The organism is Microlunatus speluncae (assembly GCF_009299835.1).
GTDB lineage: Bacteria > Actinomycetota > Actinomycetes > Propionibacteriales > Propionibacteriaceae > Microlunatus > Microlunatus speluncae.
On sequence record NZ_VKCZ01000002.1, the window covers coordinates 1 to 115,343 of the forward strand.

Below are 115,343 nucleotides of genomic sequence, written 5' to 3' on the forward strand. Positions count from 1 at the left end.
TTCTTCACTCCAGCCTCACTGGTCTCATCCGTCACAGAGGTCATCATGGTCCCTTCCTCAGGACCGACCACTCACACAGACCATCTGACACCCCCATCCGCACGCGGCGGCCTGGGTGCCGCTTCCGCCGTCTGGGTGTGCGTGCTCCCGCCAGACCCAGCCACGCCAGCGCACAGACCCCCAGCCCCCACCGCTCCCTTTGTCGCGCGGGTGTTTTTACCGCCTCAGCCGAGCGCTGATCTGATCTTGCCGACTGCCTCACCGAGCGTAGGGCGCCTCACGCCGGCACCGCCGGGAACATCTCACCTCACCGAGTTGTCAGAACTCAGTTGCCCTATGGCACAACCCAGTTCTGACAACTCGGAGCAGGTCGGGCTTACGGCGACAGGTGAACGCGTCCCGGCCCACCCCCTACCGACTTGTCAGAACTGAGCAGCCCCATGGCACAACCCAGTTCTGACAACTCGGAGCAGGTCGGGCTTACGGCGACGGGTGAACGCGTCCCGGCCCACCCCCTGCCGACTTGTCAGAACTGAGTAGCCCTATGGCACAACTCAGTTCTGACAACTCGGCGGGTGGTGATCATCGATCCGGTGTCTTGGACGGCGGCCGGACCAGGCGGATGATCGTGCGGCGCAGGCCGGGGTGGAGTTGCTCGGCGCCGTCGGGCTCGAAACCGTGGCGACGGTAGAAGCGGACGGCCCGGGCGTTCTCGGGTAGGACCCAGAGGGAGGTCGGCTGATCGCCGATGGTCCTGTGCAGGCGATCTCCCAGGCCGGTGCCCCAATACGCCGCCCGGAGGTAGATCGCGAACAGGGTCAGGCCGGGGCGCAGGTCGTCGTCCTCGGTCGGACCGGCGTGGGCGATGCCGATCACCGCCTCGTCGTCGACCGCGAGCCACGGCGCCTCGCCGTTCGCGATCTTGGTCGTCCAGTAGCTGATCCGGGCGGGCTGACTGTTCTCGAGCTCGGCCAGGTAGTCGGCGGGAGCCAGCTCGGCGTAGGCCTCGTGCCAACAGGTCAGGTGGCATTCGACCAGCGCGGCGACATCGGCCGTGGTGGCGGAGCGGATGTCGATCATGCTTCATGATCGCTCAAATCGGCTCGCCGGCGCAGGCGTTTTCGGCGCACAGGGTGCGGCGGCTCGGAGCAGCGGTGACGGATCAGGTGCGCTCGCTCCCGGCTCGGCTGTCCGGGTCGAGGTCGCCGAGCTGCTCGGCACCGCCCGGGCGAGTGTCACCGAGGCGCTGACGGCCGCTGCGATCGGCGCCGGTGAGCCGCTCGGCGTCACCGTCGCCGAAGTGGTGATCAAGGACGTGGTCGTGGCGGTCGAACTGCGCACCGCGTACGCCGAGCTGGTCACGACCAAGCAGCGGGCCCAGGCGCAATTGGAGGCGGCTCGGGCCGAGACGGCCGCGTTGCGTTCGATGGCCAATGGTGCCAAGCTGCTCGATGATCACCCGGCACTGGCCATGTTGCGGATGATCCAGGCGGCGCCGTACGGCACCAAGATCATCCTCGGCAAAGTGTCGCCCGTCGAAGCCGGAGCCGAGGACTAGAGAGTGAGCCGGAGGCCCGCTGCGGGGACCTCCGGCTCACCTCCTCCGGTTCGCGAGATCAGGTCAGGGTTCCAGCACGATCTTGCCGAACACGTCACCGGCGATCATGGCGGCGAAGCCGCTCGCGGCGTCGAGCAGCGGCAGCACCCGGTCGATCGGCGGCCGGATCCCGGTCGTGATCAACATCGCGACCAGCCCCCGCAATTCCTCGATCGTGCCCATCGTCGATCCCTGCACCCGCAACGGCCGGAAGAAGATCTTGGTCAGCTCGGCTCGGTCGGGTTCGGCGCCGGACGTCGTACCACAGATCACCAGCGTGCCGCCGGGACGGAGCGCGTTGATCGAATGCGACCAGGTCGCCGCGCCGACGGTCTCCATCACCGCGTCGACCCGCTCCGGCAGCCGTTCCCCCGAGGCGAACGCACGGTCCGCGCCGAGCCCGACGGCCCGCTCCCCTCGCCCCGGATCCCGCGAGGTCACCCAGACCCGCAGCCCGGCCCGGCTGCCGAGCATGATCAACGCCGTCGCGACCCCGCCACCGGCGCCCTGCACCAGCACCGTGTCACCCGGCCGCACCCCGGCACTGGTGAACAGCATCCGGTAGGCCGTCAGCCACGCCGTCGGCAGGCACGCCGCCTCGGCGAAGGACAACTCGGCCGGCTTGTCGATCACGTTGCCCGGCGGCACCCAGACCCGCTCGGCCAACGTGCCCGGATGCCGTTCCGACAGCAGCGACCGCCGCGGGTCGTGGGTGCTGTCCGGGCCGGCGAACGCCGGGTCGTTGATCACCGCGTGCACGATCACGTCGCGGCCCTCATCGGTGACCCCTGCGGCATCACAGCCCAAGATCATCGGCAACCGGTCCGCGGCCAGCCCGACGCCGCGCAGGGACCAGACGTCGTGATGGTTGAGGGCGGCGGCGCGCACGGTGACCGGGACCCAGCCCGGCGGTGGCTCGGCCGGCTCGAGGTCGTCGACGCGCAGCGCAGCAAGCGGATCGTCGGGATCGAGCGTGGCGGCAAAGGCGGCAAGCACTCGATCAGGGTAGCCAGACCTCGACCGCCCCGCGCGAGCCCAACCCGCGACCTTCATGAACGTTCCTGGCGCTTGATGAACGTTGCAACCCTCATAAAGCACCGGTTCCTCACGTTGACGTGAAAAGCCGCGGGCCTTGGTGGGGTTGGGGTCGAGAGTAACTAAGCATGCTAAGTTTTGGTCATGGGGCATGATCTCGGGCGCGAATTGCACGTCCTGACCGCCCGGCTGGATCGGGCGGCGGACCGGATCGTCCGGGCCCGGCTCGGGGTTTCGTACCGGAGGTTGCTCGCGCTGACCCTGGTCGGAGAGTTCGGGCGGTCCACGCAGCGAGAGCTGGCCGACGCGCTCGGGGTGACCGAGCAGTCGACCAGCCGGATGACCGGGGTGTTGGCCGAGGCGGGTTGGCTGCTGATCGAGACCGAGCCCGGTCGCGGGCACCGCCGGCGGCTGTCGCTGACCCGTGAGGGCCGGCAGTTGGTCGAGTCCGGGCGCCGGATCCTCGAGGCTGGGTTGGCCCAACTGGTCCGGAGCAGCGGGGTGCCGTACGAGGAGTACGGCCGCTACACCGCACAGCTGCTGTCCGCCTTGGATGATCATGAACGGGAGGCGACCCGGTGAAGGCGATCCGAGCCGTCCGCCACACCGTGCGCTCCGCCGACGGAACCATGATCGACTATCGGACGTCCGGCGCCGGACCCGGCCTGGTCATCGTCGGGGGCGCGCTCCGATCCGGCGTTGACTATGAGCCGCTGGCGGCCGCGCTGGCGACCGGGTTCACGGTCCAGGTGATCGATCGTCGCGGTCGCGGCGACAGCGGCCCGCAGGGGCCGGATTACACGCTGGGCAAGGAAGTCGAGGATCTGGCGGCCGTACAGCGTGCCACCGGCGCAACGTTGGCGTTCGGTCACAGCTACGGCGGCCTGGTCGTCCTGGAGACGGCCCGCTCGCTCGGCCTGTTCGACCGGATCGCGGTGTACGAGCCCGGCGTGCCGACCGCCCCGGTGGCGACGGATTGGATGATCGACTACGAGCGATGCCTGGCCGCCGGTGATCCGGCCGGCGCGTTCGCCGCCTTCCTCCGCGGCAGCGAGGGCGCACCTCCGATCGTCCGCGGACTTCCGCGCTGGTACCTCCGCGCCGTCCTGGCGCTCTACCTGCGGCTGCCGCCGGGCCGGCGGATGGTGCCGCTGCTCGGCCCCAACCTGGCCGAACATCGCGAGGTTGCCGCCTACTACGCCCGGCGGGACCAGCTGCGGACCGTGCGTCAGCCGGTGTTGATCATGGTCGGCGGTCGGACCCCGACCGCCGCGGACCCGCGGCCGTTCGACGGCGTCGCCGCCGGGTTGCCGGCCGCCACGGTCCGTACCGTCCCCGGCCTTGATCACTTCGGACCGGAGGGCCGCGGTGCGCCGGCCGTCGGCGCCATGATCGGCGAATTCTTCGAACCCGTCCGAACGAAGGGATGATCACCACCGCCGCCCCAAGCCGACCATTGATCGGCGGACGACGCGAGTGGAGACTTTGGCCACGAGTTTCGGCTGGAGCCTGGTCAAAGTGTCCACTCAGCACTTTGAACCCACGGCTCAGCCCTGGTTCCGCGCCCCGCACGAAGAGCTTTCGCGACACCCCGATCAAGATCATCGGTGGTTCCGGGAACGGACCAGGCGGGTCAGCGCGGCTTGATCAGCGGGGCCAGGGAGGCCTTGGCGACCTTGCCCTTGGAGACGTGGACGGCGGTCAGCTGTTTGCCGACGACACCCTTCGGCAGCTTGGCCTCGATCAGCCAGACGCCCGGCGCGAGGTCGGCGAAGCCGAACCAGCCGGTGCCGTCGCTCACTCGGCCGGTCACCCGTTGCCCGGTCACCGGGTTGCGGGCCACGATCGAGACCTGATCCAGCGGAGTTCCGTTGGTCAGCTTCAGCGAGCCGACCACGGCCCCGGTGCTCGGGTGGGCCTTCCACGGCATCGCCGGCACGACGGCCGGGTCGGCGAAGACCGGCTTCTCCCCCGCCGGATCGGTCGTGGTCAGGGCCGCGGCCAGGGCGGGCCGTTCGGTCGCGGCCGGCGCCTGCCCGGCCGTGACGGCCAAGGTCGGCGCAGCGTAGGAGTAGCCGCTCCAGCCGATCACCGAGTTGCCCGCCGCGGTCGGCTTCAGCGCTTCGCGGGCCTGGATCACGCTGTTCGGGATCGTGTTCAGATAGATCGCCGGGCCGACCACGTTCTGCCGGCCGTACTGGTGATCGGCGAGATATTCGTTCCACTCCCGATACATCGCCTGGTGGTCCGGGTTGAGCTCGCGCTTGTAGTTCATCGCGACGACCGTGTCGAGGATCCCCTCGTCCAGCCAGCCGCGCCAGTCCTGCATGACCTCCTTGTAGGTCCGGGTGCCCTCCCAGCCGCCCGGCGTGGCCTGCGGCCCGTGCTCGTACACGATGCCGTCGATCGACAGCCGCGCCTGCGGCTTCGCCTCGAGCATCCCGAGGTAGATCCGGCGGACGATGTTGGACACCTGATCGCGCCGCCACTGGCTCCACTGCGGGTCCGCCGGCTCCGGCACGTCGGACCGCCCGGTCGCGGCGCGGAACCGGGCCAGCGCCGTCTCCGAGTAGCCCCACTCACCCGCGGCGGAGGTCAGGCTGTAGTCCGGGTAGCGGACGAAGTCGAGGTTCATCCCGTCGATCTTGTAGTTCTTCGCGATGCTCAGGACGCCGTTCGCCATGTACGCCGCGGCCGCCGGGTTGCCCGGATCCATGAAGGTGAAGGTTCCGTTGTCGACGACCTCGGTGCCGTCGTGGCGCCTGTTCAACCAGCGGTCCGCGCCGGTGGCCGAGGGCCCGTGGGTGTTGAACACGTGGTCGGGCTGCGGCGGGGCGCTGGCGAGGTGCCACATCGGCGCGACGTTCACCCAGGCGTGCACCTGGAGTCCGGCGGCGTGCGCCTTGTCGATGATCACCGTCAGCGGGTCGTACGGCGGCGGATCGACCGGCGCATGCGTCTTCGGGTACGTCGAGCGGTTGCAGAAGCAGTCCTGCCAGCGCCCGACCTGGACGATCAACACGTTGGCGTTCACCGCCAGCGCGTCGGCGACCAGCGCATCGGCCTGGGCCGGGTTGTAGATGCCCGAGTTGAACGAGTCGACCCAGTAGCTGCGCCACTGCTGCTGCGGCGCCGGCTCGGCCTCGGCCGTCGTGGCCGGCGGGTTCACCGCCAGCGCTCCGGCGAGCAGGACTCCGAGCACGACTGAGAGCAGGACCTTCGACAACTTGGGACGCATGATTCCTCCGAGTCTTCGCCGGTGAAGATTTCCCCGAATGGTTCTGGACATTGTGAACCACCCACATGGCTTCTGACCAGAGTCCGCGGCCGCTCGCGGATCGGTCCTTGTAGGGTGACGTTCCGTGCTGGAGCAACGCGACGAGACCGTGGTCAACGCCTTCCGGACCGGATATTCGGCGGAGCCCGCCGGAGTCTGGGTCGCCCCGGGCCGGGTCAACCTGATCGGCGAGCACACCGACTACAACGACGGCTTCGTGATGCCGTTCGCGCTCGATCAGCGGGTGACCCTGGCCGCACGGCCGCGGCCCGACTCCGTCTGGTCGGTCACCTCGGTCAACACCGGCCGGACCGAGGTCTTCGACGCCGACGAGTTGCAGCCGGGAATGGCGGGCTGGCAGGCCTACATCGCCGGCGTCGTCTGGGCGCTGCGCGAGTCGGGACACGACGTCGGTGGCGCCGACCTGACCCTCGGCTCCGACGTGCCGCTCGGCTCCGGCCTCTCCTCCTCCGCGGCGCTCGAGTGCGCCGCCCTGACCGCGCTGGTCGATCTCAACGAATTGACGATCGAGCCGCTGCAGCGGGCGATCCTGGCCCGCAAGGCGGAGAACGAGTTCGTCGGGGCGCCGACCGGGCTGATGGACCAGGCCGCCTCGACCCTCTGTGTCGAGGGCCATGCACTGTTCTTCGACTGCCGCGACCACGCGATCCGGCAGGTGCCGCTGGCCGACCCGGCGCTGGAGATCCTGGTGCTCAACACCAACACGCCGCATGCCCACGTCGACGGCGAGTACGCGGCGCGGCGGGCCAGCTGCGAGGAGGCCGCGCGGCTGCTCGGCGTCCCGGCACTGCGCGACGTGACCGACCTGGACGCCGCGCTGGCGAAGCTGGACGACGACCTGCTGCGCCGCCGGGTCCGGCACGTCGTCACCGAGGACGCGCGGGTGCTGGAGGCCGTGGCGGTGCTGGAGCAGGGCCGGCTGGCCGACCTCGGCCCGCTGCTCGACGCCTCCCACGTCTCGATGCGGGACGACTTCGAGATCACTGTGCCGACCATCGACCTCGCCGTCGAGACCGCCCGGGAGGCCGGTGCCCTGGGCGCGCGGATGACCGGCGGCGGGTTCGGCGGCTGCATCATCGCGCTGGTGCCGACCGGGACGGCCGACGCCGTCGCCGGCCGGATCGGGGAGGCGTTCGCCGCGGCCGGCTATGCGGCCCCGGCCCATTTCGTCGGCCGACCGTCGGCCGGGGCGCGCCGGATCGCCTGATCGGGTCGGATGCGGGACGCGCCCGGTGTTGCGATTGGGTTCCGTCGCCCCATCCGACCCGCGCGGGCGGCGTCGGCGTGGCAGGATGCGATTCGTCCGGACCGGAAATCCTCCGGTCGCTTGAGGGACAAGCGAAGGGATTTGTTGTGATGACTCGAGGGAAACTGCTCGCCGCGGCCGCATCGCTCGCGCTGCTCGCCGCCACCGCCTGCGGATCCAGCTCGTTGGACCAACCGGTCGGCGGCCAACCTCCGTCACAACCGCCCACTCAGCCGGCCGAGGTCGACCCGGCCCTGGCCGCGAAGCTGCCGGAGAAGATCAAGACCGCCGGCAAGATCGTCATCGGCACCGACGCCAGCTACGCGCCGAACGAGTTCCTCGCCGCCGACGGCAAAACCATCCAAGGGATGGATGTCGACCTGTTCAACGCGGTCGCGGCGAAGTTCGGCGTCAAGACCGAATGGCAGCCATCCGACTTCACCACGATCATCACCGGGGTCCAGGGTAAGAAGTACGACATCGGCATCTCGTCGTTCACGATCAATGACGAACGCAAGCAGCAGGTCACGATGGTCAGCTACTTCTCCGCCGGCACCCAGTGGGCCACCGCGGCCGGCAACCCGGACGGTTTCGACATCGACAACGCCTGTGGCAAGACCGTCGCGGTCCAGACCGGCACCGTGCAGGAGACCGATGATCTTCCGGCGCGGCAGGCCAAGTGCGGCGATAACAAGATCAACATCCTGTCCTTCAAGGGTCAGGACCAGGCCACCAACGCCGTGGTCACCGGCCGGGCCGTGGCCATGCTGGCCGACTCGCCGGTCACCGCGTACGCGGTGAAGCAAGCCGCCGGCAAGCTCGCGCCGCTCGGCGAGGTGTACGAGGCGGCCCCGTACGGTTACGTGCTGCCGAAGGATCAGACCGACTTCGGAGCGGCGATCACCGAGGCATTGAAGCAGCTCAAGGAGAGCGGCCAGTACGAGGCCGCGTTGAAGACCTGGGGTGTCGAGGGCGGCGCCATCGACGATTTCGCCGTCAACCCGTAATCGGGGCTGATCATGACCGCGACGCAGAAGGAGCCCGACGCGGCGACGGACCGGCCCGGGCTGATCAAGGCGGTGCCGGTCCGGCACCCGTGGCGCTGGGTGGCGATCGCCGTGATCGCCGTGCTGGTGGCGATGTTCGTGCACATGGTGATCACCAACGCGGCCTTCAACTGGCCGTTCGTGCTCGAGGCGATGAACCAGTATCCGGTGATCGAAGGGTTCTGGAAGGGCACCATCCTGGTCACCGTGCTGGCCATGATCATCGGCGTCGTCGGCGGGGTGCTGCTGGCGATGATGCGGCTCTCGGACAACCCGATCTTGAAGGCGGTGTCCTGGGCCTACACCTGGTTCTTCCGGGCGATCCCGCGCTACGTGCTGCTGACGATCATGGGCGCACTCGGAATCCTTTTCCAGCAAGGGCTTTCACTCGGCGTCCCGTTCGACTGGGTGATCATCGATCTGCTCGGGCTGGAGGGCAGCTGGCGCTTCGTCACGCTGGACCCGAACGTGTTGTTCGTCGGGCTGTTCGGCGGCGTGATCGGGATGGCGGCCTCGGAGGCGGCGTACATGGCCGAGATCGCCCGGGCCGGCATCCTCAGCGTCGACCGCGGCCAGCTGGAGGCGGCCCAGGCCCTCGGGATGAGCCGGGCCAAGGCGATGCGCCGGATCGTGCTGCCGCAGGCGATGCGGGTGATCGTGCCGCCGACCGGCAACGAGACCATCGCCATGCTCAAGGACACGTCGCTGCTGCTGGCCATCCCGGTCAGCACCGAGCTGTTCTTCCAGTTGCAGGCGATCGGCACCAGGACGTACCAGACCTTCCCGGTGCTGGTGGCCGCGACGCTCTACTACCTGGTCACCACCAGTGTGCTGATGGTCGGCCAGTCCTATCTGGAGAAGCGATTCGGCCGCGGCTTCGGCACCTCGGCGCCGCGCCCTGCCGCCGGAATGGCCGGAGGTGGGCTGTGAGTGATCAAGTGAGTGATCATCTGGTCGAGGCCCTCAACGTCACCAAGGCCTTCGGCGCCAACGTCGTGCTGAACGGGGTCGACCTGACCGTCGACCCCGGCGAGGTGGTCTGCCTGCTCGGGCCCAGCGGATCCGGCAAGACCACCTTTCTGCGCTTGATCAACCAGATGGAAACACTGACCGGCGGCCGGATCTGGGTCGGCGGCGAACTCGTCGGGATCGTCGAGCGCAAGGGCCGGCTGCATGTCCGCAAGGACTCCGACATCGCCCGGCAACGGTCCCGGATCGGCATGGTGTTCCAGCGGTTCAACCTGTTTCCGCACAAGACCGCGCTGGAGAACATCACCGAGGCGCCGACCCAGGTGAAGCGGATGCCCAAGGCGGCCGCACGCAAGGCCGCGCTCGACCTGCTGGACCGGGTCGGGCTGGCCGATCGGGCCCGCTACTACCCGGCCCAGCTGTCCGGCGGTCAGCAGCAACGGGTCGCGATCGCGCGGGCGTTGGCGATGCAGCCGGAGTTGATGTTGTTCGACGAGCCGACCTCGGCGCTCGACCCGGAGCTGGTCGGCGAGGTGCTGGCGGTGATGCGGGACCTGGCCGCCGAGGGCACGACCATGATCGTCGTCACCCATGAGATGGGCTTCGCCCGCGAGGTGGCCGACCGGGTCGTCTTCATGGACGGTGGCGTGGTGGTCGAGGAAGGCACGCCGGAGCAGGTCTTGCTGCAGCCGACCGAGGACCGGACCAAACAGTTCCTGCGCCGGGTCAAGCAGCAGGCCGACGCCGAGGCCGCTCACGACGCGGAGCTGTCCCAGGTGCTGGAGAGCTGATCAACTCGCCGGCGGATTCTCCTGGCTGGATGGATCGGGCTCCAGAAAGTGCCGGGTCGACGCTGGCACCACCAGACAGACCAGCGCCACCAACGAAACGCCGGCGAGCAGATAGAAGATCCAATCGGTCGTCCCACCGCGAAAGCTCCAGGCCACCGGCAGTTGCAGCAATTGGGTGGCGACCGCCGGACCGCGGGACCAGCGCCGGCCGAGGAATACGCCTCGGGCCGTCGCACCGAGCAGAATGGCGTAGCCGATCAACAGCACGACGGTGCCGCCGCCGACGACGATCCGGTCGAACCGGATCTGGCTGATCTCGAAGATCGCGAACGCGGCGGTGCCCAGCGCCTCCACGCCGAGCAGCCCCGCGGCGATCAGCAGGGTCAGGCGGTCGCGGGTGAACCAGTGGGCAGGCACGGGGAAACTGTACGGACTCCTCCACGGCCGGTCGCGGTGAGGGAGGAAATCACCGCTGATCAATCGGCGTTTAGGGGTTTACCAATGCGGACAGACGCCCTACGCTCAGAGTCCGTCCTTGTGCGATACCGGAGTAGCCAGGACATATGGCTGTTACGCCTTTGAAATGTGAGGCAGCCAACGCGGGAAACACTTGTAAAGATGCTTCGAAGTTGAAAGTCTTGACGACGGGCTGAACGATCCGCAGTTGTTCGTGCGGTCCGTCAACCCAAACCGACGTGATGTGCGGGTCCTAGAGACCCCTGGTAAGGAGAGGACGCCATGGATTGGCGCCACAAGTCAGCTTGTCTGGACGAAGATCCGGAGCTGTTCTTCCCGATCGGCAACACGGGCCCGGCCCTGCTGCAGATCGAGGAGGCCAAGCAGGTGTGCCGACGGTGCGAGGTGAAAGACGCCTGTCTGCAATGGGCCCTCGAGGCCGGCCAGGACCACGGTGTCTGGGGTGGCCTGAGCGAAGATGAACGTCGTGCGCTGAAGCGACGCGCGGCCAGGGCGCGGATCCGTACCGCTTAGCCCGACCAGCACCACCAGCGCCGGACCTGGGGGTCCGGCGCTTTGTTTTCTCAGATGATCCCGAATGGGGCCGGGTCGGTCACCGACCGAGTCAGGCGGCCCCGTCGATCGGGACGATCACCGAAGCGCGAGTGCCGGGCCCGGACGGGTTTCGGCCGAGATCGAGGGTCCCGCGCAGTTCGGCGACCAGGGTGTTGACGATCGACAGGCCGAGACTGCGGGAGGCTCGCCAGTCGAAGCCCTCGGGCAGCCCGACCCCCTCGTCCACGATCTCCACCTGGAGCTCACCGTTACGCCGCGTCGGCCGTACGACCACGACGCCGGACCGGCCGCTCAGCCCGTGCTCGACCGCGTTCTGACACAACTCGGTGATCACCATCGACAGGCTGGTCGCCATCGTCGCGGTCATCACGCCGAAGCTGCCCTCCCGTTTCGCCCGCGCGGTGCCGTCCGGTGACGCGACGTCGCCGACGAGTTTCAGCACGCCGTCCACGACCCGGTCGAAGTCGACCGACTCGTCGAAGGTCTGGGACAACGCCTCGTGCACGATCGCGATCGACTCCACCCGCGACATCGCCTCGCCCAGCGCCGCCTTGGCCGCCGGCGCGTCGATCCGCCGGGCCTGCATCCGCAGCAGCGCGGCGACGGTCTGCAGGTTGTTCTTCACCCGGTGATGGATCTCCCGGATGGTCGCGTTCTTGGTCACCAGCTCGCGCTCGCGGCGGCGCAGATCGCTGACGTCGCGGCAGAGCACGATCGCACCGAGCCGCTCCTTGCCCCGGGTCAGCGGCAGCGCCCGGAGCAGCATGTGCGCGTCACCGGCCACCGCCTCGGCCCGGCGCGCGGCCCGGCCGGACAGCACCGAGCGGAGCGAGTCGTCGACCGGCCGATCCGGGACCGGCACCAGGTCGGCGGTGAGCTCGGCCAGGTTCTCGTCCTCCAGGTCGCCGATCAGGCCGAACCGGCGGTAGGCGCTCAGCGCGTTCGGGCTGGCGTACTCGATCGTGCCCTCGGTGTCGATCCGGATGAAGCCGTCACCGACCCGCGGCCCGAGCGCGTCGTCGCCCTCGTCCGGGATCGGGAAGCCGCCGTCGGCGATCATTCGGGCCAGGATGTCGGCGGTCTTCAGGTACGACTGCTCGAGCGAGCTCGGGGCCCGCACGCCGAGCTGGCTGGTGTGCTGTTCGATCACGGCGATCACCCGGTCGCTGCGGCGGATCGGCAGCGCGTGCACGTCGACCGGGATGCCGGCCTGCAGCTTGCCCTCGCTGGTCCGGGTCATCTCCCCGCTCAGGTACGCCTCGGACACCAGATGCTCCGGCGAGTACGCGATCAGGTCGCCGATCACGTCGTCGATCAGGGCCGTCGGACCGGTGGTGGGACGGATCTGCGCCGCGGCCCAGAAGACGTTCTCGTCCCGGTCGGGCACCCACAGCACCAGGTCGGAGAAGGAGAGATCGGCCAACAGCTGCCACTCCGCGACGACCGCCTTGAGCCAGGCATGATCGGCACCGCCGAGCTGAGTCCGCTCTTCGATGATCTCGGACATGGATGGCATGCAGGCCACCTTAGTGCCGAGTCTGGATATCGGTTTCAAACGACGCGGTCCACCGGTCCAGGTAGTCGGCGAGCGCACGGTCGGCCGTGATCATCGCCACACCACGCCGGATCAGCCGCTGCCCCCATTCGTCCAGTGACGCGGCCAGGGCGGTCGAGCCGCCGGCGCGACGGACCTGGTCGACCACGGTGGCGATCCGGCCCAGCGGAGTGCCGCCGCGGCGGAGCAGATGGGTCAGCTCGGCGTCCCGGACGTCGTCGGCCCGAAAGCTCCGGTAGCCGGTCGCCGGGTCGCGTTCCGGCCGCAGGATGCCGCTCCGCTCCCAGGTGCGGATGGTCGCCGGGGTGACGCCCAGCCGGTACGCCAGCGCGCCGATCCCCAGCTCGCCGATCGGCTCCCGGTTCGGATCGTCGCCCGTCTCGGCCAGCTCGCCGACGGCAGCCCGGACCGCGGCCAGGGTCTGCCGGTCCCGGGCGAGCAGGGCGTGACTGTCGTCGAGCAGCCCGAGGGCGAGGTCGAGCCGGCGTGCGGTGAGGGCCTGCATCAGGGGTCCGGCGATCGCGTGTCCGTGGGCCGCGGCGAGCTCGACGAAGGCCCGCAGGGCGGCCGCGTGCAGTTCGGTGTAGATCCGGTAGCCGCTCGGGGTGCGATCCGCGGGCGGCAGGAACCCGTCCTGTTCGTAGTTGCGCACCGCCTGCGTCGAGATACCGTGGCGACGGGCCAGGTCGGCCGGCCGCAGACTGTGACCCGGATTGAGACTTTTTGGCATGCTTCTCGCTGACTATCGGAGCTGACCTTCAACCGTTCCTTCAAGGATACGATTGAGGTTCATGACCCGTGATCTTGACTCCGTGATCCGCCCGTCCTGGGAACTCCTCGCCCTCGGCGAACCCACCCATGCCGAGCCCGCCTTCGGCTGGGCCCGCAACCAGCTCTTCGCCGACCTCGTCCGGCGCGGCTTCCGTTCCGTCGCCCTGGAGTCCGACCGGGTCGCCGGCCTGGTGGTCGACGACTTCGTGCGGAACGGGGTCGGCACCCTGGACCGGGCGATGGCCGAGGGTTTCAGCCACGACTTCGGCGAACATCCCGCCAATCGGGCGCTGGTCGCCTGGCTGCGCAACCACAACGAGGGCCGACCTGCGGCCGATCGGGTCGCCTGGTACGGCTTCGACGCGCCGCTGGAGACGATGAACGTGCCCAGTCCGCGCCGGTTCCTGGAGGCCGCCCGCGACTACCTGGATCCCGGCCTCGACCTGGACCGGCTGCTCGGACCGGACGAGCGCTGGGACAGCAGCGAAGCCCTGCTCGACCGCGAGGCGTCGGTCGGCGCCTCGGCCGACGCCGACCGGCTGCGTACCGTCGCCGACGAGTTGATCACCACGCTGTATGCCCGGGCACCGGAGTTGATCAAGGCCAGCTCGCTCGCGGCGTGGCGGGAGATCGAGGTCCGGCTCACCGGAGCGCGGCAGGTGTTGCACTACCACCGGCAGGCGGCGCAGCCGCTGGCCGACGAGCCGCGCTGGAACCGGATGTGCGCCACCCGGGACGCCCTGATGGCCCAGAATCTGATCGACCTGCGCGCACTCGAGGCCCACCGCGGACCCACCCTGGTGTTCGCCAACAACCTCCACCTGCAGCGCCAGCCGAGCGTGATGGACATGGGCCCGATGCACCTGGAGTGGAACGGCGCCGGATCGATCATGGCCGGCCTGCTCGGCGACCGCTACGGCTTCGTCGCCGGCAGCCTCGGCACCAGCCCGACCATCGGCCTCGGCACTCCCGCCTCCGGAACCATCGAGGCCGGCCTGCAGTCACTGGTCGACGGCTGGGGCCTGATCAAGATCACCGACGTCCCCGCCGGCGATCCCCGAGCCGACACCCGGGCCGAGCAGGGCTACTGCCGTCTCGATCAGGAAACCGTCGCCGCCGCCGACGCCCTGCTCCACCTCGCCGACCCCACCACCGTTGCCGTCAGTTCCGTTCCCTGAGCCTGTCGAAGGGCGAGCCACCAACGGCTGGATCACTCGGCTTCGCGCCCTTTCCTCGTGCTTCGCGACCGTTGTAGGTGGGGCGAAGCCGCACAAAGGGCCGCGAAGTCGGAGAAATCCGCGGCCAAGCGGTCCACTCGACGGGCGAACAAGCCGTTCAGCTCAGGATGATCAGACGGGCTGGCGGAGTTGGTCGGCGGCCCAGGGGAAGACGTCGTCGACCTCGTCGGCCAGGGTGTGGCGAAGCTGGGTGACCAGCGCGGCTTGATCGTCTCGGGGGGCTTGGGGGTGGGGATCCGGGGCGGCCAGGTCGGCGAGTTCGTCGCGGTCGCGGGAGCGCCAGTTGTAGCGGAGGGTACGGGTGCGGATGGACAGGTTGATCGCGTCGGTGGCCGGGTCGAAGCCGGCCGGGTCGCGGTGCTGGCCGGCGGCGTTCTCCGAGTCCAGGTCCCAGAGCAGCGACTCTCCGGTCACGTGAGCACGACGGTCGGGCGCGTCGGCGTTGCCGACGTGGGACGCGTAGGACAGCCCGTCGGTCGGCCGTTCGATCGGCACGCCGGCCAGCTCGGCCAGCGTCGGCCCGAGGTCGACCATGCTGAGCAGCGCGTCGTTGCGGGACGCGCCACCGTCGGGGTGGCTGATCACCAGCGGCACCCGCATCGCCTCGTCGTAGTGCAGCAGGTGGCCCTTCTCGACCAGCCGGAAGGCGCCCATCAGGTCGCCATGATCGGAGGTGTAGACGATGATCGTCCGCTCCAGCTCGCCGCGCCGCCGCAGCTCGGCGACGATCCGGCCGAGTTGATCATCGACCAGGCTGCACAGCCCGTAGTAGTGGCCAATCACATCGATCCAGCCGGCCGCGTCGAGATCGCCGAGCTTGTCGGCGAAGTGCGAGCGGCCGACCTCGGCCGGCAGCACGTCCGGGCCGAGGTGCCAGGTCGACGGCAGGGTGATCTTGGTCCGATCGATCAGGGTGTCGTACGGCCGCGGCACCGCGAACGGGAAGTGCGGCGCGTTGAACGAGCAGACCGCGAACCACGGCCGGTCGTCCGGCGCCCGGTCCAGCGAGGCGATGAACTGGTCGGTCTGCCACGGCTCGAGGAAATCTCCCAGCTCGATCGCGGCCGTCGTGCGGTGCGCCGTCGCCGGGTCGCGCAACCCGGCCAGGTCGGCCGCGGTGAGGTTCTCGATGTTGCCCTCGACGAGCTCGTACCCCTGGGCCGTCGCATGATCACGGTAGGCCTCGATGTAGCGGCCGCGATCCTTGCCGTTGATCACGGCCGGGATCGCCACCGAGTCGGCGAAGCCCATCCGGCTCGGTATCGTGCCCGGCAGATGCCACTTGCCGCAGTAGATCGTGTGATAACCGGCCGCGGCGAAGTCGGCCCCGATCCCCCGCTCGGCCAGCTCCGGCCGGATCCCGCGCCAGTTGCCGAGCACGTCGTGGTGCCGCGGCATCATCGAGGTGATCAAGCTGGTCCGGGACGGACAGCACAGCGGGAACGGCGTGAACAGCCCGTCGAACACCGTCCCGCCCGCGGCCAGCTCATCGACGTGCGGTGTCCGCGCCGCCGCGTTCCCCGTACAGCCGAGCGTGTCCCAACTCTGCTCATCACTCAGCACGACTAACACGTTCAACCGCTCAGTCACGGTCTCTACTCCTTGTCCAACCCCGACTTGTCAGAACTAGGGGCCGCCAGGGCGTCCCCTAGTTCTGACAAGTCGGGGTTATGGGAGGGCGGTGGGGAGGAGGGCGGTGGTGATCGCGGCCCGGAGGTCGCGTTCGGGTTCGGCGTGGGCGGGGTGTCCGGTGACGGGGGTGAGTTCGGTGGGGTCTTCCGCGAGGTCGTACAGCTCGGCGAAGCGGCGGCCGTGGGCCTCGGCCAGGGCGAGCTTGTGCCGGCCGTCGGTGGCGGTGAGGAAACCCTCCCCCTCCGACAGTACGGTCTCGTGGCGGGCCGTGCCGATCAGGCTCAGGCCGTCGACATCGCCGGGATCGCCGTCGGCCAGCTCGACCACGGTCGGGAAGATGTCGATCAAGGAGACCAGGTCGCCGCTGCGGCCGGGCTCGACACCGGGCCGACGGACCAGGAACGGCACGCCCAGCACGTCGTTGTAGAAGCAGTGACCCTTGCCCCAGATCCCATGATTGCCGAGCATCTCGCCATGATCGGGAGTGAAGATCACCACCAGGTCGTCACCGAACCGCTGCTCGGCGGCGGTGATCACGTCGCCGATCACGTCGTCGATCAAGGCCACGTTGGCGTAGTAGTTGGTGCGCAGCCGGCGCCAGTAGTCGTCGTCGTAGCGGTCGTTGCGGCCGCTCTCGATCCAGCGCCCGGGGGCACCGTGCCGACTCCAGTAGTGCATCCGGGCCGGGTCGTCCAGATCACCGGCGACGACCGGATCGTCCAGCCGGGCCGGATCGACCCGGCCCAGATACTCCGCCGGCGGATCGAACGGGAAGTGCGGCCCCGAGATCGACACCCACTGGAACTGCGGTCCGGGACCGGCCGACCTGATCCGCTGGACGGCCTTCCGGCCGACCCAGGCGTCCGGATGCCACTCGGCCGGCGCCGGGAAGGTGAACACCTTGGCCGCGTCACGGTCCCAGACCTTGGCCCGGTAGGCCTCCAGGTGGCCGGCTTGATCAAGTTCCTCGGCGTAGTCGTCGCGGAACCAGACCGAGACCTGCTTGTCGTCCTGCAGGTCGAGATCGTCGATGCCGAGGCTCAGGTAGTAGTCGCGGAACTCCTGGTACGGCAGCGTCCGGTCCGGCAGCGTTTCGCCGTACGGCACCGGGGCGTAGTGGCACTTGCCGACATGGGTGACGTGGTAGCCCAGCGCGGAGGTGGCGTTGTAGAGGTTCGGCCGCTCGGGCGGTAGCCGGCAATCGCGGAAGTTGCTGTAGGCCCGATGGGTGTGCGGATAGCAGCCGGTCATGATCGAACTCCGGCTGGGCAGGCACCACGGGCTGGCGGTCCAGGCGTTGTCGTAGATCGTCGACGAGGCCGCCAGCCGGTCGAGATGGGGCGTGTCGATCACCGTACCGCCGTAGCAGCCGAGGGAATCGCGACGAAGTTGATCGGTGGTGATCAACAGGATGTTCGGCTGCGTCATCGCGGGCGCCGGTTCCAGTTGTGATCGGCTCGCAACGGCTGGTAGGCGCCGGTGGGCAGATCGTCGGCCACCTCGAGCCGCCAGCGGAGCAGCTCCTCGATCATGCTGCCCCGCAGCTCCCGGCAGTCCGGGTCGTCCCACCGGTCGTCCAACTCCGCCGGATCGGAGTCCAGCCGGTACAGCTCCCCGCGCCCGTCGGAGTGGAAGATCACCTTGTCCCCACCCCGCCGCAGCATCGCCGAGGTGCCGCTCTGGGTGACCGTGTTCAGCTCGTCATAGATCGTGCCCTGGTACGGATAGTGCAACTCCGGCCGGGCGTCAGCGGGATAGAACCGGCCGCCGTAGCCGCCCTCGGCGTAGATGCTGTCGAAAACGCCGGCGCCGTCGTCGCTGCCGGTCAGCACCGGCCACAGGCTGCGGCCCTGGACCCCGGCCGGGATCTCGGCGTCGATCGCCTCGGCCAGGGTCGGCAACACGTCGACCAGGCTGATCAAGGTCTGCTCGTCGGTCCGCGCCCGGACGCCCGGCCCGGCCACGAAGAACGGGATCCGCAGCAGCGCCTCCGACAGCCCGGCCCCCTTGCGCTGCAGGCCGTACTCCCCCACGAAGTCGCCGTGATCGGCCAGATAGAGATAGATCGTCCGGCCCGGCGAACGCGCCTCGTTGGTCTCGGCCAGTCGCCGGACCTGATCATCGATCAGCCGCATCATGCCGCAGTACGACGCCCGGTAGCGCCGCCACAGGTCGTCGTAGCCGGGCCGCTTCTCCTCGATCAGCTCCCGCAGCCAGCGATACGGCCCGCCCTTGGCCAGCGCCGCCTCCGGACCCGCGACCCGGTCGGGCACGTCGGCCGGATCGAACAACGAGAAGTACGGTTCCGGCACCTGATACGGATTGTGCGGCTCGGGGAACGACACCCAGCTCAGCCACGGCTGATCCTGATCATCGCCGGCGGCCAACTGAGCCAGGGCGTCGTCGACGATCCGGACCGGATACTGCACCTCCACCGGGAACGGCGTCGGCTCGAGGGCCGGACCATGATCGATCGAGACCAGCCACTCGGTGAACGCCCGCTGCTCGTCGGTCTCGTCCGGGGCCCCGGTGTGCATGTACGGCCCGGACCAGTGATCGAAGTCGTCCCGGCCGCGATACACGTGCGGCTTGCCCGCGAAGGCCGTCCGGTAGCCGGCCCGGCCGAACACGTCGAGCAGGTCGTCGCCCCGGAACTCCTTGCGGTTATTGGAGTTCTGCCGCACCCGGTGCGCCGACGGGAACCGGCCGGAGAGCAGACTGGTCCGGGCCGGCACACAGGCCGGCATCGGCGTGTACGCCCCGGTGAACGTGGTGCCGGTCGCGGCCAACCCGTCGCAGAACGGCATCGTGTCCAGCCCGAAGCCGGTGCCGGCCGTGAACCCCGCGCGCTGCTGGTCGGTCATGATGATCATGACGTTGGGGCGATCGGTCCGAGTCACTGCGTCCCCTCATCGGTGGTGTGGAGGTTTGGGTGTTCGTTCCCTGAGCTTGTCGAAGGGCCAAGGTGATTGTGGCCTGCCCTTCGACAAGCTCAGGGAGCGTTGGCGTGAGTCAGCCGTTCTTGTAGTCGGCGCCGGGCTTCCAGTCCGGGAAGGCCCAGGCGTCCTCGGCGATCTCGGCGCCGTCCGCGACGGCCTTCTTGAGCGCCTGCTCCCGGTCGGCGGACGAGTCGTCGCTGAGCTTCTTCAGCGCGGCGCGGATGTCCGGCACCTGGCCGGAGAAGACGCCTTGCAGCAGCTCACCGAGCCCCGGCTTGATCGCCTTGCTGAAGCGGTTGACCCGCTGCACGTCCTGGTTACGCAGCACCGCCTGCGGCGCGATGAACACCGAGTCGGCGAACCAGCCGACCAGGCGCTTCCACGGCTCGACCGCGGTGGAACCCTCGACCACGGACAGGTCGTACGGCGGCTGGGCCATGGCGTTGGCGATGCCGGTCCAGTAGTCCTTGGTGGCCAGCCCGGTCAGCAGGTCCGACGCCTCGGCCGGCAGGTCGGACGAGCCGGCGATGTAGTAGTTGCCGCCGGCCTGGCCGCGATAGGCGACCACCGGCCGGCCGGACTCCGGCTGCAGCATCGGCCCGACGTCGACCGAGGGCAGGAACTGCTTCGCCTCGGTCTGCACGGTGCCGGAGCACCACGGCCCGTCCAGGTAGAAGCCGGCGGCACCCGCCGCCCAGCGCACCCGGGCGGTTTGATCATCCAGGCTGGACGACCCCGGGAAGATCAACTTGTCGGCCTGCAACGAGGCCAGGAACTCGAACACCGCGACGTAGGCGTCATCGTGGTAGGCGAACTCGCCCGACTTGAACAGCTGTCCGCCCATGCCCTGGAACCCGGCACCCATCGCCAGCGAGTTGAGGTGCTCGGCCATCCGGCCGGTGTGGGCCAGGCTCAAGATCATGCCGCTGGCCGGCTTCTGGGTGTCCTGCACGGTGCGGCAGGCGGCCCGGAACTCGTCGAATGTCTTCGGCGGGTTGGCCGGATCGAGCCCGGCCTTGGTGATCAGGTCCCGGTTGAACCAGGTGGCTGCCACATACTGCCGGTCGGCGAAGATCGGGAACGTGTAGAGCTTGCCGTCGAAGGAGTGCAGACCCTCGACCAGTCCGCCGAGGTCGGCGAACTTCTGCTTCACGTCGTCGGCCCACTCGATCGGCGAGAACCAGCCATCCGCGATCAGGGACGGGATCGAGGACTCCAGCCCGGCGGTGCTGTGCACGTCCGGCTGCTGGTTGCTCTGCTTGGCCAGCTGCAGCGCCTGGCCGATCTTGGCCGTCTGGTGATAAGTGTATTCGACCTTGATCCCCGACTTCGCCGTGAACGAGTCGTAGGCGGTCTGGTTCACCGTCTGCAGGTTGACGTTGTGATCCCACCAGGTGATCTTGCGCTCCCCCGGCGTCTGCGGCTGGGCGGTGGTGCAACCGGCCACCGCCGCGGTGGCGGCCGCGGCGGACAGCCCGAGCAGGGATCTCCTAGACAGTGCCGACATTCTTTGTCCTTTCGGGCTTCCCGTTGGTGACGGCCGACGACGCCGCGGCCCGCCGGCGGAACCCGTCGACGACCTCCGCGGGGATGGACCGGGTCGGGCGGGTGATGATCCGGCGCAGCTCCTCCAGCGGCAGCTTGGGCTGCCGGTCCTCGGTGAGCAGGCCGTTGGTCTCCTGCACCGTGTCGGTGAGCTGGGTGTAGCAGAAGCCGGCCACCTCGGTCAGGTCGGTGATCGCGACGACCAGGCTCTCGAAATGATCTTGGAACTCCTCGGCCGACGTCACGGTGGCGTAGCCGAACCAGCGCTCCCCGGCGGTCGGCGCGTACGACAACCCGCCGAACTCGGTGATCATCACCGGCTGACCCCGATACTCGCGGTCACCGAGCAGCACCCGGCGCCGGTTCGGCGCCTTTTCGGTGAGGCTGCGGGTGAGCGCCTCCGGGGTGCCGTACTTGGCGGTGAGGTCGTCCGGATCCGGCGAGTAGTCATGGATCGACCAGATGTCGGACTCGGTGTGCTCCCAGCCGTCGTTGGAGATCACCGGCCGGGTCGGATCGAGTGCCTTGGTCAGGTGGTAGAGCGCCGTCGCGAAGTGCTGCTGGGCCGGCTCGTCGGCGATGCCCGGCACGCCCCAGCTCTCGTTCAGCGGGACCCAGGCGACGACCGACGGGTGCGACCGGTCCCGGCGCACCACGTCGAGCCACTCCCGGGTGAACCGGCTGGCCGCCTGCTCGTTGTAGACGAAGGCGTTGGCCATCTCGCCCCAGATCAGCAGGCCGAGCCGGTCGGCCCAGTAGAGGAAACGCGGGTCCTCCACCTTCTGGTGGATCCGGGCGCCGTTGAAGCCGAGGTCCTTGATCAACTGCACCTCGGTGGCCAGCGCCTCGGCCGTCGGCGCGGCCAGATGCGACTCCGGCCAGTAGCCCTGCTCCAGCACCAGCCGGGAGAAGTACGGCTTGCCGTTGAGCAGGAAGTCACCGTCGCGAATCGCGACCTCGCGCAGCCCGAGATAGCTGGTCAGCCGGTCGGTCTCCCGGCCGTCGACCGTCACGGTGATCTCCGCGTCGATCAGCCGGGGACGTTCCGGCGACCACAGCAACCGCTCCCGTTCCTGGGGCATGGCCAGCTGCGGCAGGTGCAGGTGCACCAGCGCGCGATCACCGCGGGCCACGGTGGTGGTCTGGTCGGCCAGCGCCCGGCCTTCGTGCGACAGCCGGATCCGCAGGCTCACCTCGGCCTCCCGCAGATCCTCGGTGCTGGCCAGGACGACCTCGGCGCGCACCTGCTCGGCGTCCAGGTCGGACGTCCAGGCCAGCTCGGCGACATGATCGACGCCGACCCGCTCGGCCCAGACCTGCTGCCAGATCCCGGTCGTGCGGTGGTAGAAGATGCCGTGCGTCTCGGTCCGCCAGTCCTGCTTACCCCGCGGCTGGGTGACGTCCAGCGGGTTGTCGTGCACCCGCAACGTGAGCCGATGCGGGCCGGTGGAACGCAACTGCCGGGTGATGTCGACCGAGAACGGCGACATCCCACCGACATGATCACCGACCAGCTCGCCGTCGACGTAGACCGTCGTCGCGTAGTCGACCGCACCGAAGTGCAGCAAGATCGACTCGCCGGCGGCCGGCGGCTCCAGCTCCAGCGGCCGGCGATACCAGACCACCGGATGGTAGGCGGTGTCCCCGATCCCCGACGCCGGTGACTCCGGTGGGAACGGCACCGTGATCCGAGCCCCGAACTCGTGATCATCGTTCAGCCATCCGTCGGTCAGGCCGCGGTCGGCGTCGTCGAAGTCGAAGTCCCAGACCCCGTTGAGGTCGATCCAGCCGTCCCGGCGGAGCTGCGGTCGCGGGTAGGCGGCCTCGGTCTGGTGATCTTGATTGTCGATCATCGTGTACGTGTTCTCCCGTAATCATGGTCGATGGGGACGTGTGGGTGTTCGTTCCCTGAGCTTGTCGAAGGGCGGGCCCGATCTTGCTTGCCCTTCGACAGGCTCAGGGAACGAACACTCACCAGAAGTCGTCTCGTGGTTGGCTGCGGTCCTCGGTGGCGACGCCGATGTCGAGCAGCAGCTCGGCCAGGGCCAATCGGGTCGAGGCGTGGGCCGGGTCGTCGTAGAGGTTGATCAACTCGTCCGGGTCGGACTCGAGGTCGTACAACTCGCCCTGCCGCTTCCGCTCGGTCGCCGGGCCGCCGTGATGGACGACGAGCTTGTGCCGGCCGTGGCGCACCATGGTGGTGTGCACGGCCGGGTCGTACGGGTGCCCGGAGTTGCGGTATTCACAGATGGCCCAGTCCCGGGCCGGGGTCTCGGTCTGTCCGGTGGCGCGCGGCAGCAGGCTGCTGCCCTGGGCCCTGGCCGGCGGCTCGGCACCGGCCGCATCGATGATCGTCGCCGACAGATCGATCCACTGCACCAGGTCGTCGATCACCGTGCCCGGCTCGATCCGGCCCGGATAGCGCAGCAGCAGCGGCACCCGGACGGCACAGTCGTACATCATCGGGCCCTTGAGCATCAGCTGATGATCACCGAGCATCTCGCCGTGATCGGAGGTGAAGATCACGATCGTGTCGTCGGCCAGGCCCTGCTGCTCCAGCACGTCGAGGATCCGGCCCACCTCGTCGTCGATCAGCGTCACCATCGCGTAGTAGGTCGCCTTGACCTGTTGCAGTTCCTCGGCCGAGTAATCGGCGAAGCCTCGCGCGTGCCCGCCGTAGGACTCCTTCGACGCCTCGGTGAAGATGTCGGGCTTGGTCGCCAACTCCTCCGGGCTGCCGACCGGCCGGCTCAGTTGCTCCGGGTCGTAGCGGTCGACGTACTCCGACGGCGCGCCGAACCCGTGATGCGGATCGAAGAAGTTGGCGATGAAGAAGAACGGTTGATCATCGCGGCGACTGGAGCTGAGGTAGTCGATCGTCTCCTCGGCCACCCAGTGGCTGTAGTGCGCCTCGGTCGGCATCGAGTCGAAGGTCACGCCCGATCCCTTGGTCCGGGCCTGCGCGTACAGCTCCGGATGGTGGGCCTTGAGCCAGCGGTGGTACGCGTTCTCCGACGACCCGACGTACGGATCGTGGGCCCAGCGGAACACCCGCATCCCCTTCGGCGCGTACTCGGTCCGGCCCTTCATGCAGGCGGTCAGGTGGTATTTCCCGACCAGGCCGCAGTCGTAGCCGGCCGCGGCCAACGGCTCGGTGATCACGGTCGCGTCGTCGGGCAGCGTCACCCCGTTGGCCCAGAGCCCGTGATTGTGCACGTACCGGCCGGTCATCAGCGACGCCCGCGACGGGGCGCAGACCGGGCTCTGCACGTAGCACTGGCTGAACCGCGCGCCCTGGGCGGCCAGTCGATCAAGGTTCGGCGTGTGGATCTCCGGGTTGCCCGACGCTCCCAGGGCGTTGAAGCGCTGTTGATCGGTGCACAGAAACAGGATGTTCGGATGATCTTGGCTCATGACTTGACGGCTCCCGCGATTCCCTCGACGAAGTAGCGCTGCAACAGGATGAACAACAACACGACCGGCAGCAGCGAGATCGTCGCCGCCGCGGCCATTCCGGACCAGTCGGTCGAGTTCTCACCGATGAAGGCGAGCATGCCGACGCTCAGGGTGCGCAGGTCCGGCCGGGAGAAGGTGAACACCAGCGGCAGGAAGAACGCGTTCCAGGTGGACAGGAACGTCATCAGCGTGACCGTCGCGGTGACCGGCATGGCCAGCGGCAGCATCACCTGGAAGAAGGTCCGGAAGAACCCGGCGCCGTCGATGATCGCGGCCTCTTCCAGCTCCTTCGGCAGCTGCCGGAAATAGCCCATGTACAACAGGATCGAGGCGACGTGGGCGCCGCCGGACATCGCGATGATCATGCCCCAGAGCGAGTTCAGCATGCCCAGCCTGGTGGCCAGGTCGATCACCGGGATGATCGTGTAGCCGGCCGGCACGAACAGGGTCGCCACCAGGATGCCCAGGATGATCTTGCGGCCGTAGAACGAGTAGCGGGCGAGCACGTAGCCGGTCATCGAGCACCTGATCAACACCAGCAGCACCGTCGCGGCCGTGACGATCACCGTGTTCAGCAGATACTGCGAGAACCGCGCGTCCACCCAGGCCCGCTTGAAGTTCTCCCAGATCGGCGTCTCCGGGATCAGGTTCATCCCGGACGAGAACACCTCCAACGGGCTCTTCAGCGCGGCCGAAACCATCCACAGGAAGGGATAGATCCAGATCGCCACCAGCCCGATCAGCACCAGGGCGGCGAACCAGTACGGCAGCCGGCGCAGCAGCTTGCCGCTGCGTGATCTTGGTCGCTGGGTCGGGAGCTCCGTCCGCTCCCGCCGCGGCGCGGTCACCGTGGCCGTCACTTCGCCTCCCCCTTCCGCTCCGAGCCCATCGAGGCCCGGGCGGCCCGGATCCCCAGCAGCTGGAACAAACCGACCGCGCAGATGAACAGGCCGAACAGCACGGCGGCCGCCGAAGCCATCCCGAGCCGTGGCGTGGTCGAGGCGAACGCCGCCTCGTAGATGTAGATCTCCATCACCTGGGTGGCATAGAACGGACCACCGCCGGTCATCGTCAACATCAGGTCGAACACCTGCAGCGTCGACTCCAGCGTCAGCAGAGTGATGATGATCGTGAACGGCTTCAGCAGCGGCAGCGTGATCGAGGTGAACATCCGGACCGGGCCGGCCTTGTCGATCGCCGCCGCCTCGTACAGATCCCGCGGGATCGTCTGCAGCGCCGCCAGCCAGTAGATCAACGTGGTGCCGAACCACTTCCAGACGAAGACACCGACCACCGTCGGCAGCGCGGTCTTGGAATCGCCGAGGAAGTTGATCCCCTGGTCCAGCAGGCCGAACTGCATCAACCCGAGATTGACCGGGCCGGACGCCGGATCGAAGACGAACTGCATCACCACCCCGACGATCGCGGTGGTCGTGACCACCGGCAGGAAGAACGCCGTCCGGAAGAAGCCCGACCACGGCATCCGCGGCGAATTGAGCAAGATCGCCAACAGCAGCGCCAGGAAGACCTTGATCGGCACCGCCAGCACGGTGAAGGTCACGGTGATCCGAAACGAGTTCCAGAACATCGGATCGGCCAGGATCTCGGCGTAGTTGGCCAGGCCGACGAAGGTCTTGACCGCGTCGAAGCCGTTCCAGTCGAGGAAGGAATACCAGTAGCTGCCGATCACCGGATAGACGGTGAACAGGCCGTACAGCACGATCGTCGGCAACAGGAAGAGGTAGACCATCAGCTCGGTCCGCCGGACCCGGCGCCGGCGCGCCCCGCCGCCGGGCGGGGTGCCGATCGCGTCGGTCGGGACCGCCGTCATCGGCTCGGCTCCGCCGGGTGGGCGGACTTGAAGCCGTCCACGATCAGGAACGGCCCGGCGCCTCGTTCGCCGTGCGTGGCCAGCACCTGCTCCCGCGGCTGGACACCGCAGCGATCGGCCCACTTCTGGTAGCTCACCGCCAGCTCTTCCACCAGCGCCGGGTGGTCCGCGGCGCGGTCGACGAGCTCGGACCGGTCGGCGGCGAGGTCGTACAACTCCCAGGGCCGGGCGTGTTTGCGGACCAGCTTCCACCGGCCGCGCCGGATCGCACCGTTGCCCTCGTGCTCCCAGTAGAGCTCATGATCATCTTCGTTGTCGGCGTCGGCGCCGCGCCAGGCCGCCAGCATCGAGGAGCCCTCCGCCGGCGGCACCGGATAGGGGCCGCGCTCGGTCGGATAGTCGGCGCCGGTGATCTCCAGCACGGTCGCCATCAGATCCGGCAGCTGGTACGGAGCGTGCACGGTGACCCCGGCCGGCAGCCCGCTCGGCCAGTGCGCGATCAAGGGAGTGGCGATGCCGCCCTCGTGCACCCAGTGCTTGTATTCCCGGAACGGGGTGTTGGACAGGTTGGCCCACGGCTTGCCGTAGGAGGTGTATGTGTCCGGCCCGCCGGGGATGATCTCGGGCCCGTTGCCACAGCGCACCCGATCGCCCGATCGGGTCACGGCCGGCGAGTGCAGCGGCGGCCGGGGCAGCTCGTCGATGTAGCCGGGCACCATCTCCTCGGCGCAGCCGCCGTTGTCGGACAGGAAGATGATCATGGTGTTGTCCAGCCGGCCGGCGGCCGCCTGGGCTTCGACCACCCGGCCGATCGCGTCGTCGAGCAGCTCGACCTGGGCGGCGTAGACGGCCATCCGCCGGGCCTGCCACTCCTGATCGGCGGTGCCGTCCCAGGCGGGGACGTCGGGATCGCGCTCGGTCAGCGGCCAGTCGTCGTCGATCAGGCCCGAGGCGACCTGGCGGGCGCGTCGCTCCTCCCGCAACCGGTCCCAGCCGGCCCGGTAGCGCTCGACGTACGGCTCGACCACGTCCTCGGGCGCGTGCAGCGGCCAGTGCGGCGCGGTCACCGCCAGATAGAGGAACAGTGGTTGCTCCGGCCGTTCAGCCGCATGATCACGGATGAAGCCGGCGGCGCGATCGCCGAGGGCCGTGGTCAGGTAGTAGTCCTCGTCGACCTCGACCGGCTGCTCGTCCTCGGTCAGCGTCACCGGCTGGTAGTAGCTGGATCCGCCGGCGATGATCCCGTAATGACGCTGGAAGCCGCGCCGCGTCGGCCAGGTGTCGTCCGGCGCCTTCAGCTGCCCGGTCAGGTGCCACTTCCCCGCCATCGCCGTCGCATAGCCCGCGGCGCCGAGCACCTCGGCCATCGTCGCGCAGTCGGTGGACAGGGTGCCGCGGTAGCCGCCGGGGCCGTCGTCGCGGGTCAGCACGCCGATGCCGGTCTGGTGCGGATGCAGCCCGGTCAGCAGCGAGGCGCGGGACGGCGAGCAGCGGGCCGTGTTGTAGAATTGCGACATCCGGACCCCGCTCGCCGCCAGCGCGTCCAGGTGCGGGGTCGCGATCTCCGAGCCGTAGCTGCCGATGTCGGAGTAACCAAGATCATCGGCGAGGATGATCACGATGTCGGGACGTTCGTCGGGGGTGCCCATGATCACTTCCCAGGCTTGGTGGTGTAGTCCTGGCCGCGTTGCCAGTCCGGGAACTTCCAGTCGTCGGCGGTCGCCGTGCCGCCCTTGCCTGCGGCCTGCTTGATCGCCCGCTCCCGTTCCGCGGTCTGGGCGTCCCGGAGCTTGATCAGCGCGGCCGCGGCGTCGGGCACGTCGCCGGACAGGACGCCGGCGACGATCTCGCCGAGGCCGGGCTCGATCGTCTTCATCGCCGCCTGCACCTTGGCCACGTCGGGATTGGCCACCACCGGGTCGGGAGCGAGGAAGTCGGTCTGATCGCAGAAGTTGACCGCCTGTTTGAAGGTGGGGTGCACCTCGGCGTCGTCGACGATGCCGGAATAGAGCGCCGGCAGATTCATCCCGGAGAGCATCTGTTGCTGCGCCTGCTCGCCGACCATGATCGACAACAGTGCCGACGCCTCGGCCTTGTGCTGCGATCCGGCCGAGAGCCACAGGGTGCTGCCGCGGACCACGTGATTGATCGCCGCCTGCCCGCCCGGCTCCGGCAGCGGGATCGATCCGACCCCGACCTTGTCAGCGAACTGCTCGAAGTCCTGCACCACCACGCCGATGCAGTACGCGCCGTCGAAGAACATTCCGGCCGCCCCGGCCGCCCAACGGGCTCGGGCCGTCCGGGCGTTCAACGAGCCGGACCCGGGGAACAGCACCCCGTCGGCCTGCATCGCGACCCACCATTCGATCGCATTCAGGTAGTACTCGTTGCCGACGACGTACTCACCGGTGATCAGATCGACGCCGCCCACGCTCGGCGAACCCGCGGCCTCGGCCAGCTGGTGGATCTGGGCGCCGATCCGGTCCGGGAACTGCAGCGGCGCGATCCAACCGGCGGCCCCGGCCTGCTTGATCGCGCGGGCCGCGGCCCGGACCTCGTCGTAGCCGACCGGCGGTTTGGCCGGGTCGAGCCCGGCCTTGGTGAACAGCTCCTGGTTGAACCAGTTGAGGGTGTCGTTGGCCCGCCAGCCGAACAGCGGCAGCCCGTACACCTCGCCGTCGAAGACCGTCACACCCTCCAGCAGCGTCCCCGGCGGGAGCTTGGCCTTGACCTTCTCGTCGACCTCGATCGGCGCGAACCAGCCCTGCTCCATCAGCGCCGAGGTCGGCACGCCGACGCCGGCCAGCGTGAACACGTCCGGCAGCTGATTGCTCTGCTTGGCCAGCTGCAACGCCTGGCCCATCTTGGCCGGGTCGTACACCGAATAATCGACCGGCAGCCCGCCCGCCCCGGCCGCGAACTCGGCGAAGAGCTTCTTCTCGACTTCCTGGGTGGGCAGGAACTGGTCCCACCAGACGAGCTTGCCCGACGGTGGAGCCTGCGCGGTCGGCCCCGAGGAGCACCCGGCGATCATCGTCGCGGCGCCGCCGAGACCGGCGACCCCCAGGAACCTGCGGCGATCGAGGCCAGCCATTGCCGTCACTCCTCCGAGTCCTGCCACGCGTCTGCCACGTGGCAGGCAAGAGCATAGCGACCCTCCCGACCCCCGGGAACCCCCACCCAAGAACCGCCGACCCGTCACATCCGCTGCGACACGCCGTCAGAACGGCCGCGGATGTGACGGGTCGGCGGGTTGGGGTGGTCAGGCTTCGGCGGCAGCCTTCGCGCCGACGGTGCTCTCCCGGGCGATCAGCGAATAGCCGACCGTACGGTGCAACTCGTCCGGCCGGATCCCGGCGAGCTGGTCGATGATCAACTCCACCGAATTGGCGGCGATCTGGTCGGCGTCGACCCGGATGCTGCTGATCGGCGGCCAGCTGTACGCGACCTCCGGGATGTCGTCCCAGCCGATCAAGGCGACGTCGTCAGGCACCGTGAGCCCGTGCTGTCGCAGCACGGCCAGTGCGCCGACCGCGACCAGGTCGTTGAAGCAGAACACGGCATCCGGCGGTGACTCGTCCTCGAGCAGTCGTTCCATCGCCAGCGCGCCCTGGATCCGGTCGAACTTACGCACTGACTCCTGCCGCACCGGCAACCCGGCAGCCGTCATGGCCTGCCGATATCCCTCGTAGCGTTGGGAAGCGGTGCCGCCCTCGCGGCCGAGTACGGTGCCGATCGCGGCGATCCGCTGCCGGCCGAGCTCGATCAGGTGTTGGGTCGCCACCCCGGCCGCGGCGATGTTGTCGATGCCGACGTAGGCATGATTGCCGCTCGGTTCGCTCCATTCGCCGAGCAACACCAGCGGCGTCCCGTCCGAGGCCTCCTCGACCTCCCGGGCCCGCAGCCGCAACGGGGAAAGGATCAGGCCGTCGATCGCGTGCGGCCGCAGTCCACCGGCGATCAGTCGCTCCCGTTCGGCCTTGCCCTCGGTGATGTCGATCAGGATCGTGAAGCCGCGCGCCTCGGCCGCGGTCGTGATCTTGGTCGCCAGGTCGGCGAAGTAGGGCAGGTTGAGCTCGGGGACGGCCAGCCCGATGATCCCGATCTTGCCGGTCCGCAGATTGCGCGCGGCACGATTCGGGATGTAGTTCAGCTTCTCGATCGCGGCCTGCACCCGGGCGACCGTCTCCGGCCGGATGTGCGGATAGCCGTTGATCACGTTCGAGACGGTGCGCGGCGACACCCCGGCCTCGCGGGCCACGTCGGCCTGGCGTGCTCTCACCTGTCCACCTCCTCGGACCGACCAGCGGATCGGTCATGGCAGAATATGTCCCCTTATGCCCGGCGACGAATTGTGATTCCGGGATAGGGCTACACAGCTAAGGAGGCTAGAGATGGGCAAGACCGGCCGCAAGCGTCGCGCTCGGCGCAAGAAGGGCGCCAACCACGGCAAGCGCCCCAACGCCTGATCGAACCCCGAGTTGTCAGATTGTTGAGCCGGTCGACTCCGGGTCAGGAATCTGACAACTCGGAGATCCGGCGCAGCACCTTGTCGCGCAGCTGGTCCGGCGCCTTGTCGTTGCCGCAGCACCGCGACACCAACGACTTCATCGCCTGCTCGACGTCGAACCGGTCCAGGCACGGCTCGCAGGCCGCCAGGTGCGACCGGATCGCGTCGCCCGACGCATCGTCCAGCTCATGATCGAGAAACTCATACACCCGCGCCAGCACCTGCTGGCAGTCGTGATCCCCCGCCTCGTTCGCGGTGGTGCTCTCCGAGGTCATGCCTTGCTCGCCTCCTGCCGGATCAGTCCACGCTCGACGGCATAGTCGGCGAGGTGGCGGCGCAACTGGTTCCGTCCGCGGTTGAGCCGCGACATCACGGTCCCGATCGGCGTCTCCATGATCTCGGCGATCTCCTTGTACGAAAAGCCTTCGACGTCGGCCAGATAGACGGCCAACCGGAAGTCGGGCGCCAGCTTCTGCAGCGCCTCCTTGACGTCGGAATCCGGCAGGTGCTCCAGCGCCACCATCTCCGCCGACTTCAAGCCGTCGGAGCTGTGCTCCGCGGCCCGGGCGAGTTGCCAGTCCTCGATCGTCTCGCCGCCGGCGATCTGCGGCTGTCGCTGCCGCCGGCGATAACTGTTGATATAGGTGTTGGTGAGGATCCGGTACAGCCAGGCCTTCAGATTCGTGCCGGGCGTGAACTGGTTGAACGAGGCGTACGCCTTGGCGTAGGTCTCCTGGACCACGTCCTCCGCATCGGCCGGGTTCCGGGTCATCCGCAACGCGGCCGCGTAGAGCTGGTCGATGAAGCCCATCGCATCCGCCTCGAACCGGGCATGCCGCTGCTCCGGCGATTCCTCGCCGGGCGTCTCGGTCACCTGGTCCGCGGTAGCGGGGCTGGTCGGGATGGTCATCAGGTACGAGCGTACTGACGGGCGTTCACGTTCCAACAACACGGCTGCCATTCACTCCTCCGACTCGCGGCGTACTTCATCGAGAACACCGCGGTCGGCGAGTTATTCCCACACCGTTGGCCGGCGCCGGGCCCTACGGTCGTACGAACTCCAGCACCCGGCGCTTCAGCTCCGCCCGCAGGTCGGCCGCGGTCCACGCCGCCGCCTTCGGCACCCGATAGCCGTGATCGACGCCGGGCAACTCGACCACCTGCACGCCGGCGTCCTCGGCCGCGGCCAGCCGGACCTCCTCGGCACTGCCGAACGTGTCCTTGCTGCCCTGCAGCACCAGCCGCGGCACCTCGGGTTGCAGCAGTTCCGGCGCCCGCGACTTCTCCGGCCGGCCGGGCAGGTGCAGCGGGAAGGCGAGACAGACCACGCCGCGCGCACCCACCGCCGTCGCCGTCCGGCAGGCCACCCGGGCCCCGGCGCTGCGGCCGCCGACATAGAGCGGGAGGTCGGCGTAGGCCGGCTCGGCCCACAGCCGTTCCACCGCGGCCAGCCAGCCGACGTCGAGCCGCGGCGGCGGGACGGCGACCTGCCGACCGGTGGTCCGCCACGGCTGCTCGAACCGGGCCACCGCGATCCCCTCGGCCGGCAGGAAGCCGGACAGCAGCTTCAGGTCCATCGCGTCGACGCCGCCGCCGGCGCCGTGGCCCAGCATCAGCAGCGCGCTCGGCTGCTCGGCCGGGGCGACGAAGAGCCGGCCCGGGCCCTCGGGGGTCGGGGTGTCGATGATCATGGCGGCTCTCCGGAGGCAGGACGCGGGACGACGGGCGGTCAGATCAGCCGGTCCTGCTCCTCGTCGTCGGAGAGCGGCTCGACCAGTGACGGGTCATTGTTCTGCACCTTGTTGACGTTCGTCGACACCGGGTATGCCTCCAACTCGGCCGGATCGGTCACCGACAGCAACTCCAGCGCCGCCGCGGAGTCGGTCTGGGCCGGATCCAGCCACGCGTCGTACGCCTCGGCGCCGATCACCATCGGCATCCGATCATGGATCTGGCCGACCGCGTCGGTGGCCTGGGTGGTGATCACCGTGCAGGTGCGCAGCCAGGCCGAATCGTCGCCGCGATCCTTGGTCGGGTCGCGCCAGATCTCGTAGATCCCGGCCATCGCCAGCACCCCGCCGTCGCTGCGATGGATGAAGAACGGCTGCTTCTTCGCCTGGCCCAGCGTCTTCAGCGGCCGGCCCGCCGCCTCTCGGGCCGCCTCCGGCAGATACCACTCGTAGAAGCCGTCGGCCGGCAGCAGGCAGCGCCGGGCGCTGAACGCGCGCCGGAACGACGGCTTCTCCGCCACGCTCTCCACCCGCGCGTTGATCAACTTCGCGCCCCCGTTGGCCGCCTTGGCCCAGGACGGGACGAGGCCCCAGACCAGCGGCGCCAGCCGCCGGCTCGCCTCGCCGGTCTCCTTGTTGACCCGTTCGAACACCGCCGGGACCTCGACCGTCGGCGCGACGTTGTAATCCGCCCCGGGCAGCCCGTCGAAGATCTCGTCCACCTCGAACTCGGCCGCGAGATCGTCCGAACTCCGCGAGGTCGCATACCGCCCACACATACCCCGCACGCTACCCGCCACCCCCGACACCCGCCCCCAAGCCGACTTGTCAGAACTGAGTTGCCCCCTGGCACAACTCAGTTCTGACAAGTCGGCTTGGGATGGGTTAGGATGAATGGAGATTCATTCATTGATTGCCGAGAAGGACGGAGCTACGGGGATGCCGCGGAGTGCGGAGCAGAACGAGGCGATCCGGGTCGCGACGCGGGACCGGATCCAGGCGGCGGCGATCACGCTGTTCACCCGCAGGGGGTTCGCCGCGACCAGCGTCCAGGACATCGCCGGCGAGGCCGGGATCAGCACCGGGCTGATGTATCGGCACTACCGGACCAAGGACGACCTCTTCGGTGCCATCGTCGACCAGGCGGCCGACGGGCTGGAGGCGGTCACCGCCCTGTTCCGCGCCGAGGCGCCGGCCCGCGAACTGCTGCTCGCCTTCGCCCGCGAATATCTGGCCGACATCGCTGCCGGCGGGACCTCGCTGGAGTTCTATCTGCTGCTCCAGCAGGCCGTGCTCAAGGGCGGCGACGACGCCCGGATCGGCCACCTGCTCGAGCGCCACGAAACCCTGTTCGCCGAGACCGTACGCCTGGTCGAACGGGGCCAGCGCGAGGGCACGTTCCGGGACGGGCCGGCGGCGACGCTGGCGGACGTCTTCTTCGCCTCGCTCGGCGGACTGGCCCTGATGAAGCTCACCCGCGGCGACCGATTCGCCGTGCCCAGCCCCGAACTGTTCACCGTGACCCTGCTCAAGGAGCACCCATGATCGACATCGTTCCGGCCCGCGAGCTCGGCCCGGACGCCCCACGGATCGTCAGCGAGATCTTCATCGACGGCTTCGGCGAGCACTTCACCGCCTTCGCCAAGGACCCGCAGCGGCTGGTCGCCGCGTTCGCGCACACCTTTGTGCTCGACCTGTTCTATGTCGCCCGGCTGGACGGTGACCCGGCCGGGATCGCCGCCTGCACGGATGGCGTACAACGCTGCGTGGAGTCCGACGCGGCGACGATGCGCAAGCACCTCGGGCTGATCCGGGGCAGCTTCGCCCATCTGGTCTTCGCCAGCCAGTTCAGCCAGTCGATCGCCGATCCCCAGCCCCGGCAGGGATCGATCGAGTTCGTCGCGACGTCGGCCCGGCACCGCGGCCAGGGGGTGGCGACCGCGCTGCTGACCTGGCTGCACGACCTGCCGCAGTACGACAGCTTCGTGCTGGCCGAGGTCGCCGACACCAACGCCGCCGCGCTCAGCGTCTACGAACGGCTGGGCTACGTCGAGTACGTACGCAAGCCGGTCCGGCACAGCCGCTTCTCTGGGATCAACGCCTACGTCTCCCTGCGCTACGCGCGCGGGTGAATCGCACACCGGGCCCGACTCTCCGACCCCGCCGCTTGGCGGTGCATCGGCCGCACGGTAGGAATGGGTCATGACATTGCTTCGCGCAGCCGCCCGCACCCTGCTCGCCTCGTACTTCGTCGTCTCCGGGGTCAAGGCCGTCAAGGATCCGGACTCGCTCGTTCCGGCCGCCCAGCCCATCGCCGACCGGGTGGTGCCGCTGGTCAAGGACTACGCGCCGGACACCGTCGCCAAGTACATCCCCGAGGACGCGGCGACCTTGATCAGGATCAACGGTGCGCTGCAGCTGGTCGGCGGGTTCGCCCTGGCGACCGGCAAGGGCCGCCGGTTCGGCGCGCTGCTGCTGGCGGCGTCGCTGGTGCCGAGCACGATCGCGAAGCATCCGTTCTGGACCCGGGAGGACCCCGAGGAAGAGGCCGTCGACAAGGCGCACTTCCTGAAGAACGCCAGCCTGCTCGGCGGCGTTCTGCTGGCCGCCGGCGACACAGAGGGCAAGCCGAGCCTGGCCTGGCGGGCCCGGCGCGGCAGCGAAGCGTTGGCACGGGACACCAAGAAGACCGGCCGGAAGGCGGTCAAGGACGGCCGCGAGCTGGCCGAGGAGGCACTGGCCGGCGGGGCCCTGCTGGCCAGCACGGTCGTCGCCGGGTCCCGGCGGAACCGGAAGCGGGCCGTGAAGGAGTTGAAGAAGGCCCAGGCCAACGCCGAGAAGCAGGCCGCCGAGGCGCGCAAGGTGGCCGAGAAGCGGGCGGTCGAGACGCAGAAGCGGGCCGAGCAGCTGGCCAAGGAGGCGAGGAAGAACCTCCGGCGGGGCGCCGACAACCTGTCCAAGGGTGCGGAGAAGGCGCGCGACGACGTGGCCAAGCAGGCCCAGCAGGTGATCAAGGACGTGAAGAAGAGCGACGTCGCCAAGAAGATCAACAAGGCGACCGAGAACATCCATCTGGGCGAGAACTGATCACCGCGGGTGGCGGGCCCGCCGGCCACACCGCGTAAGCTCGCGCCGTGACCGTGACCGCCACCACGCCCTGGCCCGCCCCGCTCGCCCCGGCCCCGATCCGGGCGACGGTTTCGGTGCCGGGCTCCAAGTCCGAGACCAACCGCGCGCTGATCCTGGCCGCCCTGGCCAGCGGCCCGTCGACGATCCGGTACGGGCTCGAAGCGCGCGACACCCGGCTGATGCGGGATGCCCTGCGCACCCTCGGGGTCAAGATCACCGAGTCCGACCACGAGTGGCTGGTCGAGCCGCCGGCCACCTTCACCGCCGGCGGCACCATCGACTGCGGCCTGGCCGGAACGGTGATGAGGTTCGTGCCGCCGGTCGCCGCGCTCGCTCCGGGCGAGGTCTCCTTCGACGCCGACGAGCAGGCCTACCGGCGGCCGATGGACGTGTTGCTGAACGCCCTCCGGGACTGCGGCGCCGGATTGCCGGCCGAGGCGACGACGCTGCCGTTCAGCCTGACCGGGCGGCCCGACCTGCCCGGCGGCGTGATCACCATCGACTCCTCCGCCTCGAGCCAGTTCGTCTCCGCGCTGCTGCTCGCCGGGGCCCGGTTCGCGCAGGGACTTGATCTTCGTCACGACGGCAAGGACGTGCCGTCACAGCCGCACATCGACATGACCGTGGCGATGCTGCGAGATCGCGGCGTCAAGATCGACGACAGCGAGCCGGCCCGCTGGGTCGTCTCCCCCGGCCCGATCGCACCGCTCGACGTCGACATCGAGCCCGACCTCTCCAACGCGGCGCCGTTCCTGGCCGCGGCGGCGATCACCGGCGGCGCCGTCACCGTGCCGAACTGGCCCGACCGGACGAATCAGCCCGGTGATCAACTTCGCGACATCCTGGCCCGGTTCGGCGCCGCGGTCGGGCTCAACGACTCCGGCCTGACCGTGATCGGCACCGACCACCTGGCCGCCGTCGATCTCGATCTGCGTGAGTGCAGCGAGCTGACCCCGGTGATCGCCGCGATCGCGGCGCTGGCCGACGGCACCAGCCACCTCCGCGGGGTGGCCCACATTCGCGGCCACGAGACCGACCGGCTGGCCGCCCTGGAATCCGAACTGAACGCCCTCGGCGCCAATGTGGACCAGACCGACGACGGGCTGAAGATCCATCCGCGGCTGCTCGGCGGCGGATTGTGGGGCTGCTACGCCGATCACCGGATGGCCCACGCCGGGGCGCTGCTCGGCCTCGTCGTCAACGACGTGCAGCTGGACGACATCGACTGCACGTCCAAGACGATGCCCGAGTTCGCGCGGCTCTGGCAGACCATGATCGACGACTCGGCCGACCAGAGCGAGGATTCCATCGAGCCTCGTCCCACGGCAGAGGGGCCGACGACCGCATGACGACCCGTGGTCTGCGTGACGATGATCATGCCGGGTTCGACCGGCCCCGTCGTCGCACCAGGCCACGGACCAAGGACCGGCCGGACTACTCCGAGGCCGAGATCGGCATGATCATCACCATCGACCGGGGCCGCTACCGGGTGCTGATCGATGATCATGAAACGACCGCGATCAAGGCCCGCCAGCTGGGCCGCAAGAGCGCGATCGTCGGCGATCGGGTCCGGGTCGTCGGTGACACCTCGGGCGACGAGGGCACCCTCGGCCGGATCGTCGAGGTGCTCGAGCGCACGACGGTGCTGCGCCGCACGGCCGACGACGACGATCCGTACGAACGGCCGATCGTCGCCAATGCCGACCAACTCGCCATCATCACCGCCCTGGCCGATCCGCCGCCGCGGACCGGGATGATCGACCGGATCATGGTCGCCGGGTTCGAGGCCGGCCTGGAGCCGCTGCTCTGCCTCACCAAGGCCGATCTCGCGTCGGCCGACGAGCTGCTCGCCGCGTACGAACCGCTGGGGGTCCGGAGCATCGCCCTCGGCCCGGACAGCGACCTGGAGCCGCTGCGGGCGGCGCTGACCGACCGGGTGAGCGTCTTCGTCGGCCACTCCGGCGTCGGCAAGTCGACCCTGGTCAACCGGCTGATCCCCGGCACCGACCGGGCGATCGGCCAGGTCAACGAGGTCACCGGCCGGGGCCGGCACACCTCGACCTCGGCCATCGCGCTGCAACTGCCGGAGTCGGCCGGCTGGGTGATCGACACACCCGGCGTCCGCTCGTTCGGGCTCAGCCACGTCACCCCCGACCGCATCATCGCCGCCTTCGGCGATCTGGCCGAGCTGGCCCGGGACTGCCCCCGCGGCTGCCGGCACACCGCGGCCGACCCGGAATGCGCCCTGGACGAGGCCGTCGCCGAGGACCGGCTGTCGGCCCGGCGGCTCGAGTCGTTCCGCCGGATGATCACCATCGAAGGGTGATCGAAGCCGCATCAGCGCGCCGTCGTGGCTTGACCGGCTCCACGGGACGTCACTAGTACGGTATGCCTCATGGCGGCGAGCATCCCCACCCAGCAGAGTCTGACCGACGATCTGCGGTTGGCACACCTGCTGGCCGACGACGCCGATTCGATCACCATGAACCGGTTCAAGGCGCTCGACCTGCACGTGATGACCAAGCCGGATCTGACCCCGGTGACCGACGCCGACACCGAGGTGGAAGAGGTCATCCGGCGGACCCTGTCCCGGGCCCGGCCGCGGGACGCCGTGCACGGCGAGGAGCTGGACGACACCGGCTGGGGGCCGCGGCGCTGGGTGATCGACCCGATCGACGGGACCAAGAACTTCGTCCGCGGCGTGCCGGTCTGGGGCAGCCTGATCTCCCTGATGATCGAGGGCGAGGTGATGGTCGGCGTGGTCAGCGCCCCCTCCCTCGCCCGCCGCTGGTGGGCCTCCCTCGGCTCCGGTGCCTACACCGGGCGGTCGCTGATGTCGGCCAGCCCGTGTCACGTCTCCGATGTGGCCCGGATCGAGGACGCCTCGCTCAGCTACTCCTCGATCGGCGGCTGGGTCGAGCAGGGCCAGGGTCAGGAGTTCGTCGATCTGCTCCGGAGCTGCTGGCGGACCCGCGCGTACGGTGACTTCTGGTCCTACATGCTGCTGGCCGAGGGCGCGGTCGACATCGCCTGCGAGCCGGAGCTGGCGCTGCACGACATGGCCGCCTGCTCGATCGTGGTCACCGAGGCGGGCGGAAAGTTCACCGACCTGGACGGTCGGCCCGGGCCGAACGGTGCGGGGGCGTATGCGACCAACGGCCGGCTGCATGACGCGGTCCTGGCGCAGCTTCGGCCGGACGACGCCGACCAGGACGACCCGGATCCGGCGGATGCGGATCCACAGAAAAGGCGGTCTGACGAGGGCGGTCACCACGACCTCGACGGACCGGTCCGCGCACCGTAAAGGTGCGAGCCGAAGCTACCCAGGAGACAATGTCGGGATGCAGCTCAGCCACCGATTCACCGTCCCAGCTCGGGTCGAGGACGTGTGGGCGGCATTCAACCAGCTCAAGCGGGTCGCGCCGCACTTCCCCGGCGCGACGCTGGACAGCGTCCGCGGCGACGATTTCACCGGCTCGATCAAGATCAAGTTCGGGCCGAGTCTGCTGCTCTACAACGGCTCCGGCCGGGTGGTCGAGCGTAACCAGCCCGACCGGCAACTGATCATCGAGGCCCGGGGCCGGGATCGCCGCGGCCAGGGCAGTGCCACCGCGGTGTTGACCGGGCGGTTCACCGGGCTGGACGGCGGCGGCACCGAGATCCTGACCGAGACCGACCTGACCCTGACCGGCCGGCCCGCCCAGTTCGGACAGGCGCTGATCTCCGAGGCGGTCGACCGGATCCTGGACCGGTTCGTGCACGGCGTGGCCGACCAGCTCAACGCCCGCGGGCCGGTGTCGGCGACCACGGAGACCGGTCCCGACCTGTCCGGCGCGCCGGAGTCACCGTCTGAGGCGGTCCCGCCGGAGGTGGCGGAGCCGGTCGAGGACGACGAACCGGCGGCCGATAGCGCCGAGCCCGAAGAGCAGGAGGAGGGGCCGGCGGTCGATCCGCGCGGTGACGACGCCGACTTCGCGACCGTGCCGCTGACGCCGGCGGCCGCGACCGGCGCCGGACCGGACGAGGCGGTCGTACCGGAGCCGGCAGCGGACCCCGAGGACGACGCGACGGAAGAGCCCGCGACCGACCTCCCGATCCCGACGACGCCGCCCGAGCCCGCACCGGAGCCGAGACCCGGTCCACGGCCGGGAGTTGTCGAGCCCATCCGGGAACCGTCGGGGCTGCGGCGCTACGCCCCGGCCGCCGCTGCGGCCGTGGCCGGGGTAACCGCGGTCGTCGTCTGGGCGATCGGGCGCCGTCGGCGCTGAGCTCGGAGCCCCAGCGCCGGCGCCGATGATCAGTCGGTGATCCGCAGCCGAATGGTCTCGGGCAGGCCGCGGAGCTTGTCCAGCAGCTCGGCGGGCACTCCCCCGGCGACGTCGGTGATCACGTAGCCGAGGTCGCCGCGGGTGGACAGCGACTGGCTGTCGATGTTGACCCCGAAGTCGGCCAGCACGCCGTTGGCCGTGGCGAGCACGCCGGGCACGTTGCGGTGGATGTGCAGGATCCGGGTCCGGCCGCTGGCCGTGCCGTCCAGCTGGACCGTGGGCAGGTTGACCGACATCGTGGTCACGCCGCCGCCCAGATAGTCGCGCAGCTTGCCGGCGACGAAGCGCCCGATGTCTTCCTGCGCCTCCTCGGTCGAGCCGCCGACGTGCGGCGTCAAGATCACGTTCGGAATCCCTTGCAGGGAAGAGGTGAACGGGTCCCCGGCCTTCTTCGGCTCGGACGGGAAGACGTCCACCGCCGCGCCGGCGATGTGGCCGGAGAGCAGGTGATCACGCAGCGCGTCATGATCAACGACGATGCCTCGGCACAGATTGAGGAACAGGCTCCGTGGCTGCATCTTGGCGAACTGCTCGGCCCCGAACAGGCCGGCGTTGCCGGGTCGCCCGTCGACGTGCAGCGACACCGTCTCGGCGACCTCAAGCAGCTCGTCCAACGTCTCGCAACGGCGCGCGTTACCCAGCGCCAGCTTGTCCGCGACGTCGTAGAAATAGACCTGCATGCCGAGCGACTCGGCGATCACCGACAGCTGACTGCCGATGTTGCCGTAGCCGACGATGCCGAGCCGGCGGCCGCGGACCTCGTGTGCGCCGGCGGCCGACTTGTCCCAGACCCCGGCGTGCATCTTGGCGTTCTTGTCGGTCAGGTGCCGGGCCATCGAGATGATCTCCGCGATCACCAGCTCGACGACGCTGCGGGTGTTGGAGAACGGGGCGTTGAACACCGCCACACCCGCACTCGTCGCGGCCGGCAGGTCGATCTGGTTGACCCCGATGCAGAAGGCGCCGATGCCGACCAGGTCCGGCGCGGCGGACAGCACCCGCTCGGTGACCGTGGTCTTGGACCGGATCCCGAGCAGCTGCGCGCCCTGGACGGCTTCGATCAACTCGTCCTCGTCCAGTGCCCCCCTCGCGGTCTCGAGCTCGATCCCGCGCTCGGTCAACAGCCGCTCGGCCTCGGGATGGATGTTCTCCAGCAGAAGTGCCTTCATCGCTCCTCATCAGCTCGCGTACGCCCGGCTCATTCTAGAAGCCGGCCGCGCCCCCGCTCACTCCATCTCACCGCACCGCAGCAGCGACAACGGGGAACATCCCACCGGTCAGACCCGGCCGGATGTTCCCCGCTGTCGGCTGTTCAGCGCCGGATCAGAGGGTGACCTCGGACCCCTTCGCGGCCGAGGCGTAGATCGCGTCCAGCACCTGCGCCCGGATCAGCGCCTCTTCGCCCCGGTGGGCGGCGAAATCACCGGACTGCACCTTCGCGATGAACTGCAGCACGCTGGCCTCGTGATGGCCGTGCTCCGGCACGATCGGCTGCAGCTCGGCCGGGATCCCGTTGACCTCGGTCCACACGTTCAGCCGCTGGTACGGCTCGACGCCCCAACCGCCCCACTCGATGCTGGCGCCGCCCTCGGACCCGTACAGCGTCACGTAGCACTGGTCGTACGGGATCCACTGGGCCCAGCTGGATTCCAGCAGCAGCGTGCCGCCCCCGTCCAGCCGGAGGAAGGCGGTGGACAGGTCCTCCACCTCGAACTCGACCTCGGTGTCGACGTTGGCCCGCGGGCCGTACGCCGAACCGCCGCGGCCGCGCGGCCCGAACTCCGCGTAGGTGGCGGCCGTGGCCGAGGTCACCTGCGGGTTGTCGAGCAGGTGCAGCGCCATGTCCAGCATGTGCACGCCGATGTCCATCATCGCGCCGCCGCCGGCGAGCGAGGCCCGGGTGAACCAGGTGCCGAGGCCGGGGATGCCCTGCCGCCGCAGCCAGCCGGCCTTGGCGTAGTAGATCTGGCCGAGCAGGCCGGTGTCGATGATCTCCTTCAGCGCGGTGACCTGACCGCGCTGCCGGTGGTTGAACGAGACGTCCAGCACCCGGTCGTTGGCCTTGGCCGCCGCGACCATGCTCTCGGCCGCCGCGCCGCTCTCGGCCATCGGCTTCTCCGACAGCACGTGGATGCCGGCGTTCAGCGCGCCCACCGTGATCGGGGCATGCAGGGCGGTCGGGGTCGCGATGCTGACCACGTCCACTTCGCCGTCCTTGACCAGGGACTCCCAGTCGGCGTACTGCCGCTGGACGCCGTACTTCTCCGAGAGTTCGGCCAGCTTCTCGGCCTCCATCCCGGCCAGGGCGACCAGCTCGACGTCGGGGGCGTCGAAGTAGGCCTGCATGTGCTGCTGACCGGCCCAACCGAGGCCGATCACGCCGGCCCGCAGCTTCTTCTGGTCGGTCACGGGTTCTCCTTCAGGGTGCGGTCGGTGAAGACGGGCGGCGGCTGGCTGACCACGGCCGGGGTGACGATCTCGGCCCGGTCCGGAGCGGCCCACTTCACGCCGTTGGCCAGCACCCGCTTGATGTCCGGGTGGTGGTAGACCGGGTACTCCTGGTCACCGGGCGAGAAGTAGAACACCTTGCCCTTGCCGCGGCGCCAGGTGCAGCCGGAGCGGAACACCTCGCCGCCGGTGAAGGTGGAGATGAAGATCAACTCGTCCGGGTGCGGGATGTCGAAGTACTCGCCGTACATCTCCTGCTCGTCGATCACGATCGGGTGCGGTACGCCCTCGGTGATCGGGTGGCCCGGATTGGTCGTCCAGACCAACTCGGTGTCCTGGGAGTTGCGCCAGGTCAGCGAGCAGCTGGTCCCCATCAGCTTGATGAAGATCTTGGAGAAGTGCGCCGAGTGCAGCGCCAGCAGGCCCATGCCGCCCAGCACCCGCTGATAGACCTTGTCGACGACCTTGTCGTCGACCTGGCCGTGGGTGGCGTGGCCCCACCAGGTGAGGACGTCGGTGTTGTCCAGCACCTCGTCGGTCAACCCGTGCTCGGGCTGATCCTGGGTCGCGGTGCGGACCTGGATCTGGTCGCCGAGCAGCTCGGTCAGGCCGGCTGCGATGGCGCCGTGCATGCCATCGGGATAGCGCTCCGCCATCCCTGCCCGGTCGCGGTCGCTGTTCTCGTGATGATTTTCGCCCCATACGGTGACGCGGATCGGTGAAGTCACGAGGCACAAGTCTGCCTCTACCGCCTCGACCTGCAAAGCCCCCTCCCCCCTTTCCGGCCTGTGGACGCGTCGCCGGCCGTCGATCCGGGCGGCTGAGGCCATGATGGGTCGATGGAGCACCGCCGCCCCGGCGACGCCGACGGAAGCCCGGCCATGCCGCTGATCCGCCAGCTGAGTCTGCACGCGTTCGACGTCTCGGAACGGACCCTGCGCCGCGGCCGGGAGTCGGCCGAACGACGGCTCGATCGCTGGCGCGGCCGGATCTTCATGATCATCCAATGTGCGGTGACGGCGGGGCTGGCCTGGCTGCTGGCCCAGGCCGTGCTGCAGCACCCGATGCCGTTCTTCGCGCCGGTGGCTGCGATCATCACCCTCGGCTTCACTTTCGGGCAACGGATGCGGCGCGGCATCGAGGTGGCCATCGGCGTCGCCGTCGGCGTCCTGGTCGGCGATCTGCTGGTGATCATCTTCGGCACCGGCCCGATCCAGATCATGCTGGTCTGCGCGATCGCGATGTCACTCGCCACCCTGCTCGGCGCCGGTCAGTTGATGATCATCCAGGCCGGCGTGCAGGCGATCATCGTGATCACCCTGACTCCGATGCCCGGCCAGGGCGTGAACCGCTGGCTGGACGCGGTGACCGGCTGCGCCATCGCCCTGCTGGTCGCCACCATCGCCCCGAGCGCGCCGCTGCGGAAACCGCGGCTGGTCGCGGCCGCGATCCTGCAGGAGCTGGCGGCGACGCTCGACGCCGCCGGTCAGGCCCTGCGGACCGGGGACGCCGACGCCGGCGACGAGGTGCTCGCCCGGGCCCGGGCTGGCGAGGCGGCCCTGGAGGAGCTGAGCGAGGCGAGCAAGGAAGGCCTCGGCGTCGTCCGCCACTCCCCCTTCCGCCGCCGCAACCTGCCCGCCGTCCAGGCCTACGCCGACCTGCAACTCCCCCTCGACCACGCCAGTCGGAACCTCCGCGTGCTGGCCCGGCGCTGCACCATCGCGCTGTGGCGGGAGGAGACCGTGCCGCTGGCGTACCTGAGCCTGATGGACGAGCTGGCCGACACCGTCCGCTTCATGGCCGGCGAGCTCTACAACCGGAAACTGCCCGTTGCGGCCCAGGCCCGGCTGATCGAGCTGGGCCGAGCCAGCTCCCGGCTGCGGCTGGCCGACACCATGTCCGCCGTCGTGATCTTGGCCCAGCTCCGCTCGATCATCACCGACCTGCTGGAGCTGACCGGCCTCGACTACCCCGAGGCGAGGAGCCGGGTCCCGGACATGGACTGAGGGTGTCCGGGGCCCGATTTGTGCTCGGCCGACGCGTGAACTAGAGTTCATCAGGCGACGCGGGGTGGAGCAGCTCGGTAGCTCGCTGGGCTCATAACCCAGAGGCCGCAGGTTCAAATCCTGCCCCCGCTACCAAAGGAAAGGCCCTTCAGGTGATCACCTGAAGGGCCTTTCTGTTTGTCCGATGGAGGTTCCTTGATCAGGTTCGGCTGCCGGCGTCAGGGGTGGCCGGCGCCGTGGGCCGGGGCCGGGAAGGCGGCGGCGATGCCGCTGGGTTCGGCGGCGGGGTCGCCGGTGAAGTTCTGGCCGACGATGTACAGGGTGGGATCGCCGGTGCGGCTGAGGGTGCAGGCGAAGGCGCCGCGGTCGAAGGCGATGGTGTCGAGGATCTCGCCGCCCTCGGCGACTCGGCGGCAGTGGTTGTTGCCGACGTCGGCGAACCAGACGGCGCCGGTGGCGTCGAGGCAGATGCCGTCGGGATGATCATCCGGGGTCGCGGCCCAGAGGCGCCGGCCGGACAGGGTGCCGTCGGCGGCGATGTCGAAGGCGGTCAGGCGCTCGGCGTGGGATTCGGCGACGATCAGGGTGCTGCCGTCGGGAGTGATCGCCATCCCGTTGGGGAAGTGCAGCTCGTCGGCGACCTGGCTGACGGTGCCGTCCGGGGTGACGAGCACGAGGATGCCCGGGCGGGGCTCCCCCATCGGGAAGTCGAAGCCGATGTTGTTGACGTAGGCGTTGCCTCGGCCGTCGACGACGATGTCGTTCCACGGAGTGGTGAGATCGCCCAGGTTGGCGTACGGACTCAGGGAGCCGTCCGGCTCGCGCCGCAGCATCGCGCGGTCGGCCGAGGAAACGAGGAGCAGTCGTCCGTCCGGGGTGAAGTCGATGCACAGCGGGAAGGAGGCGACCTGGGCCTCGGTCGCCTCCTGTCCGTCCGGGCCTACGGACAGCACCAGGCCGCGGCCCCAGTCCGAGATCCAGAGGCGCCCGTCCCGCCAGCGCGGGGACTCGGCGAAGCTCAGTCCGGTCAGCAACGGTTCGGTCATGATCACTCCTTGGTTCGAGGTCGTCTCCCACCATGAACGATTCAAGGCTCCACCGATCGACAGGCGCGCAGAAAAATCTTGAGCCTTCGGTGCGGCAGCGACAGTAGGCTGCCGCCATGGCGGAGGAGATCGACGCCGCGGCGACGGCGCTGCGGGCACGGTGGGGTGCGGAGATCGCGATCTCCCAGGTCGACGAGCTCGGCGGCAGTGGCCGGTCGGCCGTCTACCGGGCCACGTTGACCGGCGGCGATGCCCCGGCACCGACCGTCGTGATCAAGACCTATCCCGAGGGCTCGTCGACCTGGCCGGACGAAGCGGCGGCGGCCGCCTATCTCGGCCCCGCCGGCGGCGGTCTGGCACCCGATCTGTTGGCCCTCGATCCGGATCGTCGGATCCTGGTGATCACCGATCTCGGTGATCATCCGCAGCTGGCGGATGCGTTGCTGGCCGGCGATCCCGAGTTGGCCGAGCGGGCGCTGCTCGACTGGGCCGACGGCCTGGGCACCCTGCTCGCCCGCACGTTCGGCGGCCGGCGCGACTATCTGCGGCGCCGAACTGATCTTGGTCTGCCGCCGTCGGCGTTCGATCCGCGCACGATGCTGAGCGAGGCCTGGGCCGGCCTGGACGAGGTCGTACGAGCTCGGCTCGGACTCGCCGCTCCGGCCGGCTTCGCCGCCGAACTGGACGACGCGCTCGAGCTGTTCGACGACCCGGAGCACGAGGTGGTCGGCCCGTCCGACCTGTGCCCGGACAACAACCTGATCACCGCCGACGGGGTGCGGTTCATCGACCTGGAGTTCGCGGGCTGCTCCCCCGTGTTCCTCGAGGTGGGCTACGTCCGGGTCCCGTTCCCGACCTGCTGGTGCTTCTTCGAGCCACCGAGCGAACTGCTGACCCGGGCCGAGGACGTGATCCGGCAACGACTGATCACGGCCCGGCCCGGATTGGCCGACGACGCTGTGTGGCGGCGCGGCATGGCGCGGGCCACCGCGCTGTGGACGGTGAATCGCGCGCACGGGCTGGTCAGCCGGCTGCCGGAGCTGCAACTCCAGGCCTGGCAGCACCGCGGCGCCCAGCTGCCGGCCCGGGACGCCGTCGCGATCCGGCTGCTGGCCCGGGCCACCACCACGATCGGCGACGAACTGCCGAGCTGCACCGAGTTCCTGACCGCCATCCACCGACGGATCGTCGCGGACTTCCCGGTCCCCGACCTGCTCCCGTACCCGGCCTTCCGGACCTAGTAGCCGCCGTCGAGGAGTCGGAACTCGACACAGGTAGAGAAATTCACCCACATCGCAGTCGGCGACGCGAAGAAGTCGACACAGGTAGAGAAACGCACCCAGGACCGCGACCGTTGCCCGGCTTTGCTGACCGCCCGGGATCGGTCATGATCATGAACGATCGGGACTAGGACCTCTCGCCGCGCTTTGTTCGCTCGATCTGGCCTTGGAGTTGCCCGGCGTGGATGTCGCTCACCCATTCCCAGCCGGGCTGGGGCGAGTCGAGGCGCGGGTCTGCGGGGGTCCGGCCGTCACGCAGGGCGAGCAGGTAGGCCCGGTCCTGGTCGATCCGGGTGCGCACCTGATCCGCACCGCAGACCGACCCGTGACCGGGGATGAGCACCTTGACCTCATCCGCCACCTCCTCGAGCACTCCCAGCCCGACCAGGTATTCCTCGATCGGATCGGCTGAGTTGTCGAGCATCGGAACGAAGACGTCGGAGAGCATGTCGCCGGCGATGAGGACCCCGCTCTCCTCGACCAGCAACGCCGCATGGCCGGGAGAGTGGGCCGGATGCTCGATCACCCGGACCGACGGACCGTCCCACGGCAGCCGGGAGCTTCCGGCCGGCAGCGCGGTGAGCAGGCCGAACAGGTCCAACGGGGTGTCCTCGGCGATCTCCGACGGCAGCCCCTCGGCGAAGCGGGCCTGCCAGTCCGCGCCCGACCGCAGCTCCTGCAGCTGGGCCGCGGCGCGGGCCGTACCGTAGCGAGGCGCATCGCCGAGGGCCGGGTGCCAGAGCGCGTGATCCCAATCGGGATGCGTCGAGAAGCCGGCCACCACGGGCTGGCCCAACTCGCGAAGATCGTTGGCCAGGGTGGTCATCTCGGTGCCGGTCAGGCCGGGGTCGACGAGCAACACCCCGGCCCGGCCCTGCACGGCGATGGAGTTGTTCGCGAGCAATTCACTCTGTTGGACCAGCACACCGTCCGCTACCTGCTTCAGCATGGGGCCTCCCTCTGCTTGTCATTTGCAATCGCTTAGCGAGACCGTACTACCCGGCGCCGGTTTCTGCGGTTCCTCCGGCGAATCAGTCGGCGGGCGGGCCGAACCAACGGGCCAGCTGGACGTCGAGGTCCGGTTGATCGTCTCCGATCCAGGCGACGTGGCCGTCCGGTCGGAGCAGGGCGGCGGGCCCGTCGAGTTCGACCGTCGGGTCGGCCAGCTGGTCGACCCGGTCCGACCAGCCGCCGACGGTCAGGCGTTCGGTGCGGTCAAGCAGCAGGCCGCGGCCACCCCGCAGCCGGTCGAAGAGGCGTCCCTCCTTCAGCGCGAGGTCGGGCAGCCGGCGGCCGAGCAGGTCCGGGCCGTCGCCGAGGTCATAGCGGAGGCTGGTGGCGGTGATCTTCTCGATCAGGTAGCGGTTCACCTCGTCGAAATCCATCAGCTCGGTCAGCAGCCGGCGTACGGCCTGCGGGCCCGGCTCCGGGGACAGCAGCTCCAACTGGGCCCGGGTGTTGTCGAGCACCGCCGCGGCCACCGGTTGGCGTTCGGCCTGGTAGCTGTCGAGCAGCGGACCCGGGGCCCAGCCGCGGACCTGGGCGGCCAGCTTCCAGCCGAGGTTGAACGCGTCCTGGAGGCCGAGGTTGAGGCCCTGGCCACCGATCGGCGGATGGATGTGGGCCGCGTCGCCGGCCAGCAACACCCGGCCGACCCGATAGCGCTCGGCCAGCCGGGTGGCGTCACCGAAGCGGGACAGCCAGCGCGGCGAGTGGACGCCGAAATCGGTCCCGGCGATGGCGCGCAGTTGTTGCCGGAAATCCTCCAGGGTGGGTGGTTCCGCCCGCTGACCGACGCCCGCGGCGGGGACGACCACGCGGTAGACGCCGTCACCGAACGGCCCGAGGCTGAACCGCTTGTCGGTCCGGTGGATTTCCCGCACGGTGGCGGCGATCTGCTCCGCCGGCGCCCCTACTTCCAGTTCGCCCATCAGCGTCTCGTTCCGCGTGGGCTCGCCGGGGAAGCCGACGCCGAGCTGTTTGCGAACCGTGCTGCGCGCGCCGTCGCAGCCGACGAGAAAGCGCGTCCGCAGCCGTTCACCGCCGGCCAGCTCGACGGTGACGCCCTCGTCGTCCTGCTCGAAGCCGGTCACCGCGGCACCGCGCCGGACCTCCGCCCCCAGCCGGGTCGCCTGCTCCCCGAGCACGCGTTCGACCGTCGGCTGCGGAATGCCCAACAGATAGGCCTGCGCGGAATCCAGGCCAGGGGGTACGGGCTTGGGGATGGCGGCGAAGAAGCCGGCCGCCGACCGCTGTCGTCCCTGGTCGAGCAGCCGGTCCAGTAGTCCACGCATGGCCATCAGCTCGAGACTGCGGATGTGCAGGCCGACGATCCGGACGAACGACTTGGGCTCGGTTTCCCGCTCCAGAACGAGGACTCGCACCTCGTGCAGCCGCAGCTCGGCGGCCAGCATCGCGCCGGTCGGCCCGCCGCCGGCGATGATCACATCAAACATGGGTGTTGCCTTTCGGGAGTGCCTGTGGCTTGACAACGGACACCGCGGCATCGTTTCATCAAGCTGTGTTGATATCAGATCAGGTTGATGTGATCAGGTTGCTGGCCGATCCGCTACGCCAGCAACTGGTCGAACTGCTCGCGGCCGGTCCGGCCTGCACCTGCCACCTGGTCGATGACACCGGCGCCAAGCAACCGACGATCTCCCATCACCTGAAGGTGTTGCGCGAGGCCGGCCTGGTCGAGTCCGAACCGTACGGCCGCTACACCTACTACCGGCTGAACCCGGAACTGCTGGAAACCGCCGCCGACCAGTTGTCCGAGCTCGCGGCCCGGGCCCGGAGCAGCGCCGCTCAGCGGCGGGCCTGCGAGTGAGCGCACCGCCCGACACCGCGCCGCCACGGGTGCTGCGCGGCCTCTCCACCCTGGACCGCTGGCTGCCGGTCTGGATCATCGCCGCGATGATCATCGGGCTGGTCGCCGGGCGGCTCGTGCCCGGCCTCGGTGGCTGGCTGAGCGCGGTCGAGATCGACGGGGTCTCGCTGCCGATCGCGATCGGCTTGTTGATCATGATGTACCCGGTGCTGGCCAAGGTCCGCTACGACCGGATCGGCACCGTCACCGGCGACCGAAGACTGCTCGGGTCCTCGCTCGTGCTGAACTGGCTGGTCGGGCCGGCGCTGATGTTTGCCCTGGCCTGGATCTTCCTGCCCGATCTGCCCGACTACCGGACCGGGCTGATCATCGTCGGCCTGGCCCGCTGCATCGCGATGGTGATCATCTGGAACGACCTCGCCGGCGGTGATCGCGAGGCCGCCGCGGTGTTGGTCGCGATCAACTCGGTGTTCCAGGTGATCGCATTCGCCGGGCTGGGCTGGTTCTACCTCAGCGTGCTGCCCGGCTGGCTCGGTCTGCAGCAGGCAGCGCTCGAGGTCAGCCCGTGGCAGATCGCCCAATCGGTGCTGATCTTCCTCGGCATCCCGCTCGTCGCCGGCCTTCTCAGCCGCGTGCTCGGCGAACGCAGCCAGGGACGCGACTGGTACGAGCAGCGCTTCCTGCCCCGGATCGGTCCCTTCGCCCTGTACGGGCTGCTGTTCACGATCATCATCCTGTTCGCCCTGCAGGGTGATCAGATCGTCGGCCGACCGCTGGACGTGGTCCGGATCGCCCTCCCGCTGCTGGTCTACTTCGCGCTGATGTGGGGCGGCGGCTACCTCGTCGGCCGGCTCTCCGGGATGACGTACGAACGCACCACCACGCTCGCGTTCACCGCCGCCGGCAACAACTTCGAGCTCGCCATCGCCGTCGCGATCGCGACCTTCGGCGCCACCTCCGGCCAAGCCCTGGCCGGGGTCGTCGGACCCCTGATCGAGGTCCCGGTCCTGGTCGGCCTGGTCTACGTCAGCCTCGCCCTCAGCCGGCGGTTCCGGCACTCCCCCAGGTCCACGAATCCCACGTCCGACAAGGAATCCCGATGATCACCAGCAAACCGTCCGTGCTGTTCGTCTGTGTCCACAACGCCGGCCGATCGCAGATGGCGGCCGGCTATCTCGCCCACTTCGCCGGGGACGCGGTCGAGGTCCGCTCGGCCGGCTCGGAACCGGCCGAGCTGGTCAACCCGGCCGCCATCCAGGCGATGGCCGAGGAGGGCATCGACCTCACCGACCAGCGCCCGAAGATCCTCACCGACGAGGCCGTCCAGCTCTCCGATGTGGTGATCACCATGGGCTGCGGCGACAGCTGCCCCTTCTACCCCGGCAAGCGCTACGAGGAATGGGTCCTGGACGATCCCGCCGGCCGGCAGCTCCCGGCCGTCCGCGCGATCCGCGACACGATCAAACTGCGGGTCCTGACCTTGCTCGACGAGCTCGGTCTGACTGCGAGACTTTGAAAGAATTCTCGAGCCGGGTTCCGATCGGGGCGCAGGCGTTGGTAGCAGAGGTGCGCAGCCGCTCGCGAGGCGGCCGAACAACAGGAGTTGAAGCGACATGCAGTACCTGGTTTCCGTGATCGACGACCGGACCGGCTCCGCCACCCCGGAGGAGATGGCGGCCATCGACGCGTTCAACGACCGGGTCGAAGCGGACGGCCACTGGGTCTTCGCCGGCGGACTGGCCGCGCCCAGCACGTCCACCGTGATCGACCACCGCGGATCGGAGGCGGTGTTCACCGACGGACCGTTCCTGGAGACGAAGGAACACATCGCGGGGCTCTGGATCTTCGAGGCGCCCGACCTCGACGCCGCGCTCAAGATCGCCAGCGACGGCTCGAAGGCCTGCAACAGGAGGGTCGAGGTCCGGCCGTTCCTGAGCGAGTGAGAGTGATCGACGTCGAGCAGGCGATCACCGAGGTCCACCACGAGGAGTGGTCCCGGATCGTCGCCTCCCTGACCCGGCGGTTCGGCGACCTCGACATCGCCGAGGAAGCGGCCGCCGAGGCGTTCGCGACCGCCGTCGAGCGCTGGCCGTCCGACGGCGTCCCGCCCAACCCCGGCGCCTGGCTGACCACCACCGCCAACCGCAAGGCGATCGACCGGATCCGCCGCGAGAGCAAGCGCGACGACAAGCAGCAGGAGGCTCAGCTGACGTACGACGACGAACCAGCCGAGCCGCTCGGCGCGATCGACGACGACCGGCTCCGGTTGATCTTCACCTGCTGCCACCCGGCCCTCGCCCCGGAGACCCGGGTCGCGCTCACCCTGCGGCTGGTCGGCGGCCTGACCGTGCCCCAGATCGCCCGCGCCTACCTGGCCCAGGAAGCGGCAATGGGCAAGCGGATCACCCGGGCCAAGGCCAAGATCAAAGCAGCCCGGATCCCCTACCGGGTGCCCTCCGGCGAGGATCTCCCGGTCCGCGTCGCCGGCGTCCTCACCGTCCTCTTCCTGATCTTCAACGAGGGCTACCTGGCGACCGGCGAGGACACCGATCCGGTCCGGCCCGACCTGACCGCCGAGGTGATCCGGCTCACCCGGCTGATCCGCGGCCTGCTGCCGGAGGACGGTGAGGTGGTCGGGTTGCTGGCCCTGATGCTGCTCACCGAGGCCCGCCGTCCGGCCCGCGTCTCGGCCGGCGGTGAACTGGTCGCCCTGGAGGACCAGGACCGCGGATCCTGGGATCAGACCATGATCACGGAAGGTCATCGACTGGTCCGCGCGCGACTGGCCGCCGGGGTGGCTCCGGGCCGCTACCAGCTTCTCGCGGCGATCAACGCCGTGCACACCGACGCGCGGGACTTCCGCGACACCGACTGGTCGCAGGTCGTCGCCCTCTACGACCAGCTCTTCCGGCTGGACCCGACGCCGATCATCGCCCTCAATCGGGCCGTCGCGGTCGCCGAACTCGACGGCGCTGAGGTGGCCCTGGTCGCCGTCGACCGGCTGCGGGACAGCCTGGCCGGCTACCACGCCTTCCACGCGACCCGGGCCGACCTGTTGCGCCGGATCGGCCGGAGTCAGGAGGCGCGCTCGGCGTACGACCTCGCCATCGAGCTGGCCGGCAACACGGCCGAGACCGCCTACCTGAGCCGGCGCCGCGACCAACTGGGCCGGCGCTCGCCCGCGAATTGATCAAGAGGAGACAGATGGAAGCGGCAGAGGTCTCGCGGGCGATGGCCGCGGCCCGGTCGACCGCCACGGCCCTCGGGCTGACGGTCGACGACGTGATCTTGCTGCAGAACTCCAACCGGGTCGCGCTGCGGCTGTTGCCCGGTGACGTGCTGGCCCGGGTGGCGCCGACGGACCGGCAGGTCGCGCAGTTCGAGATCGACCTCGCCCGGCGGCTCGTCGCCGCCGGCTGTCCGGTGGCGGCGCTGGAGCCCCGGGTGCAGCCTCGGCTCCACCGCCGGGACGGCTTCGTGATCACGCTGTGGACCTACTACCCGCCGGCAACCACGCGGGAGCTGACGTCGGCCGACTACGCGGCTGCGCTGGAGCGGCTGCATGCCGCCATGCGTACGGTCGACGTCTCGACACCGCGGTTCACCGACCGCGTGGAGTCGGCCCAGCAACTGATCGCGAGCCGGGACCGCACCCCCGAGCTCGGCCCGGCGGACCGGGAACTGCTCGGCGAAACCTTGGGTGAGCTGAAAGCCCGGATCGGCAACAGTGGCGGTGATCAGCTGCTGCACGGTGAGCCGCACCCCGGCAACCTGCTCAGCACCACGGACGGACCACTGTTCATCGACCTGGAGACCTGTTGCCGCGGACCGGTCGAGTTCGACCTCGCCCACGCGCCCGAAGAGGTCGCCGATCACTACCCGGGCGTTGATCACGACCTGCTGCGGGACTGCCGGATCCTGGTGCTGGCGATGATCACCACTTGGCGCTGGGACCGCGGCGACCAGCTCCCCGACGGACGGCGGCTCGGCCGGGAATGGCTCGCCCAGATCAGGGCCGCCCGCGAGTCCGGTTAAGATAGCCACGCTATGGAGGGGAGTATTCCCTAAAGCAGCAGCGTCGTCATCACGGAAGACCCAGTGGTCGACCCGGTGCTGCAGGTCCGGCCAGGCCGGACGGAAGAGACCTCCGGACCGCTAGTGGTGTGTTGCCACTACTTCTGACGTCCGGAGGTTGTCCCATGATCTCGGCTGTCTCGCCGCAGGTGTGGATCGTCACCGCCCTGGTGCTGCTCGGCATCATCGCCCTCGACCTGATCGTGATCGCCCGGCGGCAGCGCACCGTCACGATCAAGGACGCCACCCTCTGGGTGATCGGCTACGTCACCCTGGCGGCCGTGTTCGCGGTCGGACTGTATGTGTTCAATCCCGGCCCGGCCGGCTCGGAGTTCGTCGCCGGTTACGTCACCGAATACAGCCTGAGCATCGACAACCTGTTCGTCTTCGTGATCATCATGGCCCGGTTCGCGGTGCCGCCGTTGGCCCAGGACAAGGTCCTCTACATCGGGATCGTCGTCTCGCTGATCCTGCGCGCCGTCTTCATCGCGGCCGGCGCGGCGGCCATTGCGGCGGCCAGCTGGGTGTTCTACATCCTCGGTGCGTTCCTGATCTACACCGCCATCCGGTTGGCCATCGAGGGCGAGAACGACGAGTCGGACTTCAAGGAGAACGCGGTCCTGCGCTTCCTCCGGCGGGTGCTGCCGTTCAGCTCCGAGTACGACGGCGGCCGGCTGGTGACGACGGTCCGCGGTCGGCGGCTGCTCACTCCGATGGTGATCGTGATCGCCGCCATCGGCATGGCCAACGTGATCTTCGCCCTCGACTCCATCCCGGCCATCTTCGGCCTGACCCAGGACGCGTACATCATCTTCACCGCCAACGCGCTCGCCCTGATGGGCCTGCGACAGCTGTACTTCCTGATCGGGGGGCTGCTGGAACGGATCGTCTACCTCAACGTCGGCCTGTCGGTGATCCTCGGCTTCATCGGTCTCAAGTTGATCATCGAGGCCCTGCACGGCTCGCACATCGACGACATCGGCTTCGTCCACCTGCCGCACATCGGCATCGCGGTCTCCCTCGGCTTCATCCTGGCCACGTTGCTGGTGACCACGATCGTCAGCCTGCTCAAGACCGGCTACGACCGGCGTCGGCAGGAGACCTGACGACAGATTTCCCGAGGTTTCTCGGCCGCCTTGTCGGATCCCGGCCGTCGCCGATCGTCTGGGGGGTGAAGACTGAAATCCGTCCGGGCAGTCGGCGGGAAGGATGATCGGGTGAAGTACGTGTTGATGTTCGTCGAGACCGAGCAGTTCGCGAAGGACTTCGCCGCGCTCGGGCCCCAGGACCGGGAGCGGGAGCTGCAGCGGGTGCACCAGTGGTTCGCCGACCATGCGGACAAGATCCGCGGCGGAGCCAAGTTGCAGCATCCCGAGACCGCGACCACGGTGCGGCTGGACGGCCCCGAGCCGGTCACGACGGACGGGCCGTACATGGAGGGCAAGGAGATCATCTCCGGCTTCACGATGATCGAGGTAGCCGATCTCGACGAGGCACTGCGGATGGTCCGGGACTGGCCGGCCTGCCCGGTCGTCGAGATCCGTCCGCTGGAGTCATGACCGACGATCCGGCCGCGGCCGAGCTGGCCCGGGTGGTCCGTGATCATGCGAGCCGGCTGGCCGGCGCCCTGGTCTCCCTGCTGGGCGACTTCTCGGCCGCCGAGGATCTGGTCCAGGATGCCGTCGAGACCGCCCTGCGGCGCTGGCCGGTCGAGGGGATCCCGGCCCGGCCCGACGCCTGGCTGTTCACCGTGGCCCGCAACCGCGGCCTGGACGTGCTGCGCCGGCAGGAGAACTACCGGACCAAGCTGGCCCAGCTGCAGTGGCCGGTGCGACCCGAACCCGACGACCGGCTCAGATTGATCTTCACCTGCTGTCATCCCGCACTGGCCCACGAGGCACAGATCGCGCTGACCCTGCGGGTGGTCTGCGGGCTCACCACGGCCCAGATCGCCGCCGCGTTCCTGATCCCGGAAACCACGCTGGCGCAGCGGATCACCCGGGCCAAGCGCAAGATCAGCGCCGCCGGCATCCCGTACCGGATCCCGCGTGACGACGAGCTCGCGCCGCGGCTGGCCGAGGTGCTGAGCGTGATCTATCTGCTGTTCAACGAGGGCTACCTGTCGCACACGGCCGACCGCAGCCACTCCCGCGATCTGGTCGACGACGCCGAATGGCTGGCCACCGGGCTGGCCGGGGATCTCCCGAACGAGCCGGAGGTCGCCGGGCTGCTGGCCCTGATCCGGCTGCACCGCGCCCGGACCGACGCCCGCTTCGACCGGACCGGCCAGATCATCGCCCTGCAAGATCAAGATCGTGGCCGTTGGGACTCAGCGGCGATCGAGCGGGCGACCGCACTGCTGACCCGGACCGCGCGGCGGCACCGGACGCCGGGACCGTACCAACTGCAGGCCGCGATCGCCGCCTGTCACAGCGAAGCACCGACCTGGGCCGACACGGACTGGGATCAGATCCTGGTGCTCTACGACCTGCTGATCCGACTCCAGCCGAGCGCGATCACCCGGCTGCACCGGGCGATCGCCGTCCGCTACGTCCATGGGCCGGCCACCGCGCTGGCCGAGCTCGAACGGCTCGAACCGCAACTGCGCGACCACGCCCTGTTCCACGCCACCCGGGCCGAACTGCTCCGTGCCGCCGGGCGGCCGGCGGAGGCCCCGGAAGCCGATCGCCGAGCCAGCGCGCTGACCCGCAATCCGGCCCAGCTCGCCCTGCTCCACGATCGACTGACCGATGGCGCCCATGATCATCAAACCGCCGAAACCGAACCGAACGAAGGGAGCCCCGGGTGAGCGTCCTGCCCCTGGCCCGCGACGAGCGAGCCGATCTTGCCGCCCTGCTGGAGACGCTCACCCCCGACCAGTGGAACGCGGCCAGCCTGTGCCGTGGCTGGAGCGTTCGCGATGTCGTCACGCACGTGATCAGCTACGAGGAACATGATCAACGCGACTTCCTGCGCCGGTTGCGGCAGGCCGGGTTCCGGTTCGGCCGGCTCAACGAAGTGTCACTCGCCGAATATCAGCACCTGTCCCCCGCGGAACTGATCGACTTCCTCCGCCGGCATCTCGAACCGCAGGGTGCGACCGCCCGGTTCGGCTGCGGGGTCGGCCTGGTCGACGCCATGATCCATCACCAGGACATCCGCCGGCCGCTCGGACTCCCCCGCCGGATCCCGGTCGAACGACTCCGCTACGCGCTGCCGTTCGCCGTCACCGCCCCGCCGCTGCGCGGGTTCTGGCACGCCCGCGGCGTCCGGCTGATCGCCACCGATCTGGACTGGAGTCACGGCCGCGGCCCCGAGGCCCGTGGCGACGGCGAATCCGTGCTGATGACGCTCGCCGGGCGGGCCACCGTGGCCCAGGACCTCAGCGGACCGGGCAGCGAGATCCTGCGGCGGCGGCTCGGCTGATGGCGTGGGTGGTCAGTGACACAAATCGGGGGCGCAACGCGCGGAAACGGCGGGTTCGGGGCGCGGGTCGGCGTTGCGCCCCCGATTTGTGACGGTGCAGCCGCGCCAGCCCGTCGCGCGGTCGGCGGAACCCGGGGCTCAGACGTTGAACGCCTTCCGATGCGCCTCACGGTCGAACCGCACGCCTTGGCGCCAGATCTCGCGGATCTCCCGGGTCGCCGTGATGTCGGCGGTGGGGTCGCCGTCGACCAGCAGCAGGTCGGCGCTCCGGCCGGCCTCGATCCGGCCTCGGTCGGCCAGCCCGAACGCCTCGGCCGGCGCGGCGGTGGCCGCCCGCAGGGCCTCGGCCGGGGACAGCCCGGCATCGACCAGCGCCGCCAACTCCGCGTGCAGGCAGAACCCGTGCGCCGACCGGCCGGTCGCGGCGTCCGTGCCAGCCAGGATCGGCACCCCGGCCTGCCGCAGCGCGGCCGTGCCGGCGAACGCGTGCTCGTGACTCACCCCGGCCGGCGGCGTCATCTGGAAGCTCTGATCCGGGTCGGGGATCACCGACGCCCGGCTGCGCGGGTCGAGATAGGGCCCGAGTCGCGGATGATCAACGAACGCGGCCTCACGCCGGGCCCCGCCGGTGAACGCCTCGAACACGGTCAGGGTCGGGGTGACGAAGATCCCGGCGTCGGCGGCACGGCGCGCGAAATCGGCGTCCGGCGGCCGGTCGATGAACAGATGCGCCAGCCCGTCGACACCGGCGTCGATCGCCAGGTCGGCATCGGCGTGGGTCGAGACGTGGGAGATCGTCAGCAGGCCCGCGGCCCGGCCGGCCACCACCAGGGCCCGTACGACCTCGGGCTCCAGCGCCGGGGTCTCGATCCCGAAGGTCTGCCCATCCTCCAACAGAATCTTCAGATAGTCGGCGCCCTCCGCGACCCGATCCGCGACGAACGCGTCGACCTGATCGATCGAAGCCACCGTCGGGAACGCGGGATAGATGCCCCACTGGACCAGCTGGCTCGGATGCCCGCCCGGAGCCGCCGCCCCGACACCCGCCGACCGCAGATCGGCATGATCAGTACGCCCCCGTGTGCTCGTCCGGACCTCGGCGAGCAGCTCCGTCGTGCAGAACATGTCCAGCTCGGTGGTCACGCCGAACGCCAGCGCGATCGCCAGATCCGAAGCGGCCGTGACATGGGTGTGCGCGTCGATCAGTCCGGGCAGTAACGTGCCGCCGCCGCCGTCGACGGTGATCAGATCCGGTGTCGCCGTGATCCCGATCCCGACCTGTTCGATCACCCCGTCGCGGACCAGCACCGAGTCGTCCTCGGTGATCTCGACCCCGTCGAACACCCGCACATTGGTGATCAACAGGGACCCGGCCCGCAAGCTGTCATCACTATCCACACCCGTCATCGTCCCATGCCGGCCAGAGTCCAGACCGAGCAATCGCCCCACCACCGCGCGGTCCCGACCCACATCACGTAACTCTGGCCCCAGGTTTTTCACGCTAACGGGTCGCTTACCATGATCCATGCAGATTCCCGCCTATTGGTTGCCGCGGCCCGAGTCCCCGCTCGATCGCGAGACGACAACGGCGTTCGACCGACTCCTGGAAGAAAGCCTCGAACGCGGGACGGGCGACTTCATCGACTATCGGATCGACGCACCGAAATGGCAGTTCCTGTGCCATGTCGCCGATCGTTCCGACGTGGTGTTGCACGGCTCCGGCGACGCACGGATCGAACGATTCGAACCCCGTCAACCCGACGATCCGCTGGAGTTCAGCAACCGCTTCGCCGTGTTCGCGGCGACCGACGGAATCTGGCCGATCTTTTACGCGATCCTCGACCGAGTGGCACAACCGGCGACACAAATGGTGAATTCCACCGTCCGGGTCGGCACCAGCGATCAACTGGGCGAACCGCACTACTTCTTCTCGATCAGCGAATCCGCGCTCCGAGAACGGCCCTGGCGTTCCGGCACGGTCTATCTGCTGCCCGCCGACAGCTTCGAGCGACAACCACCGATTCCGATCGGCGACGCCTGGATCCAGGTCGCCCAGGCGGCGAGCCCGGTGTCGATGAAGCCGGTGGCCAAGATCGCGGTTTCGCCCGAGGACTTTCCGTTCCTTGATCAGATCCGTGGCCACGACGACAAGATCCTGGCCGCTCGGATGGCCGCCGACCCGGGCGGATTCCCCTGGCTGGAAGCGATCTGACGACGGCGGACACCGCGACCGCAATACAGAATTGCCAGCGCCGGACAGATTGCATGTCGAGTCAGCCCTGGATAGCCGAGCATACGCCCAACGGCCGGAATCCGACGACTCGGCACATTCGACGGCCGGATATGCAGATCGCCGTGAATTCCGAGTACCCTCGAAGAACTCAGCCGGTCGAGAGAAAGGCACGCCGATGGCACAGAAAGTCATCACCATGTTCGAGGACGACCTCGACGGTAAGGCCATCAAGTCGGGTCAAGGTGGCACGGTCACTTTCTCTCTGGACGGCGTCGAATACGAGATCGACCTGTCCAACAAGAACAAAGAGGCCCTCGACAAAGCGCTGTCGCCGTACCTGAAAGTCGCCCGCCGGGTGGGCGGTCGTCGCCGTCGCGGTTCACGCAACCCGGCCCCGGCTCGGGTCGATCCGAGCCAATCCCGGGCCATCCGCGAGTGGGCCGCCGACAACGGCTATCAGGTGTCGTCCCGCGGTCGGATCCCGGCCGAGGTCACCGAGGCGTACAACGCGTCGGCCTGACCTCGACCCGGGCCAGTCGGAATGATCACTCCCCCACGGTCTGCCGATCCGCGTTGGAGAACGAGATCACGAAGATCGCTTCCTCGGTGCCGATGTTGCGCGCATTGTGCAGCCGACCGGAGGGAATGCTGACCGTGTCACCGGGGCCCATTTCGAAGGTCGCGTCGTCGACGCTGTGCAGGATCCGGCCCTGCAGCACGTGCAGCACCTCGTCGCAGTTCGGGTGATAGTGCCGCGGATTCTCCTGCCCCGGGGCGATGTAGCACCGGCCGACCGTCAGCTCGGTCGAGTTCCCTTGCCGGCCGGACACCATCCAGACCAGCCGACCCCATTCCTGTTCCTCGGTCACGGCGCGGTCGGCGGTCATCAGATGCGGATCGTGGGTCTGCATGTCCATTGTCCCTTTCGTCGTGCCCGCGAGCTGGTCGAGACGCGGCTGGGTCCATCCTTGATCGTGGCCCCGGCCGACTCCATAGCCACCTGGCGGACATTGGCCCTCACGGGCCGGAGCCCGACGAGAAGACTAAGCGGTGCCCGGACTAGGTTTCCGGGGTGGGATTCTCCAGGGCCGAGCTCGAATCGTTCCGCGATCACGTCGTGCCGGATCTGGTCGGGCCCGGCCTGGCCCTGCTCTTCGTCGGCATCAATCCCGGTCTGTGGACCGCCGCGACCCAGACCCATTTCGCCCATCCCGGCAACCGGTTCTATCCGGCCCTGCGGATGGCCGGCATCCTCGATCGTGATCTTGATCGCACCGTAGGGATGACGGACGAGGACCGGCGCTACCTGGTGGGCCGCGGGATCGGGATCACCAACCTGGTGCCGCGGGCCACCGCCCGGGCCGACGAGCTGACGGCCGAGGAGCTCCGGGACGGCCGGCAGCGGCTCCTCGACCTGATCACCGAGCATCGTCCACGCGTGGTTGCGATCGCCGGCGTCACCGCCTACCGGATCGCCTTCGGCCAGCCGAAGGCACGGCTCGGCGTCCAGGCGGCACCGCTGGCCGGTGCCGAGCTCTGGATCGTGCCGAATCCCAGCGGGCTCAACGCCCACGCCACCGTCGCGTCGCTGGCCGACGACTACGCCGCCGCGGCCCGGGCGGCCGGCGTGATCACCTGAACCGTGCCAGGATCGGGGCGTGCCGATCATTGAGCCCGCGCCGCGCCTCTCCGAGGAGGAACTGGTCGGCCTTTACGGTGCCGTCGGCTGGACGGCCTACACCGCCGATCCGGCCGGGCTCCGGCGCGCGGTCGACAACTCCTCGTTCGTGGTCGCCGCCCGGCAGCACGGGCGGCTGGTCGGGCTGGCCCGCGCGCTCTCCGACGACGCGACGATCTGCTACCTGCAGGACGTGCTGGTGCATCCCGATCATCGGCGTGGCGGGGTCGGCCGGGCGCTGGTCTCGGCCGTCCTGAGCCGGTACGAGCACGTACGGCAGCAGGTGTTGCTCACCGATGACGAGCCGGCTCAGCGCGCCTTCTACGAGAGCCTGGGCTACGCCGAACTCCGTGATCACGGCACCGGCAGCCTGCGCGCCTTCGTCCGGTTCGACCTCCGGCCCCAGTGATCAACCACTGCCGCTGGACGAGGCGACCATCGCCGCCGTGACCGCGGCGGAGACCTCGTCGATCACCTGCTTCACCGTGGCGGCGGTCCAGTCGCCCTGGTTCAGCTCCTTGGCCCGGGCGCGGACGGCCCGCCGGTCGTCCGACGGCACCACCTTGGCCAGCGAGTCGGTGGCGCTGAGCAGCGCGATCAACACCCGGGTCGGCTCATCCGGCGTCGCTCCGGCGATCAACGCGGCCTCCAGCCACTGCCGCACCGCATGCTCCGGAGCGGCGTCGGCGGTCGGCCAACTGCTGGTCGGGAACAGCCCGAGGATCCGGCCCTGCTGCTCCGACAGCACGCCCGCCGCGACCAGTCGCTCGGTCAGCTGCTCCAGCAGGTGCGTCTTGCCCCGTTTGAAGTTGGTGGCGGTGATCAGATTGGCCGCCTTCTGATCGGGCTTCTCCCCGATCCGAACCAGCAGATGATCAAGCACCTCGTCACCGGTCGGGGTCGGATCGGTCACCGACACCCGCCGGCGCCTCAGCAGACCGGCGTCGTCCCCAGTGATGCCGATCCGCTGCCGCAGCGCGAGCTCGGCCAGCACCGCCCCGCCGAGAGCCGGGTCGAGCCGGTCGCGGCCGATGATGCGCTTCCCGGTGCGGTCGTCGATGACCAGCAGCAGGAACTTTTCTGCTATCAGCATGATCGCCAAGGTAGCAGCGCACCGGGTGTTCGGTCGGGCCGTTCGATGTGCTGTGATGGCTCGCATGACCTCGCCCGCCGAGCAGTCCGCGACCGCGCATCCGATCACGACCTCGTACCCGATCAGCGAGACCGTCCTCGGCAACGGGCTGCGAGTGATCGCCAGCCCTGATCACAACGCCCCGTCGGTCGCGGTCAACCTCTGGTACGACGTCGGCTCCCGGCACGAGCAACTGGGCCGGACCGGGTTCGCGCACCTGTTCGAGCACATCATGTTCCAGGGCTCGGCCCATGTCGCCGCCGGCCAGCACATCGGGCTGATGCAGGCCGCCGGGGCGATGGTCAACGCCACCACGTCGATGGACCGGACCAACTACTTCGAGACGTTGCCGACCGGCGGGGCCGACCTGGCGCTGTGGCTCGAGGCCGACCGGATGGGCACGCTGCTGGACGCGCTGACCCAGGAAAACCTGGACACCCAGCGCGAGGTGGTGAAGGAGGAGAAGCGGCAGCGCTACGACAACGTCCCCTACGGCGACGCGATGCAGCGGCTGATCGAGCTCACCTTCCCGGCCGAGCACCCGTACGGACACACCACGATCGGCTCGATGGACGACCTGAACGCGGCGACGCTGGAGGACGTCCGCGCCTTCTTCGGTGCCCACTACCTGCCGAACAACGCCGTGCTGACCATCGCCGGCGACCTCCAGGCCGAGGACGCCTTCGCCCGGGCCGAACGCTATTTCGGCGGCCTGGCGCCCGACCTGGACCCGGCCGACCCAGACGACACCCCGCTGCCGGCGATCACCGGACTGCCGCAGCAGGAGACCTCGGCCGCGGTCCCGGCGGACGCGATCTATCTGACCTGGCGGTTGCCGACCCGCGACACCGCGGCCTTCGACGCCGCCGATCTAGCCCTGTCCATCCTCGGCCACGGCCAGACCTCGCGACTGCATCGGGCGCTGGTCCGCGGCGCCGAGCTGGCCGAGAGCGCGGCCGCCATGACCATGCCGTTGATCGGCGGCACCTCGCTCGGCCTGTGCTACGCCCGGGCCCGCTCCGGGGTCGAGCCCGAGCGGCTGACCGAGGCGCTGCTGGCCGAGCTGACCCGGCTGCGCACAGACGGGCCGACCGAGATCGAGGTCCGGCGGGCCAAGGCCCAATTCGAGCGGCACTGGCTGAACGAGCTGGCCCGGATCGACTCCCGGGCGGACGCGATCGGTGAGTACGCCACCCTGCACGGCGATCCGACCTTGATCAACTCCCGGTTGTCGGTGATCACCGGGATCGGTCGGGACCAGATCGCCGCCGCCCTGACCGAGCATCTCGATCCTGATCATCGAGCCACCTTGATCTACCGCAAGGAGTCCGAGTGAGCACCGCCTTTCCCGATCAGCCGACGATCGACCCGCCCCGCGACTGGCTCTTCCCCACGCCGGAGCGGCACCGGCTGGACAACGGACTGGCGGTGGCGATCTATCGGATGCCCGGTCAGCACGTGATCTCGGCCCATCTGGTGATCGATCTCCCGCTGGCCGCCGAGCCGCGCGACATCGAGGGCGTGGCGACGATCTGCGCCCGCACCCTGGACGAGGGCACCGAGCTGCACGGCGGCGAGGAGTTCGCCGAGCAACTGGAAACCCTCGGCGCCGGGTTCGGCATCGACGTGTCGCTCGCCGGGCTGCAGGCCGTCCTGGACGTGCCGGCCTCGCGGCTCCGGCCGGCCCTTGACCTGTTTGCCGAGGCGGCGATCCAGCCGGCCTTCGCCGAGGCCGACGTGAAACGGCACGTCACCCTGCGGCTGGCCGAGATCGATCAGGTCTATGCCAATCCGGCCCAGTCGGCCAGCGTGGCCTTCCGCTCCGGCGTCTTCGCGGCGGAGAGCCGGGCCAGCCGGATGAACAGCGGCCTACCGGACACGGTCGCCGCCGTCACCCAGGAGCAGGTCCGGGCCTTCCACCGTGATCATTTCCGGCCGGACCGGGCGACGGTGATCTTGGCCGGCGACTTCGCCGAGGATCCGCTGCCGCTGGTCCAGGCCGCGTTCGGTGGCTGGACCGCCGGTGATCACGCGGAGCCGCTGGAGCACGTACCGCCGCAGCCCGCGGTGCCCCGCGCCGTGATCATCAACCACCCCGGCGCGGTCCAGGCCGACCTGCGGCTCGGTGGCTTCGGCATCGACCGACGCGACCTCCGTTGGGCCGACGTCAGCATCGCCGGCTACGCCGTCGGCGGCGCCTTCCTGTCCCGGCTGAACGCCGTGCTGCGCGAGGAACGCGGCTACACCTATGGCGTGCACCTCGCCTTCGGCCCGCTCCGATCCGGCGGGTCGTACGCGGTGCAGGGCGCGTTCCGGACCGAGGTCGCGGCCGATGCCCTGGCCGAGGCTCGGGCCCTGCTCGACATCGCGCAGAAGCCGATCACCGCCGACGAGGTCCGCGACGCCGTGGCCTACTACACCGGGGTCGCGCCGTTGCGCTTCGCCACCGCCGACGGCGTCGCCGACCAGGCCGCCAGCCAGGTGCTGTCCGGGCTGGAAGATGATCATCTGAACCAGAATCTGGCCGCGCTGCGCCGGGTCACTCCGGAATCGGCAAGCTCCGGCTATCAGGCCGTGGTCGACCTCGACCGGCTCAGCCTCGCCATCGCCGGCGACGCCGACACCCTGGCCGACCCGATCCGCGCCCTCGGCTACGACCTCACCATCCTCGACCACCCCTGATCTCCCGAGTTGTCAGAACTGAGTTGCGCTATAGGGCTACTCAGTTCTGACAAGTTGGTGGGGTGGCCGACTACCCTGGTCGGCATGCAATGTCCCGTGGACCAAACCGTGCTCCAGATGACCGACCGGCAGGGCATCGAAATCGATTACTGCCCGACCTGCCGAGGGGTCTGGCTCGACCGCGGCGAACTCGACAAGATCATCGAGCGCGCCCCCGGCGGCGGTGCGCCGCGCCAGGACCCGCCGGCCACCGCGCCGACCCAGGCCGCACCGGTGCGGCCGGCCGCGCCCGCGCCGAACGAGAGCGTGGGCTATCCGCAACAGCCCTACCCGCAGCAGCAGCCGTATCCGCAGCAGCAGCGCTACCGCTACGGCTCGGCAGGATCGCCCGACTCGCCGGAGTACTACGGCGGCGGCTACCAGCAGGGTCACCACCGCAAGCGCCGCAAGGGCGGCTTCCTGGGTGACCTGTTCGACTTCTGATCCGTTCACCCACCAACGCAGACAACGGGTGGATTCTCACCGGGAGTAACCGGCGGGAATCCACCCGTTGTGCGTCGGATCAGCGGTTCAGTGCCGCCTGGGCCCGCTTGATCGCCTCCTCGGCTTCCTTGATCTTGGCCTGGTAGGTCGCAAGATCACCGGACTTCAGCGCCTGATCGGCCTCCTCGAAGGCCTGGCCGGCCTCGGCCAGGGCCTGGCTGGCAGCCGGGTTGTCCGGGTTCTCGCCGCCGTTGTCGGGCGGCTCGGTGCCGCCCTCCTCGTCGGTCTTCGCACCGGCATTGCCCTTGAACACCTGGTCCAGGGCCTGCTGCAGGGTGTCGCCGATCGCGACCGACCCGCCGAATCTGACCAGCACGAACCGCAGCACCGGATAGGCCGCCGTGCTCCCCTGCCGCTGGGTGTAGATCGGTTGCGCATACAGCAGGCCGCCACCGATCGGCAGGGTCAGCAGATTGCCGAACTGCGCGGTCGCCGTGCCCTGCTGGAACGGGCGCAGCCTTTCGGCCACCACCTCATTGGAGTTGAACACGTTGGCCGTCTGGCCCGGACCGTCGATCTGGGTCTGCGCCGACATCCGCAGGATCCGCAGCTGGCCGTAGTTCGGGCTGCTGGCATCCGCATTCACCGCCATGTAGGCAGCGAGGTTCTGCCGGCCCTCCGGCACATAGGTGGAGGTCAACGAGAACACGGCCGACTCGTCACCGGGCCACTTGATCGACAGGAAGTTCGGTGACTCCTTCGACCCGGCCGGTGCGCCCTGCCGCGGATCATCCGAAACCCGCCAGAGGTCCGAGTTCTGATACCAGTTCTGCGGATCGGTGATGTGGTAGCGCGCCAGGATCTCGCGCTGCACCTTGTACATGTCCTGCGGGTAGCGAAGATGCTTCAGCAGATCGGCCGAGATCTCTGCCTTGTCCTTCACGATGCCCGGGAACACCTTCTTCCAGGTCTGCAACACCGGATCGGTGTCGTCCCAGGTGTACAGGGTCACGGTGCCGTCGTACGCGTCGACCGTCGCCTTCACCGAATTCCGCATGTAGTTGATCATGGAATCCGGCTGGGCCGGCAGGGCGCCGACGCGAGTCCGTGAGTCCGACGTCGCCTCCTCCAGCGAGACCCGTTGGCTGTACGGGTAGGAGTTCGACGTGGTGTAGCCGTCGGCGATCCAGACGATGCGACCGTCGACCACCGCCGGATACATGTCGGCGTCGACCCGGAGCCACGGAGCCGCCTTCATCACCCGTTCCCGCGGCGTCCGGTCGTAGATGATCTTGGACTCGGGATTCAGCTCGGTCGACAGCAACATGTTCACGTCCGCGAACTTCGCGGCATAGAGGAGCCGACTCCACAGGTCGCCGACCGGCACGCCGCCCTTGCCCTCGTACGTGTTGGTCGCCGGGTTGCCGCCCTCGCCGCCGGACGGCGTGTCGAACTCGACCGAGGGCGCGCCCTCCGGAGCTCCGACGATCGAATAGTCCGTCTGCTTCTCGCCGAAGTAGATCCGCGGCTCGTATTCGGTCAGCTTGCCGGTCGGCGGGATGTCCTTGACGATCCACTCCGGCTCCCCGCCCGGCTGCCGACGGTTGCCGTAGGCGGCAACCAACCCGTAGCCATGGGTGTAGACCCGCTTCAGGTTGTTCCAGTTCTGGGCTTCGATGCCCTGATGGTTCATCTCCCGGACCGCGACCACGGCATCGGTCTCGGCGCCGTCGATGGTGTACCGGTCGACGTCGAGAACGTCGCCGAACGCGTAGTAGCCGCGGACCTGCTGCAGCTGCTCGTACGCCGGGCCGACCACGGCCGGGTCGATCAGCCGGATGCCGGGCAGTGCCTCGGCATCCGCCCGCAACTGCCCCGCGGAGGCAGTGGTTCGGGCCGAGTAGTCGGCGATCTCCACATCGGCCACGTCGTAGGCACTGCGGGTCGCCGCGATGTTGCGTTCGATGTAGGGACGCTCCCGCACCGGCTCGTTGGCCCGCACCTGGAGCAGCTGGACGCCGGCCGGGTAGACCACACCGAGGATGATCGCGGACAAGATCATCAGGGTCAGCCCGATGATCGGCACCGACCACCGGCGCAGCACCGCGTTGGCGAAGAAGAGCACCGCACACAGACCCGCGATGATCGCCAAGATCACATCGGCATTACGGGTCGCGTTGTCGGCGGTGTAGTTCATGCCGGTCATGATCGACGTGTCGGCGATGTTCAGTCCGTACTGGTCGAACCAGTAGCCGACGCCCCGCACCAGCACGGCGAGACCGACCAAGATCGACAGATGGGCCTGAGCGCCGGGGGTGCCGCCGCGGCCGGGGCCGATCAGCCGCAGCCCGCCCATCAGATAGTGGATGATCGCCGCCGCGGCCGCGCTGAACAACAGCGCGACGAAGACGAAGGACAGCGCGAACCGCCACCACGGGTAGTCGAAGACGAAGAAGCCGATGTCCAGATTGAAGACCGGATCGGTGACGCCGAACGGGGTGGAGTTCCGCCAGGCCAGGTAGGTGAACACCTGTCCGCTGGCGGTCGCACCGGCGAACACCCCGACCACCACACCCAGGCCGATGATCACCCAGACCAGGCGCTGCTCCAGCACCTCTCGATAACGTTCCAGCAACGGGCTCGACGGGCCGGCACCGCGGACCCGCGGCCGGAGCCGGTACGCCACCGCCGCGTTGGCCGCGACCACGGCGGCCATCAGCAACCCGAACGAGGCGAACAACCCGAGCCGGGTCACCAACATGGTGTTGAAGACCGCGCCGAAGTCGAACGAGACATACCACAGGCGATCGGTCCACACATTGGTGAAGATCGCGAACAGGATCACCACCACGGCCGCGATCACCAAGGTGGGTAGCAGGGCGCTCCTGGGCCGGCCCAGCCGAATCGTACTCACTGTCTCTCCTCAACTTCTGGGTCGTCGAGCTTCAGCGTATGCGCAAGGGCCGCACCGAGACCCGGCACCAGATCGGGCGCCGCCAGCAGGTCGTCGGGACGGGCGATCAGCCTAGCCACCCCGTGACTGTGGCCGGCGCGGTCGGCGCCGACCACCACCCGGACGTCCTGCCGATCCGGGTGCTGGGCGACGAACTCCGCGGCCGCGGTCGGATCCTCCGGGAGGTCCGGCTCGGCCGCGGCGGGCAGGAAGGTCCGTTCCAGCGCGATCGCGCAACCGAACACGGCGTCCGGCCAGACGATCGGCTCCAGGTCGGCCAGCACATCGCCGGAGCCCTGGAAATGATCTTGCTCGATCGCGGTCAACGCGTCCTCGGGCGCACCGTCGGCACTCCCCCGCAGGCCGAGCTGTTGCACCAGCTCCGGTTCCGCGGCGATCACGTCGTCGGTCCGGACCAGCGCGAACAACCGCGGCGGCTGATCCCAGCCGCGTTCGCCGATGTGGCGCTCCAGTTCGATCAATGCCGCGACCAGTGCCTCATCGGCCTGGTCCGCGGGGGTTTCCGTACTCATCCGCTCCCTGAACTCATCCACACGTCAACTGACACGTCGTCATCCACATCGGGGTAGCCGGTCCGGCGCGTCGAGGTTGCCCAGCGACTCGATGCCGTCGGCCAACGTGGTGACCTTGATCAACTCCAGATCGGTGTCCAACCCGGCCAACTCGCCACAGTTCGGCGCCGGGACCAGGAATGCTTCGGCCCCCGCACTGTCGGCGGCGGTGATCTTCTCCTGCAGTCCTCCGATGGGGCCGACCGTGCCGTCCGGACTGATCGTCCCGGTGCCGGCGATGTGCCGCCCGGCGAGCAATTCACCCGGAGTGATCTTGTCGTAGATCGCCAGCGCGAACACCAGCCCGGCACTCGGCCCGCCGATCCGGTCACCAAGATCGAAAGAGATGTCCGGACCATAGGAGTAGCCCATGCCGACGGTGATGCCGACCACCGGCACCCGAGGATCGGTGTCCGACTTGATGGTCGCAATCTCGACCGTCACGCGGCGATGATCCCGGAGCACGACGAACGGCACCCGGTAGCCCACCGGGCGCTTCCTGATCAAGGTCCCCGGATCCTCGACGGCGTGCACGCCCTGGCCGTCGACGGAGATGATCAGATCGCCCGGTCGCAGCTTGTCGTGGGCGGGGCCGTCCACCACGACCGAGGAGACCACCGGCATCGCGGTCACCTTTTCCCCGGCCGCCTGCAGGGCCGCGACGACCGCATCGTGCTGCGCGGTCTGCATGCTGATCGTCTGTTGCTGCTCGGCCTCGACGGCCGAAGTGCCCTCCGGATAGACGCTGGTCCGCGGCAGCGCATCCCGGCCCGGCAGCCAATAGGACAACACCGCCTCGGGCAGGCTGACCCGCGAATCGGCCCGGGACACCGAGACCGTGGTCAGGTCCAGCCGGCCGCTGGTCGGGAAGGTCGGCGTGTCCTTGATCGAAATGATCGGGACGTCGTTGATCGTGCCGAGCGTGTCCTGGGTGCCGCCGGGCGACCAGGAGACGTACGGCGCCGGCACGAACACCAGCAACGCGGTCAACGCAATGAAGACGGCCGCGGAGAAGAACGCCGTCCAGGTTTGCCTCGTCACCCCTGGAACCCCATCACCGGAGCCCGACCCAGGCGGTGTCGCCGTCGGCGAACTCCTGTTCCTTCCAGATCGGCACCTCGGCCTTGATCCGGTCGATCAGGTCCCGGCACACTTCGAGCGCCTCGGCCCGGTGCTCGGCTCCGACGGCGACGACGACGGCGAGCTCGCCGATCGCCAACGCGCCGATCCGGTGCTCGACCGCCGCGGTGATCACCGAGCGGCCCGCTGTGGTCTGCTCGGCCACCTCGCGCAGGGTGCTCTCCGCCGTGGGGTGCGCGGTGTAGTCCAACGTGATCACCGGGCGGTCCTCGTCGACGTTGCGAACGGTGCCGATGAAGAGGCCGATCCCGCCGACCCGATCGTTCGCGACCGCGGCCAGCACCCGATCGACGCTCAACGGCGAGGATGAGATCAGGACGTGCCGGACCGCGGACATGCGCAGCACCCTACCGAGAGCACCTGTGAAACCACCGCTCCGGGCCGCGGCGCTCGGCTGATTCTCAGGATTCGCCCGGCGGCCGGCTCCGCTCTCGGCGATCAACTACGGCTGGCCCGGTGGAGCCGCGTACGGTGGAGTACTACGTCCGAACCTGAGCGAGGAGATGTCATGGCCGAGGATCGTCACCCCGACGATCGTCAACCCGACGACCCGGATCGTGAACCCGATCCCGCGGACGGGGTCGATCGTTCGGACGAAACGGATCCGGCGAAGCCGTCCGGTGATCAGCCGGCGAAGCCCGCCGGTGATCAGCCGGCCAATCCGCTGGAGGCGCTGCTCAGCCAGCTCGGCGGGCTGCAGCCCGGCCAGGGCGGCGGCGACCAGCAGGACATGAACGCCCTGATCGGCCAACTGCAGAACGCGTTCGCGATGCTCGGCGGCTCGGGGTCGATGTTTTCCCAGACTCCGGAGGCGGGCTCCGGCGTGAACTGGGACGTCACCAAGGACACGGCCCGCAAGGCCGTCGCCGCGCTCGGACCGGATCCGACCCCGAACGATCAGCAGCGCCGCGACATCGACCAGGCGGCGTCCATCGCCGAGGTCTGGCTGGACGAGGCGATGATCTTTCCGCGCACCGCCGGCGCGATGCGGGCCTGGAGCCGGGCCGAGTGGGTCGAGGAGACGCTGCCGGTCTGGCGCCGGCTGGTCGAGCCGGTGGCCAGCCACATCGCCGATGCGATGGAGGGTGCGCTGAGCTTCAGCCTCGACTCAGAAGAGATGAAACAACTGCCGCAGATGGCCGGGCTGGAGCAGATGCTGCGGCCGATGCTGCGCACCTCGGGCGCATCGATGTTCGGGTTGCAGCTCGGCCAGGCGCTGGGCCGGCTCGCCACCGAGGTGGTCGGCGCGACCGATATCGGGCTGCCGTTGAGCAAGCCGGGCCAGGCGGCCCTGCTGCCGACCAACATCGCGGCGTACGGCGAGGGGCTGGACCAGGCTCCGAGTGACGTGCTGCTCTATCTCGCGCTGCGCGAGGCGGCGCGGCAGCGGCTGTTCGCGGCCGTTCCCTGGCTCCGCGAACAGGTGCTGGCGCTGGTCGAGGAGTACGCCCGCGGGATCACGATCGACACCTCGGCGCTGGAGCAGGCGGTCGGCCAGATCGACCCGAACAACCTGGAGGAGCTCGGGCAGTCGCTCGAGGGCGGGCTGTTCGAGCCGCAGAAGACGCCGGAGCAGAAGGCGACCCTGGACCGGCTGGAGACCATGCTGGCGCTGGTCGAGGGCTGGGTCGACCACGTGGTGACCCGGGCGACGTCGCGCTGGATGCCGGCGGCCGACGCTCTGGCCGAGACGGTGCGCCGCAACCGGGCCACCGGCGGACCGGCCGAGGCCACCTTCGCCACCCTGGTCGGGCTGGAGCTCCGGCCGCGCCGGATGCGAGACGCCGCGAACCTGTGGGCCGCGTTGACCGACGCCCGCGGGGTCGACGGCCGGGACGCGGTCTGGTCCCATCCCGACGTGCTGCCGACGTCGGCCGACCTGGACGACCCGCTCGGCTTCGTCGCCGGTGAGACCAAGACCGACGACTCCGAGTTCGACGCCGCGCTGGCCGAGTTGCTCGACGCCGAGGAGCGGCGGGGCGACGATGATCATGATCAGGACGGCGGGGCAGAGAAGGCGTGAGCCTGCTCGACAGTTGCCGCGACGTCCTGTCGGGCTGGCGTCCGGCCGAAGCCGAACAGGAGGCGCTGCGGCTCGCGTACCTTGATCATCTTGCGGTGCGGCCGGACGGCTGGGCCCGTGACTGCCCGGGCGCCCATCTGACCGCGAGCGCGTTGATCACCGCACCGGAGACGGGCCAGGTATTGCTGGTGCTGCACCGTAAGGTCGGCCGCTGGCTGCAGGTCGGGGGCCATATCGAGCCGGGTGATCAGACGCTGCCCGCAGCCGCCTTGCGCGAGGCAGCAGAGGAGAGCGGGCTGACCGGGATCATGATCGATCCGGTCCCGCTGCGGCTGTCCCGGCACCGGGTCGACTTCTGCGGTCCGGGCGGCAGTGATCATCTCGACGTCCAGTTCCTGGCCACCGTGCCCGGGCGTCCGGACCCGGTGATCAGCCCGGAGTCGACCGACGTCCGGTGGTTCGACCCGGACCAGGTGCCGACCGACGACCGCTCCGTCACCGATCTGGTCGGGGCGGCCCTGCTCCGCTGATCCGGCCAGCGTTTCCGATCAGGGTGCAGATTCTCGTTCTGGCAGGGTTGGTCCATGGCGAACGACCCTTCACTCCGCACCGTGTCCCTGTCCCGGGACGGTGCCGGCGCTTTCACGGCCACCAACGTCCGCGGCGGAATCGTCTCCGTCGGGTCCGCGGACTCCGACTTCACCCCGGTCGAGTTGCTGCTCGCCGCGATCGGCGCCTGTACGGCGGTCGACGTCGGCACGGTGACCGCCCGACGCGCCGAGCCGGAGTCGTTCCAGGTCCGGGTCGACGCCCACAAGGTGCGCGACGAGCAGGGCAACCGGCTGACCGACCTGGCGGTGACGTTCGAGGTCAGGTTCCCGGACGGCGCCGCCGGAGACGCGGCCCGGGAGCTGTTGCCGAAGATCGTCGCGCAGTCGCACGACCGGCTCTGCACGGTCGGCCGGACCGTCGAGGTCGGCACCCCGATCGCGACCCACATCGAGTGAGCCGGATGGCGACATGATCGAGGAGACGCTCTCGTACCGGCTGCTCAAGGCGATGAAGGCGACCCGGCCGGCGATCTGGCCCGTGTTGACCGAGCTCGGCCTGCACCCGGGCCAGGATCTGATGCTGGCCCAGCTGTGGCGGGCCGACGGGATCACCCAGGCCGAGCTGGTCTCCCGGATCGGGGTCGAGCGCCCGACCGTCACCAAGGCCTTGCAGCGGTTGGAACGGTCCGGCTACCTCCGCCGCGAACCGGGGCCCGGGCGCAGCCGTACGGTGCACCTGACCGCCGCGGGCCGCGCCCTGCAGCGGCCGGTCGAGCAGGCCTGGCGCGACGCCGACGCGCTGGTCGGCGCCGGCCTGAGCCCGGCCGAAGTCGAACAGCTGTCCGACTTGTTGGCCAGGGTTGCCCAACGAGATTAGCCGGCTAATATCTGGAGTCATGCAGATCGGACTCCATGTCATGAACTTCACCCTGCCCGGCGGCCCCGCCACGATCGGCCCGGAGCTCGGCCGAGCGGTCCGGACCGCCGACGAGATCGGCATCCACAGCTTCTGGCCGATGGACCACTTCTTCCAGATCGCCGTCGCCGGCCAGCCCGAGGAGGCGATGGTCGAGGTCTACTCCACCCTGGCCTGGGCGGCCGGCCAGACCACCCGGATGCAACTCGGCGCCCTGGTCACCGGCGTTCACTACCGCCACCCGGGCCTGCTGCTGAAGACCGTCTCCACGCTCGACGTACTCTCCGGCGGCCGCGCCTGGCTGGGCCTCGGTGCCGCCTGGAACGAGGACGAGTCGCGGGGGCTCGGCGTACCGTTCCCGCCGCTGTCGGAACGGTTCGAGCGGCTCGAGGAGACGCTGCAAATCGCCCACCGGATGTTCTCCGGCGACGATTCGGCCTTCGCGGGCCGGCACTACCAACTCGAGCACCCGATGAACCTTCCGGCGCCGCTGCACCGGCCGCCGATCCTGATCGGCGGCATGGGCGAGCGCAAGACGATGCGGCTGATCGCCCAGTACGGCGACGCGAACAACTTCTTCGAGCTGTCCGACCCGGCCGCCCTGCAGCACAAGTTCGCCGTGCTCCGGCAGCGGTGCGACGAGGCGGAGCGGCCCTACGAGGAGCTCGTCAAGACCACCTTCGGCCGGCTCGGCGAACGGGACCTCGATGCGGCCAAGCGCCGGCTGGATCGGCTGGCCGACCTCGAGGTCGACCTGGCCATCGTCGATCTACCGGACCTCGCCGACCACAGCACCTTCGACTACCTGGCCCAGTTGGTCGAGCTGGCCGCTCCGCTCGGCCGGCCGACCCCCAAGCTGCTCGGCTGACTAGTCCCGCAGCGGCCGGCCCTCCAACAGGGCCCGGGTGTGCTCCCAGCCCTCGAGGCCCGGATCCAGCCGGTGGACGGCGGCCGGCCGGCGGAGCCGGTGCCACGGCGGGCCGAGCAGCAGCGCTCGGCGGTCCGGCGCGGCGGACCGGACGACCTCGACCGGGGTGTCCAGGCCGAGGTCACCGGGCAGCCAGTCCGGCCAGGGCAGCCGGAGGCCGACGGCGACGCAGCCCGCGGGTTCGTCGTCGTCGGCCCGTTCCGGCGCGATGCAGACCGCCGACCGGTGCAGCCCCTGAAACACCTTGGCCAGGATCAGGTCCGGCAGATCCGGCACGTCCGGCGCGACGACCACCAGCTCGTCGTGCTCGGCGGCGGCCAGACCGGCGAGCTCCAGGATCGACCGGCCGGGCCAGTGCACGGCGCCGGGCCAGAGCAACCCGGCGATCGTCGGCCCGTCGTCGCCGGCGATGCCGGACCGGACGCCGGCCAGCTCGGCCACCACCTCGTAGCTGTCTGCCAGGCAGGCCCGGGCGAACTCCGCCGGGTCGACGCCGGGCGGCGCGGCGCCGCTCTCGCCGCCGGCCCGGACCACCGCGACCCGGCGCCGGTCAGAAGAGTCTCGGCTCCTCGGCATCTCCATCCTCCGCAGTCAGGTGATCCGGCTCCGGCCGCCGGGGTTCCGACAGCGCGGCCGGGGCCTCGGGCTCGGCGGCGACTTCGCCATCGGCGGTGTCGACGTCGTCCTCGGTGGCCGCCGGCGTGCCCTGCCCGGCCAGGTATCCCTCCAGGAAGCCGCGGGCCTTCGCCGCCTCCGGATACCGATCGACCAGGGCCCAGAAGTCGGCCGAGTGGGCGCCGTGCACCAGATGGGCCAGCTCGTGCAGCAGGACGTAGTCCACCACCCAGCCGGGCATCGGCTGCAGCCGGTGGGACAGCCGGATGGTGCCGGTGCTCGGCGTACACGATCCCCAGCGCTGTTGCTGGTTGCGGACCCAGCTCACCCGGGACGGCCGCGGTCGATAGCCGACAGCCGGCGCCAGATAGCGATCCACCAACTCGTCGGCCCGCCGGCTCAGGTCAGCGTCTCCGGCCGGTGCCCGCTCCCGGTTCTCGCGGTCCAGCACCTTGCGGACCATCTCGCTCACGAACTTGGACTCGTCGGCCTTGGACATCCGCTGCGGGATCAGCACGACGATGCTGTCGCGCTCCCGGTAGGCGGTCACGGTGCGCTTGCGCCGCGCGCTGCGGCGCACCACGACCCGCGGTTCGGCCTGCTCCACCTCAGCTCCTCGACGATTCCCAAGAACCTTCCTGGGACGACTGTATGTCCGGGCCACCACCCGGAGCAGCCCGCCGAGCCGGGTCAGAGGTCGGCGAGTTGCTGATCCAGATTGAACACCTCGGGTACGACAACCGCGCTCTGGTCAGCTCTTCCGCCCAGGCCGACGAAGAACTCCTGCATCGAGGCCTCCCAGCGGGCGGCCACCGCCGACCCGGCCAGGTAGGCCGCACTGGCCTCGTCCGAGTCGGTCTCGTAGTAGCCGATCAGGAGCCCGTCGTCGCGCAGGAACAGCGAGTAGTCGCGCCGACCCGACGCCGCGATCTCCCGCAGCATCTCCGGCCAGACCGGCGTGTGCCGCTGCCGGTACTCCGTCAGCCGTTGCGGATCGACCTGCACCGTGAAACACACCCTCGGCATCAACGCTCCCCTTCGCTACGTCTCGTGGACATGACAAAGGGGCCGCCCCGCGCCGTGGCGCCGGACGACCCCTTGGCCATCAATGAGCTAACTCAGTTCTGGGCGGCAATCTTCTCTGCCAACACCGGCTGAACAATAACCTGTGTCGGCTCATCCGCCTCCTCAACCGGCTCTTCGACCCGATGAACGGGCAGCTCCAGCTGCGCGCTCAGGTCTTCAAGCCGAGCCTCCTGCTTCGACCAGACGTGGAGCTCACCGCACCACAGGCACTGCGTAGCGCCCTGGTCGATCTTCATCATCTCCCACGCCGTCTTATCGAGGTCGATCCCGGTCGGGATGTCCTTATCGGTTGACGGACAGTGGATCACGACCTGTGACATCGCCTCTCACCTCCCCTCCCCTGTTGGGGCCCCCAAGCATCCAAAAGTGAGTACGAGCCAAGGGACCCACGCTCATGTCCCCCTCCCCGACCGCAGTCGAGGCCGTTTCCCAGGCGGCCGGAGGACATGGATTTCAGACGCGGCAGCAGTCTAATCGCTCCAGTCAATCCCGAAAAATTGTGACCAGACCAGATCGCCGAGAGGTCTGCTGTCGGCATTCCGGACCTGACCAGCGGAGTCATCCCTGGTGACGTGCCCTGTCCACAGGCAAATACGCTGCGTACACAGAGCAACCCACAGGGTTCTCCACAGGTCGTGGACGACAGATCCTGAGCTTGTGTTGACGTTCCCCCGGCCGAGGCCATAACGTTCTGCAACACGAAGCCTCCAGTTGGTCGGCGCGCTCGCAGGGGAAGGCAAGCGCACACCGAACTCTGGAGGTTTCGTTTTGCCCGTGCCGACGGCCGATAACACACCGCGCGTCTAAGCGTCACCGCCGGGCCCGCTCGCGTAGAGTAACCGGCGACCCAGCGCTGCAGGCCGCAACGCGGTCCCGCAGACTCCGACCAGGTCTGCGGAGGATTTCGAGCAAGGAGACGAACGATGGCTGCAGAAACCTACAGCGGAGAGTTCTACTGCGTGAAGTGCAAGGCCAAGCGCGAGGCGACCGGCGAGGTGCACGTCAACGACAAGGGCACCCGGATGGCGAAGGCGAAGTGCCCCGAGTGCGGCACCAACCTGAACCGCATCCTCGGCAAGGCCTGACCAACCGCCGCTAGCCGGCGGCTGCGGCGCTGGCCGCATGTGCGAACGGCCGCGGATCGTGCGTCTCGGGGCGCCGTTCCGCGGCCGCGGCACATGATGAAATTCATCCCTCAAAGCCTGTGGACAACTCGGCGGAGCTCGCCGAATCCGGCCAGACTTGGCCCGTGACCCACAGCGATCTCCGAACCGCAGCCCGAGAGCGCGGTTCGACCGGGCGAGCCGGGCCGGCCGCCCGTCCCCGGTTCACCCGGTCCACGATCTTCCTCCGCCGCGGCGATGGCGCCGTCCAGGTCGGCGTGGACACCGACGACACGGTGCTCCTGTCCGGGGTGGCGCCTGCCCTGGCCGAGGTGTTGGCCCTGGTCGACGGCCGCCAGACCCTGCCCACCCTCCGCCGGACGGCCCGGCGACGACGAATCCCCGAGGGCCAACTGGACGGGGCGCTGACCCTGCTCCGGCAGGCCGGGCTGGTCGAGTTCCCGACCGAGCGTCAGGACGCGACCCGGACCCTGGCCGAGGCCCGGCTGTGCATCGTGGGTGACGGCCCGCTCGCGGCCGGTCTGGCCGGACCCCTGGCTCGCTCCGGCACGGCCGAACTGATCCTGGCTCCGGGCCGGTCCGCACCCACAGACGGACCCGGCATCGGCGCGATCGCCCGGCAACTGAAAGCCGACGAGCCCGAGTTGCAGGTCACGGCAGTACGACAGTGGCCGGAGCCGCGGCACCGGCCGGCCGACCTGACCATCGTCGCGACCGAGACCGCCGAGCCGGACCGCGTGCTCGGCGCCGCCCTGGTCCGCGACGACCAGCCACACCTGATCGTGCGCACCGCCGGCGACCTCGCCGTGGTCGGCCCGCTCGTGCTGCCCGGCCGATCGGCCTGTCTGCGCTGCCTGGACCTGACCAGAGCCGGCGCCGATCCCGGCTGGCCCGAGTTGCTGGCCCAGCTCTGTCAGACCCGGGTGCCGTCATCGGAACTGCTGACCAGCTGGGTCGTCAGCACGGCGCTGGTGCAGATCCATGCCGCGCTCCGGTACGCGCCGGGGCCGGCCACGCCCGCCAGCCGCGCGGGCCCGGCCGGACCGCCGGAGACGCTCGGCGCCACGGTGGAGCTGACCGGCGCCGAGCTCGCGCCGCGGCTGCGGCGCTGGCCCGGCCATCCCGGGTGCGGCTGTGGTTGGGGCGGCCCGGCAGAATGAGCCCATGAGCGGCTCCTCGACCGACCAGCCCGCCCCCGACGAGTTCGCCGGCGGGGGCCGGTTCGACGGCGACGAGTCCGGCCACGCCGGCGACTCCGACGAGCTGGCCCGGTCCGCCTGGCGTCGCGGCGCCCGGCTCGCCTCGCTGCCGATCGGGTACGCCGGCCGGGCCACGCTCGGCCTGGGCAAGAAGCTCGCCGGCACGCCCGCGGAGGCGGTGACCGAGGAGATGCAGCGCCGGGCCGCCGACCAGCTGTTCCGGGTGCTCGGCGAGCTCAAGGGCGGCGCGATGAAGTTCGGCCAGGCGCTGAGCATGTTCGAGTCGGCGCTGCCGGAGGAGTTCGCGGCGCCGTACCGGAAGCATCTGTCCCGGCTGCAGGACTCGGCGCCGCCGATGCCGACCTCCCGGGTCCATTCCGTGCTCGCCCGCGAGCTCGGCGGCGACTGGCGCAGCCGGTTCCGGTCCTTCGAGGCGCGACCGGCGGCCGCCGCGTCGATCGGTCAGGTGCACCGGGCGGTCTGGCAGGACGGGCGCCGGGTCGCGGTGAAGGTGCAGTATCCGGGCGCCGACGAGGCGCTGCGATCCGACCTGCGCCAGCTCGGCCGGCTGTCCCGGGTGATCTCGCCGCTGGTCGGCGGCATGGACGTCCAGCCGCTGGTGGACGAACTGACCGCGCGGATCGAGGAGGAGCTCGACTACACCATCGAAGCGGCCTCGCAGCAGCAGGCGGCGGACGGGTTCGCCGGCCATCCCGACTTCGTGGTGCCGGCGGTGATCGCCCACACCTCGCGGGTGATGGTCACCGAATGGCTGGACGGGATCCCGATGTCACGGGCGGAGGCGTTCGAGCCGGAGCGCCGCAACCGGGTCGCGCTGCGCTATGTCCGGTTCCTGTTCGCCGGGCCGTCGACGGTCGGGCTGTTGCACGCCGACCCGCACCCGGGCAACTTCCTGATCCTGGCCGACGACCGGCTCGGCGTCGTCGACTTCGGTCTGGTGGCTCGGCTACCCGAGGGCCTGCCGCCGGCGATGGGCCGGATCCTGCGGATCGCCCGGTCCGGAGACGCCGCGATGGTGGCGGCCGGGCTGCACGCGGAAGGCTTCGTTCCCTCCGACGTCGACGCCGAAGATCTGCTCGACTACCTGAGCCCGTTCGTCGAGCCGGCGACGGTGCCCGAGTTCGAATTCACCCGGGACTGGATGCGGGCCCAGTTCCACCGGGTGAAGGATCCGCACTCCTCCAACGGCGTTGCGACCCGGCTCAACCTGCCGCCGAGTTATCTGCTGATCCACCGGGTCTGGCTCGGCGGCATCGCGGTGCTGTCCCAGCTGCACGCGCGGGCGCCGTTCGCTTCCGTACTGGAGGAATTCCTGCCCGGGTACGCCGAGCCGAAGCCGGGATGAGCGACGCGCAGCCGGCCGTCGATCCGTTGCGCTGCTCGGAATGCGACCGATCGCCCGAGCCGGCCGAGCCGACCTGGGCCTGGAGCCGCGAGCGACTCGATGACCGGTTGTTGATCTTGTGCCCGGCCTGCACCCGTGATCATTCCCGGAGCATCGAGGCCAAGCTCGACCGCGACTGGTGGTGATCAGAAGCAGCACGGTCCGCCGAGTGATCAGAACTGACCCGCGCCTGCGCGCGCACCACTTCTGACCACTCGGCGGACCGTGATGATCATCATCATGAGAGTGCCCGGGCCAGCCACAGCCGGAGGCTGTGGCCGAGCCTGATCATGGCGGGCACGCCCGCCCCCGAGCCGGCGGCGGCGGACGGACCTGCCGATTCCAGGTCCACCTCCGCCGGCCGCCGGACTTCCGTGCGGATCATGCCGCGGCCTCGCCCGTCCCGGTCTCGTTGAACGGATCAACCGGGTACTTGCGCGGCCGACCGCGCGGCCGCTTCCGCGCCACCACGACGCCGGACACGAACAGCTCGCCGCCCCAGACGCCCCACGGCTCACGCCGCTCGAGGGCGCCGGCCAGGCACTCCGCGACGACCGGGCAGTCCTTGCAAAGGGCCTTCGCCGCCTCGACATCGGCCGGGGACTCGGCGAAGAAGACTTCCGGATCAACCTGCCGACAGGGCAGCTTCTCCAGTTCCTGCGCTGAACCAAGTGACTCCAGCACTGAGACAGTCACTTGTTCACCTCCTTGATCAATTTCGGCCTTGGTACGGATCGTCCGGAGAGATCGATCCGACTTTCTGAGCCGGGAAATCACAAAGGCCGTGAATCCCGGTTGTCTGGGAGTCACGGCCTGGAGGCTGCGCGGTGTTTGGAGCTACACCGGCGGACTACAGGTTCTTCGTCCCAAACGGGTGGAGAACTTGGTGGCGGCCTTGCCACGGGCGGACTTCTGATGCGTGGTCGTACCTGGGCCCTGATGACCCTCGACCGAGCCTTCGATCCGGTTCTGGCGCTGCGGAGCCGGAACCATGACCGGACGCGGGTCGCAGGAGACGCACGGCTGGGTCGGCACGGCCATGTCGGCGCCGAAATCGGCGACGCAGAGCAGGGCGGGGCCGGTGGGCAGCTCGGAACCCGTGACCGGGCGACGGCCGAGCAGCGCGACGGAGGCGCGTGAAGCAAGATCAACTCGAGTGTTGATCTTGTTCTGGATGATCAAGGTTTTGGTGTCCATGTCGCGCCTCCTCTCAGGAATCTCTGACTTGCTCTTTTTCAGCTCTCCGGCCGTACCCGTCCGTCCGGCCGGTGAGCCGACGATTAGCTTAAGGAACCGTCTGCCGCGGATGCAAACTCTTTTCGCAATAATCTCAGATTATTTGACAAATTCTCCTCGGTGCCCGATGCGCCGCCCGTCCCGGGTGTCGATCCGGCCAGGACGGAGAGCACCTGCTCGCCGTACTTGGTCACCTTCGACAGCCCGAGTCCGTGGATCTTGATCAGGTCCTCCCGCCGGGCCGGCGCTGCCTCGGCGATCGCCACCAGCGTGGCGTCGGTGAAGATGCAGTAGGCCGGCAACCCTTCGGCGGCGGCCGCCTCCTTGCGCCAGACCTTCAACGCCTCCAACGCGCCTTCGTCGTAGGTCGACGGGCAGTCCTCGTGCCGGCCGAGCTTGCGCTCCGCGGCGCCGGAGAGCTGGCGGCCACAACTGCGGCAGCGAGCGGACAGTTCCGACCGGCGCCGAGCGGCGGCGTCCGATCTGGTGCCCGGCCCGGACCGCCGATCGGCCGGCGAGAGCAGGTGATCCAGGAACCGGGACGGCTTGCGGACCGCGCCGCCGCCGTTTCGGGTGCGGGCCCAGGAGACCCGCAGCCGGCGGCGGGCCCGGGTCACCCCGACGTAGAGCAGCCGACGTTCCTCCGCCTGCTGATCGGGGGTGTCGGCCAGGACGAACGGGATCGAGCCCTCCTGCACCCCGTACAGGGCCACCGCGTCCCACTCCAGGCCCTTGGCCGAGTGCAGCGTGGACAAGGTGACGCCTTGGGCGGTCGGCACCTGTTGCGCCTCGGCCCGTCGCTCCAACTCGGCGGCGATCCCGGCCAGGTCGATCGTCCCGCCGTCCTCCGACGCCGCGGTCGCGAGATCCTCGGCCACCGCGACCAGGGCCGCCAGCGACTCCCAGCGTTCCCGGACGGCGCCGGCCCCGGTCGGCGGTTCCGGCGTCCAGCCGAGGGCGCCGAACAGCGCCTTGAGCCGACCCACCCCACTGGCCCCTTCAGCCGCGGCGTCGACCTCGACCCGGGCCTCGGTCCGCAGCGTCAGCAACGCCTGCCGGACCTCGGGTCGTTCGTAGAACCGCTCCCCGCCGCGGACCAGGTACGGGATCCCGGCCTCGGCCAGCGCCTGCTCGATCGGCGGGCTCTGCGCGTTGATCCGGAACAGCACCGCCATCTCCCGGTACGACGTCCCGGCGGTGGCCAGCCGGCGCAACCAGTCCGCGATCGCGGTCGCCTCGGCCGACTCGCTGGCCGCCTCCGCGAACTCGACCGCCTGGCCGGACGGCTGCTGCGCGACCAGGGTGACCGCGCCCAGCCCGCCGTTGATCGGAGCCCGTTCCATGATCTTGTTCGCCACCCCGACGACCTCCGGCGTCGACCGGTAGTCGCGGACCAGCTTGATCACCGTGGCACCGGGATGGCGGCGGCCGAACCCGGTCAGGAAGTCGGCCTGCGCACCGGCGAAGGAGTGGATGGTCTGCGCCGGATCGCCGACCACGCAGAGATCGGCCCGGTCGCCCCGCCACAGATCGAGCAGCGCCTGCTGGATCGGGCTGACGTCCTGATATTCGTCCACCACCAGGTGCCGATAGGTGCTCCGGACCTGGTCGGCGACCTCGGGGTGATCGGAGATCAGCGCGGCGGCGCAGAGCAGGATGTCCTCGAAGTCGATCCGGCCCCGCTCCCGCTTGACCTCCTCGTAGCCGGCGAAGACGCGGGCCACGGTTTCATGATCGAATGCGGCCAGGCTGCGGTGCCGGGCGGTCGCGACCTGCGCGTACTCCTCCGGGCCGACGTTGCTCACCTTGGCCCAGGCGATCTCGCCGACCAGGTCCCGCAGGCGCGGGGTGTCGACGGTGACCCGGAGCCGCCCCGCGGCGTCGGCGACCGCGCCCATCCGATGGTCCAGCACGCCGGGCAGCTCGCCGCCGTACGTCCGCGGCCAGAAATACTGCGCCTGCCGCAGCGCAGCGGAGTGGAAGGTCCTGGCCTGCACCCCCGGCACCCCCAACTGCTGCAGCCGGCCACGCATCTCTCCCGCGGCCCGCTGGGTGAAGGTGACCGCAAGCACCGCCCCCGGCCGGTACACCCCGGTCGCGACTCCATAGGCGATCCGATGGGTGATCGCCCGCGTCTTGCCGGTGCCGGCCCCCGCGATCACCGCGACCGGCCCGCGCAACGTGGTGGCAACCTCTTGCTGCTCCGGATCCAGCGCCGAGATCAACCGATCGGGATCCGCGACACCAGCCATCCCCCCACCCTAAACTCCCCCACTGACCCCCTCCCCCAAACCCGCCGACCCGTCACCTCCGCGGGCATTTCTGCGGCGTGTCGCAGCGGATCTGACGGCTCGATCAGCGGTGCGGACCTGATTGACCGGAAGGGGTCGCTCGACTGTCGGCCGGGAGCCCTAGGGTGGCCTGATCATGAGCCTGCACCTCCATCGCGCCGAACGGTCCGACCGGTTGGTGGCCGCCCTCGGCGAGGTGCTGAGCCGGCCACTGGCCGATCCGTTCGCGACCGAGATCGTCTGCGTCCCGACGCACGGTGTCGAGCGCTGGCTGTCGCAGCAGCTCTCGCACCGATTGGGTACGGGAGCGACCGGCGAGGACGGGGTCTGCGCGGGCGTCGACTTCCCGTCGCCGTACCGGCTCGCGGCCCGGGCCACCGCGGCGGTGACCGGCATCGAGCCGGGCGCCGACCCGTGGCAGCCGCAGCGGGCGGTCTGGCCGCTGCTGGCCGAGATCGATGCGGCTCGGACCGAGGCGTGGGCGGCACCGCTGTGGGCGTTCCTCGGTCGCGGTGCCGACCCGCTGGACGGTGAGCGGACCGACGGCGACGCCCGCGGCGGTCGGCGCTGGTCGATCGCCCAGCACCTGGCCGAGCTCTTCGCCGCGTACGCGAGCAGCCGGCCGGCAATGCTGCTGGACTGGCTGGACGGTCGCGACGTCGGCCCGGGCGGCTGGGTGCTCGGCCCGGACCGGCGCTGGCAGGCCGAGCTGTGGCGCCGGCTGCGGGCCCGGCTGGAGCTGCCCAGCCCGGCCGAGCGGATCGGACCGGTCTGCGACCGGCTGGCCGAGGAACCGTCACTGAGCGACCTGCCCGATCGGCTGTCGGTGTTCGGCCCGACCCGGGTGCTGCCCGATCATTTGCGGCTGCTGACGACCCTGGCCCGGCACCGCGACGTCTACTTCTGGTTGACCCAGCCGTCGCCGGTGCTCTGGGACCGGATCGCCGAGAACCTTCGCAGCACCGACCGCGCCGGCTCGCTGATCGGGCCCCGCAGTGACGACCCCACCGTCGACCTGCCCCAGCACGGGCTGCTCGCCTATCTCGGCCGGGACAGCCGGGAGCTGCAACTGACCCTGTTGGACGGCGTCGCCGAGGTGACCCAGCACCATCACCCGGCCGAGCCCGCCACGGAGCCCGAACCGACCAGCCTGCTCCGCTGGTTGCAGCACGATCTCGCCGCCGACCGCGACCTGACCGCTCCGGTGCCGGACCGGCGGCTGCGGCCGGACGACGGCAGCATCGGCCTGCACGCCTGCCACGGTCCCGACCGCCAGGTCGAGGTGCTCCGGGAGGTGCTGCTGGGCCTGCTCGCCGACGACCCGACCCTGGAGCCGCGCGACATCATCGTGATGTGCCCCGACATCGAGACCTTCGCGCCGTTGATCTCGGCCGGCTTCGGGCTGGCCGACGCGGCGCCGGATCAGGCTCACCCCGGGCATCAGCTGCGGGTCCGGCTGGCCGACCGGTCACTGCGGCAGCTGAATCCGTTGCTGCACACGCTGTCGACGCTGTTTGATCTTGCTACGTCGCGGATCGAGGCGGCCGCGGTGCTGGATCTGATCTCGACCGAACCGGTGGCCCGGAAGTTCTCCTTCTCCGATGATGATCTGGCTCGGATCGCCGATCTGATCGAGCGGTCCGGCGTCCGCTGGGGGCTCGATCCGCAGCACCGGGCCGCGTTCTCGATGTCGGCCTTCGGCCAGAACACCTGGGCCGCGGGCCTGGACCGGCTGCTGCTCGGCATCGCGATGGACGAGTCGGGGCACCATTTTCTCGGTACGGCGCTGCCGCTCGACGACATCGATTCCTCCGACGTCGATCTGGTCGGCCGGCTCACCGAATGCGTGCAGCGGATCCGATCGGCGGTGATCGACTTCGGCCAGGCCCGGACGCTGCCGGACTGGATCAACCTGGCCCGGGACGCGATCCAGGCGTTGACGGCGGTCGGCCGGGCCGACTCGTGGCAGCTCGGTCATGCCTATGGCGAGCTGGCCCGGATCGCCGATTCCGCCGAGAAGATCGCCGTCGCCGCGGCCGAGGATGATCAACTCGCCGAGGCGGCGACGCAACTGCGCCCGGCCGAGATGCGGGCCCTGTTCGCCGACTCGTTCCGTGGCCGGCCGAGTCGGGCCAACTTCCGGACCGGGACGCTGACGATGTGCACGATGACCCCGATGCGGTCGGTGCCGCACCGGGTGGTGGTGCTGCTCGGTGTCGACGACGGGGTGTTCCCGCGCCACACCTCGATCGACGGTGACGACATCGTGGCGGCCCAGCCGTGGATCGGCGACCGGGACCCGCGGACCGAGGACCGGCAGCTGCTGCTGGACGCGATCCTGTCGGCCGAGGAGCGGCTGGTGGTGATCTATTCCGGTGCGGATCCCCGGACCGGCGCGGCCAAGCCGCCGGCGGTTCCGATCGGCGAACTGCTGGACACCCTCGACCGAACCGCCATCCCGGCCGACGGCCGGTCGGTCCGGTCCATGATCACGATCCCGCACCCGTTGCAGCCGTTCGACCCGAGGAACTTCGCGACCGGTGATCATGATCATCCGTTCAGCTTCGACCGGCAGGCGTTGCGGGGGGCTCGGGCCATGATCAGTCCGCGGCAGCCGGCGGTGTCGCCGTACGCGATCGAGGCGTTGCCGCCACGGCCGGCCGACGACGTGATCGACCTGACCGACTTGACCCGGTTCTTCGGCCATCCCGTCCGGGCGTTGCTGCGAATGCGGGCGGGTCTGTTTCTGTTCGAGGACGACGAGCAGCTCGATGATCAGATCCCGATCGAGCTGGACGGGTTGCAGTCCTGGTCGGTCGGCGACCGGATGCTCCGGCTGCTGTTGCAGGGCGGTGATCTTGATCAACTTGTGGCGGCCGAGTGGCGCCGCGGCACCTTGCCGCCACAACGGTTCGGCAGCAAGGCGCTGGGCCCGGTGATCGATCAGGTGCGCGAGCTGGCCGCCGGCGCCGAGGAGTTCCTGACCGGGCCGGCACGCGGCATCGACATCACCGCCGAGGCCGGCGACGCCGTGATCACCGGCACGCTGCCGGGTGTCCGGGAAGGCGGGCCGGTCAGCGTCGCGTACTCCCGGCTGGGGCCGAAGCACCGGCTGTCGTCCTGGATCGAGCTGTTGGCCCTGACCGCGACCGAGCCCGACCGGGAGTGGCGGGCGGTGACGATCGGCCGGCGCGGCCGCTCGATCCTCGGCCCGGTGCCGGCCAAGATCGCCCAACTGCTGCTCGGCGATCTGGTCGAGCTGTACCGGACCGGGCTGGAGGCACCGCTGCCGCTGCCACCGAAGGCGTCCTGTGAGTACGCCCGGCTGAGCCTGGCCGGCCGGCCGATCGAGCCGCTGCTGGGCAAGCTCGCCCAGCTCTACGGCGAGGATCTCGATCCTTCGTACGAACAGGTGATCGGCCCCGATCTTGATCACCTCATGGCTGAGCGGGCCCGGCCCGACGAGCGGCGCGGCGACATCGACGAGCCGACCCGGTTCGGCGCCCTGGCTCGCCGGCTGTGGCAGCCGCTACTACGCGGGGAGGACCTGCGATGATCCTCGATCCGACCCGCCAGGCCCGCGTGTCCGAGCCCGTACCCTTCGACCTCACTGGCCCGCTGCCAACCGGGACGACCGTCCTCGAGGCCAGCGCCGGCACCGGGAAGACGTACACCATCGCCGCGTTGGCCGCCCGCTATCTGGCCGACGGGCTGGTCGAGCTGGACCAGTTGATGCTGGTCACGTTCGGCCGGATGGCGACCAACGAGCTGCGGGACCGGGTCCGGGAGCGACTGGTCCGGGTGGAGCAGCGGCTGGCAACGGTGATCGCCGGCGGTGAGGTCGACGGCGACGAGGTGGAGCGGCTGATCTGCACCGGGGCGACCGCGGAGCTCAAGATCAAACACGGCCGGATCGCCCGGGCCCGGGCCGACTTCGACGCGGCGACGATCGCCACCACGCACGAGTTCTGCCTGCGGATGCTCGACGGCCTGGGCGTGATCGGCGACCGGGAGCCGGACGCGATCTTCGTCGAGCACCTGACCGATCTGGTTCGCCAGGCGACGGGCGACATCTATCTCCGCCGGTACGCGAGCGGAGCCGCCGTCGCCCCGCTGCCGCCGGACCAGGCGCTGCGGCTGGCCGAGACCGTGGTCAACGCGCCACACGCGGAGCTGGTGCCGCGGCCCTCGCCGGAGCAGGGCCCGGATGGTTGGGGCGACGCGTCGGCCGAGCAGGTCGACTTCGCGCTCGAGGTGCGGGCCGAGGTCGCCCGGCGCAAGGGGTTGGGCCGGCTGTTCAGTTACGACGACATGCTGACCCGGCTGCATCGCTCGCTGACCGATCCCGATCAGGGTGAGGCCGCCTGCGACCGGCTCCGGCAGCGGTTCCGGGTGGTGTTGATCGACGAGTTCCAGGACACCGATCCGATCCAGTGGGACATCGTCCGGACGGCGTTCCACGGCCACGCGACGTTGATCATGATCGGTGACCCGAAGCAGGCGATCTATGCCTTCCGCGGCGCCGATGTGTTCAGCTATCTGGATGCCGTCCGGGTCGCCGACACGATCGCCACGCTGGACGTCAACCGGCGCAGCGACGCCGCCCTGGTCGACGCGGCCCAGTCGCTGTTCGGCGGTGCCGCGCTGGGCGACGAACGGATCGTGGTCCGGCCGGTCCGGGCCCATCACGCCGAGCGCCGGTTGCTGCTCGGCGACACCGGGGAGCTGCCGGCGCCCGTCCGGCTCCGGGTGCTGGAGCACGATCCGGAGGCGTCCCGGATGCCGATGGTCCGTACGGTCCGGCCGAAGATCACCAAAGACCTGGTGGCCGACGTGACTCGGCTGATCGCGTCCCGGGTGCGACTGCGCGACGACGAAGACGATCATGAGGTCGGGCCCGGCGACATCGCCGTCCTGGTCCGCCGCAACCGGCAGGCCGAGGCGATCCGGGACGCGCTCACCGCCGCCGGGGTGCCGGCCGTGGTGCTGGGGGCGACCAGCGTCTTCGGTGCGGCGATGGCGCGGGAATGGCTCACCCTGCTGCGCGCGCTGGAGCAGCCGCGGCAGGCGCGGGTCCGGTCCGCGGCGCTGACCTGCTTCGTCGGCTGGACCGTGGGCGACCTGGCCCGCGCGGACGAGCCGACGCTGACCGAACTGTCACAGCAGATCCGCTGGTGGAGCCGCACCCTGGACCGGCGCGGTGTCGCCGCGTTACTGGAGACCATGATCACCGACACCGCGGTGGGGGCCCGGCTGCTCGGCCAGGTCGACGGCGAACGGCAGCTGACCGACCTGCGGCACATCGGCCAGACCTTGCACGCCGCGATGGTCTCCGGCCGACTCGGGGTCACCGCGCTGGTCGAATATCTGGTGGAACGGATCGCCGACGCCGGGCGTGACGGCACCGAGGGCACCCGCCGGCTGGAGAGCGACTCCAAGGCGGTGCAGATCCTCACCGTGCATCGGAGCAAGGGCCTGGAGTTCCCGATCGTCTATCTGCCCGAGGCGTGGGACCGCTACGTCGGCGACGACGAGGGCCAGGTGCTGCAACTGCATCAGGAACTGGCCGACGATGATCATGAAGGATCGACCGGACGGCTGCGGGCCGTGCTCGACGTCGGCGGGCTGACCGGTCCCGGCCGGACCGAGCGGCTGGCCCAGGCCCGGCGGGAGGACGGCGGCGACGACCTGCGGTTGCTGTACGTCGCCGCGACCCGGGCCAAGTGCCAGTTGATCACCTGGTGGGCGCCGACCCGCAACACCCCGCCGTCGGCGCTGCAACGATTGCTGTACGGCCCGCGGATCGAGGGGGTCGAGCCGGAGCAGTCCTATCCGGTGACCGACGATCCGCGGTCCCTGTCGCATCTCGGCGCCGGGATCTCGGTCGAACTGGTCGAGCCGCGCCAGCCGGCCTCCCCGGCCGGTGGCCCCGAACCGCCATCCGGGCTCGAGGTCCGGGCCTTCGACCGCGCCCTCGACCTGATGTGGCGGCGGACCTCGTACTCGGGACTGACTGCGGCGGCCCACGGGATGCCGGGCGACACCGCGGGCGTCGGCAGCGAGGCCGAGCCCACCAAGGAGGACGACGAGGCGACGGCCGCCCTGGCCCTCGGCGACGATCCCATCCCCACGGCCGGTGGCAGCCCGGCCGATGACGGGCTGGACCGGGCGTCGCCGATGAGTCACCTGCCGAGCGGTGCGGACTTCGGCACGGTCGTGCACGCGATCTTCGAGGCCGTCGATCCGACGGCCGACGATCTCGAGGCCGAGTTGCGCCGCGCCACCGGCGCAGAGCTGAGCCGGGTGCCGGCCGGGACGATGACCGCCGACGGCCTGATCGACGGGCTGTTGCCGACGTACGACACTCCGCTCGGGCCGCTGGCCGACGATCGCCGGCTGCGCGACTTCGGGACCGCCGACCGGCTGGCCGAGCTCGACTTCGAGTTTCCGCTGGCCGGCGGTGATCAACCGACCGGCGAGTTGATGCTGCCCGATCTGGCGCCGCTGCTCCGTCGGCACCTGCCGCCGAACGACCCCTTGATCGACTATCCCGATCAGCTCGAGTTGCCCGAGCTGGCCCAGGAATCGTTGCGCGGCTATCTGGTCGGCAGCATCGATGCGGTGCTGCGGGCCGGCACGCCCGAGGCGCCGCGCTATCTGGTGGTCGACTACAAGACCAACTGGATCGGTGAGCCGGTCGACGAGCTGCCGCTGCGGCGCTATCAGCTGCCGTCGCTGGCCCGGGCCATGATCGGGGCGCACTACCCGTTGCAGGCGTTGCTCTATTCGGTCGCCCTGCACCGCTACCTGCGCTGGCGACAGCCGGACTACCGGCCCGATGATCATCTCGGCGGCGTGCTGTATCTGTTCCTCCGCGGCATGGCCGGGCCGGACACTCCGGCGACCGACGGCATCCCGTGCGGCGTGTTCAGCTGGCGTCCACCGCCGGCCATGATCACGGAGCTGTCCGATCTTCTCGACCGTGGCCGGAGCTGATCATGACCGAGACGATGATCATGGATCCTGCCGATGCCGCCCTGGTGATCGGCGCCGAGGGGCTGCTGCGTGAGTTCAACACCGCGGGTGTCCTCGGGCCGGCCGACGTGCATGCGGCGACCGCGATCTCCCGGCTGGCCGGCGAGGCCGACGATCGGGTCCGGCTGGCCCTCGCGCTGGCCGTACGCGCTGTGCGGGCAGGCTCGGTCTGCATCGATCTGGCCGAGGTGCACACCACCTCGTTCGACACCTCCGAGGTGACGATCGACGTGTCGACGCTGCCCTGGCCCGAGCCCGGGGCCTGGCTGGCGGCGGTCCGGGCCAGCCCGATGGTGAGCGACGGCCATGATCAACCGGGCGGGCGGCCGCTGCGGCTGGCGCACGGGCTGCTCTACCTGGAGCGTTACTGGCTGCAGGAAGAGGAAGTGCGGACCGAATGGCTGCAGCGCGAGGGCGGCACCCCGCCGGAGGTCGATCTGGCCCGGCTGACCGAGGCGTTGGACCGGCTGTTCACCGGCAGCGGACTGCCGGCCGGCGAGCCGGATCAGCAGCGGCTCGCGGCGGCCGTGGCGGCCTTGCGCTGGGTCAGCGTGATCGCCGGCGGGCCGGGCACCGGGAAGACGACCACGGTGGCGCGGGTGCTGGCCCTGCTGCTGGATCAGCCCGGCTCGGAACATCGGCCCGGCCGCGGGCTGCGGATCGCCCTGGCCGCGCCGACCGGCAAGGCCGCGGCGCGGCTGGAGGAGGCGGTCCGGGACGCGACGAGCCGACTGCCGGCCGGTGATCGGGAACGGCTGGGCGATCTCGGTGCCTCGACCCTGCACCGGCTGCTGGGTTGGCTGCCCGGCTCCCGCGGCCGGTTCCGCTATCACCGCGGCAATCATCTGCCGTACGACGTGATCGTGGTCGACGAGACCTCGATGGTGTCGCTGACCCTGATGGCCCGGCTGTTGGAGGCGGTCCGGCCGGACGCCCGGCTGGTGTTCGTCGGTGACCCGGACCAGCTCTCCTCGGTCGAGGCCGGGGCCGTGTTGGCCGACATCGCCGCCGCACCCGGGGCCGACGACTCGGCGCTGGCCGAGGCACTGGGAGTTCTCGGTCCGAGCGACGGGCAGACACCGGTGCACGGCGTGGTGCGGCTGAGCCACACCTGGCGCTACGGTGGCGCGATCGACGAACTGGCCCAGGCCATCCGCAAGTCGGATCCGGACGCCGCGATCGCCGTCCTGCGATCCGGGGCGCCCGACGTGGTGTTCGTCGAAAGTGATCTTGATCGGGCCGATCCGCCCGGCCTGGAGCCGCTGCGTGATCAGGTCCGCAGCTCCGGCCGAGTGAGCCACGACGCCGCGGCCGCGGGCGAGTTCGAGCAGGCGTTGCGCGGGTTGGACCAACACCGCCTGCTCTGTGCCCACCGGCAGGGCCCGTTCGGGGTGGCCCGGTGGGGCGCCGAGGCCGAGCACTGGCTGATCGAGGCCTTCGGGTCCTGGGCCGTGCCGAGTGAGGGCACGGCCGGTCGCCGGGACCGCGGCGCGGAGTGGTATCCCGGCCGGCCGTTGTTGATCACCGCCAACGATTACGAGCTGGGCCTGTACAACGGCGACACCGGCGTCGTGGTGACCACCCCTGATGGGCCGCGGGCGGCGTTCGCCCGCGGGGCCAAGCCGACCGTGGTGTCACCGGTCCGGCTGGACGCGGTGCAGACCGTGCACGCGATGACCGTGCACCGGGCGCAGGGCAGCCAGTTCAGTTGCGTCTCGTTCATCGTGCCGCCGCCGGACTCGCCACTGCTGACCCGGGAGCTGCTCTACACCGCCGTCACCCGCGCGACGGATCGGGTGCAGGTCTTCGGCACCGTCGACGCGATCCGCCAGGCGATCCTGCACCCGGCCAATCGAGCCAGCGGCCTCCGGCCCCGCCTGATCTGACCGGGGCCGCGGGCGGGCCGCTTTCAGGTCAGTTCGCCGTCGCGCCATGCCTGGACCAGGCGGTGCGCGATCGAACTCTTCGTGGGCAGTGAGATCTCACCCGCCGCGAGCTTCTGGGTGAGCTCGTCCCGGCTGAACCACGCGGCGAAGCCGATCTCCTCGCCATCGACGCTGATGTCGGAGCTCTCGGCGCGAGCCCAGAAGCCCAGCATCAGCGATCGCGGCATCGGCCACGGCTGGCTGCCGAAGTAGTTGACCTCGCTCAGCCGCACGTCGACCTCTTCGGCCATCTCCCGGTGGACGGCCTGCTCCAGCGACTCCCCCGACTCGACGAAGCCGGCGAACACTGACAGTCGGTTGCCCTGCCAGTTGACCTGGTGGCCGAGCAGCAGCCGGTCCTCCGGATCGATGATGGCGACGATCACCGCGGGGTCGGTCCGGGGAAAAAGCTCCAGATCGCAGCCGGCGCAGTGCCGGGCATAACCGCCGTTGATGACCCGGGTCTCGGCCCCGCAGCGCGGGCAGTGCGGCTCACTGCGATGCCAGTTGATCATCCCGGCCGCGGTGGCGGCGATGTCGCGTTCGTTGTCGGTCAACTGATGGGCGACCTCACGAAAATCGTGCACGTCGCCCTCGGTCAGCGCCTCGACGGCGAAGATCGGCACCTCGTCCAGCAGCCCCAGCAGCCGGTGCCGTTGCGAGTCGTATTCGACGAACGGCTTCACCATCCGGAGCTTGCTGCCGCCGGCGTTGGTGGTGAACCGGCTCTGCTGGTCGAGCTTCAGCAACTTGGCGTCGGGTGAGCGCCACAGGTGAGCCACCCATTCGGCCGATCTCCGATGCTCATCCACCCGATCGAGATCGCTGGCCATCGCCCAATTGATCACGTCTCCAGCCTAAGGGAAGCGCTGTCCGGCCCGGTGACCGGAATCCTGGTCATCGGGACGGTCCGCGGTGGGTAGCCAGGGCGGCCGTGACTCACATATCGAGACGATTAGTCTCTCATTCTGGACATTGATTCGATTTCAGCCAGGATGAAGGCCGATCGGAGGTCCACCATGAGCACCTACACCCACGGACACCACGAGTCCGTCCTGCGCTCCCACCGCTGGCGTACCGCGGCTAACTCGGCCGCCCACCTGCTGCCCCACCTGCGCCCCGACCAGCACCTGCTCGACGTCGGCGCCGGACCCGGAACGATCACCCTCGACCTCGCCCAGCAGGTCGCCCAGGTCACCGCCACCGAGATCGGCGAGCCCGAGCTGGCCCTGTCCCGCGAGCTCGCCGCCGAACGCGGCGTGACCAACGTCCGGTTCGAGGTCCAGGACATCCACGCACTCACGTTCACCGACGACACCTTCGACGTCACCCACGCCCACCAGGTGCTGCAACACGTCGCCGACCCGGTGCAAGCCCTGCGCGAGCTGCGCCGGGTGACCCGACCCGGCGGCATCGTCGCCATCCGCGACAGCGACTACCGCGCCTTCGCCTGGTGGCCCCTGCTCCCCGAGCTGGACGAATGGCTCGACCTCTACCGCACCGCCGCCCGCGCCAACGGCGGCGAACCCGACGCCGGCCGCCAACTCCTCAGCTGGGCCCGGACCGCCGGCTTCACCGACATCACCGCGACCTCATCGACCTGGTGCTTCAGCACGCCCGAAGACCGAGCCTGGTGGGGCGGCATGTGGGCCGACCGCATCCTCCACTCCGCCCTCGCCGACCAACTCGTCCGCGACAACCTGGCCACCACTCAAGACCTCGAACGCATCTCCGCCGCCTGGCATGCGTGGTCAGCTGCCGAGGACGGCTGGTTCTCGATCCTGCATGGGGAAATCCTCGCCCGGCGTGACTAGGCGTGACTAGGGCCAGCCGGGCGATCACTCGCCTCGGGCCGGGTCACGGGATGCATCAAGCAGTCCGAACTATTATCCAGCCCTACTGACCGTTGCGACCGAGCCGCGAGTTCCCGCTGTCGGCTCAAATACCTTCGCGACGTGCCAGTGATCTCCCGAGAAGTCAAATGTCTGACCCTCACGAAGATGAAGATAGCGTTCGCCGCTTTCATCCTTGATGAATAGCCGAATGGCCCATTCACCGTCGTCATCGGTGTAGTTCTGCCCACCAAGAATATCCCCTGAGGCCAGCCGGTACGGGATGCCGAGCTGGATTGTCACACTGTCTGATGGGCCAGTGGTCATCGATGTCTTTCCTCACTTCAGAGTTGCATACTCGGACTGATAATAGGATCTAAAAGTCTTGGCATCCATCGGACTTGGATGGTCACACCCCCACGGATTCCGCAACTGAATCATGTCTTGGTCAACCTGAACCACCTCGTAGGCGTGTCCGGGCTCAATCCCAGGCGGGAACAGCTCGCCAGCAGCACGACCTCGAGTTCCGACAATTACTGGCTTGTTCTCGTCAAGTCGATCACTCAACTCACGAATCGTCTGCTCGTCACTTCGCGGACCATTTGGCAACTCGCACACTTCGGCTTCAACGCCGGTCAGGCGAGCCATCAGGTCGGCCTGCTGATAGCTCGTCGATCCTAGATCGAGCCTGTTATATCCCAACGGTGCGAAATCAGGCGATGGAGGCAACCCGTTCATGCGGCGGTCGTCGTCGACGGCATGTTTGTCACCATAGCTGTGCGCACCGTCTTCCCACCGCTCCTGCCACACCCGGTGCTGGTCGGCGCTCCAACCTTGATCCTCCGCTGCAACCACTTTTTCGAGTATCGCCGGCCAGCCGACTGAAGCAGCCTCCGCACCTGCGACGGGCCGATCTCGGTGGCTGACGTTCACCGGCAGCACGTCATCGACCTGATGGACTCGTGTACCTCCGGTGAGGTGTCCCGCTCCGTCAGTCTCGTGGAGGATGACGTCGAATTTCCCATTCCCAATCTCTCGGATCGCACTCTGGATCACATCGGGCCTTTGGCCAGCGACTGCTCCAATGGTTGCGATGATGCCACAGTCGCCGACGCTTCCCTGCACAACCTGGTCCCGGGTCGGCGGGCCGTCGAATATTGGCGTTGGCTTGTCAGGGTCCCGAACCAGGTACCGTTCCAGAGCCACCGGGGGAATATTGGAGTAGTAATCCTGCGACATCTGTGGCTGACTGACTTCGATATCAGAGTCAGTCGCGTCCGATTCCGGGAGCTGCGAGGCACCACTCGAGTCGGTTCCTCCGGACAGCCCCGCGGGATTTCTTTCTTGACTATCCCCCACGTCGGGGTCCATGACCCCCTGACGAGCGATCTCGTCATTCGCCAGGTTCACAGATTCTCCGGTGGTTCGCTCGCTCCGGACTTCTCGATCCTCGCCTGCCGAATACTCCAAGTGGTGGTAGCCGGACGGATCTGATGTCGCTAGGAGCTTCCCGCGGCCGTCATCACCAATCGCTACGGAGCTTGCCTCCGGCTTGAGGTCGCCGGGCTTCACGAACCGAAACTCGGGCTGCGACTGCCCCTCGGAAGGTTGCTCGTCCACCGAGCGCTTCGAGTCGGGCTGCTGCCGAATTCCTTCGACTGGTTCCCGGAGGTTCTCGACCGAGGCCTCGCTCAAGGAGACGACGTTGTCATCGGTGTCGGCCGATGGTTCTGATTGATGTCCGACACTGGCGTCAGCTGCAGACTCGATCGCCCTCGACTCAGCATGTCGGGCTTCTGCCTCGTCAGCCAAAGTCCGCAATTCGTCGAAGGTCATGGTGCTGCGATCGGACGAGCCGCTCTGCAGTCCAGGGTCTGCGGTCACGGGCACACGGTCGGATTCGGCGTGATCCGACTTCGTATCCGAGTGCTCTGCCTCCTCCACATCGGCCAATTGCTGTAGCTCGTCGAACGAAATGTCTTCTATGGCTCCTGTGCCCTGATCGGATCTCTCGGTGCCGGTCTCCCTCGGTGCGTCCGCAATCGGGGTCGAGTCGGAAGCGGAATCGGAACTCTCGGGATCCATCCGGTCGTTCGGCAGCCGATCGATAGCCATCAGGTTGCTCCCATCGACACCAAGTAATTCAGAGGCCAATGGCAGCTCAGGAACAGAGCAAGTCGTCCATTCAGTTGGTCGTGCCAGCTGTTGTCGCCTACCGAGGCGCCCACGGCCATCTCCACCGTGGACGGAACCTCGGACCCGAACGCGAGCGTATGCCAGTCACTGGTAGGGACGTACCATCTTGGCTCGTCGGGCTCGCACTTCGTAGTCCGCCCGACGATTCGTGCATACATCGCGTCACTCACATGGGCGGCAAGCTCGTCTACGTTGACCACGTGCGCCAGAGCCTTCGAACGAGAAGCGATCGCGGACTCGACTGCATGTGAAACAGAGCAGTCCCGCAATCTCGAGTCCAGCCCACGAACCGCATCGAGAATCGCCGGTTGGGGCACCGGCATCAACTCTCCCGTGAGATGTGACAGCACGCTCAGTTCCGCCCACAAAGCAAGGATCTGGTCGGACTGCAGAATCTTCTGGGCTTCGCGGATCTGGCGGAGGGTGCAGGGAGATTCCACGCAATCGGAGCCGCAGGTGACGCTGCGGCGACCGACGAGGTCGGCTGCGGTCGCCGGCTCGACGTCGGCGCTCTCTCGATCGGTGCCGTCGGGCATGGCGGTCAGGACCGGGTAGTCCATGCCGTCGGTGAAGACGGCGGCTTGGCCGGGTGGGAGGGTGACCAGGTAGTTGGACTGGGCTTCGGTGAGGTTCATGGTGGCGCCGACGGCGTCGCGGTCGTCCTGGGCGGGCAGGCGGTGGACGATCTTGATCGCGGTGTTCTTGATTGCGTCGGGGAGCAGCTTGGACGGGATCTGCTCGGCGATCACCAGGCCTTCGCCGTAGGCCCTGATCTCGGCCAGCAGGCCGGCGAACATTTCGACCGCGTGGGCGGCCGGGCCCTCGGTGGCGTTGCGGAGCAGGCGGTGGGCCTCCTCGAAGACGCTCAGGTGTCGCAGGCCGACCGACGCGCCGCGTTCCTTCTTCTGCAGCAGGCGCAGGTGCTCGACCAGCCTGATCAACACGGTGCCCATCAGGAACGCCTTGTCCCGGTCGTCGCCGACGTCCTCGATCTCGAACACCACGTTGGACCGCAGCAGCGCCTCAAGATCAAGCGGGTGACCGCCCTCGAAGAAGCGGCCGGTGGTGCCGAGGCGGAGGCTGGCCAGCCGGACGGCGATGAAGCCGCGCACGTTGTCGGTGATCTCCCGGCCGTAGCCGATGTCTTCGACCACCTCGGTCGCCGTCCGCTGCAGGTCGCCGAGGGTCGGAAAGCGCGGCGTGACCGCCGGGTTGACCGGCTCGCCGAGGGCCAGATCCCAGCCCAGTTCTTCGTAGCACCGGGTCAGGGCGGCGGCCAGGACCTGCGGGAACGGCTCGTCGGCTTCGAACGCGGCGAGGAACAGGGCCCGGACCAGATCGAGGTGGGTCTGCAGCGGGTAGCGACGGCCGTCGGCGTCGACGCCCGGCTCGAGCGGGTTCAGGCCGGCCGGCAGCTGATCGGGATCGCCGGGGCGGATCGCCACCACCCGATGCGCCGTGCCGGCGAGGCGCGCGGCCATCAGGCGGTATTCGGCCTTCGCCGGTTCGACGACCAGCCAGGGCAAGCCTTGCTCGGTCGCGGTCTCCAGCAGGCCGCGGATGGTTTGCGATTTGCCGCCGCCGGTCGCACCGCAGACGAACGTGTGCCGATTGAGGCTCGAACGGGTCGCCACCAGGTCGCCCGCCGGGCGGCGTTGCCGGTCGAGCACCGTGCCCAGTCGCAGCCCGTCCGTCGCCGCGCCGCCGGATCCGAGCTGCACCTCCGGCGTGACGTCGAACTCCGGCGCGAGCCGGAACCGCACCCCGGGGATCTCGATCGCCGGCGGCACCGCGACCGCGGCCAGCAGGTGCGAGCTGACGAAGTCGTCCGGATCGTCCGATTCTCCGTCGGAGCCGGTCAGCAGGGACTGCAGGGTGCCCGTGGTGCGGGTCGGGGTCAGGGTGTACGGCAGCTCGTCGGTGTCGGTCGAGGCGCTGACCAGGGCGGCGATCCGGGCCGCGGCCTCGGGCGACTCGCCGCCGGCGGCGAACCGCAGCCGCCACAATCCGCCGGTCACGGCCTGGTTCAGCTCGCGGTGTCGCGCCTGCAGCTGCTCGGCCCGGACGGCATAGTCCGGCGACGACTCTGCCCTGGTCGCGGCGCGCCGCTGCTGGTTGGAGGCGTCCGCGATCAGTTCCTCGAGCGTCACTCCGTCGACCGGCTCGGCCAGCACCAGCCAGCTGAACGGCTCCTGCCAGACGCCCAACAGGCAGTCTTCCAACGATGGGCCTGCCGGCACCGGTGCCGCGGCGGACCGGCGCGACTCCTCGACGGCCAGGGGGTCGCTGACGACCCGGATCGGCGCCCAGTTCGCGACCTGGCCGAGGGTCTCGGCCAGCGCCCCCGGAGGCGTACGGCGACCGGCGGCGCCGACCGGCAGGCTCAACCGGGCCGTCTGCCGCGGATACGGATCGGCCGACACCAGCCCGCTTCCCGCCACGTGGACCTGGACCGGTCCGGACCCGGTCGGCCGGTGCCAGCAGACCGCGACCGGTCCGGCATCCGCGTGGTAGGCCGAGATCAGGGCGGCCAGACGACGACTCCGGTCCGAGGTCGGCTCGGCCGATTCCGGCGGCCGCGGCAACTCGGTGACCAGACAGCCGGCCAGGTCGCCCAACTGCTGCCACATCGACTGCCGACTCCCGCTGGTCATGGTGATGGACAACTTAGCCCGCGATCGGGGCCGAACTGAAGAGGCTGGCGGGCCGTCGGCGCTCGCGGAGCCGAAGTGACCCATAGGCGGCTGATATTTTGAACGTCCCTGCCCCCTGATGCTGCGGTCGGAGCTTGACAGATGCCCTCCTCGACACCCGTGAACGGCGCGGACCTGGCGGCGCGGTCGCGCCTGTTCCATCCGGGCGAACGGCTCGGTTGGGTGTTTCGCGACCGGACCCGGTTCGCCCGCCCGTTCGCCGAGGAGCAGCCCGCTCCCCCGACGATTCCGCTGCACCTGGTGAGCGGACCCGAACGGATCGACACCAGCTTCAAGAACACCAAGACGCTCGCCCTGGTCCTGTTCTGGGTCGGCGGCATCCTCTCCCTGGTCCTCGGCATCTACAACGCGCTCGCCGTGCCCGGCGGTGACTTCTGGCGCTTCCTGCTCGGCGGCCTGTTGATCACGGCGATCGCGACGGTGGCGGTGTTGATCTTCGCCTCGTACCGCCGCCGGACCAAGATCAAGGCGATCGACTCGGGCAAGGAGCAGCACCTGCGGAACTGTGATCAACAGTACGAGGAGTGGGTCGGGCGCGGTGCCGACTGGGAGCAGACCGAACGGGTCCGCGTTGATCAACTTCCGGAGTGGGGTGCGGCGACGACTCCGCCGGAGACCCGCCGGCTGGACATCTTCGGCGGCAACCTGTGGGCCTGGCAGGCGTTCCTCACCGTGTACGGGACCTCGGCCCTGGCCCAGCATCCGGTGATCATGCTCGACCTGTCCCGGGAGATCGTCAGTGAGGAGCTCGCCCGGACCGCCGATGCCGCCGGCGTGCCGGTGGACGCCCAACTGCTGCCGGATCAGCTCACCACCACGACCCTGCTCTCCGATCTCAGCGGCACTCAGATCGTCGACGCGGTGATCGAATCGATGTACGCCGACGACGACGCCTCCAGCCGGTCCGAGCGCACGATCGATCACCGGTTCCTCACCGCGATCGCCGATCAGCTCGGCGACACCTTCACCCTGGCCCGGCTGGCTGCCGGGCTGCGGGCCCTGATGGACCAGTCCGACGTCGACGGTGTGCTGTCCGCCAAGGAACAGAATCACCTCGCCGACGAGCTGTTCTCGGTCGACCTCCGGCGGCACTCGGCCGACCGGCTGCAGCGCCTCGAGTCCTACCTCCAGCCGCTGCAACGGCTCGGCAGTCAGGGCGTCGATTCCCGTCCCGGCTATCTGACCTGCATGGCGCTGGCCAGCGACGCCAACAACGTGCACAGCGAGTTCCTGACCGACCTGTTGGTGCAGTGGCTGACCCACCGGATCGTCGGCGACTACTACCTGACGAAGCCGGAAGTGATCATCGTCGGCGCCGATTCGATCAAGCTGCGGCACCTCGAGCGACTCTCCGATGCCTGTGAACGACGCGGGATCCGGATCACCATGATGTTCCGCAACCTGCGCGGTGACGCCGAGAACTTCATCGGTCGTGGACTGGCCGGGTTCATGCGACTGGGCAACGCCACCGAGGCCGGCCGGGCCGCCGATCACATCGGCCGGGAGCACAAGTTCGTGGTCAGCCAACTCACCGCGACCCTCGGCGGCAACGAGACCCACACCACCGGCGACAGCTCCGGCTCGGCCGTCGCCGAGGGCATCAACGTGTCGACCTCGGCCGGCTGGACCAAGAACTGGACCAAGGGCCGCAACGCCACCTTCCGCGACGGCGAGTGGGGTCCGACCGACACTTCCAAGAACAAGTCCTTCGGTCGCACCGAGAGTGAGACCACCAGCGAAGGCAAGAACTTCTCGGAGACCCGGAACTGGTCGGTCACCCGCTCGTTCGCCGAGGGCACCAACTGGACCAACGCGAACACCAACCAGCGGGTCCAGGAGTACGTCGTCGAGCCGGTGGTCCTGCAGAACCTGCCGGACCACCTGATGCTGGTGGTCGAACCGCAGCGCGGCCGGCAGGCGAATCTGGTCCCGGTCGAGTTCGATCCGGCGATCGTCACCCTCCCAGGGGTCAGCATGGAGCCGCTGACCGCCACCCCGGAGCCGGTCGAAGCTCAGCATCGAATCGCCGCCGACGACGAGGAGCAGCGTTCGGCCGGAGCCGGTGATCAACCGGCGGCCCTGACGTCGGAGCTGTCCCAGCCGTTCGGCTTCGACGACACCGACGTCGCGACCTTCCTCGACGCCCCGGAGCCGGCCGCCGAGCCCGAACCGTACCCGTTCCCGCGGGATCAGCGGCGCGACGCCGAGTGATCAACTGAAGTAGCTCAGGGCTTGAGGACTCCGGTCAACCGGTCGTAGCGGTGCACGGTAGTGCTGCTGTTGCGCGAGTCCTGGAGATCGACGACGTCGAAGATCATGATCCCGTGCCGCACATCGTCACTGGTCTTGATCACCAGCCAGGGCTCACCGTCTCGCACCACACTGACGTCCTGCCGCAGATCACCGCTCGGGCCGGGCATCATCGAGTACGTGTGCTCGTCGGGCGTGATGATGTCCAGCCCGCCGTCCTCCCGGATCACCGTGGTCGCGACCAGGTTGTCGGCGAAGTCGTACATCGGAGCGGGATCGCCAACGTAGTACTTCTGCCGCCCCTGACCACTGACGTCCATCCCGTTGTAGAAGTTCTTGCCCTCCGCGTCGAACCAGAAGTGCGGCAGATAGGCCTTCGCGCTGGTGTTCGGGCCGGCGTAGTAGGTCAGATGCCAGTGCGGCGGGTTGTCCGGATGCAGCGTGTTGTTGGTCTCGAAGCCCATCAGATACCAGGTGTGCCCCTTCGACGCGGCGGTCGCGGCGAGTCCGGAGTCGATCAAGATCGCGTTGCTGGCCACCAGATAGCTGATCACCGAGGTCACCTGGCCGGCCGGCCACGGCACCGTGGTCCAGGGACCGGCCACCCGGTCCGGATCGTTGTGCTCGATCCGCCACTGCAGCCCGGGCGGGGTCGGCAGCGCGCTCCACACCTGGATCGTCGGCTGATCGGCATTCGTCGTCGCCGCCGTCACCGGCACGGTGAAGGTCACCGTGTCCGCCGCCGGCCGGTCGAACGTCAGGTGGTTGTCGCGCCAGATGACGTCGCGGATCCGCTCCCCCGGCCAGCGGACGGTCACCGGGATCCCGGCAACGCTGCGCGGACCCTGGATGAACGTGTAGTACTCGGCCCGGCTGGCCACGTTGAACTTGTCCCCCGTCACGAAGGAGTATCCCTCGGGCAGGGTGATCTCCGGGGCGGCCGGCTCACCGGGATAGGCCCGCACGATCCGGATGCCGGCGTACGCGGGCTGTTCGGCCGCCGTCACCACGGCCGGAGTCAGCGAAACGATCATGGCCGCGAGGGCGGCGACAAGAACCAACAAGCGGCGTCTCATAGGCGAAAAACAATCACATGACGGACGCCCGATCAAGGGTCCGCCGGGTCGCCGAGACAAGCTTCGCGTAGCATTCACCGGCCGCGGTACCGGCCGACATCTCGGTCCCCCTCCGGCGCCGACCCCGGCCGTCGATCCCCGTACGATCACGGTCGTGAACCGTGAGTTGCTCGAGACGTTCGGTCTCGACCCCGACGTCGTCCATCTGAACCACGGCTCCTATGGCTGCGCGCCGATCCGGGTCCGCCAGGCAGCCGAGCGCTGGCGGGACCGGGCCGAACGCAATCCGCACCGCTTCAACGGGCGTGAACTGCTTGGCCTGGTCGGCCAGGCTCGGCAGCGCGGCGCCGAGTTCCTCGGCGTCGAGCCCGACTCGGTCGGCCTGGTCCGCAACGTCTCCGAGGGCGTCTCGTCGGTGCTCGGCTCGCTCGACCTGGCGGCCGGGGACGAGATCGTGCTCTGCAACCACGGCTACGGCGCGGTCCGGATCGCCGCCGAGAGCTGGGCCGGTCGCCGCGGCGCCACGGTCAAGATCGCCGAATTTGATCTTGGTGCGACCGACCAGGAGATCGTCGCCGCCTTCACCGACCGGTGCGGACCGCGGACCCGGCTGGTGGTGGTCGACCAGATCACCGCCCCGACCGCAACGGTGCTCCCGGTCGCCGCGGTGGCGGCGGCCGTCGACGCGCCGGTGCTGGCCGACGCCGCCCACGTGCCGGGCACCCTGCCGACCGACATCGCCGGGCTCGGCGTCGCCTACTGGATCGGCAACCTGCACAAGTGGGCCTACACCCCGCGTGGCACCGCGCTGTTGTGGACCCGGCCCGACCTGCGCGATCGCACCTATCCGGCGACCCTGAACTGGATGCTCAACGACGGCTACTCGGTCGGTTTCGATCACCCCGGCACCTGGGACTACGCCGGCTGGCTGGCCCTCGGCGACGGTCTCGACTTCTGGGCCGAGCTCGGCGGCTGGGCCCAGGTCGACCGGCAGTCCGACCTGGTCGGCGCCGCCCAACGGCACCTGGCCGAGACCTTCGGCACCGAACTGGACGGGATCACCGACAGCCCGGCCCCGACGATGCGGATGGTCCGGCTGCCCGGCGGTTCCGCCGCCACCCTCGGCGAGGTCAAGATCATCTCCGGGCGGCTGGCCGAGGAGCATGCGATCGAGGCGGCCGTCGGCTTCCACGGCACCCCGATGATCCGGCTCGCCGCCGCCCCGTACAACACCGCCGACGACTACGACCGGCTGGCCGAGGCGGTCGGCAAGCTCATCGCCGGCTAGCCGGGGCACCCGTAGCTCGACGCACGCGACCCTTACCCGCTCGCGCGACCGCTGCAACGGTCGCGCCCGCCGATACCAGTCGCGCCGCCCGAGATCGCCCCGCGGCACCATCGGCGGCTGGTGCGCCGCGGGAATGATGGACGTCGGCGCGACCGCTACTGAGGTCGCGCCGACAGACAGTGGTCGCGTCGCCAGGCCCGAGCCGGCAGCTGACGGCCGGCAGGCCAACGCGAGCGCCGCCGAAACTCGTCCCCTTTGCCGCCAAGAAAGTCTCCGAGTCTCAACGGAACGCGCGAGAGCAACCGGTGACGACGGCTAGCGGCGTGGACACCACGCCACTAGGGAGCCAGCAGCAGGCGTTCCAGCTCGGCCCGCTCGGGTAGGTCCGAGATGATCTTGAGCTGATCGTTGCGGACGTAGTAGAACGCGGCGTCGACCCGGTCGACGGCGACGCCGGACAGCTCGGCCCAGGCCACCCGGTAGATCGCCAGCTGCAGCGGATCGGCGTCGCCGGCCCGGTTGGTCTTCCAGTCCAGCACCCGAAAGCGCGGGCCGTCCTGATCATCGGCGAGCCGGTAGACCGCGTCGATCCGGCCGCGGACCAGCCGGCCGCCGAGCAGCAGCGTGAACGGCGCCTCGAGCGCGTACGGGACGACGGCGCCGAACTGGCCCTCGGCGAACTTGGCACACAGCTCGCGCAATTCGTCGTCGTCCGCGGCTCCGCTGTCGGCGCGGTCGGGCAGGTCGTCCGGGTCGATCAACGGCTGCTGGCCGGTGCCGCCCCGGCCCAGGGTGCCGGCGAAGTGTTGCTCCACCCACTGATGGAAGCGGGTGCCGAACCGGGCCGCGCGGGACGGCGGCCGCGGCATCGGCCGGGCCAGGTCGGCGGCGAAGCCACCCGGATCCTCGTTCAGCCGGAGCACGGCCGACGCCGACAGCGCCTCCGGCAGCCGCACCGACCGATCCGGCGACCGGGCGGCCAGTTGCTCGGCCAGCAGTCGTTCGATGTCGTCGTCCCACGCCGCGACGACCTCCTCCTGATCGAGCAACAACGGATCCCCCGGCCCGCCGTAGTGCCCGGCCGCCGCGAACCGCTGCCGCGCCTCGGTCACCGCCGTCGCGGCCGAGTGCCGCCGGCGCAGCGCGTCCGGGTCGTACGGCGTCGGCCAGGGCCGGGGCTCGGCCGCCACCACCAGCGGATTCGCCTCCCCCGGCGGCGGCGCCTCGGCCACCAGCTCACCCTGCCGGGCCGCCTCGGCCATGATCGTCTGCAGATAGGTCGAGCTGGCCCGGGGCTTGATCAACTCCGCCCGCCACCAGTGCCCGGAACCGACCAGCAACTGCTTGGCCCGGGTCGCCGCCACATAGGCCAGCCGGTCCTCCGACAACAGTTGCTGCTCGGTCAGCTCCCGTTTGTAGGACCCCATCGCCGCGTTGGTCGTGTCGTGCAGTTGCGGGATCGAGTCGGCGTCACCGCGCAGGTCGGCCGGCAACACCGCCGGGTTGGTGACCCAGTTGTCGGTCACCCGGTCGCTCGGGAAGGTGCCCTTGACCAGGGCCGGCAGGAAGACGACCTCCCACTCCAGCCCCTTGGCCTTGTGCACCGTGAGCAGCTTGACCGCCTCCCGGTCGGTCGGCACCGCCTGATCCAGCCCGTTGCCCTGATCGAGCTCGGCCTGCAGGTACGCCAGCAGCCCGCTCAGCGACGCCCCGCCGTCGACGTCCACGTAGTCGGCGACGGCGTCCAGGAACGCGCCGAGTTGATCACGCCGGGCCGCCTTGGCGAACTCCGGCGTCGCGGTCAGCTCGACGTCCAGCCCGAGCACCGCGATCACCCGGCGGACCAGGTCCAGCACCGGCTCCTCGGCATGCCGCCGCAGGTACGCCAGCTCGCCCGACAGCTGCCGGAACCGGGTCAGCGCCGCCGCCGAGTAGCCGGGGTTGCCGTCCGACCCGAACCGCGGCTCGGCTCCGGTCCACGACCCCGGCTCGTCGAACGGGCTGTCCAGGGCGTCGAGCACGCTGACCACATCGGTCGGGTCGACGTCGGCGACGGCCAGCTCGAGCGAGGCCAGCAGGTCGTCGCGATCCTCGTCGGCGCCGTGATCATGCTGCTGGGCCAGCACCCGGGCCCGCCGGCCGAGCAGGGCAAGATCACGGGGGCCGAGGTTCCAGCGCGGGCCGGTGAGCAGCCGGATCAGTTGTGGGTTGGCCGTCACGTCGTCGATCATCCGCAGCGTGGCGATCACGTCCGCGATCTCCGGCAGGCTGAGCAGCCCGCCGAGGCCGACGATCTCCACCGGGACGTCCCGGCCGGTCAGCTCGCTGTAGATCGGTCCGATGTCGGCGTTGCGGCGGGTCAGGATCGCGATCTCGGCCCAGGTCCGGACCTGCTGCTCGGAGTGGACCATGATCACCTGATCGGCGATCCAGCGCACCTCGTCGGTCCAGGACTCGAAGGTCGCGGCCCGCACCGCGCCCGGCCCGGCGCTCTCCGGCGCCTGCAGCAGTCCCATTCCCTGCGCTGATTCCTCGGCCCCGGGCAGGGTCTCGGCCCGCAGCGGCCGGCTGAGCACGTTGGCCACGTCGAGGATGGTGTGTCCGCTGCGCCGGTTCACGGTCAGCGCGAAGCGCGGGCTCTGCTGGCCCTTGCTGGTGCGGAACTCACCGGCGAACTGCAGGATGTTGCTGGCCGCGGCCCCGCGCCAGCCGTAGATCGCCTGGAACGGGTCGCCGACGGCCGTCACCGGATGGCCGAGGCCGTCGCTCGGCGTACGACCGGAGAACAGTCCGCGGAGCATGATCGCCTGCGCCGCCGAGGTGTCCTGGTATTCGTCCAGCAGCACCACCTTGAACGCGGCCCGCAGCGACGCCGACACCTGCGGCACCTCGGCCGCGAGCCGGGCAGCGATCGCCATCTGATCGGCGAACTCCACCATCCCGAGGTTGCGCTTCAGCTCCTGGTAGTCACGGACCAGGCTGGCCAGCTCGAGCCGTTCCTCGGTGGCGATCATGGCCCGCTTCACGTCGGCGTAGACGTTGCCCCGGTTGTTCAGCGGCGCCGAGGCCAGGCCGGTCAGCACCTCCCGGGCGTGCTTGTCCAGCCGGGTCGAGTCGATCAAATGCTGCTGCAGATCGGCGTCGAGCCGGAGCACCCGGTCGGTGACCGTGCCCGGCCGGAGCCGGGAGATGAACTCGAACGGCCCGGCCGCGGCCCGGACCACCCGCGACGCCAACCGGAACCGGGTCGCGCCGCTGATCATGGTCGGGTCGGCGTCGACCCCGATCCGCAGCCCGTGCTCGGTGACCAGCCGGGCCGCGAACGCGTCGTAGGTCATGATCAACTGTTCGCCGGACTCGTCGATCCCGCGATCACTCACCACTCCGGCCCGGACCAGCGCGGTGCGGACCCGGTCGGACAGCTCGGCGGCGGCCTTGCGGGTGAACGTCAGCCCGAGCACCTCCTCCGGCCGGACCGCGCCGATGCCGACCAGCCAGACCACCCGGGCCGCCATCACCGTCGTCTTACCCGATCCGGCGCCGGCGATGATCACGCCCGGCTCCAGCGGCGCGGTGATCGCGGCCAGCTGCTGGTCGGAGAACCGGATCCCGAGCGCCTCGGTCAGGTCGTCGGTGTGCTCGAATCGGCGGGCCGGCGCCGCCGGCCGCAGCGTATGCACCGTCATGTCGGGGTCCCCGCGTCGTGGGATGAGTTCATGACACGACCCGCTGACCGCCGGCCTGGGCCGGGCAACTGCCGGCGAACGGGCAGTACCGGCAGGACGCATTGACCGTCGCATGGAACGTCTCGGACCGGATCGTCCGAGCCGCGCGGAGCAGCCGGCGGTGCACCCAGCTCGGCTGCCCGGCCAGCTCCGGGTCTCCCTCCGGCTCCGGATCGGCGACCGGAAACGGGACGTCGTCCAGCGACGCCTGCTGGAACACCTTGGGCAGCTCGCTCCCGTCCGGCAGCCGCAGATAGACCAGCTCCGCGCCGGCCGGCCGGGCGTCCGGGCCGGCGACCGCCGCGAAGGCCCCCTGGGCGACGGCCAGCTGGTAGGCCCCGAGTTGATCTTGCAGGGCGACGTCGACCGCGGCCGGCTGGGACCGGCCGGTCTTGAAGTCGATGATCCGGATCCGGCCGTCCGGATCCCGCTCCACCCGGTCGGCCACCCCGGTCAGCCGGACCCGGTCCGGGCCAAGATCGATTTCGGTGCTGAACTCGACCTCGGTGCCGAGCAGCCGCTGACCGGTCCGGGCCTGCTGCCAGGCGGCGAACCGTTCCAGCGCCGATTCGGCCTCGACCCGCTCGGTCGCCGACAGCCACTTCGCGTCGAAGTCGAGCTGATCCCAGACCGTCTCCAGGTGATCGGCCAGGCTGTCCGGATCGACCCCGTCGCGGGCCCCGTGTTCGGCCAGCACGTGGATCACCGAGCCGAAGCCGGCCGCCGTCCCACGGGCCTGCTCGGCCTGGGCCCGACGGGACAGGAACCACTGCCGTGGGCAGGCCAGGGCCGAGGCGAGCTGGCTGCCGGACAGCTGGATCGGGGCGTCGGGCGGGACCACCGGTGGTGGTTCGTTCCCTGAGCCTGTCGAAGGGCCAGGGGGATGACTCGGGCCCTGCCCTTCGACAGGCTCAGGGAACGAACGATCGCTGACCGGGAGCATGCCCCACCAGCGATGCGGGTCGGCCGCCGGCACCAGCGACCGGCCGTCGGGATCCCGGGCGTCGGCCAGCCGGGCCAGCCGCAGCGCCGCCTCCTCCCGCAGCACCGGAGGCAGGTCGGGATTGACGCTGGCCGCCCGCAGCTCACCGACCAGGGCCGGCAGGGTCAACGGCCGGCGCGGCCGGCCGGCCAGTTCGCGCACCTGGACGCCGAGCTCGGTCAGGAACCGGGACGGTTGATCACCCTCGCCCTCGGTCCCGGCGACCGCGGTGATCACCAACCGCTCCCGGGCCCGGGTGCACGCGACATAGAACAGCCGCCGCTCCTCGGCGATCCGGACCGCGGTCGGCACGTCGTCGGCCAGCCCGTGCCGGGACAGCCGGTCCGGCTCCAGCAACGAGCCGCGCCGCCGGACATCGGGCCAGACCCCTTCCTGGACCCCGGCGACGACGACCAGCGGCCACTCCAGACCCTTGGCCCGGTGGGCCGTCAGCACGCGTACGGCCTCGCCCCGGAGATCGGCCTCGCGCAGGGTGTCGGCCGGAATCTGTTGCCCCTCCACCTCGGCCAGGAAGCCGGTCACGCCGCGCAGGCCGACCACGTCCTCGGACCGGCCGGCGACATCGAACAGGGCGCAGATCGCATCAAGATCACGATCGGCCCGGCGCGCCGGTTCGCCGCCACCGGCGGCCTCGCGGCGCAGCCGGTCCGGCCAGTCCGAGCCGGTCCAGAGCAGCCACAGCGCCTCCTCCGCGGTGGCGCCGTCGATGATCGACTTCTCGCAGTCCTGCAGCAGCGCGGCCAGCCCGGCCGCGCGGTCCCGCTCCGGGGCGGCCGGCAGATCGGTCAGCAGCTCCGGCTCGGTCACCGCCCGGGCGATCAACTCCCCCGACAGCCGGGGCAGCCCGGCCCCGGCCAGTTCGGCCCGTTCCGCGGCGCGCAGCGCCCGGCCCAGCCGGCGCAGGCCGAGGCTGTCCAGGCCGCCGATCGGCGAGGTGAGCAGGGTCTGCGCCTGTTCGTTGTCCACCCGGCGGCCGGTGGCCGCGACCTGCAGCGCCAGCAGCAGCGGCCGGACCGCGAGCTCGGCGGCCAGCGGGATCTCGTCGCCGGCCACCTCGATCGGGATCCCGGCCGCGCTCAAGGCCCGGCTCAGTGCCGGGATGCTGCGCCGACCGGACCGGACCAGGACCGCCATCTCGGACCAGCCGAGGCCGTCCCGGAGGTGGGCACTGCGCAGCATGTCGGCGACGTGTTCGGCCTCGGCGCCGGTGCTGACGCAGGTGAACACCTCCAGCCGGCCCGGCGGCAGCTCCGGCGACGGCTCCGGATGCCGGTACGCGGCGTACACCTCGGGCGGCAGCGGCCGCGGCAGCCCCATCCGATCGGCCAGTTTGCGGCTGGCGGCCAGCAGCGCCTTGCCGAACCGGCGGGTCCGGCCCAGCGCGATCACCGGCGCCCGTTCGCCCGAGGCCGTCGGGAACGCGTCGCCGAAGTCGAGGATCCCGCGCGCCTCGGCACCGCGGAACGCATAGATCGACTGGTCCGGGTCACCGACCGCGATCACCTCCCGGCCGTCGCCGCCGATCGCCTGCAACAGCCGGACCTGGGAGGGGTCGGTGTCCTGATACTCGTCGACGAAGATCGTCCCGATCTCCGCCCGCAGGGTGTCCCTGATCACCGGGTCGGTGAGCAGGATCCGGCACCGGTGCACCAGCTCGGCGTAGTCCATCACCCGTTCGGAGTCGAGCACGTCGAGATACTCGTCGAAGAACTGCCCGACGCTGACCCACTCCGGCCGGCCCGCCGCCTCGCCGGCATCGATCACGTCCTCCGGGTCCATGCCCAACTGCCGGGCCTTGGCCACCACCGCCCGGACCTCGGCCGCAAAACCGCGGGTCGGGAACGCGGCAGCCAGGCTCTCCGGCCAGTCGGCCCGGCCGGTCTCCGGGCTGCCGGCCAGGATCTCCCGGACCCGGAACTCCTGCTCCGGCGCGGTCAGCAGCCGCATCGCCTGACCGGTCTCGTCGACGACGGTGAACCGCCGGATCAGCGCGTAACAGAAGGAGTGGAAGGTCATCGCCAGCGGCGTCGTGACGGATCGGCCCAGCCGGCCGGCGATCCGGGTCCGCAGCTCGGCGGCCGCCTTGCGGGAGAAGGTCAGCACCAAGATCGACTCCGGCCGCATCCCGCGGCGCTCGATCCGGTCCACCACCGACTCGACCAGGGTCGTCGTCTTCCCGGTGCCCGGGCCGGCGAGCACCAGCAACGGGCCGCCGGAATGGTCGACGACGCTTTGCTGGGTCGGGTCCAGGTCCGGCCTGGCGGCCGGCGGCCGCGGGGTGCGGATCAGCTGGTACATCTGTGCTCGTGCATCGATTCGGCCTTCGTCGTCCTACAGGTTCGACCGTAGTGCACCAGAGGGCGCTGACAGCGCCGCCACCCCGTCAGCGTTCCGACTCCCGAACCGGGCGACGGATCAGCAGCGCGAGCAGCAGGACGACGACGGCTCCGCCGGTCATCAGCCAGCCGAGATGGTGCAACCCGGAGCTGCTCAGGTCCCGCTCGAAGATCAACCCGATCATGGCCGTGGCCAGGATCGCGCCGAGGTAGCGGAAGGTCTGGAACAGCCCGGCCGCCGACGCGGTCCGGTCCGGCGGAGCGGCGTCGTACAGCGAGGTCTGCAGGCCCAGGTTGTTGAAGCCGTTGGGGATCCCGAACGCCAAGGTCAGCAGGATGATCAACGCGATCGGCGAGGCGTCGCCGAGCAACTGAATCAGCAGCGTCGCGCCGAGCAGCACACAGGACCCGAGCAGCAGGGCCGGCCGGGAGCCGACTCGCCGGATCATCCGCGCCGCCAGCGGTACGGTCGCGATCCCGAGCCCGGCCACCGGCAGGATCATCAGCCCGGCGGCGTCGCTGCCGAAGCCGCGGACCGATTCCAGCCAGAGCGGCAGCGAGAAGAACATCGAATAGAAGGTGAGGTTGATCGCGCCCTGCTGGGCCAGCACCGAGGTCAGCGGCCGGTTGGCGATCAGCCCGCGGATGTCCAGGAACGGGGCGGCGACCCGGCGTTCCCACAGCACCAGCCCGGCCCCGGCGGCGATGATCACCGGCAGCAGCCACCAGCGCGGGCCGGCGGCGAAGGACAGGATGAAGATCAACAGCGAGATCAGGGTCGCGGTGAACAGCAGGATGCCGAGCAGATCGATCGGCTGGTGGCGCTGGGCCGGCTCCGGCCGGGTCCGCGGCAGCACCCGCCAGGCCAGGATCAGCCCGATCACCGTCAGCGGTACGTTCACCACGAACACCGCCGGCCAGCCGGCCAGGGCGACCAGGAATCCGCCGAGCACCGGGCCGAGCGCGGCGCAACTGGAGTTGGCCATGCTGATCGCGCCGAGGGCTCCGGCGGGAGTGCCGCCGGCCGGAGCGGCGGACCGGATCAGGGTCATGGCCGCCGGATAGGCGGTCGAGGTGCCGAAGGCCTGCACCACCCGCAGCGCGACCAGCCACCACAGCCCGGGCGCGAACGGCATCACCGCCGAGGTGGCGAGCACCAGGGCGAGGCCGAACAGGAACAGCCGCCGGGGCCCGAACTGGTCGATCAACCGACCCATCAGCGGCTGACCCACCGCCGCCGCGACGTAGAAGCCGGACACGAGCCACGTCACGTCGGCGATGCTGACCTGGAACTCGCCCTGCAGGCTGACCAGCGCCACGGCGATCATCGACGAGTTGAGCGGGTTCAGGGTGGTGCCGAACGCCAGGGTCGCCACCAGCCGCGGCGGAACGCCACCCAGGCGATCCCGTCCCGACGTCATGCGCGGACCGAGCTCATCGGAGTCAGCGTACTCAGCGGGATCCGGGCGGAGTTCGGCGCCGGAACCATAAAGTTCCACCCAGCCGACAACCGAACGCGAGGAACCTCGGTATTACTCGACGAAGGGTTGATTCGGAGCAGCTGGACGAGTGGAGGGCGATGAGCGACGCGGACGCGGAGTTCACGGACTATGCCGTCGCGAACCGGACCCGATGCCGACGCACCGCCTACCTGCTGTGCGGCGACTGGGGTCTGGCCGAGGACATCGTCCAACAGGCACTGATCAAGCTGTACCTGGCCTGGGGCCGGGTCCGCCGGGACGGCGCCGACGGCTACGTCCGCCGGATCATCAGCCGGACGGCGATCGACGAGTGGCGGCGGAGATCGCGGCGGCGGACCACCTCCGACGATGTCCTGATCGACATCGCGGACCCGGCGTCGTCTTCGCCGAGTGTTTCACCGGTGAACCACCGGAGGGCTCGGTCACCGATGATCTTGCTCGAGCCAAGGCCCGACGACTGCGGCGACGGCGGACCGTCGGGGCCGCGGTTGGCGGCGTCGCCGCCCTGGCGCTGTCCGCTCTGCTGATCGGCACCCTGCAGGGCTCCGGCTCGGTCGGGCTGCCGGCGGACCAGCCCAAGCCGCCCGGTACGACCGCCGGGCCGGACCGGGAACGCTCCCGCGAGCGGTGCGCCGCGGCGGAAGGGGCCGAGGCCAAGGAGTGCGAGGCCAGGAGGCGGGCCGAGCGCGAGAAGTACGCGGCCGAGGAGAAGCGGGAGGCGGCCCGGCGAGCCGAGGCCGAGAAGCAGAGCGCGGCGGCCAAGCGCGAGGCCGAGGAGAAGGCCCGTTCGGCGGACAAGGAACGGACGGTGCAACGCGCCGAGGCCGAGGCCGAGAAGCGGCGGGCCGAAGAAGAGGACCGTTCGGTCGCCAAGGAGCGCGCGGCCAAGCGGGCCGAGGCCGAGCAGCAGGCGGCCGGCCAGTAGCGGGTCAACCGAGCGGTCGGTCGGTGCGCTGGGCATCGACCACCGCCACGAAGGCCGCGGCCAGCAGGGCACTGCCGAAGACGAGATCGCCGAAGTCGGCGAAGTCCTCCAGGTCGATGATCACCCCGAGATTGCCGGCCAGCACCAGGTACGCCAGCAGGATGCCGGTCAGCAACAGGTTGGCCAGCACCAGCAGCACCCGGGTCGGCCGCGGGAACCGGCGGCTGTCGCCGTTGCCCCAGCCGGAGCCGGTGAGGAAGGTCCAGGTCAGGCCGAACAGCAGCACCACGGCGCCCGAGTAGCCGAAGATCACCTGGACCGGATCGGTGATCACCTCGCGGGCCGACACCAGGGCCGACAGCACCAGCAGACCGGACAGCGCCAGGGCGCGCATCGGCGACAGCCGCCGCCGGATCAGTGACCAGCCGGCCAGGCCCAGGGCGAGCGCGGTGGCCAGCAGATTGACCACGGTCAGGTCGAAGCCGATCGCCAGCCGATAGCCGCTCAGCAACTGGGTCACCTGGGTCAGCAACACCACCCCGATGCAGCACAGCAGCAAGCCCCGCCCCGGCCGCCCCCGCCGGGTGATGATCAATCCGATCGTGATGCACAGGGCGGCCACGACGAGCCGGACCAGGTCGACCTGGTCGGCGATCACCAGCAGATCCAGGCTGCCCTGCTCCGCCATCCCCAGCGGATCCAGCGCGGCGACCGCGGTGATCACCGATCCGGCGATGAGCACCGGCAGCGTCAGCCCGGCCAGGGCGGCGGCGACCGGCAGGCCCACCGCGGAGAGCTCGTCCGGCAGCCCGGCGATCTTCGTACCGGCCTCGTGCCGCCGGCCCCACCGCAGCACCAACCGGCCCAGCCCGGCGATCAGCAGCAGGGCGACTCCGGCCACGACGAAGGCGGGCCAACCCTGGCGGACCGGATCCAGTCCGATCAGCTCGGTGATCGACTGGGCGAGGCGGACCAGGACCAGGACGATCAAGATCAGGTACGGCAGCCGGGCCAGCCAGGTCCCCGGCCGGTCGCGCGGCGCCGACTCGGTCAGCCGCTGCACCCGCCGGGTCGTCGCCAAGGTCAGGTTGATCGCGATCTCGGCCACCGCGACCCCGGCCACCATGGCGGCCGGAATGGCCAGGAAGCCGATCGTGGTCAGGGTCTGCTGCACCATCATCGGCGCGAACTCGAAGCCGAAGGACCGGGCGTAACCGCCGACCAGCAAGGTGTCCAGCACCACCGTGCCGAACAGGCCGAGGGTGATCAGGAACTCCCACCAGCGAAACGCCCGCGGCCAGCGCACGATCGAGAAGATGATCAAGGCGAGCGAGCAGGCGACGGCGATGATCGTGCCGAAATTGAGGCTGCCGGTGAACGTCCCGGTGACACCCCAGCTGAGCACGGCACTCGTCGTCGCCAGCAGGCCGAGCGCCTTCAGCCACCAGGCGCCGTGCAGGCAGGCGACGTGCACCAGGGCGACCAGCACCGTGATCAGGAAGATCAGCAGCCAGAGCCAGGTCTCGGGGATGCCCGAGGTCAGGGTCGCCGTGGTCAGGAGTCGGCCACCCTGCCGCAACCACGGCCCGGCCACGACCAACAGCACGACGATCAGGTACGCCGCGAGGGTGACGGTCACGATCTCCCGGAGCCCGTACGGCCAGCGGATGTCACGGAGCCGGCCGTGCCGGACCCGGGCGGCGATCACGTCCCGCCAGATCCCCGTGGCCAGCGGCCGGAGCGTGCTCAGGGCGCCCATTCGGTGAACCCCCAGCCGGCTCCGTGCAGTTGGACCCCGACCGGCGTGACCAGGGCGGTCCGAGTGCCGGTGCCCCAGGTCTCCAGCGGCAGCGGCCAGCCGGCCGACTCGGTGCCGTCGGCCCCCATGATCAACATCCGGTCGGTGCTCCAGCCGGCCCAGCGGGAGCCGGCGCCGACCACGCCGACCAGCGGGCCGAGCCGACCGCGGACCGTGCCGGACTCGTCCAAGATCATCGTGCCGACCCGGGTGGCGACGATCAGCCGGTCAGCGGCGACCGCCGTGCCGCTCAACGTGCCGGCGTACGGCAGCCGCCAGCGGCCGCGGCCGTCGGCCAGGTCGCGGCCCTCGATCACTCCGTCGCCGGTCGTGATCACCAGCGATCCGATCACCCGCGGCTGCCCGATCACCCCCGACACCGACCACTGCTCGGCGCCGTCGGCCGCCGCCAGCGCGGTGAGCGTGCCGTCGTCGCCGCCGACCACGACGCGGTCGCCCGCCACCACCGGGGCCTGGAAGACCTGAGCACCGGCCGGTTGCCGCCACACCTCCTCGCCGGTCCGCAGCCGGAGCGCGAACACGGTCCCGTCGATCGTCGCCAGCGCGATCCGTGGATCGTCGCTCCGGGCACCGATCAGGGCCGGGCGGGCCTCGGCCACCTCGGGCAGGTCCCGCTGCCACAGCCGCAAGCCGTTGTCGGAGTAGCCGATCACCTGCCGCAGGCTGGTGCTGACGATGATCATCCGGCCGAAGCCGGCCAGCG

The 115,343-nt window shown here is 69.7% G+C and carries 104 protein-coding genes, 1 tRNA gene and 1 pseudogene (1 of these 106 running past the window's edge); 54 read left to right on the top strand and 52 right to left on the bottom strand.

Translation table 11 applies throughout. The features are described 5' to 3' along the window. Positions 1-582: 582 nt before the first annotated feature. Positions 583-1,080, bottom strand: coding sequence for a GNAT family N-acetyltransferase (locus tag FNH24_RS02495; RefSeq protein WP_152360573.1), 498 nt, complete (start codon positions 1,078-1,080; stop codon positions 583-585). Here FNH24_RS02495 and FNH24_RS02500 point away from each other — a divergent pair. Next, positions 1,079-1,558, top strand: a complete 480-nt coding sequence (locus FNH24_RS02500) for an SPFH domain-containing protein (protein ID WP_152360574.1) — start codon at positions 1,079-1,081, stop codon at positions 1,556-1,558. The genes FNH24_RS02495 and FNH24_RS02500 overlap by 2 nt on opposite strands. 63 nt (positions 1,559-1,621) lie before the next feature. On the opposite strand, the gene FNH24_RS02505 is transcribed toward FNH24_RS02500, so the two are convergent. Continuing rightward, complete coding sequence (locus tag FNH24_RS02505; RefSeq protein ID WP_152360575.1) at positions 1,622-2,593, bottom strand: zinc-binding dehydrogenase; 972 nt, start codon at positions 2,591-2,593, stop codon at positions 1,622-1,624. 183 nt (positions 2,594-2,776) lie between these two features. Here FNH24_RS02505 and FNH24_RS02510 point away from each other — a divergent pair, with 183 nt between their 5' ends. Together FNH24_RS02510 and FNH24_RS02515 are read left to right on the top strand one after the other, a co-directional pair. Then, positions 2,777-3,214, top strand: a complete 438-nt coding sequence (locus tag FNH24_RS02510; RefSeq protein ID WP_152360576.1) for a MarR family winged helix-turn-helix transcriptional regulator — start codon at positions 2,777-2,779, stop codon at positions 3,212-3,214. Then, complete coding sequence (locus tag FNH24_RS02515; protein ID WP_152360577.1) at positions 3,211-4,062, top strand: alpha/beta fold hydrolase; 852 nt, start codon at positions 3,211-3,213, stop codon at positions 4,060-4,062. Before FNH24_RS02510 ends, FNH24_RS02515 begins: the two co-directional genes overlap by 4 nt. Before the next feature lie 203 nt (positions 4,063-4,265). Here the strand turns inward: FNH24_RS02515 and FNH24_RS02520 are convergent, their stop codons facing one another. Further along, positions 4,266-5,870: a family 10 glycosylhydrolase gene (locus tag FNH24_RS02520; protein ID WP_152360578.1), complete on the bottom strand. Its 1,605-nt coding sequence runs from the start codon at positions 5,868-5,870 to the stop codon at positions 4,266-4,268. A gap of 124 nt (positions 5,871-5,994) precedes the next feature. Between FNH24_RS02520 and galK the strand changes: the two genes are divergently transcribed. From galK to FNH24_RS02540, 4 genes are all read left to right on the top strand, one after another. Further along, complete coding sequence (gene galK, locus FNH24_RS02525) at positions 5,995-7,137, top strand: galactokinase (RefSeq protein WP_246186722.1); 1,143 nt, start codon at positions 5,995-5,997, stop codon at positions 7,135-7,137. A 149-nt stretch (positions 7,138-7,286) separates the two neighbouring features. Continuing rightward, on the top strand, positions 7,287-8,183 hold the full coding sequence (locus tag FNH24_RS02530; RefSeq protein WP_152360579.1) for an ABC transporter substrate-binding protein: 897 nt from the start codon (positions 7,287-7,289) through the stop codon (positions 8,181-8,183). A gap of 12 nt (positions 8,184-8,195) precedes the next feature. Further along, positions 8,196-9,152, top strand: coding sequence for an amino acid ABC transporter permease (locus tag FNH24_RS02535; RefSeq protein ID WP_152360580.1), 957 nt, complete (start codon positions 8,196-8,198; stop codon positions 9,150-9,152). A gap of 20 nt (positions 9,153-9,172) precedes the next feature. Then, entirely contained in the window at positions 9,173-9,982 is an 810-nt protein-coding gene (locus tag FNH24_RS02540) for an amino acid ABC transporter ATP-binding protein (protein ID WP_152360754.1), read from the top strand. Here FNH24_RS02540 and FNH24_RS02545 read toward each other — a convergent pair whose 3' ends face one another. Continuing rightward, complete coding sequence (locus FNH24_RS02545) at positions 9,983-10,399, bottom strand: hypothetical protein (protein ID WP_152360581.1); 417 nt, start codon at positions 10,397-10,399, stop codon at positions 9,983-9,985. Positions 10,400-10,720: 321 nt separating this feature from the next. Here FNH24_RS02545 and FNH24_RS02550 point away from each other — a divergent pair, with 321 nt between their 5' ends. After that, the gene (locus tag FNH24_RS02550) at positions 10,721-10,972 is read left to right on the top strand and encodes a WhiB family transcriptional regulator (protein WP_152360582.1); all 252 of its coding nucleotides are present in this window, start codon (positions 10,721-10,723) and stop codon (positions 10,970-10,972) included. Between the two features lie 91 nt (positions 10,973-11,063). Here the strand turns inward: FNH24_RS02550 and FNH24_RS02555 are convergent, their stop codons facing one another. Both FNH24_RS02555 and FNH24_RS02560 read right to left on the bottom strand, forming a co-directional pair. Beyond that, the gene (locus FNH24_RS02555; protein ID WP_152360583.1) at positions 11,064-12,530 is read right to left on the bottom strand and encodes a sensor histidine kinase; all 1,467 of its coding nucleotides are present in this window, start codon (positions 12,528-12,530) and stop codon (positions 11,064-11,066) included. Between the two features lie 10 nt (positions 12,531-12,540). Further along, positions 12,541-13,299, bottom strand: a complete 759-nt coding sequence (locus tag FNH24_RS02560; protein ID WP_152360584.1) for a TioE family transcriptional regulator — start codon at positions 13,297-13,299, stop codon at positions 12,541-12,543. A 61-nt stretch (positions 13,300-13,360) separates the two neighbouring features. Here FNH24_RS02560 and FNH24_RS02565 point away from each other — a divergent pair, with 61 nt between their 5' ends. Continuing rightward, a complete protein-coding gene (locus FNH24_RS02565) occupies positions 13,361-14,518 on the top strand; it encodes an erythromycin esterase family protein (protein ID WP_152360585.1) in 1,158 nt (385 codons plus the stop codon). A 171-nt stretch (positions 14,519-14,689) separates the two neighbouring features. Here the strand turns inward: FNH24_RS02565 and FNH24_RS02570 are convergent, their stop codons facing one another. The 11 genes from FNH24_RS02570 to FNH24_RS02620 all read right to left on the bottom strand — a co-directional run bounded on the left by FNH24_RS02570 (position 14,690) and on the right by FNH24_RS02620 (position 30,263). Then, on the bottom strand, positions 14,690-16,168 hold the full coding sequence (locus FNH24_RS02570) for a sulfatase-like hydrolase/transferase (protein ID WP_152360586.1): 1,479 nt from the start codon (positions 16,166-16,168) through the stop codon (positions 14,690-14,692). A 78-nt stretch (positions 16,169-16,246) separates the two neighbouring features. After that, complete coding sequence (locus FNH24_RS02575; RefSeq protein ID WP_152360587.1) at positions 16,247-17,638, bottom strand: sulfatase family protein; 1,392 nt, start codon at positions 17,636-17,638, stop codon at positions 16,247-16,249. Next, complete coding sequence (locus FNH24_RS02580; protein WP_246186723.1) at positions 17,635-19,110, bottom strand: sulfatase-like hydrolase/transferase; 1,476 nt, start codon at positions 19,108-19,110, stop codon at positions 17,635-17,637. The genes FNH24_RS02575 and FNH24_RS02580 overlap by 4 nt, the downstream gene beginning before the upstream one ends. 112 nt (positions 19,111-19,222) lie before the next feature. Continuing rightward, on the bottom strand, positions 19,223-20,656 hold the full coding sequence (locus FNH24_RS02585; protein WP_152360588.1) for an ABC transporter substrate-binding protein: 1,434 nt from the start codon (positions 20,654-20,656) through the stop codon (positions 19,223-19,225). Further along, positions 20,640-22,547: a glycoside hydrolase family 2 protein gene (locus tag FNH24_RS02590; RefSeq protein WP_152360589.1), complete on the bottom strand. Its 1,908-nt coding sequence runs from the start codon at positions 22,545-22,547 to the stop codon at positions 20,640-20,642. Before FNH24_RS02590 ends, FNH24_RS02585 begins: the two co-directional genes overlap by 17 nt. 118 nt (positions 22,548-22,665) lie before the next feature. Further along, positions 22,666-24,108: a sulfatase-like hydrolase/transferase gene (locus FNH24_RS02595; RefSeq protein WP_152360590.1), complete on the bottom strand. Its 1,443-nt coding sequence runs from the start codon at positions 24,106-24,108 to the stop codon at positions 22,666-22,668. Continuing rightward, positions 24,105-25,010: a carbohydrate ABC transporter permease gene (locus tag FNH24_RS02600; protein ID WP_246186724.1), complete on the bottom strand. Its 906-nt coding sequence runs from the start codon at positions 25,008-25,010 to the stop codon at positions 24,105-24,107. Before FNH24_RS02600 ends, FNH24_RS02595 begins: the two co-directional genes overlap by 4 nt. Next, complete coding sequence (locus FNH24_RS02605) at positions 25,007-25,981, bottom strand: carbohydrate ABC transporter permease (RefSeq protein WP_152360591.1); 975 nt, start codon at positions 25,979-25,981, stop codon at positions 25,007-25,009. The genes FNH24_RS02600 and FNH24_RS02605 overlap by 4 nt, the downstream gene beginning before the upstream one ends. Next, the gene (locus tag FNH24_RS02610; protein ID WP_152360592.1) at positions 25,978-27,630 is read right to left on the bottom strand and encodes an arylsulfatase; all 1,653 of its coding nucleotides are present in this window, start codon (positions 27,628-27,630) and stop codon (positions 25,978-25,980) included. Before FNH24_RS02610 ends, FNH24_RS02605 begins: the two co-directional genes overlap by 4 nt. A 2-nt stretch (positions 27,631-27,632) precedes the next feature. Continuing rightward, positions 27,633-29,075: an ABC transporter substrate-binding protein gene (locus tag FNH24_RS02615; protein ID WP_152360593.1), complete on the bottom strand. Its 1,443-nt coding sequence runs from the start codon at positions 29,073-29,075 to the stop codon at positions 27,633-27,635. A 168-nt stretch (positions 29,076-29,243) separates the two neighbouring features. Beyond that, positions 29,244-30,263 (bottom strand): LacI family DNA-binding transcriptional regulator, encoded by a 1,020-nt coding sequence (locus tag FNH24_RS02620; protein ID WP_152360594.1) that lies wholly within the window; start codon positions 30,261-30,263, stop codon positions 29,244-29,246. A gap of 112 nt (positions 30,264-30,375) precedes the next feature. Between FNH24_RS02620 and FNH24_RS32605 the strand changes: the two genes are divergently transcribed. Beyond that, positions 30,376-30,450 (top strand): 50S ribosomal protein bL37, encoded by a 75-nt coding sequence (locus tag FNH24_RS32605; protein ID WP_369797015.1) that lies wholly within the window; start codon positions 30,376-30,378, stop codon positions 30,448-30,450. A 43-nt stretch (positions 30,451-30,493) separates the two neighbouring features. Here FNH24_RS32605 and rsrA read toward each other — a convergent pair whose 3' ends face one another. The 4 genes from rsrA to FNH24_RS02640 all read right to left on the bottom strand — a co-directional run bounded on the left by rsrA (position 30,494) and on the right by FNH24_RS02640 (position 33,000). Next, complete coding sequence (gene rsrA / locus FNH24_RS02625; RefSeq protein WP_152360595.1) at positions 30,494-30,766, bottom strand: mycothiol system anti-sigma-R factor; 273 nt, start codon at positions 30,764-30,766, stop codon at positions 30,494-30,496. Then, positions 30,763-31,401 carry a sigma-70 family RNA polymerase sigma factor gene (locus tag FNH24_RS02630; RefSeq protein WP_246186725.1) on the bottom strand — a complete coding sequence of 213 codons (639 nt, stop codon included), beginning with the start codon at positions 31,399-31,401 and terminating at the stop codon, positions 30,763-30,765. Before FNH24_RS02630 ends, rsrA begins: the two co-directional genes overlap by 4 nt. Before the next feature lie 133 nt (positions 31,402-31,534). Continuing rightward, positions 31,535-32,182, bottom strand: coding sequence for an alpha/beta hydrolase family protein (locus FNH24_RS02635; RefSeq protein WP_152360597.1), 648 nt, complete (start codon positions 32,180-32,182; stop codon positions 31,535-31,537). A gap of 38 nt (positions 32,183-32,220) precedes the next feature. Next, positions 32,221-33,000 (bottom strand): SOS response-associated peptidase, encoded by a 780-nt coding sequence (locus tag FNH24_RS02640; RefSeq protein ID WP_152360598.1) that lies wholly within the window; start codon positions 32,998-33,000, stop codon positions 32,221-32,223. A gap of 160 nt (positions 33,001-33,160) precedes the next feature. On the opposite strand from FNH24_RS02640, the gene FNH24_RS02645 reads away from it, so the two are divergent. The 7 genes from FNH24_RS02645 (at position 33,161) to FNH24_RS02675 (ending at position 39,618) form a co-directional block, all read left to right on the top strand. After that, complete coding sequence (locus FNH24_RS02645; protein WP_161605956.1) at positions 33,161-33,766, top strand: TetR/AcrR family transcriptional regulator; 606 nt, start codon at positions 33,161-33,163, stop codon at positions 33,764-33,766. Further along, positions 33,763-34,353 (top strand): GNAT family N-acetyltransferase, encoded by a 591-nt coding sequence (locus FNH24_RS02650; protein ID WP_152360600.1) that lies wholly within the window; start codon positions 33,763-33,765, stop codon positions 34,351-34,353. Before FNH24_RS02645 ends, FNH24_RS02650 begins: the two co-directional genes overlap by 4 nt. A 70-nt stretch (positions 34,354-34,423) precedes the next feature. Then, positions 34,424-35,308 carry a DoxX family protein gene (locus FNH24_RS02655; protein ID WP_152360601.1) on the top strand — a complete coding sequence of 295 codons (885 nt, stop codon included), beginning with the start codon at positions 34,424-34,426 and terminating at the stop codon, positions 35,306-35,308. A 53-nt stretch (positions 35,309-35,361) separates the two neighbouring features. Beyond that, positions 35,362-36,699 carry a 3-phosphoshikimate 1-carboxyvinyltransferase gene (gene aroA / locus FNH24_RS02660; protein WP_152360757.1) on the top strand — a complete coding sequence of 446 codons (1,338 nt, stop codon included), beginning with the start codon at positions 35,362-35,364 and terminating at the stop codon, positions 36,697-36,699. Next, positions 36,696-37,676 carry a ribosome small subunit-dependent GTPase A gene (rsgA, locus tag FNH24_RS02665; protein WP_152360602.1) on the top strand — a complete coding sequence of 327 codons (981 nt, stop codon included), beginning with the start codon at positions 36,696-36,698 and terminating at the stop codon, positions 37,674-37,676. The genes aroA and rsgA overlap by 4 nt, the downstream gene beginning before the upstream one ends. 69 nt (positions 37,677-37,745) lie before the next feature. Then, positions 37,746-38,654, top strand: a complete 909-nt coding sequence (locus FNH24_RS02670) for an inositol monophosphatase family protein (protein WP_152360603.1) — start codon at positions 37,746-37,748, stop codon at positions 38,652-38,654. A 37-nt stretch (positions 38,655-38,691) separates the two neighbouring features. Beyond that, a complete protein-coding gene (locus tag FNH24_RS02675; RefSeq protein ID WP_161605957.1) occupies positions 38,692-39,618 on the top strand; it encodes an SRPBCC family protein in 927 nt (308 codons plus the stop codon). A gap of 29 nt (positions 39,619-39,647) precedes the next feature. On the opposite strand, the gene serA is transcribed toward FNH24_RS02675, so the two are convergent. From serA to FNH24_RS02690, 3 genes are all read right to left on the bottom strand, one after another. Continuing rightward, complete coding sequence (gene serA / locus FNH24_RS02680; RefSeq protein ID WP_152360605.1) at positions 39,648-40,847, bottom strand: phosphoglycerate dehydrogenase; 1,200 nt, start codon at positions 40,845-40,847, stop codon at positions 39,648-39,650. Between the two features lie 154 nt (positions 40,848-41,001). After that, positions 41,002-42,087 (bottom strand): Gfo/Idh/MocA family protein, encoded by a 1,086-nt coding sequence (locus tag FNH24_RS02685; RefSeq protein ID WP_246186726.1) that lies wholly within the window; start codon positions 42,085-42,087, stop codon positions 41,002-41,004. Further along, positions 42,084-42,854, bottom strand: coding sequence for a ThuA domain-containing protein (locus FNH24_RS02690; RefSeq protein ID WP_246186727.1), 771 nt, complete (start codon positions 42,852-42,854; stop codon positions 42,084-42,086). The genes FNH24_RS02685 and FNH24_RS02690 overlap by 4 nt, the downstream gene beginning before the upstream one ends. A 111-nt stretch (positions 42,855-42,965) precedes the next feature. On the opposite strand from FNH24_RS02690, the gene FNH24_RS02695 reads away from it, so the two are divergent. After that, entirely contained in the window at positions 42,966-44,132 is a 1,167-nt protein-coding gene (locus FNH24_RS02695) for an FUSC family protein (RefSeq protein WP_246186728.1), read from the top strand. Positions 44,133-44,190: 58 nt separating this feature from the next. Further along, positions 44,191-44,267, top strand: a tRNA-Met gene (locus FNH24_RS02700). 83 nt (positions 44,268-44,350) lie between these two features. Here the strand turns inward: FNH24_RS02700 and FNH24_RS02705 are convergent. Next, on the bottom strand, positions 44,351-45,178 hold the full coding sequence (locus tag FNH24_RS02705) for an SMP-30/gluconolactonase/LRE family protein (protein ID WP_152360607.1): 828 nt from the start codon (positions 45,176-45,178) through the stop codon (positions 44,351-44,353). 116 nt (positions 45,179-45,294) lie between these two features. On the opposite strand from FNH24_RS02705, the gene FNH24_RS02710 reads away from it, so the two are divergent. Further along, the gene (locus FNH24_RS02710) at positions 45,295-46,419 is read left to right on the top strand and encodes a hypothetical protein (protein WP_152360608.1); all 1,125 of its coding nucleotides are present in this window, start codon (positions 45,295-45,297) and stop codon (positions 46,417-46,419) included. A gap of 166 nt (positions 46,420-46,585) precedes the next feature. Here the strand turns inward: FNH24_RS02710 and FNH24_RS02715 are convergent, their stop codons facing one another. Beyond that, positions 46,586-47,407, bottom strand: coding sequence for an MBL fold metallo-hydrolase (locus tag FNH24_RS02715; protein WP_152360609.1), 822 nt, complete (start codon positions 47,405-47,407; stop codon positions 46,586-46,588). Positions 47,408-47,489: 82 nt separating this feature from the next. Continuing rightward, entirely contained in the window at positions 47,490-48,914 is a 1,425-nt protein-coding gene (rox, locus tag FNH24_RS02720; protein ID WP_152360610.1) for a rifampin monooxygenase, read from the bottom strand. An 89-nt stretch (positions 48,915-49,003) separates the two neighbouring features. Between rox and FNH24_RS02725 the strand changes: the two genes are divergently transcribed. The 10 genes from FNH24_RS02725 to FNH24_RS02770 all read left to right on the top strand — a co-directional run bounded on the left by FNH24_RS02725 (position 49,004) and on the right by FNH24_RS02770 (position 56,788). After that, complete coding sequence (locus FNH24_RS02725; RefSeq protein WP_152360611.1) at positions 49,004-49,288, top strand: ArsR/SmtB family transcription factor; 285 nt, start codon at positions 49,004-49,006, stop codon at positions 49,286-49,288. Next, positions 49,285-50,391, top strand: a complete 1,107-nt coding sequence (gene arsB, locus FNH24_RS02730) for an ACR3 family arsenite efflux transporter (protein WP_152360612.1) — start codon at positions 49,285-49,287, stop codon at positions 50,389-50,391. Before FNH24_RS02725 ends, arsB begins: the two co-directional genes overlap by 4 nt. Continuing rightward, a complete protein-coding gene (locus tag FNH24_RS02735) occupies positions 50,388-50,804 on the top strand; it encodes an arsenate reductase ArsC (protein ID WP_152360613.1) in 417 nt (138 codons plus the stop codon). The genes arsB and FNH24_RS02735 overlap by 4 nt, the downstream gene beginning before the upstream one ends. A 97-nt stretch (positions 50,805-50,901) precedes the next feature. Beyond that, positions 50,902-51,231, top strand: coding sequence for a YciI family protein (locus tag FNH24_RS02740; protein WP_152360614.1), 330 nt, complete (start codon positions 50,902-50,904; stop codon positions 51,229-51,231). 2 nt (positions 51,232-51,233) lie between these two features. Continuing rightward, the gene (locus tag FNH24_RS02745; RefSeq protein ID WP_152360615.1) at positions 51,234-52,478 is read left to right on the top strand and encodes an RNA polymerase sigma factor; all 1,245 of its coding nucleotides are present in this window, start codon (positions 51,234-51,236) and stop codon (positions 52,476-52,478) included. A 14-nt stretch (positions 52,479-52,492) separates the two neighbouring features. Further along, complete coding sequence (locus tag FNH24_RS02750; protein ID WP_152360616.1) at positions 52,493-53,323, top strand: phosphotransferase enzyme family protein; 831 nt, start codon at positions 52,493-52,495, stop codon at positions 53,321-53,323. Positions 53,324-53,487: 164 nt separating this feature from the next. After that, on the top strand, positions 53,488-54,468 hold the full coding sequence (locus tag FNH24_RS02755; protein ID WP_152360617.1) for a TerC/Alx family metal homeostasis membrane protein: 981 nt from the start codon (positions 53,488-53,490) through the stop codon (positions 54,466-54,468). Positions 54,469-54,579: 111 nt separating this feature from the next. Further along, positions 54,580-54,921 (top strand): YciI family protein, encoded by a 342-nt coding sequence (locus tag FNH24_RS02760; protein WP_152360618.1) that lies wholly within the window; start codon positions 54,580-54,582, stop codon positions 54,919-54,921. Continuing rightward, positions 54,918-56,171, top strand: coding sequence for an RNA polymerase sigma factor (locus tag FNH24_RS02765; RefSeq protein WP_152360619.1), 1,254 nt, complete (start codon positions 54,918-54,920; stop codon positions 56,169-56,171). The genes FNH24_RS02760 and FNH24_RS02765 overlap by 4 nt, the downstream gene beginning before the upstream one ends. Beyond that, complete coding sequence (locus tag FNH24_RS02770; protein ID WP_152360620.1) at positions 56,168-56,788, top strand: maleylpyruvate isomerase family mycothiol-dependent enzyme; 621 nt, start codon at positions 56,168-56,170, stop codon at positions 56,786-56,788. Before FNH24_RS02765 ends, FNH24_RS02770 begins: the two co-directional genes overlap by 4 nt. 138 nt (positions 56,789-56,926) lie before the next feature. Here FNH24_RS02770 and FNH24_RS02775 read toward each other — a convergent pair whose 3' ends face one another. Continuing rightward, on the bottom strand, positions 56,927-58,186 hold the full coding sequence (locus FNH24_RS02775; RefSeq protein ID WP_217428015.1) for an amidohydrolase family protein: 1,260 nt from the start codon (positions 58,184-58,186) through the stop codon (positions 56,927-56,929). Positions 58,187-58,313: 127 nt separating this feature from the next. On the opposite strand from FNH24_RS02775, the gene FNH24_RS02780 reads away from it, so the two are divergent. Both FNH24_RS02780 and FNH24_RS02785 read left to right on the top strand, forming a co-directional pair. Next, entirely contained in the window at positions 58,314-59,000 is a 687-nt protein-coding gene (locus FNH24_RS02780) for a hypothetical protein (protein WP_152360622.1), read from the top strand. 196 nt (positions 59,001-59,196) lie between these two features. Beyond that, a complete protein-coding gene (locus tag FNH24_RS02785) occupies positions 59,197-59,541 on the top strand; it encodes a histone-like nucleoid-structuring protein Lsr2 (RefSeq protein ID WP_152360623.1) in 345 nt (114 codons plus the stop codon). Positions 59,542-59,566: 25 nt separating this feature from the next. Here the strand turns inward: FNH24_RS02785 and FNH24_RS02790 are convergent, their stop codons facing one another. After that, a complete protein-coding gene (locus FNH24_RS02790) occupies positions 59,567-59,932 on the bottom strand; it encodes a cupin domain-containing protein (RefSeq protein ID WP_152360624.1) in 366 nt (121 codons plus the stop codon). A gap of 161 nt (positions 59,933-60,093) precedes the next feature. On the opposite strand from FNH24_RS02790, the gene FNH24_RS02795 reads away from it, so the two are divergent. After that, positions 60,094-60,660, top strand: a complete 567-nt coding sequence (locus FNH24_RS02795; RefSeq protein WP_152360625.1) for a mismatch-specific DNA-glycosylase — start codon at positions 60,094-60,096, stop codon at positions 60,658-60,660. 19 nt (positions 60,661-60,679) lie between these two features. Then, the gene (locus FNH24_RS02800) at positions 60,680-61,108 is read left to right on the top strand and encodes a GNAT family N-acetyltransferase (RefSeq protein WP_152360626.1); all 429 of its coding nucleotides are present in this window, start codon (positions 60,680-60,682) and stop codon (positions 61,106-61,108) included. Here the strand turns inward: FNH24_RS02800 and FNH24_RS02805 are convergent, their stop codons facing one another. Next, the gene (locus FNH24_RS02805) at positions 61,109-61,792 is read right to left on the bottom strand and encodes a GOLPH3/VPS74 family protein (RefSeq protein ID WP_161605958.1); all 684 of its coding nucleotides are present in this window, start codon (positions 61,790-61,792) and stop codon (positions 61,109-61,111) included. 64 nt (positions 61,793-61,856) lie between these two features. Here FNH24_RS02805 and FNH24_RS02810 point away from each other — a divergent pair, with 64 nt between their 5' ends. The 3 genes from FNH24_RS02810 (at position 61,857) to FNH24_RS02820 (ending at position 64,996) form a co-directional block, all read left to right on the top strand. Next, positions 61,857-63,167: a M16 family metallopeptidase gene (locus FNH24_RS02810; RefSeq protein ID WP_152360628.1), complete on the top strand. Its 1,311-nt coding sequence runs from the start codon at positions 61,857-61,859 to the stop codon at positions 63,165-63,167. Then, positions 63,164-64,513, top strand: a complete 1,350-nt coding sequence (locus tag FNH24_RS02815; RefSeq protein WP_152360629.1) for a M16 family metallopeptidase — start codon at positions 63,164-63,166, stop codon at positions 64,511-64,513. The genes FNH24_RS02810 and FNH24_RS02815 overlap by 4 nt, the downstream gene beginning before the upstream one ends. An 84-nt stretch (positions 64,514-64,597) precedes the next feature. Beyond that, the gene (locus FNH24_RS02820; protein WP_152360630.1) at positions 64,598-64,996 is read left to right on the top strand and encodes a TFIIB-type zinc ribbon-containing protein; all 399 of its coding nucleotides are present in this window, start codon (positions 64,598-64,600) and stop codon (positions 64,994-64,996) included. Positions 64,997-65,075: 79 nt separating this feature from the next. Here FNH24_RS02820 and FNH24_RS02825 read toward each other — a convergent pair whose 3' ends face one another. From FNH24_RS02825 to FNH24_RS02840, 4 genes are read right to left on the bottom strand one after another with little or no spacing between them, the layout of a single operon-like run. Beyond that, positions 65,076-67,910, bottom strand: a complete 2,835-nt coding sequence (locus FNH24_RS02825; RefSeq protein WP_152360631.1) for a UPF0182 family membrane protein — start codon at positions 67,908-67,910, stop codon at positions 65,076-65,078. Further along, complete coding sequence (locus FNH24_RS02830; RefSeq protein ID WP_152360632.1) at positions 67,907-68,482, bottom strand: PPA1309 family protein; 576 nt, start codon at positions 68,480-68,482, stop codon at positions 67,907-67,909. Before FNH24_RS02830 ends, FNH24_RS02825 begins: the two co-directional genes overlap by 4 nt. Before the next feature lie 39 nt (positions 68,483-68,521). Next, positions 68,522-69,562, bottom strand: a complete 1,041-nt coding sequence (locus FNH24_RS02835; RefSeq protein ID WP_152360633.1) for a YlbL family protein — start codon at positions 69,560-69,562, stop codon at positions 68,522-68,524. A 13-nt stretch (positions 69,563-69,575) separates the two neighbouring features. Further along, positions 69,576-69,998 (bottom strand): molybdenum cofactor biosynthesis protein MoaE, encoded by a 423-nt coding sequence (locus FNH24_RS02840; RefSeq protein ID WP_152360634.1) that lies wholly within the window; start codon positions 69,996-69,998, stop codon positions 69,576-69,578. A gap of 171 nt (positions 69,999-70,169) precedes the next feature. On the opposite strand from FNH24_RS02840, the gene FNH24_RS02845 reads away from it, so the two are divergent. Genes FNH24_RS02845 through FNH24_RS02865 form a run of 5 tightly spaced genes read left to right on the top strand, consistent with a single transcriptional unit; the run spans position 70,170 to position 74,019 of the window. After that, positions 70,170-71,684 (top strand): zinc-dependent metalloprotease, encoded by a 1,515-nt coding sequence (locus tag FNH24_RS02845; protein ID WP_152360635.1) that lies wholly within the window; start codon positions 70,170-70,172, stop codon positions 71,682-71,684. Further along, positions 71,681-72,214, top strand: coding sequence for an NUDIX domain-containing protein (locus tag FNH24_RS02850; RefSeq protein ID WP_152360636.1), 534 nt, complete (start codon positions 71,681-71,683; stop codon positions 72,212-72,214). The genes FNH24_RS02845 and FNH24_RS02850 overlap by 4 nt, the downstream gene beginning before the upstream one ends. Before the next feature lie 54 nt (positions 72,215-72,268). Further along, positions 72,269-72,691: an OsmC family protein gene (locus FNH24_RS02855; RefSeq protein WP_152360637.1), complete on the top strand. Its 423-nt coding sequence runs from the start codon at positions 72,269-72,271 to the stop codon at positions 72,689-72,691. Positions 72,692-72,704: 13 nt separating this feature from the next. Next, entirely contained in the window at positions 72,705-73,112 is a 408-nt protein-coding gene (locus FNH24_RS02860; protein ID WP_152360638.1) for a MarR family winged helix-turn-helix transcriptional regulator, read from the top strand. Between the two features lie 19 nt (positions 73,113-73,131). Continuing rightward, complete coding sequence (locus FNH24_RS02865; RefSeq protein ID WP_152360639.1) at positions 73,132-74,019, top strand: LLM class F420-dependent oxidoreductase; 888 nt, start codon at positions 73,132-73,134, stop codon at positions 74,017-74,019. Here the strand turns inward: FNH24_RS02865 and FNH24_RS02870 are convergent, their stop codons facing one another. From FNH24_RS02870 to FNH24_RS02885, 4 genes are all read right to left on the bottom strand, one after another. Next, a complete protein-coding gene (locus FNH24_RS02870; RefSeq protein ID WP_152360640.1) occupies positions 74,020-74,655 on the bottom strand; it encodes a hypothetical protein in 636 nt (211 codons plus the stop codon). It lies immediately after the preceding gene. Beyond that, positions 74,630-75,301: a YgjP-like metallopeptidase domain-containing protein gene (locus FNH24_RS02875; RefSeq protein ID WP_152360641.1), complete on the bottom strand. Its 672-nt coding sequence runs from the start codon at positions 75,299-75,301 to the stop codon at positions 74,630-74,632. The genes FNH24_RS02870 and FNH24_RS02875 overlap by 26 nt, the downstream gene beginning before the upstream one ends. Positions 75,302-75,384: 83 nt before the next feature. Then, positions 75,385-75,720, bottom strand: a complete 336-nt coding sequence (locus FNH24_RS02880; protein WP_152360642.1) for an L-rhamnose mutarotase — start codon at positions 75,718-75,720, stop codon at positions 75,385-75,387. A gap of 92 nt (positions 75,721-75,812) precedes the next feature. Next, positions 75,813-76,100, bottom strand: a complete 288-nt coding sequence (locus FNH24_RS02885) for a hypothetical protein (protein WP_152360643.1) — start codon at positions 76,098-76,100, stop codon at positions 75,813-75,815. Between the two features lie 603 nt (positions 76,101-76,703). On the opposite strand from FNH24_RS02885, the gene FNH24_RS31685 reads away from it, so the two are divergent. The 4 genes from FNH24_RS31685 (at position 76,704) to FNH24_RS02900 (ending at position 79,654) form a co-directional block, all read left to right on the top strand. Beyond that, entirely contained in the window at positions 76,704-76,865 is a 162-nt protein-coding gene (locus FNH24_RS31685; protein WP_170304471.1) for a DUF5679 domain-containing protein, read from the top strand. Between the two features lie 164 nt (positions 76,866-77,029). Beyond that, positions 77,030-78,064 (top strand): hypothetical protein, encoded by a 1,035-nt coding sequence (locus FNH24_RS02890; RefSeq protein WP_152360644.1) that lies wholly within the window; start codon positions 77,030-77,032, stop codon positions 78,062-78,064. Positions 78,065-78,068: 4 nt separating this feature from the next. Continuing rightward, positions 78,069-79,469, top strand: coding sequence for an ABC1 kinase family protein (locus tag FNH24_RS02895; RefSeq protein WP_152360645.1), 1,401 nt, complete (start codon positions 78,069-78,071; stop codon positions 79,467-79,469). Next, positions 79,466-79,654, top strand: a complete 189-nt coding sequence (locus tag FNH24_RS02900; protein WP_152360646.1) for a hypothetical protein — start codon at positions 79,466-79,468, stop codon at positions 79,652-79,654. Before FNH24_RS02895 ends, FNH24_RS02900 begins: the two co-directional genes overlap by 4 nt. Before the next feature lie 92 nt (positions 79,655-79,746). On the opposite strand, the gene FNH24_RS31320 is transcribed toward FNH24_RS02900, so the two are convergent. The 4 genes from FNH24_RS31320 to FNH24_RS02915 form a co-directional block, all read right to left on the bottom strand. Continuing rightward, positions 79,747-79,893, bottom strand: a complete 147-nt coding sequence (locus FNH24_RS31320; RefSeq protein WP_161605959.1) for a hypothetical protein — start codon at positions 79,891-79,893, stop codon at positions 79,747-79,749. Continuing rightward, positions 79,890-80,204 (bottom strand): WhiB family transcriptional regulator, encoded by a 315-nt coding sequence (locus FNH24_RS02905; protein WP_175047856.1) that lies wholly within the window; start codon positions 80,202-80,204, stop codon positions 79,890-79,892. The genes FNH24_RS31320 and FNH24_RS02905 overlap by 4 nt, the downstream gene beginning before the upstream one ends. 141 nt (positions 80,205-80,345) lie before the next feature. Beyond that, entirely contained in the window at positions 80,346-80,705 is a 360-nt protein-coding gene (locus FNH24_RS02910) for a hypothetical protein (protein ID WP_152360647.1), read from the bottom strand. A gap of 83 nt (positions 80,706-80,788) precedes the next feature. Then, on the bottom strand, positions 80,789-82,996 hold the full coding sequence (locus FNH24_RS02915; RefSeq protein WP_175047857.1) for an ATP-dependent DNA helicase UvrD2: 2,208 nt from the start codon (positions 82,994-82,996) through the stop codon (positions 80,789-80,791). Positions 82,997-83,171: 175 nt separating this feature from the next. On the opposite strand from FNH24_RS02915, the gene recC reads away from it, so the two are divergent. Genes recC through recD form a run of 3 tightly spaced genes read left to right on the top strand, consistent with a single transcriptional unit; the run spans position 83,172 to position 91,956 of the window. Beyond that, a complete protein-coding gene (gene recC / locus FNH24_RS02920; RefSeq protein ID WP_152360648.1) occupies positions 83,172-86,591 on the top strand; it encodes an exodeoxyribonuclease V subunit gamma in 3,420 nt (1,139 codons plus the stop codon). Further along, positions 86,588-90,031, top strand: a complete 3,444-nt coding sequence (locus FNH24_RS02925) for a UvrD-helicase domain-containing protein (protein WP_152360649.1) — start codon at positions 86,588-86,590, stop codon at positions 90,029-90,031. The genes recC and FNH24_RS02925 overlap by 4 nt, the downstream gene beginning before the upstream one ends. 2 nt (positions 90,032-90,033) lie before the next feature. After that, entirely contained in the window at positions 90,034-91,956 is a 1,923-nt protein-coding gene (gene recD, locus FNH24_RS02930) for an exodeoxyribonuclease V subunit alpha (protein ID WP_217428016.1), read from the top strand. 23 nt (positions 91,957-91,979) lie between these two features. On the opposite strand, the gene nudC is transcribed toward recD, so the two are convergent. Further along, complete coding sequence (nudC, locus tag FNH24_RS02935) at positions 91,980-92,843, bottom strand: NAD(+) diphosphatase (protein WP_152360650.1); 864 nt, start codon at positions 92,841-92,843, stop codon at positions 91,980-91,982. Positions 92,844-93,014: 171 nt separating this feature from the next. On the opposite strand from nudC, the gene FNH24_RS02940 reads away from it, so the two are divergent. Further along, positions 93,015-93,809 carry a class I SAM-dependent methyltransferase gene (locus tag FNH24_RS02940; protein ID WP_152360651.1) on the top strand — a complete coding sequence of 265 codons (795 nt, stop codon included), beginning with the start codon at positions 93,015-93,017 and terminating at the stop codon, positions 93,807-93,809. A gap of 72 nt (positions 93,810-93,881) precedes the next feature. Here the strand turns inward: FNH24_RS02940 and FNH24_RS02945 are convergent, their stop codons facing one another. The 3 genes from FNH24_RS02945 to FNH24_RS02955 are packed head-to-tail and all read right to left on the bottom strand — an operon-like array spanning position 93,882 to position 98,677. Further along, positions 93,882-94,154, bottom strand: a complete 273-nt coding sequence (locus FNH24_RS02945) for a hypothetical protein (protein WP_152360652.1) — start codon at positions 94,152-94,154, stop codon at positions 93,882-93,884. A gap of 12 nt (positions 94,155-94,166) precedes the next feature. Further along, positions 94,167-95,942 (bottom strand): calpain family cysteine peptidase, encoded by a 1,776-nt coding sequence (locus FNH24_RS02950; RefSeq protein WP_152360653.1) that lies wholly within the window; start codon positions 95,940-95,942, stop codon positions 94,167-94,169. After that, entirely contained in the window at positions 95,942-98,677 is a 2,736-nt protein-coding gene (locus FNH24_RS02955; RefSeq protein ID WP_152360654.1) for an ATP-binding protein, read from the bottom strand. Before FNH24_RS02955 ends, FNH24_RS02950 begins: the two co-directional genes overlap by 1 nt. Before the next feature lie 141 nt (positions 98,678-98,818). Here FNH24_RS02955 and FNH24_RS02960 point away from each other — a divergent pair, with 141 nt between their 5' ends. After that, positions 98,819-100,948: a hypothetical protein gene (locus FNH24_RS02960; RefSeq protein WP_152360655.1), complete on the top strand. Its 2,130-nt coding sequence runs from the start codon at positions 98,819-98,821 to the stop codon at positions 100,946-100,948. A 14-nt stretch (positions 100,949-100,962) separates the two neighbouring features. Here the strand turns inward: FNH24_RS02960 and FNH24_RS02965 are convergent, their stop codons facing one another. Then, positions 100,963-102,021, bottom strand: a complete 1,059-nt coding sequence (locus FNH24_RS02965; RefSeq protein WP_217428017.1) for a hypothetical protein — start codon at positions 102,019-102,021, stop codon at positions 100,963-100,965. 196 nt (positions 102,022-102,217) lie between these two features. Between FNH24_RS02965 and FNH24_RS02970 the strand changes: the two genes are divergently transcribed. After that, complete coding sequence (locus FNH24_RS02970; RefSeq protein WP_161605960.1) at positions 102,218-103,351, top strand: aminotransferase class V-fold PLP-dependent enzyme; 1,134 nt, start codon at positions 102,218-102,220, stop codon at positions 103,349-103,351. 338 nt (positions 103,352-103,689) lie between these two features. On the opposite strand, the gene FNH24_RS02975 is transcribed toward FNH24_RS02970, so the two are convergent. The 3 genes from FNH24_RS02975 to FNH24_RS02985 form a co-directional block, all read right to left on the bottom strand. Next, a complete protein-coding gene (locus tag FNH24_RS02975; protein ID WP_152360658.1) occupies positions 103,690-107,037 on the bottom strand; it encodes an ATP-dependent helicase in 3,348 nt (1,115 codons plus the stop codon). Positions 107,038-107,065: 28 nt separating this feature from the next. Continuing rightward, the gene (locus FNH24_RS02980) at positions 107,066-110,377 is read right to left on the bottom strand and encodes an ATP-dependent helicase (protein ID WP_152360659.1); all 3,312 of its coding nucleotides are present in this window, start codon (positions 110,375-110,377) and stop codon (positions 107,066-107,068) included. Between the two features lie 85 nt (positions 110,378-110,462). Next, positions 110,463-111,836: an MFS transporter gene (locus FNH24_RS02985; RefSeq protein WP_152360660.1), complete on the bottom strand. Its 1,374-nt coding sequence runs from the start codon at positions 111,834-111,836 to the stop codon at positions 110,463-110,465. Between the two features lie 158 nt (positions 111,837-111,994). Here FNH24_RS02985 and FNH24_RS32120 point away from each other — a divergent pair. Together FNH24_RS32120 and FNH24_RS32125 are read left to right on the top strand one after the other, a co-directional pair. Continuing rightward, positions 111,995-112,168 (top strand): annotated as a pseudogene (locus tag FNH24_RS32120) (sigma factor); the annotation flags it as partial. Positions 112,169-112,206: 38 nt separating this feature from the next. Beyond that, positions 112,207-112,821: a hypothetical protein gene (locus FNH24_RS32125; RefSeq protein ID WP_246186729.1), complete on the top strand. Its 615-nt coding sequence runs from the start codon at positions 112,207-112,209 to the stop codon at positions 112,819-112,821. Between the two features lie 4 nt (positions 112,822-112,825). On the opposite strand, the gene FNH24_RS02995 is transcribed toward FNH24_RS32125, so the two are convergent. After that, positions 112,826-114,580, bottom strand: a complete 1,755-nt coding sequence (locus FNH24_RS02995) for a hypothetical protein (RefSeq protein WP_152360662.1) — start codon at positions 114,578-114,580, stop codon at positions 112,826-112,828. Further along, positions 114,568-115,343, bottom strand: the 3' end of a protein-coding gene (locus FNH24_RS03000; protein WP_161605961.1) for an outer membrane protein assembly factor BamB family protein. Its footprint extends 1,147 nt past the window's final position; the window shows 776 of its 1,923 coding nt (coding positions 1,148-1,923); its start codon lies beyond the right edge, outside the window; its stop codon occupies positions 114,568-114,570. The genes FNH24_RS02995 and FNH24_RS03000 overlap by 13 nt, the downstream gene beginning before the upstream one ends.

Coding starts and splice junctions, on each gene's coding strand:
- FNH24_RS02500 (WP_152360574.1), top strand. CDS start 1,079: ATGCTTCATGATCGCTCAAATCGGCTCGCCGGCGCAGGCGTTTTCGGC.
- FNH24_RS02495 (WP_152360573.1), bottom strand. CDS start 1,080: ATGATCGACATCCGCTCCGCCACCACGGCCGATGTCGCCGCGCTGGTC.
- FNH24_RS02510 (WP_152360576.1), top strand. CDS start 2,777: ATGGGGCATGATCTCGGGCGCGAATTGCACGTCCTGACCGCCCGGCTG.
- FNH24_RS02520 (WP_152360578.1), bottom strand. CDS start 5,870: ATGCGTCCCAAGTTGTCGAAGGTCCTGCTCTCAGTCGTGCTCGGAGTC.
- FNH24_RS02530 (WP_152360579.1), top strand. CDS start 7,287: ATGACTCGAGGGAAACTGCTCGCCGCGGCCGCATCGCTCGCGCTGCTC.
- FNH24_RS02535 (WP_152360580.1), top strand. CDS start 8,196: ATGACCGCGACGCAGAAGGAGCCCGACGCGGCGACGGACCGGCCCGGG.
- FNH24_RS02550 (WP_152360582.1), top strand. CDS start 10,721: ATGGATTGGCGCCACAAGTCAGCTTGTCTGGACGAAGATCCGGAGCTG.
- FNH24_RS02555 (WP_152360583.1), bottom strand. CDS start 12,530: ATGCCATCCATGTCCGAGATCATCGAAGAGCGGACTCAGCTCGGCGGT.
- FNH24_RS02560 (WP_152360584.1), bottom strand. CDS start 13,299: ATGCCAAAAAGTCTCAATCCGGGTCACAGTCTGCGGCCGGCCGACCTG.
- FNH24_RS02565 (WP_152360585.1), top strand. CDS start 13,361: ATGACCCGTGATCTTGACTCCGTGATCCGCCCGTCCTGGGAACTCCTC.
- FNH24_RS02575 (WP_152360587.1), bottom strand. CDS start 17,638: ATGACGCAGCCGAACATCCTGTTGATCACCACCGATCAACTTCGTCGC.
- FNH24_RS02585 (WP_152360588.1), bottom strand. CDS start 20,656: ATGTCGGCACTGTCTAGGAGATCCCTGCTCGGGCTGTCCGCCGCGGCC.
- FNH24_RS02590 (WP_152360589.1), bottom strand. CDS start 22,547: ATGATCGACAATCAAGATCACCAGACCGAGGCCGCCTACCCGCGACCG.
- FNH24_RS02595 (WP_152360590.1), bottom strand. CDS start 24,108: ATGAGCCAAGATCATCCGAACATCCTGTTTCTGTGCACCGATCAACAG.
- FNH24_RS02605 (WP_152360591.1), bottom strand. CDS start 25,981: ATGACGGCGGTCCCGACCGACGCGATCGGCACCCCGCCCGGCGGCGGG.
- FNH24_RS02610 (WP_152360592.1), bottom strand. CDS start 27,630: ATGGGCACCCCCGACGAACGTCCCGACATCGTGATCATCCTCGCCGAT.
- FNH24_RS02615 (WP_152360593.1), bottom strand. CDS start 29,075: ATGGCTGGCCTCGATCGCCGCAGGTTCCTGGGGGTCGCCGGTCTCGGC.
- rsrA (WP_152360595.1), bottom strand. CDS start 30,766: ATGACCTCGGAGAGCACCACCGCGAACGAGGCGGGGGATCACGACTGC.
- FNH24_RS02630 (WP_246186725.1), bottom strand. CDS start 31,401: ATGACCATCCCGACCAGCCCCGCTACCGCGGACCAGGTGACCGAGACG.
- FNH24_RS02635 (WP_152360597.1), bottom strand. CDS start 32,182: ATGATCATCGACACCCCGACCCCCGAGGGCCCGGGCCGGCTCTTCGTC.
- FNH24_RS02640 (WP_152360598.1), bottom strand. CDS start 33,000: ATGTGTGGGCGGTATGCGACCTCGCGGAGTTCGGACGATCTCGCGGCC.
- FNH24_RS02645 (WP_161605956.1), top strand. CDS start 33,161: ATGCCGCGGAGTGCGGAGCAGAACGAGGCGATCCGGGTCGCGACGCGG.
- FNH24_RS02650 (WP_152360600.1), top strand. CDS start 33,763: ATGATCGACATCGTTCCGGCCCGCGAGCTCGGCCCGGACGCCCCACGG.
- FNH24_RS02655 (WP_152360601.1), top strand. CDS start 34,424: ATGACATTGCTTCGCGCAGCCGCCCGCACCCTGCTCGCCTCGTACTTC.
- rsgA (WP_152360602.1), top strand. CDS start 36,696: ATGACGACCCGTGGTCTGCGTGACGATGATCATGCCGGGTTCGACCGG.
- FNH24_RS02670 (WP_152360603.1), top strand. CDS start 37,746: ATGGCGGCGAGCATCCCCACCCAGCAGAGTCTGACCGACGATCTGCGG.
- FNH24_RS02675 (WP_161605957.1), top strand. CDS start 38,692: ATGCAGCTCAGCCACCGATTCACCGTCCCAGCTCGGGTCGAGGACGTG.
- serA (WP_152360605.1), bottom strand. CDS start 40,847: ATGAAGGCACTTCTGCTGGAGAACATCCATCCCGAGGCCGAGCGGCTG.
- FNH24_RS02695 (WP_246186728.1), top strand. CDS start 42,966: ATGGAGCACCGCCGCCCCGGCGACGCCGACGGAAGCCCGGCCATGCCG.
- FNH24_RS02705 (WP_152360607.1), bottom strand. CDS start 45,178: ATGACCGAACCGTTGCTGACCGGACTGAGCTTCGCCGAGTCCCCGCGC.
- FNH24_RS02710 (WP_152360608.1), top strand. CDS start 45,295: ATGGCGGAGGAGATCGACGCCGCGGCGACGGCGCTGCGGGCACGGTGG.
- FNH24_RS02715 (WP_152360609.1), bottom strand. CDS start 47,407: ATGCTGAAGCAGGTAGCGGACGGTGTGCTGGTCCAACAGAGTGAATTG.
- rox (WP_152360610.1), bottom strand. CDS start 48,914: ATGTTTGATGTGATCATCGCCGGCGGCGGGCCGACCGGCGCGATGCTG.
- FNH24_RS02735 (WP_152360613.1), top strand. CDS start 50,388: ATGATCACCAGCAAACCGTCCGTGCTGTTCGTCTGTGTCCACAACGCC.
- FNH24_RS02740 (WP_152360614.1), top strand. CDS start 50,902: ATGCAGTACCTGGTTTCCGTGATCGACGACCGGACCGGCTCCGCCACC.
- FNH24_RS02750 (WP_152360616.1), top strand. CDS start 52,493: ATGGAAGCGGCAGAGGTCTCGCGGGCGATGGCCGCGGCCCGGTCGACC.
- FNH24_RS02755 (WP_152360617.1), top strand. CDS start 53,488: ATGATCTCGGCTGTCTCGCCGCAGGTGTGGATCGTCACCGCCCTGGTG.
- FNH24_RS02765 (WP_152360619.1), top strand. CDS start 54,918: ATGACCGACGATCCGGCCGCGGCCGAGCTGGCCCGGGTGGTCCGTGAT.
- FNH24_RS02780 (WP_152360622.1), top strand. CDS start 58,314: ATGCAGATTCCCGCCTATTGGTTGCCGCGGCCCGAGTCCCCGCTCGAT.
- FNH24_RS02785 (WP_152360623.1), top strand. CDS start 59,197: ATGGCACAGAAAGTCATCACCATGTTCGAGGACGACCTCGACGGTAAG.
- FNH24_RS02790 (WP_152360624.1), bottom strand. CDS start 59,932: ATGCAGACCCACGATCCGCATCTGATGACCGCCGACCGCGCCGTGACC.
- FNH24_RS02805 (WP_161605958.1), bottom strand. CDS start 61,792: ATGCTGATAGCAGAAAAGTTCCTGCTGCTGGTCATCGACGACCGCACC.
- FNH24_RS02810 (WP_152360628.1), top strand. CDS start 61,857: ATGACCTCGCCCGCCGAGCAGTCCGCGACCGCGCATCCGATCACGACC.
- FNH24_RS02820 (WP_152360630.1), top strand. CDS start 64,598: ATGCAATGTCCCGTGGACCAAACCGTGCTCCAGATGACCGACCGGCAG.
- FNH24_RS02830 (WP_152360632.1), bottom strand. CDS start 68,482: ATGAGTACGGAAACCCCCGCGGACCAGGCCGATGAGGCACTGGTCGCG.
- FNH24_RS02840 (WP_152360634.1), bottom strand. CDS start 69,998: ATGTCCGCGGTCCGGCACGTCCTGATCTCATCCTCGCCGTTGAGCGTC.
- FNH24_RS02845 (WP_152360635.1), top strand. CDS start 70,170: ATGGCCGAGGATCGTCACCCCGACGATCGTCAACCCGACGACCCGGAT.
- FNH24_RS02855 (WP_152360637.1), top strand. CDS start 72,269: ATGGCGAACGACCCTTCACTCCGCACCGTGTCCCTGTCCCGGGACGGT.
- FNH24_RS02860 (WP_152360638.1), top strand. CDS start 72,705: ATGATCGAGGAGACGCTCTCGTACCGGCTGCTCAAGGCGATGAAGGCG.
- FNH24_RS02865 (WP_152360639.1), top strand. CDS start 73,132: ATGCAGATCGGACTCCATGTCATGAACTTCACCCTGCCCGGCGGCCCC.
- FNH24_RS02870 (WP_152360640.1), bottom strand. CDS start 74,655: ATGCCGAGGAGCCGAGACTCTTCTGACCGGCGCCGGGTCGCGGTGGTC.
- FNH24_RS02880 (WP_152360642.1), bottom strand. CDS start 75,720: ATGCCGAGGGTGTGTTTCACGGTGCAGGTCGATCCGCAACGGCTGACG.
- FNH24_RS02885 (WP_152360643.1), bottom strand. CDS start 76,100: ATGTCACAGGTCGTGATCCACTGTCCGTCAACCGATAAGGACATCCCG.
- FNH24_RS31685 (WP_170304471.1), top strand. CDS start 76,704: ATGGCTGCAGAAACCTACAGCGGAGAGTTCTACTGCGTGAAGTGCAAG.
- FNH24_RS02895 (WP_152360645.1), top strand. CDS start 78,069: ATGAGCGGCTCCTCGACCGACCAGCCCGCCCCCGACGAGTTCGCCGGC.
- FNH24_RS02900 (WP_152360646.1), top strand. CDS start 79,466: ATGAGCGACGCGCAGCCGGCCGTCGATCCGTTGCGCTGCTCGGAATGC.
- FNH24_RS31320 (WP_161605959.1), bottom strand. CDS start 79,893: ATGATCCGCACGGAAGTCCGGCGGCCGGCGGAGGTGGACCTGGAATCG.
- FNH24_RS02910 (WP_152360647.1), bottom strand. CDS start 80,705: ATGGACACCAAAACCTTGATCATCCAGAACAAGATCAACACTCGAGTT.
- FNH24_RS02915 (WP_175047857.1), bottom strand. CDS start 82,996: ATGGCTGGTGTCGCGGATCCCGATCGGTTGATCTCGGCGCTGGATCCG.
- recC (WP_152360648.1), top strand. CDS start 83,172: ATGAGCCTGCACCTCCATCGCGCCGAACGGTCCGACCGGTTGGTGGCC.
- FNH24_RS02925 (WP_152360649.1), top strand. CDS start 86,588: ATGATCCTCGATCCGACCCGCCAGGCCCGCGTGTCCGAGCCCGTACCC.
- recD (WP_217428016.1), top strand. CDS start 90,034: ATGACCGAGACGATGATCATGGATCCTGCCGATGCCGCCCTGGTGATC.
- FNH24_RS02940 (WP_152360651.1), top strand. CDS start 93,015: ATGAGCACCTACACCCACGGACACCACGAGTCCGTCCTGCGCTCCCAC.
- FNH24_RS02945 (WP_152360652.1), bottom strand. CDS start 94,154: ATGACCACTGGCCCATCAGACAGTGTGACAATCCAGCTCGGCATCCCG.
- FNH24_RS02950 (WP_152360653.1), bottom strand. CDS start 95,942: ATGGCTATCGATCGGCTGCCGAACGACCGGATGGATCCCGAGAGTTCC.
- FNH24_RS02955 (WP_152360654.1), bottom strand. CDS start 98,677: ATGACCAGCGGGAGTCGGCAGTCGATGTGGCAGCAGTTGGGCGACCTG.
- FNH24_RS02960 (WP_152360655.1), top strand. CDS start 98,819: ATGCCCTCCTCGACACCCGTGAACGGCGCGGACCTGGCGGCGCGGTCG.
- FNH24_RS02965 (WP_217428017.1), bottom strand. CDS start 102,021: ATGATCGTTTCGCTGACTCCGGCCGTGGTGACGGCGGCCGAACAGCCC.
- FNH24_RS02975 (WP_152360658.1), bottom strand. CDS start 107,037: ATGACGGTGCATACGCTGCGGCCGGCGGCGCCGGCCCGCCGATTCGAG.
- FNH24_RS02980 (WP_152360659.1), bottom strand. CDS start 110,377: ATGTACCAGCTGATCCGCACCCCGCGGCCGCCGGCCGCCAGGCCGGAC.
- FNH24_RS02985 (WP_152360660.1), bottom strand. CDS start 111,836: ATGACGTCGGGACGGGATCGCCTGGGTGGCGTTCCGCCGCGGCTGGTG.
- FNH24_RS02995 (WP_152360662.1), bottom strand. CDS start 114,580: ATGGGCGCCCTGAGCACGCTCCGGCCGCTGGCCACGGGGATCTGGCGG.